112 protein-coding genes and 1 pseudogene (2 of these 113 only partly in view) are annotated in these 112,204 nt (G+C 65.4%); 67 read left to right on the plus strand and 46 right to left on the minus strand.

What is annotated here, in order from left to right:
- A protein-coding gene (gene hpaR / locus CQ050_RS08370) for a homoprotocatechuate degradation operon regulator HpaR (RefSeq protein ID WP_105556358.1) crosses the window boundary here: on the plus strand, positions 1-285 show its 3' portion. The gene continues 180 nt to the left of window position 1, outside the view; only the last 285 of its 465 coding nucleotides appear in the window; its start codon lies off the left edge, out of view; the stop codon is at positions 283-285.
- A gap of 1 nt (position 286) precedes the next feature.
- Here the strand turns inward: hpaR and hpaD are convergent, their stop codons facing one another.
- The gene (gene hpaD, locus CQ050_RS08375; RefSeq protein ID WP_105556359.1) at positions 287-1,138 is read right to left on the minus strand and encodes a 3,4-dihydroxyphenylacetate 2,3-dioxygenase; all 852 of its coding nucleotides are present in this window, start codon (positions 1,136-1,138) and stop codon (positions 287-289) included.
- A 26-nt stretch (positions 1,139-1,164) separates the two neighbouring features.
- On the minus strand, positions 1,165-2,631 hold the full coding sequence (hpaE, locus tag CQ050_RS08380; RefSeq protein ID WP_105556360.1) for a 5-carboxymethyl-2-hydroxymuconate semialdehyde dehydrogenase: 1,467 nt from the start codon (positions 2,629-2,631) through the stop codon (positions 1,165-1,167).
- Positions 2,632-2,834: 203 nt separating this feature from the next.
- Between hpaE and CQ050_RS08385 the strand changes: the two genes are divergently transcribed.
- The 4 genes from CQ050_RS08385 to hpaI are packed head-to-tail and all read left to right on the plus strand — an operon-like array spanning position 2,835 to position 6,284.
- A complete protein-coding gene (locus CQ050_RS08385; RefSeq protein ID WP_105556361.1) occupies positions 2,835-3,887 on the plus strand; it encodes a fumarylacetoacetate hydrolase family protein in 1,053 nt (350 codons plus the stop codon).
- Between the two features lie 10 nt (positions 3,888-3,897).
- Positions 3,898-4,647, plus strand: coding sequence for a fumarylacetoacetate hydrolase family protein (locus CQ050_RS08390; protein ID WP_105556604.1), 750 nt, complete (start codon positions 3,898-3,900; stop codon positions 4,645-4,647).
- A gap of 17 nt (positions 4,648-4,664) precedes the next feature.
- On the plus strand, positions 4,665-5,468 hold the full coding sequence (gene hpaH, locus CQ050_RS08395) for a 2-oxo-hept-4-ene-1,7-dioate hydratase (RefSeq protein WP_105556362.1): 804 nt from the start codon (positions 4,665-4,667) through the stop codon (positions 5,466-5,468).
- A gap of 15 nt (positions 5,469-5,483) precedes the next feature.
- Entirely contained in the window at positions 5,484-6,284 is an 801-nt protein-coding gene (gene hpaI / locus CQ050_RS08400; protein ID WP_105556363.1) for a 4-hydroxy-2-oxoheptanedioate aldolase, read from the plus strand.
- Between the two features lie 27 nt (positions 6,285-6,311).
- On the opposite strand, the gene CQ050_RS08405 is transcribed toward hpaI, so the two are convergent.
- Positions 6,312-6,953, minus strand: a complete 642-nt coding sequence (locus CQ050_RS08405; protein WP_105556364.1) for a response regulator transcription factor — start codon at positions 6,951-6,953, stop codon at positions 6,312-6,314.
- A gap of 322 nt (positions 6,954-7,275) precedes the next feature.
- Here CQ050_RS08405 and CQ050_RS08410 point away from each other — a divergent pair, with 322 nt between their 5' ends.
- The 9 genes from CQ050_RS08410 (at position 7,276) to CQ050_RS08450 (ending at position 15,174) form a co-directional block, all read left to right on the plus strand.
- Complete coding sequence (locus CQ050_RS08410) at positions 7,276-7,812, plus strand: fimbrial protein (protein WP_105556605.1); 537 nt, start codon at positions 7,276-7,278, stop codon at positions 7,810-7,812.
- Positions 7,813-7,894: 82 nt separating this feature from the next.
- Positions 7,895-8,443, plus strand: a complete 549-nt coding sequence (locus tag CQ050_RS08415) for a fimbrial protein (RefSeq protein ID WP_105556365.1) — start codon at positions 7,895-7,897, stop codon at positions 8,441-8,443.
- A 41-nt stretch (positions 8,444-8,484) separates the two neighbouring features.
- Positions 8,485-10,947, plus strand: coding sequence for an outer membrane usher protein (locus tag CQ050_RS08420; RefSeq protein ID WP_255410165.1), 2,463 nt, complete (start codon positions 8,485-8,487; stop codon positions 10,945-10,947).
- Between the two features lie 75 nt (positions 10,948-11,022).
- Entirely contained in the window at positions 11,023-11,757 is a 735-nt protein-coding gene (locus CQ050_RS08425) for a fimbria/pilus periplasmic chaperone (RefSeq protein ID WP_233213898.1), read from the plus strand.
- 29 nt (positions 11,758-11,786) lie between these two features.
- Entirely contained in the window at positions 11,787-12,398 is a 612-nt protein-coding gene (locus tag CQ050_RS08430) for a fimbrial protein (protein ID WP_105556368.1), read from the plus strand.
- Positions 12,391-12,903 carry a fimbrial protein gene (locus CQ050_RS08435; protein ID WP_105556369.1) on the plus strand — a complete coding sequence of 171 codons (513 nt, stop codon included), beginning with the start codon at positions 12,391-12,393 and terminating at the stop codon, positions 12,901-12,903. Before CQ050_RS08430 ends, CQ050_RS08435 begins: the two co-directional genes overlap by 8 nt.
- Positions 12,900-13,409 (plus strand): fimbrial protein, encoded by a 510-nt coding sequence (locus CQ050_RS08440; RefSeq protein WP_105556370.1) that lies wholly within the window; start codon positions 12,900-12,902, stop codon positions 13,407-13,409. Before CQ050_RS08435 ends, CQ050_RS08440 begins: the two co-directional genes overlap by 4 nt.
- Before the next feature lie 10 nt (positions 13,410-13,419).
- A complete protein-coding gene (locus tag CQ050_RS08445) occupies positions 13,420-13,956 on the plus strand; it encodes a fimbrial protein (protein ID WP_105556371.1) in 537 nt (178 codons plus the stop codon).
- 27 nt (positions 13,957-13,983) lie between these two features.
- On the plus strand, positions 13,984-15,174 hold the full coding sequence (locus tag CQ050_RS08450) for an EAL domain-containing protein (protein ID WP_105556372.1): 1,191 nt from the start codon (positions 13,984-13,986) through the stop codon (positions 15,172-15,174).
- A 5-nt stretch (positions 15,175-15,179) separates the two neighbouring features.
- On the opposite strand, the gene CQ050_RS08455 is transcribed toward CQ050_RS08450, so the two are convergent.
- From CQ050_RS08455 to alr, 3 genes are all read right to left on the minus strand, one after another.
- Positions 15,180-18,776: a transporter substrate-binding domain-containing protein gene (locus CQ050_RS08455; protein WP_199196764.1), complete on the minus strand. Its 3,597-nt coding sequence runs from the start codon at positions 18,774-18,776 to the stop codon at positions 15,180-15,182.
- Between the two features lie 110 nt (positions 18,777-18,886).
- Positions 18,887-19,606, minus strand: a complete 720-nt coding sequence (locus CQ050_RS08460) for an SDR family oxidoreductase (RefSeq protein ID WP_105556374.1) — start codon at positions 19,604-19,606, stop codon at positions 18,887-18,889.
- A 176-nt stretch (positions 19,607-19,782) separates the two neighbouring features.
- Positions 19,783-20,910 carry an alanine racemase gene (gene alr / locus CQ050_RS08465; RefSeq protein ID WP_105556375.1) on the minus strand — a complete coding sequence of 376 codons (1,128 nt, stop codon included), beginning with the start codon at positions 20,908-20,910 and terminating at the stop codon, positions 19,783-19,785.
- 130 nt (positions 20,911-21,040) lie between these two features.
- Here alr and hpnC point away from each other — a divergent pair, with 130 nt between their 5' ends.
- Genes hpnC through hpnE form a run of 3 tightly spaced genes read left to right on the plus strand, consistent with a single transcriptional unit; the run spans position 21,041 to position 24,094 of the window.
- On the plus strand, positions 21,041-21,871 hold the full coding sequence (gene hpnC / locus CQ050_RS08470; protein WP_105556376.1) for a squalene synthase HpnC: 831 nt from the start codon (positions 21,041-21,043) through the stop codon (positions 21,869-21,871).
- Positions 21,872-21,887: 16 nt separating this feature from the next.
- Positions 21,888-22,751 carry a presqualene diphosphate synthase HpnD gene (hpnD, locus tag CQ050_RS08475; RefSeq protein WP_105556377.1) on the plus strand — a complete coding sequence of 288 codons (864 nt, stop codon included), beginning with the start codon at positions 21,888-21,890 and terminating at the stop codon, positions 22,749-22,751.
- On the plus strand, positions 22,748-24,094 hold the full coding sequence (gene hpnE / locus CQ050_RS08480) for a hydroxysqualene dehydroxylase HpnE (RefSeq protein WP_105556378.1): 1,347 nt from the start codon (positions 22,748-22,750) through the stop codon (positions 24,092-24,094). Before hpnD ends, hpnE begins: the two co-directional genes overlap by 4 nt.
- A 49-nt stretch (positions 24,095-24,143) precedes the next feature.
- Here hpnE and crcB read toward each other — a convergent pair whose 3' ends face one another.
- Together crcB and CQ050_RS08490 are read right to left on the minus strand one after the other, a co-directional pair.
- Positions 24,144-24,536, minus strand: coding sequence for a fluoride efflux transporter CrcB (gene crcB / locus CQ050_RS08485; RefSeq protein ID WP_105556379.1), 393 nt, complete (start codon positions 24,534-24,536; stop codon positions 24,144-24,146).
- Positions 24,537-24,541: 5 nt separating this feature from the next.
- A complete protein-coding gene (locus CQ050_RS08490) occupies positions 24,542-25,093 on the minus strand; it encodes an HdeD family acid-resistance protein (RefSeq protein WP_105556380.1) in 552 nt (183 codons plus the stop codon).
- A 188-nt stretch (positions 25,094-25,281) separates the two neighbouring features.
- Here CQ050_RS08490 and CQ050_RS08495 point away from each other — a divergent pair, with 188 nt between their 5' ends.
- Genes CQ050_RS08495 through CQ050_RS08515 form a run of 5 tightly spaced genes read left to right on the plus strand, consistent with a single transcriptional unit; the run spans position 25,282 to position 29,719 of the window.
- Positions 25,282-25,908, plus strand: coding sequence for a PepSY-associated TM helix domain-containing protein (locus CQ050_RS08495; protein WP_105556381.1), 627 nt, complete (start codon positions 25,282-25,284; stop codon positions 25,906-25,908).
- A gap of 29 nt (positions 25,909-25,937) precedes the next feature.
- A complete protein-coding gene (locus CQ050_RS08500; RefSeq protein ID WP_105556382.1) occupies positions 25,938-26,453 on the plus strand; it encodes a DUF2271 domain-containing protein in 516 nt (171 codons plus the stop codon).
- Positions 26,454-26,485: 32 nt separating this feature from the next.
- Positions 26,486-27,286: a DUF4198 domain-containing protein gene (locus CQ050_RS08505; RefSeq protein WP_105556383.1), complete on the plus strand. Its 801-nt coding sequence runs from the start codon at positions 26,486-26,488 to the stop codon at positions 27,284-27,286.
- Positions 27,287-27,300: 14 nt separating this feature from the next.
- Complete coding sequence (locus tag CQ050_RS08510; protein WP_105556384.1) at positions 27,301-28,326, plus strand: FAD:protein FMN transferase; 1,026 nt, start codon at positions 27,301-27,303, stop codon at positions 28,324-28,326.
- A gap of 4 nt (positions 28,327-28,330) precedes the next feature.
- Positions 28,331-29,719 carry a sulfite reductase subunit alpha gene (locus CQ050_RS08515; RefSeq protein ID WP_105556385.1) on the plus strand — a complete coding sequence of 463 codons (1,389 nt, stop codon included), beginning with the start codon at positions 28,331-28,333 and terminating at the stop codon, positions 29,717-29,719.
- Between the two features lie 7 nt (positions 29,720-29,726).
- On the opposite strand, the gene CQ050_RS08520 is transcribed toward CQ050_RS08515, so the two are convergent.
- A complete protein-coding gene (locus tag CQ050_RS08520; RefSeq protein WP_199196774.1) occupies positions 29,727-30,686 on the minus strand; it encodes a tripartite tricarboxylate transporter substrate binding protein BugE in 960 nt (319 codons plus the stop codon).
- A gap of 37 nt (positions 30,687-30,723) precedes the next feature.
- On the minus strand, positions 30,724-32,187 hold the full coding sequence (locus tag CQ050_RS08525; protein ID WP_304529340.1) for an amidohydrolase family protein: 1,464 nt from the start codon (positions 32,185-32,187) through the stop codon (positions 30,724-30,726).
- A 137-nt stretch (positions 32,188-32,324) separates the two neighbouring features.
- Between CQ050_RS08525 and CQ050_RS08530 the strand changes: the two genes are divergently transcribed.
- Both CQ050_RS08530 and CQ050_RS08535 read left to right on the plus strand, forming a co-directional pair.
- Positions 32,325-33,281, plus strand: coding sequence for a LysR family transcriptional regulator (locus tag CQ050_RS08530; protein ID WP_105556386.1), 957 nt, complete (start codon positions 32,325-32,327; stop codon positions 33,279-33,281).
- Positions 33,282-33,409: 128 nt separating this feature from the next.
- Positions 33,410-34,402, plus strand: a complete 993-nt coding sequence (locus CQ050_RS08535; protein ID WP_105556387.1) for a tripartite tricarboxylate transporter substrate binding protein — start codon at positions 33,410-33,412, stop codon at positions 34,400-34,402.
- A gap of 63 nt (positions 34,403-34,465) precedes the next feature.
- Here the strand turns inward: CQ050_RS08535 and CQ050_RS08540 are convergent, their stop codons facing one another.
- From CQ050_RS08540 to CQ050_RS08585, 10 genes are all read right to left on the minus strand, one after another.
- A complete protein-coding gene (locus CQ050_RS08540) occupies positions 34,466-35,443 on the minus strand; it encodes a 2-hydroxyacid dehydrogenase (protein WP_105556388.1) in 978 nt (325 codons plus the stop codon).
- 17 nt (positions 35,444-35,460) lie between these two features.
- Entirely contained in the window at positions 35,461-35,670 is a 210-nt protein-coding gene (locus CQ050_RS08545) for a hypothetical protein (RefSeq protein WP_105556389.1), read from the minus strand.
- A gap of 25 nt (positions 35,671-35,695) precedes the next feature.
- The gene (locus tag CQ050_RS08550) at positions 35,696-36,022 is read right to left on the minus strand and encodes a 2Fe-2S iron-sulfur cluster-binding protein (RefSeq protein WP_105556390.1); all 327 of its coding nucleotides are present in this window, start codon (positions 36,020-36,022) and stop codon (positions 35,696-35,698) included.
- Between the two features lie 25 nt (positions 36,023-36,047).
- Positions 36,048-37,232: an NAD(P)/FAD-dependent oxidoreductase gene (locus CQ050_RS08555; protein WP_233213899.1), complete on the minus strand. Its 1,185-nt coding sequence runs from the start codon at positions 37,230-37,232 to the stop codon at positions 36,048-36,050.
- Between the two features lie 5 nt (positions 37,233-37,237).
- Positions 37,238-38,230 carry a tripartite tricarboxylate transporter substrate binding protein gene (locus CQ050_RS08560; protein ID WP_233213900.1) on the minus strand — a complete coding sequence of 331 codons (993 nt, stop codon included), beginning with the start codon at positions 38,228-38,230 and terminating at the stop codon, positions 37,238-37,240.
- A gap of 89 nt (positions 38,231-38,319) precedes the next feature.
- Positions 38,320-38,889, minus strand: a complete 570-nt coding sequence (locus CQ050_RS08565; RefSeq protein WP_105556391.1) for a 3-phenylpropionate/cinnamic acid dioxygenase subunit beta — start codon at positions 38,887-38,889, stop codon at positions 38,320-38,322.
- Entirely contained in the window at positions 38,886-40,247 is a 1,362-nt protein-coding gene (locus CQ050_RS08570; RefSeq protein WP_105556392.1) for an aromatic ring-hydroxylating dioxygenase subunit alpha, read from the minus strand. The genes CQ050_RS08565 and CQ050_RS08570 overlap by 4 nt, the downstream gene beginning before the upstream one ends.
- Before the next feature lie 39 nt (positions 40,248-40,286).
- On the minus strand, positions 40,287-41,024 hold the full coding sequence (locus CQ050_RS08575; RefSeq protein WP_233213901.1) for a FadR/GntR family transcriptional regulator: 738 nt from the start codon (positions 41,022-41,024) through the stop codon (positions 40,287-40,289).
- 190 nt (positions 41,025-41,214) lie between these two features.
- Entirely contained in the window at positions 41,215-42,045 is an 831-nt protein-coding gene (locus tag CQ050_RS08580; protein WP_105556394.1) for a phosphoenolpyruvate hydrolase family protein, read from the minus strand.
- Positions 42,046-42,056: 11 nt separating this feature from the next.
- Positions 42,057-43,268, minus strand: a complete 1,212-nt coding sequence (locus CQ050_RS08585; RefSeq protein WP_105556395.1) for a Tm-1-like ATP-binding domain-containing protein — start codon at positions 43,266-43,268, stop codon at positions 42,057-42,059.
- Positions 43,269-43,433: 165 nt separating this feature from the next.
- On the opposite strand from CQ050_RS08585, the gene CQ050_RS08590 reads away from it, so the two are divergent.
- Positions 43,434-44,081, plus strand: a complete 648-nt coding sequence (locus CQ050_RS08590; protein ID WP_105556610.1) for a TetR/AcrR family transcriptional regulator — start codon at positions 43,434-43,436, stop codon at positions 44,079-44,081.
- 85 nt (positions 44,082-44,166) lie between these two features.
- Here the strand turns inward: CQ050_RS08590 and CQ050_RS08595 are convergent, their stop codons facing one another.
- From CQ050_RS08595 to CQ050_RS08610, 4 genes are read right to left on the minus strand one after another with little or no spacing between them, the layout of a single operon-like run.
- The gene (locus CQ050_RS08595) at positions 44,167-45,471 is read right to left on the minus strand and encodes an aspartate aminotransferase family protein (protein ID WP_105556396.1); all 1,305 of its coding nucleotides are present in this window, start codon (positions 45,469-45,471) and stop codon (positions 44,167-44,169) included.
- A gap of 12 nt (positions 45,472-45,483) precedes the next feature.
- A complete protein-coding gene (locus CQ050_RS08600; RefSeq protein WP_105556397.1) occupies positions 45,484-46,536 on the minus strand; it encodes a phosphotransferase in 1,053 nt (350 codons plus the stop codon).
- Between the two features lie 10 nt (positions 46,537-46,546).
- Complete coding sequence (locus CQ050_RS08605; protein ID WP_105556398.1) at positions 46,547-47,575, minus strand: histone deacetylase family protein; 1,029 nt, start codon at positions 47,573-47,575, stop codon at positions 46,547-46,549.
- Entirely contained in the window at positions 47,572-48,297 is a 726-nt protein-coding gene (locus CQ050_RS08610) for a GntR family transcriptional regulator (RefSeq protein ID WP_105556399.1), read from the minus strand. Before CQ050_RS08610 ends, CQ050_RS08605 begins: the two co-directional genes overlap by 4 nt.
- Before the next feature lie 166 nt (positions 48,298-48,463).
- On the opposite strand from CQ050_RS08610, the gene CQ050_RS08615 reads away from it, so the two are divergent.
- From CQ050_RS08615 to CQ050_RS08640, 6 genes are all read left to right on the plus strand, one after another.
- Positions 48,464-49,237 carry a class II aldolase/adducin family protein gene (locus tag CQ050_RS08615; RefSeq protein ID WP_199196765.1) on the plus strand — a complete coding sequence of 258 codons (774 nt, stop codon included), beginning with the start codon at positions 48,464-48,466 and terminating at the stop codon, positions 49,235-49,237.
- 72 nt (positions 49,238-49,309) lie between these two features.
- Positions 49,310-50,875 (plus strand): ABC transporter substrate-binding protein, encoded by a 1,566-nt coding sequence (locus tag CQ050_RS08620; RefSeq protein WP_105556401.1) that lies wholly within the window; start codon positions 49,310-49,312, stop codon positions 50,873-50,875.
- 31 nt (positions 50,876-50,906) lie between these two features.
- Positions 50,907-51,881 (plus strand): ABC transporter permease, encoded by a 975-nt coding sequence (locus CQ050_RS08625; RefSeq protein ID WP_105556402.1) that lies wholly within the window; start codon positions 50,907-50,909, stop codon positions 51,879-51,881.
- The gene (locus tag CQ050_RS08630; protein ID WP_105556403.1) at positions 51,878-52,723 is read left to right on the plus strand and encodes an ABC transporter permease; all 846 of its coding nucleotides are present in this window, start codon (positions 51,878-51,880) and stop codon (positions 52,721-52,723) included. The genes CQ050_RS08625 and CQ050_RS08630 overlap by 4 nt, the downstream gene beginning before the upstream one ends.
- The gene (locus CQ050_RS08635) at positions 52,720-54,363 is read left to right on the plus strand and encodes an ABC transporter ATP-binding protein (protein ID WP_105556404.1); all 1,644 of its coding nucleotides are present in this window, start codon (positions 52,720-52,722) and stop codon (positions 54,361-54,363) included. Before CQ050_RS08630 ends, CQ050_RS08635 begins: the two co-directional genes overlap by 4 nt.
- On the plus strand, positions 54,360-55,328 hold the full coding sequence (locus CQ050_RS08640) for a glyoxylate/hydroxypyruvate reductase A (RefSeq protein WP_105556405.1): 969 nt from the start codon (positions 54,360-54,362) through the stop codon (positions 55,326-55,328). The genes CQ050_RS08635 and CQ050_RS08640 overlap by 4 nt, the downstream gene beginning before the upstream one ends.
- 10 nt (positions 55,329-55,338) lie before the next feature.
- Here the strand turns inward: CQ050_RS08640 and CQ050_RS08645 are convergent, their stop codons facing one another.
- Complete coding sequence (locus CQ050_RS08645; RefSeq protein ID WP_105556406.1) at positions 55,339-57,822, minus strand: heavy metal translocating P-type ATPase; 2,484 nt, start codon at positions 57,820-57,822, stop codon at positions 55,339-55,341.
- A 269-nt stretch (positions 57,823-58,091) separates the two neighbouring features.
- Here CQ050_RS08645 and CQ050_RS08650 point away from each other — a divergent pair, with 269 nt between their 5' ends.
- Genes CQ050_RS08650 through CQ050_RS08660 form a run of 3 tightly spaced genes read left to right on the plus strand, consistent with a single transcriptional unit; the run spans position 58,092 to position 63,984 of the window.
- The gene (locus CQ050_RS08650; RefSeq protein WP_105556611.1) at positions 58,092-59,324 is read left to right on the plus strand and encodes an efflux RND transporter periplasmic adaptor subunit; all 1,233 of its coding nucleotides are present in this window, start codon (positions 58,092-58,094) and stop codon (positions 59,322-59,324) included.
- Positions 59,321-62,497, plus strand: a complete 3,177-nt coding sequence (locus tag CQ050_RS08655; RefSeq protein WP_105556407.1) for an efflux RND transporter permease subunit — start codon at positions 59,321-59,323, stop codon at positions 62,495-62,497. The genes CQ050_RS08650 and CQ050_RS08655 overlap by 4 nt, the downstream gene beginning before the upstream one ends.
- A 20-nt stretch (positions 62,498-62,517) precedes the next feature.
- Positions 62,518-63,984, plus strand: coding sequence for an efflux transporter outer membrane subunit (locus CQ050_RS08660; protein WP_105556408.1), 1,467 nt, complete (start codon positions 62,518-62,520; stop codon positions 63,982-63,984).
- 35 nt (positions 63,985-64,019) lie between these two features.
- Here the strand turns inward: CQ050_RS08660 and CQ050_RS08665 are convergent, their stop codons facing one another.
- Positions 64,020-64,523 (minus strand): ClbS/DfsB family four-helix bundle protein, encoded by a 504-nt coding sequence (locus tag CQ050_RS08665; protein ID WP_105556409.1) that lies wholly within the window; start codon positions 64,521-64,523, stop codon positions 64,020-64,022.
- Between the two features lie 205 nt (positions 64,524-64,728).
- On the opposite strand from CQ050_RS08665, the gene CQ050_RS08670 reads away from it, so the two are divergent.
- The 4 genes from CQ050_RS08670 to CQ050_RS08685 all read left to right on the plus strand — a co-directional run bounded on the left by CQ050_RS08670 (position 64,729) and on the right by CQ050_RS08685 (position 67,223).
- A complete protein-coding gene (locus CQ050_RS08670; RefSeq protein ID WP_105556410.1) occupies positions 64,729-65,280 on the plus strand; it encodes a type 1 glutamine amidotransferase domain-containing protein in 552 nt (183 codons plus the stop codon).
- Positions 65,281-65,467: 187 nt separating this feature from the next.
- Complete coding sequence (locus tag CQ050_RS08675) at positions 65,468-65,947, plus strand: carboxymuconolactone decarboxylase family protein (RefSeq protein ID WP_105556411.1); 480 nt, start codon at positions 65,468-65,470, stop codon at positions 65,945-65,947.
- A gap of 9 nt (positions 65,948-65,956) precedes the next feature.
- Positions 65,957-66,712 carry an SDR family oxidoreductase gene (locus tag CQ050_RS08680; RefSeq protein ID WP_105556412.1) on the plus strand — a complete coding sequence of 252 codons (756 nt, stop codon included), beginning with the start codon at positions 65,957-65,959 and terminating at the stop codon, positions 66,710-66,712.
- Between the two features lie 16 nt (positions 66,713-66,728).
- A complete protein-coding gene (locus CQ050_RS08685) occupies positions 66,729-67,223 on the plus strand; it encodes an Ohr family peroxiredoxin (protein ID WP_105556413.1) in 495 nt (164 codons plus the stop codon).
- Between the two features lie 8 nt (positions 67,224-67,231).
- Here CQ050_RS08685 and CQ050_RS08690 read toward each other — a convergent pair whose 3' ends face one another.
- From CQ050_RS08690 to CQ050_RS08705, 4 genes are all read right to left on the minus strand, one after another.
- Positions 67,232-68,227, minus strand: coding sequence for a LysR family transcriptional regulator (locus tag CQ050_RS08690; protein ID WP_105556612.1), 996 nt, complete (start codon positions 68,225-68,227; stop codon positions 67,232-67,234).
- Between the two features lie 165 nt (positions 68,228-68,392).
- Positions 68,393-68,812 carry a cupin domain-containing protein gene (locus CQ050_RS08695; RefSeq protein WP_105556414.1) on the minus strand — a complete coding sequence of 140 codons (420 nt, stop codon included), beginning with the start codon at positions 68,810-68,812 and terminating at the stop codon, positions 68,393-68,395.
- Between the two features lie 122 nt (positions 68,813-68,934).
- On the minus strand, positions 68,935-69,813 hold the full coding sequence (locus CQ050_RS08700; protein ID WP_105556415.1) for an RNA polymerase sigma-70 factor: 879 nt from the start codon (positions 69,811-69,813) through the stop codon (positions 68,935-68,937).
- 119 nt (positions 69,814-69,932) lie between these two features.
- On the minus strand, positions 69,933-70,934 hold the full coding sequence (locus tag CQ050_RS08705) for a bestrophin family protein (RefSeq protein WP_105556416.1): 1,002 nt from the start codon (positions 70,932-70,934) through the stop codon (positions 69,933-69,935).
- A gap of 329 nt (positions 70,935-71,263) precedes the next feature.
- Here CQ050_RS08705 and CQ050_RS08710 point away from each other — a divergent pair, with 329 nt between their 5' ends.
- The 5 genes from CQ050_RS08710 (at position 71,264) to CQ050_RS08730 (ending at position 75,605) form a co-directional block, all read left to right on the plus strand.
- Positions 71,264-72,091, plus strand: coding sequence for an alpha/beta fold hydrolase (locus CQ050_RS08710; protein WP_105556417.1), 828 nt, complete (start codon positions 71,264-71,266; stop codon positions 72,089-72,091).
- An 86-nt stretch (positions 72,092-72,177) separates the two neighbouring features.
- Positions 72,178-73,095: an MBL fold metallo-hydrolase gene (locus CQ050_RS08715; RefSeq protein WP_105556418.1), complete on the plus strand. Its 918-nt coding sequence runs from the start codon at positions 72,178-72,180 to the stop codon at positions 73,093-73,095.
- A 13-nt stretch (positions 73,096-73,108) separates the two neighbouring features.
- Complete coding sequence (locus CQ050_RS08720) at positions 73,109-73,858, plus strand: SDR family NAD(P)-dependent oxidoreductase (protein WP_105556613.1); 750 nt, start codon at positions 73,109-73,111, stop codon at positions 73,856-73,858.
- A 182-nt stretch (positions 73,859-74,040) separates the two neighbouring features.
- Positions 74,041-75,231 carry an FAD/NAD(P)-binding oxidoreductase gene (locus CQ050_RS08725; RefSeq protein WP_105556419.1) on the plus strand — a complete coding sequence of 397 codons (1,191 nt, stop codon included), beginning with the start codon at positions 74,041-74,043 and terminating at the stop codon, positions 75,229-75,231.
- A gap of 2 nt (positions 75,232-75,233) precedes the next feature.
- A complete protein-coding gene (locus CQ050_RS08730) occupies positions 75,234-75,605 on the plus strand; it encodes a DUF1641 domain-containing protein (protein ID WP_233213902.1) in 372 nt (123 codons plus the stop codon).
- 64 nt (positions 75,606-75,669) lie between these two features.
- On the opposite strand, the gene clpB is transcribed toward CQ050_RS08730, so the two are convergent.
- Complete coding sequence (gene clpB, locus CQ050_RS08735; RefSeq protein ID WP_105556421.1) at positions 75,670-78,276, minus strand: ATP-dependent chaperone ClpB; 2,607 nt, start codon at positions 78,274-78,276, stop codon at positions 75,670-75,672.
- Positions 78,277-78,412: 136 nt separating this feature from the next.
- On the opposite strand from clpB, the gene CQ050_RS08740 reads away from it, so the two are divergent.
- From CQ050_RS08740 to CQ050_RS08775, 8 genes and pseudogenes are all read left to right on the plus strand, one after another.
- Positions 78,413-78,850 carry a gamma-glutamylcyclotransferase gene (locus tag CQ050_RS08740; protein WP_105556422.1) on the plus strand — a complete coding sequence of 146 codons (438 nt, stop codon included), beginning with the start codon at positions 78,413-78,415 and terminating at the stop codon, positions 78,848-78,850.
- Positions 78,851-78,948: 98 nt separating this feature from the next.
- A complete protein-coding gene (locus CQ050_RS08745; protein WP_105556423.1) occupies positions 78,949-79,677 on the plus strand; it encodes a helix-turn-helix domain-containing protein in 729 nt (242 codons plus the stop codon).
- A gap of 14 nt (positions 79,678-79,691) precedes the next feature.
- Positions 79,692-80,897, plus strand: coding sequence for an alpha/beta fold hydrolase (locus CQ050_RS08750; protein WP_105556424.1), 1,206 nt, complete (start codon positions 79,692-79,694; stop codon positions 80,895-80,897).
- Positions 80,898-81,007: 110 nt separating this feature from the next.
- A pseudogene (locus tag CQ050_RS08755) lies at positions 81,008-81,418 on the plus strand (MFS transporter); the annotation flags it as partial.
- Between the two features lie 64 nt (positions 81,419-81,482).
- Positions 81,483-81,914 (plus strand): metalloregulator ArsR/SmtB family transcription factor, encoded by a 432-nt coding sequence (locus tag CQ050_RS08760; RefSeq protein WP_105556425.1) that lies wholly within the window; start codon positions 81,483-81,485, stop codon positions 81,912-81,914.
- The gene (locus tag CQ050_RS08765) at positions 81,821-82,264 is read left to right on the plus strand and encodes an SRPBCC domain-containing protein (RefSeq protein WP_105556426.1); all 444 of its coding nucleotides are present in this window, start codon (positions 81,821-81,823) and stop codon (positions 82,262-82,264) included. Before CQ050_RS08760 ends, CQ050_RS08765 begins: the two co-directional genes overlap by 94 nt.
- A 55-nt stretch (positions 82,265-82,319) precedes the next feature.
- Positions 82,320-83,018, plus strand: coding sequence for a thioredoxin family protein (locus CQ050_RS08770; RefSeq protein ID WP_105556427.1), 699 nt, complete (start codon positions 82,320-82,322; stop codon positions 83,016-83,018).
- A gap of 13 nt (positions 83,019-83,031) precedes the next feature.
- Positions 83,032-83,433 (plus strand): hypothetical protein, encoded by a 402-nt coding sequence (locus tag CQ050_RS08775; protein WP_105556428.1) that lies wholly within the window; start codon positions 83,032-83,034, stop codon positions 83,431-83,433.
- Here the strand turns inward: CQ050_RS08775 and CQ050_RS08780 are convergent.
- The 7 genes from CQ050_RS08780 to CQ050_RS08810 all read right to left on the minus strand — a co-directional run bounded on the left by CQ050_RS08780 (position 83,414) and on the right by CQ050_RS08810 (position 87,857).
- A complete protein-coding gene (locus CQ050_RS08780; protein WP_105556429.1) occupies positions 83,414-83,755 on the minus strand; it encodes a 2Fe-2S iron-sulfur cluster-binding protein in 342 nt (113 codons plus the stop codon). The two genes, CQ050_RS08775 and CQ050_RS08780, sit on opposite strands and share 20 nt — an antisense overlap.
- A 1-nt stretch (position 83,756) precedes the next feature.
- Complete coding sequence (locus tag CQ050_RS08785) at positions 83,757-84,344, minus strand: NUDIX domain-containing protein (RefSeq protein ID WP_105556430.1); 588 nt, start codon at positions 84,342-84,344, stop codon at positions 83,757-83,759.
- Positions 84,345-84,460: 116 nt separating this feature from the next.
- Complete coding sequence (locus CQ050_RS08790; RefSeq protein WP_105556431.1) at positions 84,461-85,714, minus strand: Hsp70 family protein; 1,254 nt, start codon at positions 85,712-85,714, stop codon at positions 84,461-84,463.
- A 101-nt stretch (positions 85,715-85,815) separates the two neighbouring features.
- Positions 85,816-86,145, minus strand: coding sequence for a hypothetical protein (locus tag CQ050_RS08795; protein ID WP_105556432.1), 330 nt, complete (start codon positions 86,143-86,145; stop codon positions 85,816-85,818).
- A 155-nt stretch (positions 86,146-86,300) separates the two neighbouring features.
- Positions 86,301-86,534, minus strand: coding sequence for a DUF3820 family protein (locus CQ050_RS08800; protein WP_105556433.1), 234 nt, complete (start codon positions 86,532-86,534; stop codon positions 86,301-86,303).
- An 18-nt stretch (positions 86,535-86,552) separates the two neighbouring features.
- Positions 86,553-87,104, minus strand: coding sequence for a cysteine hydrolase family protein (locus tag CQ050_RS08805; RefSeq protein WP_105556434.1), 552 nt, complete (start codon positions 87,102-87,104; stop codon positions 86,553-86,555).
- 48 nt (positions 87,105-87,152) lie between these two features.
- The gene (locus tag CQ050_RS08810; protein WP_105556614.1) at positions 87,153-87,857 is read right to left on the minus strand and encodes a glutathione S-transferase family protein; all 705 of its coding nucleotides are present in this window, start codon (positions 87,855-87,857) and stop codon (positions 87,153-87,155) included.
- A 139-nt stretch (positions 87,858-87,996) separates the two neighbouring features.
- Between CQ050_RS08810 and CQ050_RS08815 the strand changes: the two genes are divergently transcribed.
- Both CQ050_RS08815 and CQ050_RS08820 read left to right on the plus strand, forming a co-directional pair.
- Positions 87,997-88,422 carry a copper resistance protein NlpE gene (locus CQ050_RS08815; RefSeq protein ID WP_105556435.1) on the plus strand — a complete coding sequence of 142 codons (426 nt, stop codon included), beginning with the start codon at positions 87,997-87,999 and terminating at the stop codon, positions 88,420-88,422.
- Between the two features lie 95 nt (positions 88,423-88,517).
- Positions 88,518-89,255 (plus strand): ABC transporter substrate-binding protein, encoded by a 738-nt coding sequence (locus tag CQ050_RS08820; protein ID WP_105556436.1) that lies wholly within the window; start codon positions 88,518-88,520, stop codon positions 89,253-89,255.
- Positions 89,256-89,342: 87 nt separating this feature from the next.
- On the opposite strand, the gene CQ050_RS08825 is transcribed toward CQ050_RS08820, so the two are convergent.
- Together CQ050_RS08825 and fmdA are read right to left on the minus strand one after the other, a co-directional pair.
- Positions 89,343-89,675: a zinc ribbon domain-containing protein gene (locus CQ050_RS08825; RefSeq protein ID WP_105556437.1), complete on the minus strand. Its 333-nt coding sequence runs from the start codon at positions 89,673-89,675 to the stop codon at positions 89,343-89,345.
- Between the two features lie 9 nt (positions 89,676-89,684).
- Entirely contained in the window at positions 89,685-90,914 is a 1,230-nt protein-coding gene (gene fmdA / locus CQ050_RS08830) for a formamidase (protein WP_105556438.1), read from the minus strand.
- A 237-nt stretch (positions 90,915-91,151) separates the two neighbouring features.
- On the opposite strand from fmdA, the gene CQ050_RS08835 reads away from it, so the two are divergent.
- Entirely contained in the window at positions 91,152-91,520 is a 369-nt protein-coding gene (locus tag CQ050_RS08835; RefSeq protein ID WP_105556439.1) for a hypothetical protein, read from the plus strand.
- On the opposite strand, the gene CQ050_RS08840 is transcribed toward CQ050_RS08835, so the two are convergent.
- The gene (locus tag CQ050_RS08840) at positions 91,521-93,008 is read right to left on the minus strand and encodes an aminotransferase class V-fold PLP-dependent enzyme (protein WP_105556440.1); all 1,488 of its coding nucleotides are present in this window, start codon (positions 93,006-93,008) and stop codon (positions 91,521-91,523) included. It lies immediately after the preceding gene.
- Positions 93,009-93,105: 97 nt separating this feature from the next.
- On the opposite strand from CQ050_RS08840, the gene CQ050_RS08845 reads away from it, so the two are divergent.
- From CQ050_RS08845 to CQ050_RS08885, 9 genes are all read left to right on the plus strand, one after another.
- The gene (locus CQ050_RS08845; RefSeq protein WP_105556441.1) at positions 93,106-93,591 is read left to right on the plus strand and encodes an Lrp/AsnC family transcriptional regulator; all 486 of its coding nucleotides are present in this window, start codon (positions 93,106-93,108) and stop codon (positions 93,589-93,591) included.
- Between the two features lie 161 nt (positions 93,592-93,752).
- Positions 93,753-95,444, plus strand: coding sequence for an ABC-F family ATP-binding cassette domain-containing protein (locus CQ050_RS08850; protein WP_105556442.1), 1,692 nt, complete (start codon positions 93,753-93,755; stop codon positions 95,442-95,444).
- Positions 95,445-95,552: 108 nt separating this feature from the next.
- Positions 95,553-96,065, plus strand: coding sequence for a winged helix DNA-binding protein (locus tag CQ050_RS08855; RefSeq protein ID WP_035213506.1), 513 nt, complete (start codon positions 95,553-95,555; stop codon positions 96,063-96,065).
- Between the two features lie 9 nt (positions 96,066-96,074).
- Entirely contained in the window at positions 96,075-97,928 is a 1,854-nt protein-coding gene (locus CQ050_RS08860) for a dipeptide ABC transporter ATP-binding protein (RefSeq protein ID WP_105556443.1), read from the plus strand.
- A 50-nt stretch (positions 97,929-97,978) separates the two neighbouring features.
- Positions 97,979-99,511: an ABC transporter substrate-binding protein gene (locus CQ050_RS08865; RefSeq protein ID WP_105556444.1), complete on the plus strand. Its 1,533-nt coding sequence runs from the start codon at positions 97,979-97,981 to the stop codon at positions 99,509-99,511.
- Between the two features lie 168 nt (positions 99,512-99,679).
- Entirely contained in the window at positions 99,680-100,603 is a 924-nt protein-coding gene (locus tag CQ050_RS08870; RefSeq protein ID WP_105556445.1) for an ABC transporter permease, read from the plus strand.
- 5 nt (positions 100,604-100,608) lie between these two features.
- Positions 100,609-101,478 (plus strand): ABC transporter permease, encoded by an 870-nt coding sequence (locus tag CQ050_RS08875; protein ID WP_105556446.1) that lies wholly within the window; start codon positions 100,609-100,611, stop codon positions 101,476-101,478.
- 69 nt (positions 101,479-101,547) lie between these two features.
- Complete coding sequence (locus CQ050_RS08880; protein WP_105556447.1) at positions 101,548-103,287, plus strand: peptidase M14; 1,740 nt, start codon at positions 101,548-101,550, stop codon at positions 103,285-103,287.
- 62 nt (positions 103,288-103,349) lie between these two features.
- Positions 103,350-103,787: an acetyltransferase gene (locus tag CQ050_RS08885; protein ID WP_105556448.1), complete on the plus strand. Its 438-nt coding sequence runs from the start codon at positions 103,350-103,352 to the stop codon at positions 103,785-103,787.
- Between the two features lie 79 nt (positions 103,788-103,866).
- Here CQ050_RS08885 and CQ050_RS08890 read toward each other — a convergent pair whose 3' ends face one another.
- The 5 genes from CQ050_RS08890 to CQ050_RS08910 form a co-directional block, all read right to left on the minus strand.
- A complete protein-coding gene (locus CQ050_RS08890; protein WP_105556449.1) occupies positions 103,867-104,052 on the minus strand; it encodes an oxidoreductase-like domain-containing protein in 186 nt (61 codons plus the stop codon).
- Between the two features lie 30 nt (positions 104,053-104,082).
- A complete protein-coding gene (locus CQ050_RS08895) occupies positions 104,083-104,640 on the minus strand; it encodes a GNAT family N-acetyltransferase (protein ID WP_105556450.1) in 558 nt (185 codons plus the stop codon).
- 7 nt (positions 104,641-104,647) lie between these two features.
- Positions 104,648-106,195, minus strand: coding sequence for a lytic murein transglycosylase (locus CQ050_RS08900; RefSeq protein WP_105556451.1), 1,548 nt, complete (start codon positions 106,193-106,195; stop codon positions 104,648-104,650).
- A 74-nt stretch (positions 106,196-106,269) separates the two neighbouring features.
- On the minus strand, positions 106,270-107,640 hold the full coding sequence (locus tag CQ050_RS08905; protein WP_105556452.1) for an MATE family efflux transporter: 1,371 nt from the start codon (positions 107,638-107,640) through the stop codon (positions 106,270-106,272).
- Positions 107,641-107,648: 8 nt separating this feature from the next.
- Complete coding sequence (locus CQ050_RS08910) at positions 107,649-108,362, minus strand: hypothetical protein (RefSeq protein WP_105556453.1); 714 nt, start codon at positions 108,360-108,362, stop codon at positions 107,649-107,651.
- A 157-nt stretch (positions 108,363-108,519) separates the two neighbouring features.
- Between CQ050_RS08910 and CQ050_RS08915 the strand changes: the two genes are divergently transcribed.
- The 4 genes from CQ050_RS08915 to CQ050_RS08930 form a co-directional block, all read left to right on the plus strand.
- On the plus strand, positions 108,520-109,455 hold the full coding sequence (locus CQ050_RS08915; protein WP_105556454.1) for a LysR family transcriptional regulator: 936 nt from the start codon (positions 108,520-108,522) through the stop codon (positions 109,453-109,455).
- Between the two features lie 44 nt (positions 109,456-109,499).
- A complete protein-coding gene (locus tag CQ050_RS08920) occupies positions 109,500-110,450 on the plus strand; it encodes an adenosine deaminase (protein ID WP_105556455.1) in 951 nt (316 codons plus the stop codon).
- A gap of 158 nt (positions 110,451-110,608) precedes the next feature.
- The gene (locus CQ050_RS08925) at positions 110,609-111,889 is read left to right on the plus strand and encodes a carboxylesterase family protein (RefSeq protein ID WP_105556456.1); all 1,281 of its coding nucleotides are present in this window, start codon (positions 110,609-110,611) and stop codon (positions 111,887-111,889) included.
- Positions 111,890-111,932: 43 nt separating this feature from the next.
- A protein-coding gene (locus CQ050_RS08930; RefSeq protein ID WP_105556457.1) for a tripartite tricarboxylate transporter substrate binding protein crosses the window boundary here: on the plus strand, positions 111,933-112,204 show its 5' portion. Its footprint extends 676 nt past the window's final position; the window shows 272 of its 948 coding nt (coding positions 1-272); the start codon lies at positions 111,933-111,935; the stop codon falls past the right edge of the window.

Genomic DNA, 112,204 nt, shown 5'->3' on the forward strand with positions numbered 1-112,204 from the left:
CAGATCCTTAGCCCCAGCTTGACCCGCATGCTGGCCGGCATGGAAGAGCAGGGCCTGATCAAGCGCGTGCGCTCCAGCGCCGATCAGCGCCGCCAGGAAATATCCCTGACCCCTAAAAGCAATAAGCTGATCGACCGCATGCGCCCACAGGTGGATGCGAAATATCAAGAGATCGAAGGCAAGATCGGCAAGGAACTGCTTGAGCGCCTGTACCGCGACGTCGACGCCATGGTCGACCTGATCAAGCGCGACGCGCCCGCATCGCGCGAATCCGGCGAGCCGTGACTCAGGCCGGCACCGGGAAGATCGCGTTGATCTGCCCGGTACCGGAACTGGTGAAGTAATCAGTGACGATCTCCACCGGCTTGTCATAGCCATCCCAGCCCAGCAATCCCAACAGCATCGCCGTGTCGTGCATCCCGCCCTCGCCCACGCACAGGTCGGCGTACTCGGGAAGCATCGCGCAGAACGTCTTCCAGTCTCCCTGGCGCCACAGCTCGACCACACGTAGATCCACCTGACGGTAGAACTCGCGGCTGATCCGGTGCATGGCAGCCTCCGGACGGCCGTTGTCGTTGAAGCGATGCGACAACGACCCACTGGCCAGTACGGCGACTCGGCTATCGCTGGCCTCGATCGCCTGGCGCAACGCCGCTCCGAAACGTCGGCTGTCCTCCAGCGCATGCCACGCGCACCAGGCCGCCACCGACACGACATTGAAGCGGCCGTCGCCGTTCATGTAACGCATCGGCACCAGCGTGCCGTATTCCAGCTCCAGGCTGTCGATCTCGTGCGAGCGCGTGCCCACCCCGGCCGCGTTGGCGCACTCGGCGATGCGCCGCCCCAATTCGGGATTGCCTCGGTACACGTAGTCCATATCCTTGATGAAATGCGGCAGCTCGTTGCTGGTGTAGCGTCCCTTGAACCGCCCGTTGGCATTCACGTGATAGCCGCCATTGACGAGCCAATGCACGTCCAGCACCACGATCGTGTCCACATCCTGCTCGCGGCAGCGTTCACCAATGATGCGGTGCCCCTGGATGGCCGCCTCTCGGCAGCCGTGGTGCTTGCCGGGAAGTTCCGACAGGTACATCGACGGCACATGCGTCACCTTGGCCGCCAGTGCAAGCTTACCCATGATGGTTGTCTCCTGGTACCCGGCGCTCATGCGCCCCATTTCGGGATGTGGTGGCCACCGAGCGATACGCACACGTTCTTGATTTCGGCGAACACTTCGTAGCTGTATTCCCCGCCCTCTCGCCCCGTACCCGATTCCTTCGTGCCGCCGAACGGCTGGCGCAGATCGCGCACGTTCTGGCTATTGATGAACACCATGCCCGCTTCGATCCCGCGCGCCAGGCGGTGGGCGCGGCCGATGTCGCTTGTCCAGATATAAGAGGCAAGCCCGTACTTCACGTCGTTCGCCAGCGCCAGGCCCTCGGCCTCGTCCTTGAACGGGATCAGGCAGGCCACGGGCCCGAAAATCTCTTCCTGCGCGCAACGCATGCGGTTGTCGACGTCGGCCAGCACCGTGGGGCGCACGAAATTGCCGCCAGCCAGATGGGCGGGCAGGCCGATGGGCTGTGCCGCGCCCCCCGCCAGGATGCGGGCGCCCTCCTTTTCCGCCAACTGAATGTAGCCCGTCACCTTTTCCCAATGCTGGCGCGTGATCATCGCGCCCACGTGGGTGGCGTCGTCGGCCGGATCCCCCACCACCAGCCGCGCGGCGCGCGCGGCGAATTGGCGCACGAAATCGTCGTAAATGCGCTGCTGGACGAAGATGCGCGAGCCGGCCGTGCAACGTTCCCCGTTCAGGGAAAAGATGGTGAACAATGCCGCATCAAGCGCGCGCTCCACGTCCGCATCGTCAAAAATCAAGACCGGCGATTTGCCGCCCAGCTCCATCGAGTACTTCTTGATGCCACCCGCGCTGGCCAGGATTTTCTTGCCTGTCACGGTGCCGCCCGTGAAAGAAATGGCGCGCACGCCGGGATGACGCACCAGCGCGTCGCCCGCCGTGGCGCCGTAACCCTGCACCACGTTCAGCACGCCCGCCGGGATGCCGGCCTCGAGTGCCAGCCTGCCCAGTTGGTCGGCCGTCAACGGCGACAATTCCGACATCTTCAACACCGCGGTATTGCCCAGCGCCAGGCATGGCGCGGTCTTCCAGGTGGCGGTCATGAACGGCACGTTCCAGGGCGACACCAGCGCGCACACGCCGACCGGTTGGTACAGCGTGTAGTTCAGCATCTGATCGTCCACCGGGTAGGTATGACCGTTCATCCGCGTGCAGACCTCGGCGAAGAAACTGAAGTTCTCGGCGGCACGCGGGATCAGTTGCTTGCGTGTTTGCGAAATAGGCAAGCCCGTATCCCGCGTTTCCAGGTCGGCCAGTTGCGGCACGTTCTGCTCGATCAGTTCGCCCAGCCGTCGCATCAACCGGGCCCGCTCCTTGGCGGGCGTATTCGCCCACTTCGGGAAGGCATCGGCCGCGGCGGACACCGCGGCATCGATCTCGGCCTGGCCACCCGCGGCGACGTCTTCGATGGCGTCGCCGGTGGCGGGGTTATAGGTGATGAAATGGTCCGCGCTATCGACCTGCTTGCCATTGATCCAGTGCTTGATGCTCACGTGCGCTCCTCGTGCGTGACCGGAAGTTGAATTTCGCCCAGCTCTTATAATTAACACGTTAACAATATGCGGACGACGTAGCGCTGTCAACAGCGGGAAACCCCCATCCTGGGTGAACCGGTCCTACCCCCGCCGCGCATTGCCGCGGCTGTACATTTTCACTATGATACTTAACATGCTAACTATATGTTCAGCGAGACGACATGCCCCACATCTGGATTGAGTACTCCGGCAACCTGAAGCTGGACACGCCCGCGCTGATGCGTACCGTGCAGGACGCCGCCGTCGGCGACGGCACCCTTTTCCCGTTGGCCGGCGCCCGCACGCGAGCCTTGCGCGTGGACGATTGCCTGATCGTCGACGGCCACCCGGACAATGCCTTTGTCCACGTCGTGTTGCGCGTCGGGCACGGCCGCAGCGACGCGCAAAAGGCGGCATTGGGCGAACGGGTGTTCGAGGCCCTGACGAACGCGCTGGCGCCGCACATGGCCGCGAATCCATTGGGCATTTCGATGCAAATCGAAGAAGCCGACCCGGTCCTGAACTACAAAGTGAACAACTACCGCGAGTATCTTGCCGCGCGCGCCGCAGCAGCGGCCGCGGCCCGGGCGGCGCCCCCTCGAACCGTGGTGGGCACTGCCCTGAACACGCGGCAGTCCCTGGAAGCGCTGAGCGGTGCCATGCACGCCCCCCCGTACAACGCTGCCCCCAAGGCGCCGGTGCTTTATATCAAGCCCGCCAACACCTATGCGCAGGACGGTGCCGTCATCACGCTGCCTGCCGACGTGGACGAGGTCGAAGTGGGCGCCTGCCTGGGTGTGGTGTTCTCGCGTCGCGCCACGCGGGTCGGCGAGGCGGAAGCGCTGCGCTACGTCGCGGGCTACCGCGTCGTGGCCGACCTTTCCGTGCCGCACGCCAGTTATTTCCGGCCCGCGCTCAAGCAGAAATGCCGCGATGGATTCTGCCCTATCGGCCACGGCATGGCGCCGGCCGCATCCATCGCCGATCCCGACGCGCTGGAGATCGAAATCCATGTGGATGGCGCCCTGGCGCTGCGGACCCGCACCGCCGACCTGGTCCGGCCGATTGCTCGGCTGATCGCCGACGTCACACAGTTCATGAGTTTCGAGGCGGGCGACATGTTGCTGGTCGGCGCATCCCACGACGCGCCGCGCCTGCGCGCCGGCCAACGCTATGACATCCGAATCCCGCAGGTCGGCACGTTGGGCAACCTGCTTGCCGCCGCCACCGCTTGAGGAAGCCGCCATGAAGCACGCACGTATTGTTTACGAGGGCGCCACCCACGCGGCCACCGAAGCGGGGCCCGGCCAGATCCGTCTGGCCGACGGCCGCATCCTGGCCGAAGACGCCGTGGCCTGGTTGCCGCCCATTGAACCCCGCACCACCTTCACGCTGGCCATCAACTATGCGGACCATGCCCGCGAATTGGCCTTCAAGGCGCCCGACGAGCCGCTGGGTTTCCTGAAGGCAGCCAACACATTCGTCGGACACCGCGCACAAACCTTGCGTCCGGCCGACGCCGCGTTCATGCACTATGAATGCGAGCTCGCGGTCGTCATCGGAAAACCTGCAAGCCGCGTCAAACGCGACCAGGCCTATGACTACGTCGCGGGCTACACCGTCGCCAACGACTACGCGGTGCGCGACTACCTGGAAAACTGGTATCGCCCCAACTTGCGTGTGAAGAGCCGCGACACCTGCACGCCGCTGGGCCCATGGTTGGTAGACCGCGACGACGTGCCCGATCCCATGAACCTGGCCCTGCGCACCACCGTCAACGGCATCGAGACGCAGCGCGGCAACACGCGCGACATGGTGTTCGACGTGCCCGCGCTGATCCAGTACTTCAGCAGCTTCATGACGCTGTCTCCCGGCGACCTGATCCTGACCGGCACGCCCGACGGCATCGTGAACGTCATGCCCGGCGACGAAGTCGTGACCGAGATCGAAGGCGTGGGACGACTCGTCAACACGCTGGCCCCCTTCCCTTCCTGATTCACCGTGGACACCCGATGCTAGACATCCAAACCGTGCGCGCCCTTGCCGCGCGCCTGCACGACGCCGAACGCACCCGCACGCAAATCCGTCAGATTTCGCTGGAACATCCGGATATCGGCATTGCCGACGCCTATGCCATCCAGCGTGCGTGGATGGACCTGAAACTGGCGGAAGGCCGCGTCAAACGCGGCCACAAGATCGGGCTGACGTCCCGCGCCATGCAACAGGCTTCACAGATCGACGAGCCCGACTTCGGCATGCTGCTGGACGACATGTTCTTCGAGGACGGCGGCGATATCCCAGCCGGCCGCTTCATCCTGCCGCGGCTGGAAGTCGAACTGGCGTTCGTGTTGGGCAAGCGCCTGCAAGGCCCCGGCGTGACGCTGTTTCAGGTCTATGACGCCGTCGACTACGTGATCCCCGCGCTGGAGATCATCGATGCGCGTTCGCACGGCATCGATCCCGACACCAAGCGCCCGCGCAAGGTATTCGACACGATCGCGGACAACGCCGCCAACGCGGGCGTGGTCATGGGCGGACGCCCTGTGAAAATAGGCGAATTGGACCTGCGCTGGATCGGCGCCATCCTGTCGCGCAACGCCATCATCGAGGAAACGGGCGTTGCCGCGGGCGTCTTGAATCACCCCGCCAATGGCGTAGTATGGCTGGCTAACAAGCTGGCCGCCCACGATGTGGCGCTGGAGGCCGGAGAAATCATCCTGTCGGGGTCTTTCACCCGACCGGTAGCCGCCCGGCCCGGCGACACGTTCAATGTCGATTACGGCGTGCTGGGTTCCGTCAACTGTCATTTCATTTAACACGGCATGCAGTCCATGGACATCCTCACCAATACCTTCAAGCAAGCCTTGCGCGACCGTCAGCCCCAAATCGGCCTGTGGGCCGGCCTGGCCAGCGCCTATACCTCGGAAATCGTCGCGGGCGCGGGCTTTGACTGGCTGCTGATCGACGGCGAACACGCTCCCAACACGTTGCAGACCACGTTGGCGCAACTGCAGTCGGTGGCGGCCTATCCGGTGGCGCCCGTCGTGCGCCCGGCCTGGAACGACCCGGTGCAGATCAAGCAGATCCTCGACACTGGCGCGCAAACCCTGCTGGTCCCCATGATTCAATCCGCGGAAGAAGCCGCAGCCGCCGTCGCCGCCGTGCGCTACCCGCCCGCGGGCATCCGGGGCGTGGGCAGCGCCTTGGCGCGCTCGTCACGCTGGAACCGCATTCCCGATTACCTGGAACGCGCCAACGACCAGATGTGCGTATTGGTGCAGATCGAAACGCCGCGCGGCATCGACGCCCTGGACGAGATCCTGGCGGTGGACGGCGTGGACGGCGCCTTCATCGGCCCCGCCGACCTCTCGGCCAGCATGGGTTACCTGGGTCAGCCGGAACACCCCGAGGTTCTGAAGACCATCGATGACGCCATCACCCGCATCGTGCGCAGCGGCAAGGCCGCGGGCATCCTGCACAGCGGCGTTTCGCAGGCCAAGCACTACCTTGCCCTGGGAGCCACCTTCGTGGCGGTGGGCGTCGACGCCGTGCTGCTTGCGCGGGCGGCGGAAAGCCTGGCGGGAGAGTTCAAAGACGTGAAGACGGTGGCGGCGGGCAAAGGCCCGTACTAAACCGCCTTCGAAGCCGGCCCCGGGAATTCAGACGCCCTCGGGGCCCGGCACGCCAAGCAACGCGTTGCGCTTGGCGAATTCGGCCAGTTCCAGCACCGATTCCATCCCCAGCTTTTGCAGCAAGCGCGTCTTGTACGTGCTGACCGTCTTGTTGCTAAGCAAGAGCAGTTCGCCGATTTCCTTGTTCGACCGGCCCTGCGCCAGGTATTGCAGCACCACCATCTCGCGGTCGGACAAGCGCTTGACCATGTCCGAGTCCGACAGGCGCCCATGCTCGGTCGCCACCGCCATCGACGGAAAGACGCTATAGCCCGCCATCACGGCCTTGATGGCGTTGACCAGCTTGTTCAGGTCTTCGTCCTTGCTGATGAACCCTTTGGCGCCCGCCTGCATGCAACGATGGCAGAACGCCTCCGACGACTGTGACGTCAGCACCAGGACATGACAGTCCGGGTTGATGGCCAACATGCGCGCGATGACGCTCAGGCCGTCCAGCTTGGGGATGCCGATGTCCAGGATCACCACGTCGGGAGACAAGTCGCGCAGCGCCTGCACGGCGTCAATACCGTTGCCGACTTCACCAACAACGTGAAAGCCGTTCGTCTCAAGCAGCATCCGCACCGCGAGTCTTACCAGAGGATGGTCATCGACAATCAGGATCGTATTCATGGCCGGCTACCGCATTTCCTTTGAGTAAGCATCCGCAGTCGCGCCTCAGGCCTTGACCTGCCAGCGTCACGTATCGGGACCTCTAATTCTAGTCGCACAGCGTATTCCTTTAGAACCACAACGGAGTCGGCGGGCCGATTAGGAAATTTCCTACAAGCGACTGCTACCCATCCTATTTTCGCCCGTTGCCACGGTCCATACACTGCTTTCAGCTAAAAGACAGCGGCGAAAAAAAGGCGAATGTGGCTGTAGATTGAAGTCTCACTGCATCGCCACATGATCGCTGTCCTGAAGGCTGAAACCCCTTTACATGGACACCGTGATGAAACTCAATAAACTGGCCCTGCTCCTCGCAACGATGGCCCTGGGCACCGCTTCCTCGGCAAGCTTTGCCGCCAATGATGGCGGCGAAATCACCTTCAAGGGCTCGATCATCGAAGCCCCTTGCTCGATCACCGCCGAAAGCGCGAATCAGACCGTGCAAATGGACAAGATCACGAAGTCCGCACTGAAGGATGGCGGCAAGTCCGCGCCGAAGACCTTCCAGATCCGCCTGACCGAATGCGACCTGACCGATGCCAAGAAAAACGTCACCGCCACGTTCAGCGGCCAGACGTCGGTTCCTCAGCCCGACCTGCTGGCGTTCACCAGCGGCGCGGCTTCCGGCGCCAGCCTGGCTATCGCGGATAGCCACGGCAACCTGATCAAGGCCAACACCCCGTCCCCGGCCTCGAAGCTGATCTACACGGAAAACGTACTGCAGTTCCAGGCCTATCTGCAAGGCGACGGCCAAACCGGCGGCACCGTCGTTCCGGGCGACTTCACCACGTCCGCGACCTTCACCCTGAATTACCAGTAAGTCCCTCAGGGATCCAACTGCCCGAAGCGCGCGAGGTTTGCGCGCGTCGGGCTCCTTTTTGGAGAACTGGGGGAAACAGCCGATGCATCGGTTCAAGTCTGCTTCACGCCCTGGCCTGCTGATTCTGTTCATTGCCCTGAACGCCTGCATGGCAGGCACGGCCAGCGCGCATGCACTGACGGCGAAGGTCAGCCTGAACGGCGCCATTGTGAGCTCGCCATGCTCGCTACAGGTGGAGTCCAAGGATCAAACCGTCAGCATGGCGCCCGCCGCCATCAGCGGGCTGATAAGTGGCGTAGCCACCCTACAACAACCATTCAAAGTTCAACTGCTTAATTGCAGCCCCCCACGTACCCATTCCGGCGACCTCGGCAGCAACACGTTCACCCTGATATTCGAAGGCACCGGAGACCACCAAGGGTTCTTGCCCCGAGGGTCGGCCAAAGGCATCGCGATTCGAATCAAAGACAGCCGCGGCAAACAAGTGGTGCCCGGCGTCCCCGTGCAACAGCGCTTGCCGTCATCCGGCGACTTGGCATTGCTCTACGCGCTTAGCTTGACCGGCACGGGCGCCGCGCTTCAAGCGGGCGATTACCAGATCACCATCCGGCTCCGGATGAACTACTTCTGAGCCGCCACATTTTTGTTGAGACGCTAAAGGACGCCGTTCACGTGATTCGCCTCAGGGTGCTGAACATAGTTGTTTTGATGCTGATTGCCTGCTCCGCTGAAGCTGCCGAGGAACTCGAATTCAACACGGACGTCCTGGACATCAAGGACAGGCAGAACATTGACCTGAGCGTCTTCGCGCGGGCGAACTACATCATGCCGGGCACGTACAACCTGACCCTGCACGTCAATCAGAATCAGCTGAACGACCTTGATGTCTCGTTCTTGGCGCCTGCCGACGATCCGAAGGGTAGCGCGGCCTGCCTGTCTCCGGAGCTGGTGGCCCAACTGGGCCTGCGCGCAAGCTCAGAGCGAAAGCTGACCTGGTGGAACGGCGGCAAGTGCCTGGATCCCGATAGCGTTGCCGGCATGACGGTGCGCGCCGATCTCGGCACCTCGGGGCTGTACGTGGTCATCCCGCAAGCCGCACTTGAGTACAGCGCCCCAAACTGGGATCCACCGTCGCGCTGGGATGAAGGCATTCCCGGCGTATTGCTGGACTACAACTTGAACGCGCAATCCACGCGACGCACTCGCGGCGAGGGCAACTCCACACGCCTAAGCGGCTATGGCACGCTGGGCATGAACCTGGGCGCCTGGCGCATGCGTGCCGACTGGCAAGCGCAGGCAGACCGTATCACCGGACAAACGCGCCGCCAGAGTTTCGACTGGAGCCGCTTTTACGCCATGCGAGCCGTTCCCTCGATGCGCTCGAGCCTGATTGTGGGCGAAGACTACCTGAACTCCAATCTGTTCGGCAGCTTCCGATACACAGGCGCCAGCCTGACCAGTGACGACAGCATGCTGCCGCCAAACTTGCGCGGCTACGCACCCGAAATTTCGGGCGTTGCCCGCAGCAACGCGCGCGTCATCGTGCGGCAGCTGGGCCGCGTGCTCTACGACACCCAAGTACCTCCCGGCCCTTTCCGCATCCAGGACTTGAACGACGCGGTCAGCGGCAAACTGGACGTGCGCGTGGAAGAACAAGACGGCACCAGCCAGCAATTTCAGGTCGATACCGCCAACATCCCCTACCTGACCCGTCCCGGCTCGGTGCGGTTTCAATTCGCGGGGGGCAAGCCTTCCGAATGGAACCACCGCATGAACGGTCCAGCCTTCGGGTCCGGCGAGTTCTCCTGGGGCGTCAGCAACGGCTGGTCGCTTTACGGGGGTGGCCTGGGCGCGAAGGACTATGCCGCGGTTGCCGTCGGCGTGGGCCGCGACCTGATGGCGTTCGGCGCGCTGTCCGTTGACGTCACGCAATCGCGCGCCGTGTTGCCGGGCCGCCGCATCCTTTCCGGGAAGTCCTACCGCGCCAGCTATTCCAAGCGCTTCGAGGAATTCGATAGTCAAGTCACGTTCGCCGGCTACCGGTTTTCGCAGCGGGACTTCATGACCATGAACGAGTTTATCGACGCCCGCCACGGCGGCACGCCGGTGAACCAGAGCAAGGCCATGTATACCGCCACGGTAAGCAAGCAGTTCCGTGGCGCGAATACCAGCGTCTATGCCAACCTCAACCATCAGACCTACTGGAACAGCCGGTCAAGCAACCGCTATAGCCTGTCGGCATCACGCTATTTCGACTTGGGCCGCCTGAAGAACTTGAGCCTGTCGGTCACGGGCTACCAGACGCAAGCCGACGGTGCGTCGGATCGTGGCGCGTATCTGTCGTTGAGCATTCCGTTGGGCAACAGCGCATCCGTCAGCTACAGCGCGTCGGTGGACCGCCGCAACGCCACGCACAACGTGAGCTACTACGACCGCCTGGACGAACGCAACAACTACATGATCAGTGCAGGCGCGGGCGGCGGCGGCAAGGCCAGCGGTTATCTGACGCACGAAGGCACGCTGGCGCAGGTCGTGGCCAGTGTCAGCCATGAATCGGGCGCCTACAGCTCGGGCGGCTTGTCCATGCAGGGCGGCGCCACGCTTACCGCCAAGGGTGCCGCGCTGCACCGGACGTCCGTCGCAGGCGGCACCCGCCTGATGATCGACACCAACGGTGTCGCCGGCGTGCCGGTGCGTGGCTACGGCATGACAACGAAGTCGAACCTGTTCGGCACCGCCGTGATCACCGACGTCAACAGCTACTACCGCAACCAGGCCAGCATCGACCTCGACGCGCTTGCCGATGACGTCGAAGCGACCCAATCGGTGGTGCAGGCGACGCTGACCGAAGGCGCCATTGGCTACCGCTCCCTGGACTTGATTTCCGGAGTAAAGGCCATGACGACCATCCAGCTGAGCGACGGCGCGCATCCTCCCTTTGGCGTGACCGTGCGCAATAGCCGCAACCAGGCCACGGGCATCGTCGGCGATGACGGGGTTGTCTACCTGAGCGGCATGAAACCCGGCGAGACCATGACGCTGCAATGGAACGGCAAGCCGCAATGCTCGTTTGACATTCCCAAAACGGATGCAGCCGGGTCGCCTGAACGGTTCCTCTGCCACCCCACGCCGTAAGGCCTGGCGCCCGAACCCTCCCGAAACGAAACACGCAACATTCAACCAGCCCCAACTACCATGACCCCTCTCATCTTGAAAAAATTCGCGTCCACCGCCCTGCTCTGCCTGTTCGCCTCGCAGCCTGCCTTGGCGGCGGTGTCCCTGGACAGGACACGCATCGTCTTTCCTGGCCAGGATAAATCCGTCAGTTTGAACATCAGCAATCAGAACGATCGATTGCCCTATCTGGCACAAGCCTGGATCGAGAACGACAAGGATGAAAAGACCACCGGTCCACTGGTCGTGCTGCCTCCGCTGCAACGGCTTGAGCCCGGCGCCAGGAGCCAGGTGAAGATCCAGGCATTGCCCGCTGCCAAGCAATTGCCTCAAGACCGGGAAAGCCTCTTCTATTTCAATCTACGCGAAGTGCCGCCCCGCAGCGATCAGGCCAATAGCTTGCAGATCGCGCTGCAGACGCGGGTCAAGCTTTTTTATCGCCCCGAGGCATTGGACATTCCGTCCGGATCGTCGGCAGCCCTCTGGCAAGAACGCATCCGCCTGACGCGTGAGGGTGACCGGTACACCGTCGACAACCCTACCCCCTACTACCTGACACTGATCGACGCCTCAAAGAACGCGAGCGGATCATCAATCGCAAACTTTGAACCGCTGATGATCGCGCCGTACTCGCAAGCCCCGCTGGGCATCGGGGCCGGCAGCCTCGGCAACGCCCCCGTGCTGACCTACATCAATGACTATGGTGGCCGGCCCAAGCTGGAATTCCGCTGCACCGGGCAGGAGTGCACGGCAAAGCAAATCAGCAACTGATCGCGCCCCTAACGCTGCCAGGCCTTTCCATGACCACAAACTCCCGTCGTACAACAAATGCCCGCGCCGGCTTGCACGCCGCGCTGCTCTGTGTGGCCGCCGCCATCTCAAGCGCGGCCGTCGCCACGGAGTTCGGTAACGCCGATGACTTCAACGCCCAGTTCCATGTAATTGGCTCCCTATTGGAAAGCGCCTGCCATCTGGACATGAGGTCGGCCTACCAGGAAGTCGCGCTAGGCGAAATCAGCACCGCGGACCTGCCACAGCCTGGCGACCAAGGCGTGTCTGTCGCGGTGCAGCTGAAGCTGCGCGGCTGCGTCCGAACCGAGGGCGGCAGGCGCGAGGCAAACGGTGGGGCGCTGGCCTGGAGCCGCGCTGAACCCGTGGTCGGCATCACCTTCCGGGCACAAACGGACCCCGACACGCCCGAACTGGTGGGTGTGCTCGGCGCATCGGGATTTGGCTTGCGTTTAAGCGACGCCAGTCGGCGGCGCATTGCCGTGGGCCAGCAAACGCGCGCCTGGTTCGTTGCGCCCGGAGATTCCACACTGACCTACTACATCACCCCGGAACGCACGGCCGCGGCCCTGCAGCCCGGCCACTTTCAAGCCTATATCAATCTCTTCCTGACTTATGACTAAGCGCCTGCTCCATAAGCCCGCATATCTACGGCTGCCTGGCTTGGCGGTCGCCTTGGTTTTTGCCGCGTCCGTGCCCGCCCAGACCCGCATCTCGATCAAGGGAAAGATCTTTGCGGCCATTCCCTGCGTCGTGACCGGTAATCAAGGCAGCATGATCGACGTCCCGTTTGGCGAAGTCCTGACGACACGGGTTGATGGCGCTTACCTGACCAAGGACATTCCTTACGGCCTGGATTGCCGCAACGCCTCGACGAATTCACTGCGCATGCAGATTACCGGCAATATCGCCCGCTTCGGCGACGGACAGTTTTTGGGCATCGCGTCCAATCCCCATTTGGCGATCGCGCTGAAAAATGGCAATACGCCGATCGCGCCAAAGAAGTGGTTCGATTTCGACAGCAACGTGCCTCCGTTATTGCGGGCGGTGCTGGTGAAAGACCCCGCAGGCGACATCGAGGCCGGCCACTTCAACGTCGGAGCCACTCTGGTGGTGGAATATCGATGAACCTCTCCCGCGACAGACATTCGCTTACCGCCCTGGCGCTGTTCGCCCTGCTTGCGGCCAGCCCGTTGCCGGCTGCCGCCGAAGAAAACATGCGATTCACCGGAACGCTGATCACGCCGGGATGCACCGTCAGCGACAAAGGCGGGCGCATCAATGTGGCATTCAAGACCAACCTGGGTATTGAAAAGATCAATGGCGAGAACTATCGGCAGACCATCCCCTACCAGATCGACTGTCCGGGCAGTGCCCCGTGGCGGATGAAGATGACGCTGATTGCGCCCGAAACGAAATTCGATCCTCCCGCCGTGCAGACGTCCATCGATGACCTGGGCATTCAGATATGGTTGAACGGCGAGGCGTTGGCGCTTAATCGCCCCAAGACCGTCGAGATGACCGACCGGAACCGCCCCCCCCTCCTGGAGGCAGTGCCCGTGAAGAGGCTTGGATCGCGCTTGCCTGAAGAGAGCTTCGAGGCGACGGCGCTGCTGATCGCTGAACTTTACTAGGAGGCCACGAATGAGGATCCTCACCATAGCGGCGGCGTTCCTGGCGGCAATGGCAGCAGGCACAGCGTCGGCACAATCTGCCGGGTCGAACAATATGTCCTTTTCCGGGCGCTTGGTGGCCGAGCCCTGCACCTTGGACCCCGCCGACGCGATGCGCGAGCTGAATTTCCGCGGCGTCACGACAAGCGAGATCTATGCCAAAGGCCGCAGCGCCGGCCGCCCGATCACGCTCCATTTGCAGAACTGCGATATCGGCGAAGGCCGAACGCGCGTCAACGTGACATTGACCGGACACCCCAGTTCCCTATTGCCGGGGCATCTGAACCTGAATGCCGGCGGCGCCGTCGGCGTGGCAATCGGCTTGGAGACCAGCCACGGCATTGCGCTGCCGTTGAATCAAGCCAATCCCATCGGGACGCTTACCGCCGGCGGCAACGACATTGTCATCAATGCATTCTTGCGGGGTGAACCGGCAGCGCTGGCCAACAGGACGATCCACCAGGGCGCCATCAACGCCACCGTGACATTCGCGTTCAGCTATGACTGAACGGCATTCGCGTTCGAGACCTGTTCCATGAAGAACCTTAGCGTGCTGGTGTTGGAAGATCACCCGTTTCAGCGATTGATGGTGGTCACCGCCCTGCGATCTGCCATCACGGGAAGGATCTACGAAGCATCCGAAGGCGGCGAAGCCTTGTCGCTGCTAAAGGCCTGCGGTGGCGTGGACATCGCTATCTGCGACTTGCAGATGGCAGGCAAGGACGGGCTGGAGTTCCTGCGAGAATCCGGCAACGCCCGGCTGGTGCATTCCGTCATTCTCAACAGCGCGTTGGACCCGGCGCTGTGCCAGGCTTCGGCTGCCATGATCGAATGCCTGGACCTGAATTTTCTGGGCGAACTTGCCAGACCGCTGGACATCAATGGCCTGACCGCGTTGCTGGCGACGTTCCAGCGCACCCGTCGACGGGCGCCTGCCGCTCCGGTTGAACCGCCTCCCGCAAGTGAGGTGCGGCAAGGGTTGGCGCGCGGCGAATTCAAGGCGTACTACCAGCCCAAGGTCAGTATCAATGGCGAATCCCTGGTAGAGGCGGAGGTGCTGGCGCGCTGGCATCACCCGCAACACGGCGTGCTGCCCCCGTCGCATTTCCTTCCCGCGATGCAAACCCACGGCCTGATGGAACCGCTGTTCTGGCGCATGCTGGATCAAGGACTGGAACTTCAGGCCCAGCAGAAACGCACCCACCCACCGGCCACACTCGCCTTCAATCTGCACCCGTCCCAACTTGCCTCGCGGCTGTTGACCTCGGGCATCGAGCACGCGCTGGCCCAACGCCAGTTATCGGCAAGCGACATTACCCTGGAAGTCACCGAAGACGGCCTGGAGAGCACGCCCGCCGCCACGCTGGAAAACCTGGTGCGGTTGCGCGTCATGGGTTGCGGCCTGGCCATGGACGACTTCGGCGCGGGCTATTCGTCCCTGGACCGCCTATGCGCCTTTCCCTTTAGCCAGATCAAGCTGGACGCCAGCTTCGTGCGCCGGCTGAAAATCCAGCCGCGCACCGCCGCGGTGATCCGAGGCGTTGCCAGCATGGCCGAGGCCTTGGGTTTGGACTTGGTGGTGGAAGGCGTGGAAACGCTGGAACAGCGAACGCAGCTACAGCAGCTGGGATGCAAGATCGCCCAGGGATATCTGTACGCCCGCCCGATGGACCAGGCGCAGTTCCTGGGATATTGCCAGACGCACCCGCCTGGCGCGTTGCACTGACCGCACTAGCTGCGTTCGCTGCCCCGCAGCCTGATCAATGCTTGCTCCAATTGACGCAAAGACGATTGAAGACCGTCGACTGCGCGCGCCAATGCCCCATCATTGGCGCGCCCGGCGCCGCATGCGTGCTCGAGCTCGCTGCACGCCTGGACCACGCCTTGCGCCCGGATCACATTCGCCGCCCCCTTGATACGGTGGGCGATTTCCGCAATCTGACCGACCCGCCCCGTCGACGCGTAAGCCTCCAACCGCTGCGCATCTTCGCGGTTGGCGCGCACCAACTCGTCGAGCAGCAGCCATTGCTGATCGAGATTGCCGCCCGACACCTCCTGCAAAGGCCGCAAATCGAATAAGGGCGCGTCGGCCTGGGCGTCAAGAGGATCGCGGCTTTCCGGGACGATGCCCGTAAGGCGTGCCGCCAGCGCATCCAGACCGACCGGCTTGATCAGGCATTCATCCATGCCGGCCTGCACGCAGCGTGCGATCTCTTCCGGTTGGGCGTCCGCCGTCACGCCGATGATCAGGGCCCGATCTTCGCCACGTTCCTGTTCCCCCTGCCTGACGGCCCTGGCCAGTTCCGCACCACTCATGCCTGGCATGCGGAAATCAGTGAAAATCACGTCGAACGGATGCGTCGCGCATCGGGCCAAGGCCGCGATGCCGTCCGGCGCCTCTTGCACATCGTGGCCCAGGAAGGTCAGCTGCTGCGTCAATATGCGCCGGCTGACCGCATGGTCGTCCACTACGAGGATCTGCAAGACGCGTTCGCTTCCCGGCGGTGCCAGCGCCGGTTTTGGCGCCGCCATCACCGGGTCGAGGACCTGCAAGCGCAGCTCCGCCAAGACCGTCGTGCCGCGCCCCGGAACGCTCGACAAGGTCAAACGCCCGCCCATCATTTCGCACAATGAGCGGCTGATGACGAGACCCAGTCCCGTCCCGCCGGCGCCCCGCTCGCCCCCGTCAACCTGGACGAACGGCCGGAACAGGCGTTGCTGGTCTTCGTCGGAAATCCCGACCCCGGTGTCCTCGACGACGACGCTGACCTGCAGGAGCGACGTTTCCGCTTGCACGGCCTGCACACGCACCCTGACGAATCCCGAGTCCGTGTAGTTGATCGCGTTGCCAACCAGATTGGACAGGATCTGCTTGAACCGCAGCGCGTCGATCAGCACGTCGGCCTGGGCCTCGGCATCGATCTCCAGCAACAGGTTCAGGCCCTTCTGGCGCGCCAACCCTTCGAATACCCGCGCCACGGATTCCACCTGTTCGCGCAAATTGGCGCGCCCGGGCGTGAGGCTCAGGCGTCCGGATTCGATCCGGACGATATCCAGGATGTCGCCGATCAGCGCAAGCAGGCTTTGTGCCGAGGCGAAAGCGATCTCGATGCTGTGGCGGTCGATGGGCTTGGCGTCGGCGCGCTTGAGCGCAAGCTCCAACGTGCCGATGATGGCGTTCATCGGCGTGCGTATCTCGTGGCTCATCGTGGCCAGGAAGGTCGTCTTGGCCCGGCTGGCCGCCAGCGCCTGGTCCTTTGCGGCTTCGATCTCCTGGATCAGATGGCGATGCTCGGTAATGTCGATCCACCCGCAGATCACGCCACCGTTCACGCCGGCGGAATCCTGGAAAGGCTGGATCCAGTGCTGAATCCAGATCTCTTTGCCATGCAGGCGGACGGCATGCACGCCGGTCGTGCTTCGGTTGGTCTTCAACGCTTCGAGATAGCTCGCGTGAAAGCGTTCGGCGGCTTCGAATGCGTCGCTGGGCATTTCCAGCGCGGTCTTGCCCAACACGTCTTCGGCAGTCAGCCCGGCGCTGTCCAGGTAGCTTCGGTTGCACGCCAGCATGCGCCCTTCGGTGTCGCGCACGTAAATCGGCGGCGGCATGCTGTCCATCAGCGTCCTGACGAATTGCAACTGGTCTTTCAGCAGCTTCTTGGCGTGCTCCTTGGCGCGGACGGTCCGTCTTAGCGAGACCGCCCAGGCCAATGCGATCAGCAAGAGCAAGGCCGCGGCCGCAATGACTTCGGCGATGATGACGGCGTAGTCGCGCCAGGTCTCGCCCGCCATGCCGGGGATTGCTTTCCAACGGTTGTTGAATGCGTTGATCTGATAGGGCGTCAGCACGGCAAGCGTCTTGTCCAGGATCGATTGCAGTTCCGGATCGCTGCGACGCACGGCGAAGCTGATGCCGACAGGCGCAAGGTCCAGCATATCGCTCACGACCAGACGGTCGCCGAACAAGCGGCCGTTGTAGTAACGCGCTGACGGCAGCGCCATGACGGCGGCGTCTGCTTCGTCGGTGTCGACCTTGTGCAGGGCGTCCAACGAGGAGCCGACGCGGGTAATCGTGGCCTGGGAATAACGCTCGGCGACAAACCCGCTTGCGAAATGCCCCTCGGCAATGGCGATGCGGCGCGGATCCGGCGGCACGCCCGCGTCGCGTGCGCCGCGCCTCATGACCAGCACCAGCGGATCCAGGGAGATCGGTTTGGTGAAGCGCAGGGACTGTTCCCGCTCGGACGTGACGGTCATGATGCCGACGTCGGCCCCATGTTGCTGGATCAGGTCGATCTGGGCGGGAAAACTGCCCCGGCGGCTGACCACATCGAACGTCAGCCCTGTCTGGAAGGACACCATTTCAAGCACGTCGGACGCCAGACCCGAGAAATGGCCGTTGACGTTGAAGAACGCGATCGGCGCCAGATCGTCGTTGATCACCAGACGCAATCGGGGATGCTGCGCGATCCAGCGCAGCTCGTCTGGCGTGAGGGGAATGTTTCGGCTATCGGGGATAAAACCGCTTCCCGCCCAACTGCGGGTGATCTCCGGCAAAGCGCCACCGATCGCCACGATGGCCTCGTTGATCACCTGCCGCAGGCGCGCATCGTCGGCGTTCAACGCGTAACGATACTGCGTGGACATATCCGTGAAACGATCGAACCGGACATAGCCGTAAAAGGCGCCGTTGATCCGGTGATAGGCCGTCAGCACGCCTCCCAGATAGGCGTCGCTGTGGCCAAAACCCAGCGCCGCGATGGCTTGATCGTCGGTCCCGTACTCCACGACCTTGGCGTCGGGATAGCGCCGGGAGGCTTCAGCCGCCGTTGCGGCGCCCGCGACCGCAACGGTGATGCCGCGCAAATCCGCGCGGAATTGCCGGGTTTCGCTCGTGCGGCGGAACAACGCGATCTTGTCGGTCACATAGGGCGTGCTGGGCAGAAAGCCGGCTGCGGCAGCGGGCTCCAGGTCTCCAGCCAGCAGGTCGATCTTCTTGTCGGCCAGCGCGGCCAGTGCAGCCTTGTCGTCCGGAAACGCCACCAGCCGGACGCTCAAGCCAAGCAGTTGCGCCACCAGCGAGGTCACGTCGGCGTTGATACCCTTGTAGGTGCCGTCGCGGTAAACCATTTCGAAGGGCGCTTGCGCCTTGTCGACGACGCCCAGCACCAATTCGCGCTTTTCGCGCAACCAGACCCAATCGCTTTCGGAAATTGCAGGGGTGACATGCTGCCAATGCACTTGGCTTTGCAGCGTCAGCAGGGAAAGGCCTGGCGGCTCGGCGGCCCTTGCCGGCAACAAGGCGGCCACCATCGATAGCAGGCTCACGAGCAGGAGTCGCCGCAAGCTCGAGTCCCGGATGACAAACTGCCTCATGGGCAATCCCATTGTTCGAATGCAATGCGGAGGGGGAACAGCGCCGCCGTCCCCGTGCCGACTTACGAGCGTCCGCCCAGACTGCCTCCGCCGTCCACGCCCAGTACCTGGCCGGTGATGAAACCCGCATCATCCGACAGCAGGAAAGCGATGGCGGCGGCAACTTCGGCCGGCGTGCCCAGCCGCTTCATGGGCACCGATGCCAGCGCGCGCTTTTCGCCGTCGCTGCCCGCCGGACGCGTGGCGCGGAACATTTCGGTTTCGATCGGGCCTGGCGCGACCGCGTTGGCGGTGACGCCGTATTCGGCCAGTTCCAATGCCCAGGTGCGGGTGCAACCGACCAGCGCGTTCTTGGCGGCGGAATAGGCCGTGCGGTCCAGGCCGCCGTAGATGGCGCGGCTGACCACGTTGACGATGCGGCCGGCGCGGCGCACTTTCATGGACTCAACGAAAGCCTGCGTCACTTGCACCGCGACGCGGACGTTCAAATCCAGCACGTTGTACAGCGTGGCAAGGTCGATCTCGCCCAACGGCTGCGGAGACGCGATGCCGACATTATTGACCACGGCGTCGACGGGGAATTTTTCGCGGATTTCCCGCAGGACTTCTTCAGTGCGCCCGGCGTCGGCCAGGTCACAGGCATACAGATATCCCGGGAAGTCGACGTCGGTGGTGTTGCGCGCAATGCCGACCACGTGACAGCCCATGTCGGACAGCCGCTGCGTAAGCGCCCAGCCGATGCCTTTCGTGGCGCCCGTAATGAGCACGCATTTGTCCTTCATGGGTGGAAACCTCGCAGTCTGTTTTCTGGGTCAAAAACGGGCGCTTGAGCGCCCGGTGTTCCAAGTAGACACCATCCGGCGTCGGCTGTCTTGTAAATTGCGTAGCAATTCTTGCACGCCGGACACTCCCGAACGGCAGCCGTCTTGCCTGGCGGGCGGGCGGAAAACCCGCGCGATCAGGCGTCGCGGGTGACCGGGACGCGCGGCGCCAAGGCGCAGAGAAGCTCGTAGCCGATCGTGCCGGCGGCTTGGGCCACTTCGTCGACGGACGGGCCATCTTCGCCCCAAAGCACCGCGGGCGCGCCGACGCCCGCCGCCGGGATGGGGTCCAGGTCGACGATCAGCATGTCCATGGAGACGCGGCCAACCAATTGGGTACGGATGCCCGCCACGACGACCGGGGTGCCCGTGGTGGCGTGGCGCGGATAGCCGTCGGCATAGCCGCAGGCCACGATGCCGATGCGCATGGCGCGTTCGGCGCGGAAGATGGCGCCGTAGCCGACGGAATCGCCCGCCTTGAGCTCTTGCACCGCGATGATCTCGGAACTGAGCGACATGGCCGGCTTCAGGCCGAACGACGCGGCGTCGGCGTCGGCGAACGGCGAGGCGCCGTACAGGCAGATGCCCGGACGCACCCAATGGGTCTGCGTCGGCGACCCGATGGCGATGTCGGCGAAACGCAGCGTGGCCGCGGAGTTGCAGACGCTGATCGTGCCCGGCAGCTTATGCGTCACCGAATTAAATACGGCCAATTGCTCGTTCACCCCCTGGGGGCCGTCGGCGCAGGCGAAATGGGTCATTTTTCCGATCGAGCCTACCGTGCCCTGCTGTTGCAGCAGCATGGCGCGTTCATGCGCGGCGGGATAGGCGGCGGGGCTGAAGCCCAGCCGGTTCATGCCACTGTTCAGCTTCAGCATGATGTCCACCCGGCGCGCGAAGCGCGCGCGGGCCAGCATGTCGAGTTGTTCGCGATTGTGAACCGTGGTGCTGAGGTGATAGCGATCGATCAGGTCGAGGTCCGACGGATTGAAGAAGCCTTCAAGCAGCAGGATGGGCCCGCCCCAGCCAGCCTCGCGACAGCGCACGGCTTCATCCAGGTCCAGCATCGCCAGGCCCTGCGCCTTGGAAAACCCCGTTACCGCTTGCTCGATGCCATGCCCGTAGGCGTTGGCCTTGATGACCGCCCAGATGGAGGGCGGCAGGCCGGAGGCGGCCGCGGCGGTCTGTTCAAGGTGGCGGCGCACGGCGGCAAGATTGTGCGCAAGGGCAGAAACGGAGACGGTGGCTGAAATTGGGCGCGGCATGATGTGAGATCCTGTGGCGCTTAAGTCTAACTGATCACGCCCCCGCCGGCACGGCATCGTGCCTTGGCGAAACGACTACTCTAAAATGATGCGGACACGGTCCCCGGGGACCCCGCCCGAGCTGCTTATTATGTCTATCGATCACTACGAGAACTTTCCCGTCGCCTCGGTGCTGCTGCCGCGCCGGCTGCGTGGCGCCGTGACCGATATCTACCGGTTCGCCCGCGCCGCGGACGATATCGCCGATGAAGGCAGTGCCACCGACGACGAACGCCTGGCCCAGTTGGCGGCGTTCCGCACGGAACTGCACCGCATTGGCGCCGAACCCGGCACGGCGCCCCCGCCCGGCCTGCCGCCACTGGCCGACATCTTCACGCCACTGGCCCGGACCATCGCCCGGCACCAGTTGCCGATCACGCCGTTCTTCGACTTGCTGTCCGCCTTCGAGCAGGACATCACCGTCAAACGCTATGAAGACTACGCCACGCTGGCCGACTACTGCACGCGCTCGGCCAATCCGGTCGGCCGGCTGATGCTGCATTTGTTCGACGCCACCACCCCTCAGGACACGGCCGAAAGCGACGCCATCTGTTCGGGACTGCAACTGGTGAACTTCTGGCAGGATGTGCGGGTGGATTGGCACAAGCATCGCGTCTACCTGCCGCAGGAAGACCTGCGCCGCCATGGCATCTCTGAAGATGACCTGGCCGCCTGCCGGCTGACGCCGGCCTGGCGCGAACTGATGGCCTTCCAGGTCGAACGCACGCGGGCGCTGCTACACTTCGGCGCTCCGCTGGCGCGCCGCCTGCCGGGCCGCATCGGCCTGGAGTTGCGCCTGGTGGTGCAAGGCGGGCTGCGCGTGCTGGAGCGTATCGAGGCGAGCGGCTACGATGTATTCATGAATCGCCCCGAATTGGGCGCCAAAGACTGGGCCATCATGCTGTGGCGCTCTATCAAGTAACAGGCCCTGCCTATCTATGACCCCTGACGAATATTGCCAGGAGAAAGCCGCCAAGAGCGGTTCCAGCTTCTACTATTCTTTCCTGTTCCTGCCGCCCGAACGCCGCCGGGCGATCACCGCGCTGTACGCGTACTGCCGCGAAGTGGACGATGTGGTCGATGAATGCACCGACCCGTCGCTGGCCCGCGTCAAGCTGGCCTGGTGGCGCACGCAGGTCGACCAGATGTTCGACGGCAAGCCGGACCACCCCGTGACGCGCGCGCTGCAGCCGCATCTGCAAAGCTGTTCGATCACCCGCGAGCGCCTGCTGGCCGTGGTCGACGGCATGGAAATGGACCTGGACCAGACCCGCTACCTGGATTGGCCGGGCCTGCGTAAATACTGCTGGCACGCCGCAGGCGTCGTGGGCGAGCTGTCCGCCGGCGTCTTCGGCTACAGCGACCCCAAGACGCTGGTCTATGCCGAAAAATTGGGCCTGGCGTTCCAGATGACCAACATCATCCGGGACGTGGGCGACGACGCGCGCCGCGGCCGCATCTACATTCCCGTCAACGAGATGCAGCAATTCGAGGTCAAGGCCTCGGACATCCTGAATGGCGAATACTCGGAACGTTTCACCGCCCTGATGAAGTTCCAGGCCGACCGCGCCCGCGAGCTCTACCGGGAAGCGATGCGCAATCTGCCCGAGGCCGACCGCCGCTCGCAACGCCCGGGACTGATGATGGCCGCCATCTATCACGCCTTGCTGGACGAAATCGAGCGGGACAACTGGCAGGTGCTGCACCAGCGCATCTCGCTGACCCCGCTGCGCAAGCTGTGGCTGGCATGGAAAACGTGGGTGGGCGGCGGACGCGGACTGGTCCGCCGGTTGGCGCGGTGAAGGCGGCGGTCATCGGCGCCGGCTGGGCGGGGCTGGCGGCCAGCGTCGCCCTGCGTGAAGCCGGTGCCAAGGTCACTGTGTTCGAAGCCGGCCATACGCCCGGCGGCCGTGCTCGCCGCGTGTTCCACGGCGATTTCGACGCGCCGCTGGACAATGGCCAGCATCTGCTGTCGGGCGCCTACAAGCAGACGCTGGCGCTGATGCGCCGGGTGGGCCGCAACCCCGATGCGCTACTGATGCGCCGGCCGCTACGGCTGGCCACCCTGGACGGCCGTTTCCGCCTGTCGGCCCCGCGCCTGCCCGCGCCGCTGCATATGGCGATCGCTATCCTGCAGGCGCGTGGCCTGTCGTGGCCCGACCGTTTCGCGACCTTGCGCCTGATGCGCGGCCTGAAAACGATGTCATGGATGCCGCCTCGCGACTGGACGGTGCAGCATCTGCTGCATTACCACGCGCAATCCGACGCGTTGATCCGCCAGCTCTGGGAACCACTTTGCCTGGCCGCCCTGAACACGCCGGCCGCCACGGCCAGCGCGGGGCTGTTTGCCCGCGTGCTGCGCGACAGCCTGGCCGGCACCCGCGAAGACAGCGACTTGCTGCTGCCCTGCACCGACCTGTCCGCCCTGTGGCCCGATGCCGCGGCGCGCCAGGTGACGATGCGCTACGGCAGCACCGTGCGCCAGCTGGACCCTTCCGACGACGGCATCGTCGTCAACCAGGAACGCTTCGATGCCGCCGTGCTGGCGGTGCCGCCGGCTTTCGCGGCGCGATTGCTGGACGCGCCCCTGCGGCAGGCCGGCGCGACTGGGTTGCTGAATGCACTGAAGGCGTTCACCTATCTGCCCATCGCCACGCTGAACCTGCGCTTGGCGGAACCGTGGAGCCTGCCCGAACCCATGATGATGCTGCGCGAGGAAGCCGCGCGCGGCCACGTCGGGCAATGGCTATTCGACCGCGCGCAATTGGCGGGCGACACCAAGGCGGGCGAACTGGCTGTCGTGGCCAGCGCCGCCACCAGCATCGCCGAGCGCAACCGCCATCAGGTGATCGAGGCCCTGATCGACCAGGTAGCCGAGCAGGCGGCGCGCCATCCCGCGCGGCTGCCCGCCATGCCGGAAGTGACGGCATCCGAACTGCTGATTGAAAAGCGCGCTACCTTCGCCGCGGTGCCGGGCCTGACCCGCCCGTTGAATTCGACGCCTTGGTCCACCTTGGCGCTGGCCGGCGACTGGACCGACACGGGTTATCCGGGCGTACTGGAAGGCGCGGTGCAAAGCGGCCTGCAGGCTGCCCGGGTCTTGAACCCGCGCGCGGACCTGGCAGCGGATCTGGCCGCGGATTGATCCGGCGGCGCATCGTGCGCGCCGCCGCTTGCCATGATGCCTTCGACGCTTAGCGCAGCAGGTGCGCCGTGGCGATGCCCGCGGCCGTCAGCACCAGCGATCCGGCCAGGCTAAGCCCGGCGTAACCCAACGCGCTGCCGTAGGCGCCGCGTTCGAGCATGCCCACGGTTTCGGCCGAGAACGTCGAAAACGTGGTCAGGCCGCCCATGAAACCGGTGATGGCGCCCAAGCGCACCCAGGCCGGCCATTCGGGGTGGCCCGCCACCATCGCCAGCGCCAATCCCACCAGATATCCGCCCGCCAGGTTGACGGCTAACGTGCCCCAAGGCCAGGACTCGACATTCAGCCACAGGCTGACAAGCCAACGCGTCCAGGCGCCAAGAACGGCGCCCAGACCGACGGCCAGGAAATTCAGGGGAATCAGGGTTTGGTAGGCGGACATGGTCGTCAAGAGGCGCGGTGCTGTTTGAGCCGCAGGGAAAAGACCAGCAGCAGTATGCCAAAGAACACGGCGTAGATGCCGATGACCCATACCAGCGCCAGCGCGCCGGCGCCGGGCTGCATGACCAGCATGGCGCCGAAGAGGATCGACACCACGCCGGACAACGCGAGCAGCCATTCGTTGCGGATTTCCTTGCGGAAGCGGATGGCGGCGATGACCTGGAACACCCCGGCCGCAAGCGCCCAGAACGCGATGATGTAGAGCAATAGCAACGCCGTCAGCCCGGGCCACAGGAAGGTCACGATACCCGCCGCCACGCCCAGCAGCCCAACGATGATCAGGGCCCACAGCGGTTTGCCGTTCTCGCGGATGCGCACCCCCGCGATCAGGGCCAGCGCGCCATCCACCAGCGCAAACGCTCCCCATACCAGCACCAGCGCCGACAAGGTGATGGCCGGCATGAACAAGGCCATCAATCCGAACAGGATGGCGACGACGCCGCGCAAGGCGACCCACCCCCAATGACGACCGATATCCCCCCATTGCGGTTCCAGCATGACGCACCTCCGGTGTTGGTAACGGTGGCCTATCTTATCCCCGCCGAACCGCAGCCGCCACGCCGCGGGCGGCCGGATCGATGGCGCCCAGCGAAACAGATTGAAATTTCCATGTTCGCCAAGCCTGGGGTTTTATAAGAGTAATTCTCATTAAATGTTAGAATCCGCGCCTTCAAATCGAATCCCTCATGGACAGTCAACCCGCCCCACGGCGCCGGGCCTATTGGCTCAAGACGCTGCATCAATGGCACTGGATCAGCTCGGCGCTATGCCTGCTGGGGATGCTGCTGTTCGCCGTCACCGGCTTGACGCTGAACAACGCCTCGCACATCGAATCGAAAGCCGTGGTGACCAGCCGGCAGACGCAATTGCCCGAACCCGTGTTGAAGCAATTGTCCGTGCCCGCCGGGCAAAAGAAGGCGCCGCTGCCGGCTCCCGTGGCGCGATGGCTGGATGAATCGCTGGATGCCGCCACGGCCGGCAAGACCGCCGAATGGTCGGCCGACGAGGTGTATTTGTCGCTGCCGCGCGCCGGTGGCGATGCCTGGCTTTCCATCGACCTTGCCAGCGGCGAGGTGGAATACGAACGCACCGACCGTGGCTGGATCTCGTACCTGAACGACTTGCACAAGGGCCGCAACACCGGTCTGGCCTGGAGCTGGTTCCTGGATATTTTCGCCGTCGCCTGTCTGGTCTTTTCGCTGACCGGGCTGGTACTGCTGAAGATGCACGCAGACAACCGCAGCGCGACCTGGCCCATGGTCGGGATGGGCGTCGTGATCCCCGTGGTGCTGGCCCTACTGTTCATCCATTGATTCCATCCGATCCGCCCCTGGAGAATTCCATGCGCAAACTGCTCTTGCCCGCCCTCCTGGCCGGCCTGATCGCCCGAACGGCCCACGCGGCCGATATCGGCCTGAACATTGAAGTGCCGCGCCTGGACGTGGCCGAGTACCACCGTCCCTATGTGGCGATCTGGATCGAAAACCCCGACCAGAGCGTCGCGGCCGACCTGGCCGTCTGGTACGACGTGGCCAAGAAGAACAACGAAGGCGCCGAGTGGCTGAAAGACATGCGCCAATGGTGGCGCCGCAGCGGCCGCAACCAACAGTTTCCGGTGGACGGCGTCAGCGGCGCGACCAAGCCCGTGGGCAAGCACGCGCTGAGCTTCGACGCGGCCAGCCAGCCCCTGTCCACGCTCAAGCCCGGCCAATACGCCGTGGTTGTCGAAGCCGCCCGCGAAGTCGGCGGCCGTGAACTGCTGCGTATCCCCTTCCAGTGGCCGCCGCAGAAAGCCGAGCAACTGACGGCGCGCGGCGAACATGAACTGGGCGCCATCGCGCTCGACCTCAAACCCTGATGCCCATCGAATCGCCTTCAAGGAGCGCAACCATGAAATCCGCCGCCAAACTGGCCGCCGCCCTGGCGCTGTGCCTGCCCTTTGCCTCGCACGCGCATGATGTCTGGATCGTGCCGTCCTCCACCGTGCTGTCGGGCACCGACAGCTGGATCACGGTCGACGCCGCCGTGGGCAATGACAAGTTCTATTTCAACCATGCGCCGATGCGCCTGGACGGCCTGGCCATCGTTGCCCCGGACGGCAACGCCGCCGAAGCCGAAAACCTGAACCGCGGCAAGCTGCGCAGCACCTTCGACCTGCAACTGAAGCAAAGCGGCACCTATCGCGTGGCGGTCGTGAATGACGGCGTGTTCGCGCGCTGGAAGGAAGACGGCAAGAACAAGCGCTATTTCGGCAAGGTGGAAGGCATGGCCCAGGCCGTGCCCGCCAACGCCCAAGAGCTTGAGGTGTCGCAAAGCCTGGGCCGCGTCGAGACGTTCGTGACGGCCGGGAAACCGACCGCCATCAAGCCGGTGGGCCGGGGCCTGGAACTGGCGCCCATCACGCACCCGAACGATCTGTTCACGGGTGAAGAAGCCACCTTCCAGATGCTGGTGGATGGCAAGCCGGCCGCGGAACTGGATGTGAACGTGGTGCCCGGCGGCAGCCGTTATCGCGACAAAGTTGGCGAGATCAAGCTGAAGACGGACAAGGACGGCAAGTTCTCCGTGAAGTGGGCGCAACCGGGCCTGTACTGGATCGAAGCGGGCATGGAAGACGCCAAGATCACCGTGCCGCAAGCCAAGAAGCGCCGCTTGTCGTACGCCGGCACGGTCGAAGTGCTGCAGCCCTAAGACGCGACGGGCGCGTGGCCACCTCTCCTTCCTATGCGCCGCGCGGCGCGGCGGCGCCTGCCCTCCGCGTCGCGTATGGCGCCATGCCGGCCGCACGACTGACCCCGGCCGCGTTGGCCGGCGCCACCATGGGCACCACCTGGTCGGCGCGCATGGCGCTGCCCGCCGGTTGCAGCGACCACGCGGCGCGGCTGGCGATCCAGGCCGCGCTGGACGAGGTCGTGGCCCAAATGAGCACCTGGGAAGCCGGTTCCGACATCAGCCAGTTCAATCAGGCGGGTCCGGGCTGGCGCGCCTTGCCCGACGCGTTTTTCCATGTCCTGCGCCATGCGATGGCGCTGGCGGGCGACACCGCCGGGGCCTATGACCCGACCGTGGGCCCGCTCGTGAACGTGTGGGGTTTCGGTCCGCATCAACGCGCCTTTGAACCGCCCTCGCCCGCCGCCGTCGACGCGGCGCGCCTGCGATGCGGCTGGCGGCGCGTGGCGCTGGATGCCGAAACGCAGCGTGCCTATCAGCCGGGCGGCGCGTATCTGGACTTGTCATCCATTGCCAAGGGCTATGGCGTCGACCGCGCCGCGATGGCGCTGGACGCCCTGGGCATCACGCAATACCTGGTGGAGGTCGGCGGCGAACTGCGCGCGCGCGGCAGCCGGCCTGACGGTCAGCCCTGGCGCGTGGCCGTCGAGGTGCCCGACGCCAGCGACGACCATGCCCTGGCCTTGCCGCTGGAAGACGTCAGCATCGCCACGTCCGGCGACTATCGGCGCCACGCCGGCAGCGGCGACGCGCGCTACGCGCACACCATCGACCCGCGCACCGGCCAGCCCGTGCGCAACAACGTCGCATCCGTTTCCGTGCTGCATCCAGTCTGCATGCATGCCGACGCATTGGCCACCGTGCTGACGGTGCTGGGCGAAACGGACGGCCTGGACTATGCCCGCCGCCATGATCTGGCGGCCCTCTTCATCCTGCGCGACGCCGGCGCCTATCGCGTCATCGCCACGCCGGCATTCCAGGCGCGGGCGACCCCTCGTTAAGCCCATGAGCCTGACCCGGTTGATCGCTGCGGCATGCGTGGTGGGGCTTTGGCTGCTGCTCTGCCTGTGGGCATGGCGCCGCGCCAGACGGCACGAGGCGCTGCACGCACAAGCCCTCCAGGCCCTGAACGCGCCCACACCCGAAGACACCCTGCTGGTCGCCTACGCAACCCAGACCGGCTACGCCGAAACGCTGGCCGCCCAGACCGCCGAATCGCTGCGCGCCGGCGGCCTGACCGTCCGGGTGGCCGCGTTGGACCAGTTGGACCTGGCGCGCCTGTCCTCGTATCGCCGCGTCCTGTTCGTGGCCAGCACCTATGGCGAAGGCGACCCGCCCGACGCCGCCGCAGCCTTTGCCGGCCAGATGCAGGCCGCGTCCGCCGCTCCCGGTACGGCTCCGGCGCTGGCGGGCCTGCAATACGCCGTGCTGGCGCTGGGCGACAGCGAATACGCCCAGTTCTGCGGATTTGGCCACCGGCTTGACGACTGGCTGCACGCGCAGGGCGCGACGCCGCTGTTCGACCGGGTGGACGTGGACAACGGCGACCCGGCCGCGCTGCGCCATTGGCAGCACCACCTGGGTTTGCTGGCCGGCCGCAGCGACCTGCCTGACTGGCAAGCGCCGGTCTATGACGCCTGGCGGCTGACGGACCGCCGCCTGATGAATCCCGAGAGTCAGGGCGGCCCTTGCTATCTGCTGACGCTGACACCTCCCCCGGGCGGCATGCCGCCATGGACGGCGGGCGACATCGCCGAGGTCGGCCCCCGGCATGCACGCGGCGGCCCGGTGCAGGCGCACCGCGAATATTCAATCGCGTCCTTGCCGGAAGATGGCGCGATCCAGTTGCTGGTGCGGCAGATGCGCAGCGCCGACGGCGGATTGGGAGTGGGCAGCGGATGGCTGACCCATATCGCGCAGACCGGCGACGAGATCGCGCTGCGCGTGCGCGCCAACCGCAATTTCCACGTGCCAGAAGACGGACGGCCGTTGATCCTGGTGGGCAATGGCACCGGACTGGCCGGTCTGCGGGCCCTGATCAAAGCCCGCCGCGCCGCCGGCCACCGGCGCAACTGGCTGATCTTCGGCGAGCGCAATGCCGCGCACGATAACTTCTGCCAAACGGATATCGACGCCTGGCGGCAGGAAGGCACGCTACCGCGCGTGGACGCCGTGTACTCGCGCGACCAGCCCCAGCGCCGGTACGTGCAGCATTTGCTGCGCGAACAGGCGGACGCCGTCAGGTCGTGGGTGGAAGCCGGCGCCGCGATTTATGTCTGCGGCAGCCTGCAAGGCATGGCGAGCGGCGTGGATGCCGCCCTGCAAGACATCCTGGGCGACGACCGCCTGCAAGCCATGCAGCACGGCGGCCGTTACCGCCGCGACGTGTACTGACGCGCGCTTACTGAAGCTTGATCTGCGCGCGATCGATCACGGTCTTCCAGCGGTCGCGTTCGCTGCGGATCTGTTCGGCGAATTCAGCCGGCGTGTTGCCCAGCGGGAACGCGCCCGTCTCTTCCATCTTTGCCGCGGTCGCGGGGTCGCGAACGGCTTGGGCGAACGCCTGCGCCAGCTTGTCGCGCACATCGGCCGGCATGCCGGCCGGTCCCACCACGCCGTACCAGGCAGTGACGTCGTAGTCTTTGTAGCCTTGCTCGGCGAAGGTCGGCACGTCGGGCAGGCGCGGGTTGCGCGCGGTGCCCGTAATGGCCAGCGCGCGCAGGTGGCCGCTTTTCAGGTAAGGCAACGACGACGGGAAATTGTCGAAAATCACCGGGACCACGCCGCCCACGGTGTCGGTCAGCGCAGGCGCCGACCCGCGATACGAAATGCTGTTCATCTTGCCGCCGATGATCTGCAGGAACCAGATCATGCCCAGATCATTCACGCCGCCCGCACCGGCATTGGCGTAACCGTCCTTGTTGGGATTGGCGCGCACGTGCGTCACGAAGTCGGCCAGCGTCTGTGCGGAGAACTTCGGGTTCACGCTCAGGATGTTGGGGCTGGTGACCAGGTTGCTGATGGGCGTGAAATCCTTCACCGGGTCGTAAGCCAGGTTGGGGAACAGGTGCGGCGCGGTGCCGTGCGTGCTGACGGTAGCCAGGCCCACGGTGTAGCCGTCCGGCTTGGCGCGCGCGGTTGCGACCATGCCGATGGTGCCCGAGGCGCCAGTGCGGTTTTCCACCACGATCTGCTGACCCAGGATCTCACCCGCTTTCGCTGCCGCCACGCGGCCAACGATATCCGTGGGGCCACCAGCCGGGAACGGCACGATCAGCGTAATGGGATGGTCGGGAAAAGCGGCGTGGGCGGCGGGCAGCACGGCGGCCAGCAGCAGGGCCATACAAGTCTTGCGCATCATCATGATGGGGGAGTCTCCTGAGGGGTGGTTGCTGTTGTTATTCACTATCTTGGCCGCGCGCGGCAGGTTCCCGCCGCAGTATCTTGCCGGGACGCGCCGTGCCGCCTGCCGCCGGAAACACCGGATGCCCATTGACCAGCACGTGCTCGACGCCGGCGGACGCCAGCGTGGGAGATTCCCATGTCGCGCGGTCCACCACCGTGTCGGCATCGAACACCGTGATGTCCGCCCATGCGCCCACGCTGAGTTGTCCGCGCCCGGCCAGGCCAAATACGCGCGCCGGCAACGCCGTCATCTTGGCGACCGCGGCCTCCAGCGTCAGCAGTTCGGCTTCGCGCACATAGCGGCCCAGCACGCGCGTGAAACTGCCCCACAGGCGAGGATGCGGATGCGCGTCATTCGGCAGGCCGTCCGAGCCCACCATGCAGCACTCGTGCTGGAAGATGCGCCGTACTTCGGCTTCATCCATGGCGAAGTAGATGGCGCCCGCCGGGCACAGCTTGCGGGCCGCGGCGGTCTTGTCGCAGCCCCAGCGTGCGGCGATGTCGGCCAGCGATTCGCCGCTACATTCCGGATGCGGCGTGGACCAGGTGATGCGGATATCGTCGATGCTCTCGGCTCGCTCCGGGATCAGGATGGTCGAACTGCCCGGGTACGGATAGATGTCCAACGCCACGTCCACGCCTTCGGCGCGGGCGCGGTCGATATTGGCCAGGGTGGCGCGGCTTTTGCCCCAGTTGCGCGGCATCATGCATTTGTGATGCGACAGCACCGTGGCGCAGCCCGTCTGGCGGCCGACGGCCAACACTTCGTCCACGGCGGCTTCGACCTCGTCGCCTTCATTGCGGATATGGCTGGTATGCAGCGCGCCGTGGGCCGCCGCCACGCGGGCCAGCCCCTCTAGTTCAGCGGATTCCGCCACGCCGCCGGGCTGGTACGCCAGACCCGTGCTGAACCCCACTGCGCCGGCGGCAAGCGCGTCGGCCAGCATCCGTTGCATGGCCGCCTGCTCTTCCAGAGTGGGGGCTGCCGTCGGGTCTCGCATGGCCGCCAGGCGCAGATTCGCGTGGCCCACCAGGGCCGCCACGTTGATCATCGGGCGCTGCACGCGCACTTCGTCGAAGTAGGCCTGCATGTCGGCAAACAACGGCGTTTCGCCCAGCAGCGCCAAGGCCGCGGCGGTGTTGCCGGGCAACGGCGCAGGCGCGCCGCTGACGCCGCAATTACCCACCACGACGGACGTGATGCCCTGGCTGGTCTTCCATTCCAGGCCCGGTTTCTCGACGAACATCAGGTCGTCATGGCCATGCACATCAATGAAACCCGGCGCCACGATCTTGCCCCGGGCATCCAGCCGCCGGACAGCGGCCACGCCGGACAAGTCGCCAATGGCCGCGATGCGCTCGTCCGCTACGCCGATGTCGGCGCGTTGCCGAGGCCCGCCCAGCCCGTCGATAACCCAGCCGCCTTCAATAATCAGATCCATTGTTTCCTGCCGCATGATCGTCCTGCCAGATGAAGCCCAGGGCCTGTAGACACGAGAAAAAGCCGTCACAGGCCGTGTGAACAGGCGCTAGTATCGTCGGCGCGATCAATCTGGGAAAATTGTTTTTACTGATCCATCTATCGTGGTTTGCAATGAATCGCCTGCCCAAGCACGTCACTTTGAAGCACCTGACCGCCTTTGTCGCGGTGGCGCAGGAATCCAGTTTCACGCATGCCGCCAAGCGCCTGTTCCAGACGCAATCGTCGGTGACCAGCCTGGTGCGCCAGCTGGAGGACGCGCTGGCGACCCAGCTTTTTGCGCGCACCAGCCGCCGCGTGCTGCTGACCGCGGCGGGCGAAGAGTTTCTACCCCGGGTGATGCGGCTGCTGGCGGATTTCGACGGCGTGATCGAAGACGTAGTGCGTTATGGCGCGCTGGAGCGCGGGCGCGTGGGCGTGGCGGCGGCGCCCTCGGCCATCACGCAGATCATCGCGCCGGCGGCGGCCGGCTTCTCCGCCCAGTATCCCGCCGTGCGCCTGTACCTGAGCGATGACAATTCCGGCCGCATCCAGCGCAAGGTCGCCACGCGTGAGGTGGACTTCGGGTTGACCAGCCGCTGGGCCGATGCGCCGGGACTGCGCTTCGACCCGGTACTGGAAGACCGGTTTGGCGTGCTGTACCGCGCCGACGACGACAGCCTGCGGCCGGGGCGCGACGGCACCATGCGCTGGTCGGACCTGGCGCAACGCAAACTGGTGGGCGTGGTGGACGAAACAGGAATCATGGCGCTGCTGCGCGCCCGTGCGGACTTGCCCATCGAGGCGGGCGCGCCGTTCTACGAGGCGTCCAGCACAACGTCGCAGGCCGCGTTGGTGAAAGCCGGCCTGGGCGTGGCGCTGCTGCCGGCGCTGGCCGCCGAACGCGTGCTGGAACCCGGCTTGGCCTACGCGCTGCTGACGCGGCCGACCGTCGTGCGCACGGTCTGCATCATCCGGCACAAGGAATATCCGCTAAGCCCCGCCGCGCAGGCGCTGATCCGCGCCATCCACGACTACCTGCGGGATGCGCCGCTGCCGGCCGGCTGCAAGCGCTTGCCGCCGCTTCCCTAGGGTTAGCCGCAATTTGCGTGTTCGCGTCTGCCTCGTACCGTAGATAAATATGTTTATCGTACAAAGTCCGAGGCACATCGATTGGAGCAGCACGTGAAGCAGTAGGTCTAACCCAAGGGGAAGTCGTCATGAAACGTCGCAGTGCGTTAAAGCTGATCGGAACCGCAGCCGGCCTGAGCCTGACAGGCAGGGGCTGGGCGCAGAGCGGACCTTATCCGTCCCGAGTCATCAGGATCATCGTCTCGTCCACGCCCGGAAGCGCCACCGATCTTGCGGGGAGGCTGGTCGGAGACCTGCTCTACGCGAAATATGGCCAGAGCGTGGTGATCGAAAACCGCGCCGGCGCCGGCGGCGTCATCGGCATGCAGGCCGCAGCGGCCGCCAAGCCAGACGGCTACACCCTGACCACCGGCGGCCTCGGTCACAACGTCCTGCCGCCGGCAACGCTGCGCGGACTGCCTATCGACATCCCCACCGCGCTGCTGCCCATCGCCCAGGTCGCGGAATTCGTCAATGCGCTGGTCGTGCGCGCGGACCACCCCGCCAATACGGTGTCCGAGCTGATCGAACATCTGCGGGCCAGCAAGCGCAAGCCGCTGTACGGCAGCAACGGCGTGGGCAGTTCGTCGCAGATGACAGCGGAACTCTTCGCCATGCGTACCGGCCTGAAGTTCGACCACGTGCCCTACAAGGGCGCGGCCGACGCCCTGGTAGGCACGGCCAACGGCGACCTGGATCTCTGTTTCATGAATCTGCCGCCCACCCTGCCCATGGTGGAAGGCAAGCGCCTGAAGGCCCTGGCGGTAACCAGCGCCTATCGCGCGCGGCAACTGCCCAAGGCGCCGACGATGCAGGAACAGGGCATGGCGGACTTCGACGTGACCAGTTGGCTGGGCATGTACGCGCCGTCCCAGATCGATCGCGCCATCGTCGCCCAGTTGTCGGACACCATCGTGACCGGGCTGGCGACGCCTGAATTCCAGGCTCGCATCATCAACGCCGGTTTCGAGCCCAAGCTGCGCAACTCGGCCGAATTCCAGGCCTTCTCGGCTGCGGAGTTCAAGCGCTGGAGCGAGGTGGCCAAGCAGGCGGGCGTTGTCGTGGACTACGGCGCCAAGTAAACGGCACGGGCCGCCCCGGCGTGGGCGGCCCGTGCCGGCATGGCGCGACGGCCCGGGAAGCCGTCAGGCGCGCGCTTGCCACACCTCCGGATTGACCATGGCCTGCGGCGTCTTGTTGCCCAGCGCATCCATCAGATTGGCGACGGCCAGGTCTATCATGGCGCGCCGCGTCTCGTGCGTGGCGCTGCCCACGTGTGCCTGCAGCACCACGTTGGGCAACTGGCACAGCGGGCTGGCGGCCGGCAACGGCTCTTGCTCCATCACATCCAGGCCTGCGCCCGCGATGGTTCCGGCGCGCAGCGCCTCGATCAGCGCCGCTTCGTCGATGACCGGGCCGCGCGCCGTATTGATCAGGTAGGCGGACGGCTTCATCAGCGCCAGCTCGCGCTGACCGACGGAGTGGCGCGTTTCGGCGGACAGCGGAATATGCACGCTCAGCACATCCGACACCTTGAACAGCTCGTCGCGTTCGACGTAGGTGGCCAAACCGTCGGCTTGAGGATCCTGGCGGCGGTTGTGATAGACCACTTTCATGTCGAACGCGTGCGCCGCGCGCGCCACCACACGGCCGATGCGGCCCATGCCCAGCAGCCCCAGTGTCTTGCCGCGGATGTCGCGAGTCAGGGGAAAAGCCCCCTTGGTCCATTCGCCGCTACGCACGAACGCATCGCCCGCCACCAGGTTGCGGGCCAGACACAGCATGAGGCCGATGGTCACGTCGGCCACCGCGCCGTCAAGCACTCCGGGCGTGTTGCAGATCAGCACCTTGCGCCGGGTGGCGGCGGCCAGATCGACGTTGTCGAAGCCCACCGCGAAATTCGAACTGACGGTCAAGGCGGGAAAGGCGTCCAGCAGCGCCTGATCGACTTTGGTGCGCATGGTGCAGACCATGCCGACGATCTGCTCGCGCAACGCCGCCGGCACGGTCTCGGCAGGATTCTGCCCGGTGGGCACATCGACGATTTCGCACCGTGCGGCGAGGCGTTCGCGCAGATCCGCCGGCAGCGGCGCGGACACGATGACTTTGGGCTTTTGGTTCATTTACGGCTCCGGTAAGGTCAAGGTTCGATTGCTTCGACGTCGGTGGCGAACACCTGCTGCTCACCGGCGTCGACCAGCGCGGGTTCGGCCGGATGTTCCAGGTATCGGACAATCAGCCAGAACCCGTCCTGCGGGTTCTCTACGATCTCGGCCAGCGCGCCGCCGGCCATGCGCACGCGCACGCCTGCCTGGAGATCGACGAGGTTGATGGATTTGTTGTCGGCCATGGCGGTTTGCTCCGTCGCGCCACCGTTACAGTTCCAGCTGCGAAGACGGCACGCGCACGCGAATGCCGTCCAGCGCTGGCGTCATAATCACCTGACAGGACAGGCGGCTGGTGGCGCAACGCTCCGGCACCACCTCAAGCAGAGCTTCCTCTGCCATGCCCGGCGGTTCCAGCCGCGCATGCCAGGAGGCGTCCACTTGCACATGACAGGTACCGCAGATGGCGCCGCCGCCGCAGTCGGCGACGATGCCATCCAGGCCGTCGCGGCGGGCCGCCTCCATCAGTGACCAATCATCGGGAACGTCCAGCACCTGTTCGGCGCCGTCGGGCAACTCAAATATGGCAAAGGGCATGATGCCTCCCTGGCTTCACTACGGTTCATGACGCGGATTCGGGCGAGCCGATGCGCGGCACGCTCTTGATGAATTCCACCGGGCTGTCGACCGCTTCGATGGCAGCCAGCCGGCCCTGTTGATAGCGCTCCACCAGCCACCCCTTGGCGGTGGGCAGTAGTACGTCGCGACACGCCTCGGCGGGATTGACCAGGCCCGCCATCTGCAGGCGCCGGCCCTGCTGCTCTGACCAGAACGTGGGCGGACGCGGCGCCGGCGGACTCTTGCCGGCGATGGCGGCCGCCGCCGTGCGTGCCTGCATCAGCGCGTTCTGCACGCTCTCGATGCGCGCATGGCGCTGCAATTCGCCGCGAAACGCGCTGGCGCAGTCGCCAATGGCGTAGACATCGGGCGCCGACGTCCGGCAGCACTCGTCCACCACCACCCCATCCAGGCAGATCAGGCCTGCCGCCTCGGCCAGCGCGGTCTCGGCGATGGCGCCGATCGACACCAGCACCAGATCGGCGTCCAACGCCGTTCCATCGGCCAAGTTGGCGCGCCAGCCTGTCGCGGTGCGCTCCCATCGCGCCACCGCCGCGCCGTGGCGAATTTCTATGCCGGCTTCGCGGTGCAGGGCGCCGATGCGCGTGGCGGTCGGCTCGGACACCTTGCCCGCCATCACGTTGCCGCCCTGCTCCAGCACCACCACCTGGGCGCCCAGCTTGCGCGCCGAACATGCGGCCTCCAGGCCCAGGTAACCCGCGCCGACCACCAGCAGCCGGACGCCGGGACGCAGCGCCTGGCGCAACCGGTGCGCGTCGTCCAGGCCGCGAACCGAATAGGTCTGCTCACCCGCCACCTCCGCGATAGGGCGGGCGCTGGCGCCCGTGGCCAGCACGCAATGCTCGTAGCCGACCACCCGGCCGGAGCGCGTGGTGAGGGTATGCGCGGCCGTATCGATGCTGGCCACCGGGTCGCCGGCCACGACCACCACGCGCGACTTTTCGTAAGCGCTGTCGGCCCGCAATGCGATGCGCTCGGCGCTGGTTGCGCCGGTCAAAAGCGCCTTGGACAGCGGCGGCCGCTCGTAGGGCGCATGCGCCTCGGCGCCGAACAGCGCCACGTCGCCTTCAACGCCGGCCGCGCGCAAGGCCCAGGCGCACTCTACCCCCGCATGCCCCGCGCCGATGATGGCCGTATGGACGTGCCGCACCCGAGAAGACGATTCCATGGCCGTCATGCTCCGAATTTCAGGGAAATGTTGGCGCGCGTGGCAACCTGCTTCCAGCGTGCCAGCTCGGCCCGGTTCAATTCCGCAAAGGCGTCCGCCCCCGACGGCCTGGGTTCAAACCCCGCCGCGCTAAGCGTTTCCACCGCCTGCGGCTGCGCCATGCCTTCCTGCAGCGCCGCGCTCAGCTTGCTGACCAATCCAGCCGGCAATCCCGCCGGGCCGTACAGCCCCAGCCAGCTTGTCACATCGAAATCCGCCACGCCCTGCTCGGCCATCGTCGGCACGTCCGGCAATTGCTTGCTGCGATAGCTGCTGGTCACGGCAATCGCGCGGATAGCCCCCTTGCGGACCAACCCCATCACGGGCGGCAGATTGCTGAAGCTGAAATCCAGGTTGCCGTTGACCACGTCCACCAGCATCTCGCCGCTGCCCTTATAGGGCACGTGCAGCAGATTGGTGCCGGTGCGCTGCGCGAAGAAGGCGGTGGTCAGGTGCACCGACGTGCCGACGCCGTTGGAACCGTAGTTCAATCCGTCCTTGTTGCGGGCACGCGCGGCGGTGATCAGGTCGTCCACGCTGCGTACCGGGGAATCGGCCCGCACGATCAACACATTGATGAACTCGGCCATCTGCCCGATGGGCGTGAAGGCGCGCGACATGTCCAGCGGCAGCCCCGTCACCGTGGCCATGGGCAACACCATGCCACCCAGGCCATTGAGCAGCAGCGTGTACCCATCCGGCGGCGCGGTAGCCACCTGCTGACTGCCTATCATGCCGTTGGCGCCGGGACGGTTCTCCACCACGACGGGCTGGCCGAACTTGCGGCTAAGGATGTCCCCTGCCAGCCGGCCCGCCACATCGGTCACGCCGCCAGGCGGATAGGGTACGATCAGGCGCATGGGCTTGGCGGGAAACGCGCCGTCGGCCGCCCGCGACACGCCGGCCGTCGCCACGGCAATGCCGGCGGCCATGGCCTTCAGTACAGTACGTCTATGCATGCTGCGACTCCAGGTATGGACGAGTCTCGTCCTGTCGGCGGACTGGCCCCGAGTGGAAAGAAAACGATCGAACTGCGGCAGGGGCGGCGCTAGAAGAAGATCGTGAGCGCCTTGGAAAGCAGGACGTTCTGGTCCAGATGGATCTCCCGCGCCAGGATCGTCCAGCGTCCGTCACGGCGGCGCAGGACGTCCTCGCGCTTGCCGACGAACAAGTTGACCTCGGTCTGCAGGCGGTTCTGGTAGATCAGAAACCGCGAGCGCACTCGCACGCGCTCGCCGCCGCCCTCGTCCGGCGCGAGGTCCAGCACGCGGATGTTGGTCACCAGGCGCGATACGCGCGAGGCCGGTTCCTCGGCCCAGTGAATGCCGGTCTTGATCTGCGCGACACGCTGGCGCAACGTATCGATGCCCTCGTCAAACCACGCGGCATCCTGCGTGCTCGAATATTCTTGTGCCATGGCGTCGCGCCGCACGTTGCGGGTAAGCGGCATGCGGTAGGAAATGTCCTCGTCCAGCAGGCCCAACCAGGCGTCGAAGTCGCGATGGTCCAGCAGATCGGCTTCGTAGTGCAGAAAGCGCTGCGCCTGCCACCAGACCTGCATGTCGTCCACGCTGGAATCCCGCGCCTCGGCCGGTGCATTTTCGATGCTTGCGTTCATGCCGCCCGCTCCTCGAGGCGCACGGCGCCGGCCATCAACTGTTCCCAGGACAGGCCGTTCATGAACTGCGCCCAGCGCCGGTAATAGATACGCGCGTTCTCTTCCGTGTACTCGCCGTTGACGGCACAGCCCGGAATTTCCGGCACGGGCTGTGCATGCCCCACGCCCATCTGATAATTGAAGTAAAGCTCGCGCGACATGGCGCCCATGCTGGCCTCGGTCGCCCCCGTCCAGTTCTCCATGTCGTCCGACTCGGTCATGCCGCCCGGCCCCGAATAGCGCAGAAAGTAGTGGCGCATGGCTTCCTTCACGGCTTCGGGCGCGTCCTTGTCCACCAGATACATGCGCCACATCTCCATCTCGGTCGCGCTGATGGGATGGAAGACCGCAAGCGTGCGCGGCTGGCGCCCGTGAAACGACATGTTCGGGAAAATCGTGCCCACGCTGGTCTGCACCCGCATGGCCGACCCGAGCGTGCGTTCACGCTGCTCGTGGATCTGGCGGAAATAAGCCTCCACCTCGGGATAGCGCGCATACTGCGGCGCGTAGGGCCCCTCTTCATAAAACGGCAAGCGCCCCAGCAACCCATGTCCGAGCTCGGGAAAGCAGATGGCCGATCGGCTGACGGACGCATCGCGACGCCCCTTGCCTCCCCCTGGCCCGATGCCCACGATGTCCACCGAGCGATGGCTGATGTCGTGGTACAGGTCGCCGATGAAATTCTCGGGCGCGAACTTCCAATTGCACTTCACGCGCCACTTCTGCACCCCGCCGATGACCTCGGAACCGCCCGGGCTGCCATCGCGATGGTCCAGCGCCGCGTCCAGGTACAGGCGCATATTGCCCAGATAGTCCTCGAACGGCGGCGCGTCCGCGTCCCACGTCGCAAAGACCGCGCCCTTGTAGTTCACCACTTGCGCCACGGTCTTCAGGCCCCACTGCTTCTTGTCCAGCTCGCCCTTGTAGTGCGTCGCGTGGCCGGGCACACCGACCAGCTCGCCGGGCCGCTCCACCAGCTTGCCGTCGGTGGAAAAGCTCCAGCCATGGTACGGACAGGTAAAGGTCCGATTGTTGCCGTGGTCATAGCGGCACAGCTTCATGCCACGGTGCGCACAGCTGTTGAGCATGACCTGTATCAGGCCCTGCCGGTCGCGCGTCAGGATTACGGACTCTGTTCCCATGCGCGACACAAAATAATCATCCGGCTTGGGCACCAGGCTCTCGTGTCCCACGAACAACCACGCCCGCGAAAACACCTGCCTGAGTTCCTGCTGGAATATGTCGTCGTCCACGAAGATAGACCGGCTGACCAGCCCTTCGTCGGCGCGCACCAACTCATCGATCGTCTTATGACCCATCACCACTTCCCCTTGGAGGATGCCCCCAAACCCGGGCGCCTACGGTCTTTCCGCCGTGGCCGCCGCTGTACGCAGACGTGCTTCCGTGTTGTCGACGTGGGTACGCGCATGCTGTCGCGCAAGCTCCACGTCGCCTTTCTCGATGGCGGCGAACAACGCCTCGTGCTCTTTCTGCGCCTGTGCGCCGCGGCCCGCGATCTTGGCCGACCGCGAGCGCGAGACGCGCAGGTTCTTCTTCAGAAGAACCGCCAGGAAATCGAAGAAATTCAGGTAGTGTTCGTTGCGGGTGGCACGCGCCACGCAGCGATGGAATTCCATGTCGGCATCCACGCCCACCGCAACATCGCCGGACGCGATCGCGTCGGCCATCTTGCGCAAGGCCTGGCGCATGGCGGCCAGGTCTGCTTCGCTGCGGCGTTCGGCCGCAAGCGGCGCGGCCTCGATCTCGAAGCCCCGGCGCAGTTCAACGATACGCAGCACCTGGTCGGCATCGCCGATATCCGCCGCTTGCATGCGCAGTACCGACGGCCGCGCCGTCTGCATGACGGTCAGGCCACGGCCCTGCTTGCTTTGTACGATGCCATCGCCCTTCAGGCGGGAAACCGCTTCGCGCAGCACCGTGCGCGAAACGCCAAGCCGGGTCGCGATGGTCTGCTCCGGAGGGAGGACCTCGCCGACTTGATAGTCGCCACTGGTGATCTCATCCAGCAGCATCTCGGTCACCCGGTCCGTCAGGTTGGGTTCTGACTGGAACGGAGCGACAGAGTCCTTTTTCAACAGTACTCGGGAAGCTGAAGTAGGCATAAGGAAGATCGTCCGAAAACGTGCATCTCATTGCCAGCCCGCGTTGCCTCGGCTGTGTACGTGCCCCGGAAGGGGCGCGTTGAAAATACGATAATCGTATAAGAATAGAGGTGGGTATTAGGGGAAGTGCGGATACGGGGGTGAAGGGCTACCGCCGCGCAGCTTAGAAAGTCAGGTTCTTGAACTCGCGCGTGGCGGCGGTCAGGGCCTGTTCGGTGGGCAGGCGCTCCATTGAACTGGCGCCGTAGAAGCCGTGGCAATGCTTGCAGGCGCGCAGCACATGCGTGGCGTCTTCGGGTGTGGCGATGGGTCCGCCGTGGCACAACACGATGATATCCGGGCGCACCGCCAGCGCGGCGGCGGCGATGCGGTCGATCGCGGCCACGCAATCGTCCAGCGTCTGCGCGGTTTCGGCGCCGATGGCGCCGCCCGTCGTCAGGCCCATGTGTGCCACGATGATGTCCGCGCCGGCCTTCGTCATCGCCACCGCGTCGTCTTCATTGAAGACGTACGGCGTGGTCAGCATGCCCTTCTGGTGAGCCAGGCGGATCATGTCCACTTCCAGCGCGTAGCCCATGCCGGTCTCTTCCAGGTTGGCGCGGAAGGTGCCGTCGATGAGGCCTACGGTGGGAAAGTTCTGCACGCCGGAAAAGCCTTGGCGCTTCAAGTCGTCCAGGAACACGTCGAAGTCGCAGAACGGGTCGGTGCCGTTCACGCCGGCCAGTACCGGCGTCTTCTTCACCACCGGCAGCACTTCACGCCCCATGTCGACGACGATCTCGTTGGCGTTGCCGTAGGCGAGCAGGCCGGCCAACGAGCCCCGCCCGGCCATCCGGTAGCGCCCCGAGTTATAGATCACGATCAGGTCGATGCCGCCCGCCTCTTCGCACTTGGCCGACAGGCCCGTGCCCGCGCCGCCGCCCACGATGGGTGTGCGCGCGCGCACCATGGCGCGAAACTTGTCCAGCAGTTCGTTACGGTCAAAACGGGGCATGGCGGCAATCCTTAATGGCTAGCGATTTCAAGAAAATGGTCGACCGCCGTTTTCGCGAACAGCGGGTCGTTGATATGGCAGGGCACGCGCACCAGCCGCCGCTGCGGTGTCTGCACCAGGTTGGCTTCCAGCGCGGCGAACAGGGCGGCGTCGGCCTCGGGATCCCAGAACGCCTGGCCCGGCGCATCCAGCGCCGAGACGCCGCCCTCGGGAATCAGGAAGCGCACCGGCCCTTCGCACTGATTCAGCCTGGCGGCGATCCACTCGCCCTGGCGGGTGTTCTCCTCGACGGTGGTGCGCATCAGCGTCACCTGCGGATTGTGCGGATAGAACTTGCGGCCCTGATAGGGCTCGGGAATGGTCTCCATCCCGCCGAAGTTCACCATGTCCAGCGCGCCGCACGAGCCGACGTAAGGCGCGCGGGTGCGGGCCACGGCGCCGAAGCGGTCTTCCGTGCAGGCCAGCACGCCGCCGAACAGGAAATCGCAGACTTCGGTCGTGGTCAGGTCCAGCACGCCGCCCAGCAAATGGCTGTCCAGCAGCTTTTCCATCGACTGCCCGCCCGTGCCCGTGGCGTGGAACACCAGGCAGTCATAACGGGATTCCAGCAACGGCGTCACCTGCTGCACGCAGGCGGTGGTCACCCCGAACATCGTGATGCCGACCGCGGGCCGTCCATCGTCTTCAATGGCAACGCCCGCCTGACGGAATGCGCCGCCGATCGCGCCGGCGGCATTGGCCAGCACGCGGCGGGAAATGCGGTTCAGCCCGGCCACATCCGTCACCGAATACATCATGGCGATATCCGACGGGCCGACATAGGGCGCGACATTGCCCGAGGCCATCGTCGACACCATCAGCTTGGGCGTGCCGATGGGCAGTGCGCGCATGGCCGGCGTGATCAACGCCGTGCCGCCCGACCCGCCCAGCCCCAGCAAAGCGCCGATGGCGCCGTTGCCGGCCGCGTAGCGTTCAAAGGCCAGGGCCATGGCGGCGATCGCCGTGCCGCGGTCGCCCGTGAACACCGCTTCCGGGCCGTCGGGATGGCTGCCAGCCACTTCGCGGGCCTGTACCTGCGCGGCGCTGGCGGCGCCCGACGTGGACACGTCCACCGACACCACGTCCAGGCCCTCGCGTTTGAGCAGATCCACCACGTATTCCGCTTCGTGGCCCTTGGTGTCGTAGGTGGCGGCGACAAACACCCGCCGGTTCGATTGCGTCATGGCTCCTCCGCGGGCGGCTACACTCGGTGCGCGCCTCGATATGTGAGGCCGCTAGGCCTGTAGAATCAAGAAATGAGACGAAAGAATCATACTGAGACACCTGTCTCACGTCAAACCTCCCTCCCCTCCACGTCCCCTGCTTCCGCCGCAGGCGGCGCCGCGCGCCTGATCGCACCTGCCAGCCGGCAGGCCGCCGCCAGCGGGGAACCGCCCCACGGACCGCGCGCCCGCATGCGCAAGACACTGCTGGACGCAGCGCAACAGCTGATGGCGCAGGGCATCACGCCCTCTGTCGCCGAGCTGGCCGAGCATGCCCGGGTATCGCGCGCGACCGCCTACCGCTACTTCCCCAGTCAAAGCGCGCTGATCGCCGCCGTCGTGGACGAAAGCCTTGGGCCCATCCTGGCCTGGGACTCCACATCGTCCGACGCCGCCACGCGCGTCGACGAATTGCTGCGCTTTGCTTTTCCCCGGCTGGAGGCACACGAAGCCTCGTTGCGCGCGGCCATCATGGTGTCTTTGCAACAGCACGCCGAAGCCAGCGCAGGCAAGACCGGCAACGAACCGCGCCTGGTGCGCGGACATCGGGTCGACATCCTGAAACGCGCCATCGCGCCGCTGGCCGCCGACCTGACGCCGGCGCAGCAAGACCGCGTGGCGCAGGCGTTGTCGCTGGTGTATGGGTCCGAGGTGTTCCTGGTGTTGAAAGACATCTGGGAGCTGGAACTGCCCGAGATCACGGACGTGGTGCGCTGGACAGCGCAGGCCATCATCGCGCAGGCGGTTTCCGAAACACGGCCTGCCAAGAAATAAGCGGGGAAGCGCCGCGCAAGGACGTGCCCGCGCCGCCGTCATTCCCCATCACGGGCGAGCGCGACGCCGCGCCGTTCCCGGCCGATCACAAGGCGGCCAGGGTCTCGTCCAGCGCCGACACCAGCCGGTCCGCGTCGGCTGCCGAGAACGGAAGCGGCGGCCGGATCTTCAGTGTGTTGGCGTGTTCGCCCGCGCTGCCCGTTAACACTTGACGGTCCCGCAGTCCGTTGACAACGCGCACGGCCTCCACCGTGGCGGGCTCACGCGACCGGCGGTCGCGCACCAGTTCCACGCCAATGAACAGGCCCGCGCCGCGCACGTCGCCGATGATGTCGTGCTTGGCGGCCAGCGTACGCAGGCATTCTTGCAGATACGCGCCGACGCACTCAGCGTTCTCCATCAGCTTTTCCTGTTGCACGGCACGCAGCACGGCCAGACCCGCGGCAGCCGACACGGGGTTGCCGCCGAACGTATTGAAATACCGTCCATTGCGGCCGAACGCCTCCAGCACTTCCGGCCGCGCGGCCACGCCCGCCACGGGGTGGCCATTGCCCAGCGGCTTGCCCATGGTGATCAGGTCAGGCGCGACGCCGTGCCGCATGAAACCCCACATCGCCTGGCCGGTGCGGCCCATGCCTGCCTGCACTTCGTCGGCGATGAAAAGGCCGCCGGCCGCGCGCACGGCATCAACGGCGCCACTCAGGAATCCCGCTGGCGCGGCCTGGACGCCATCACTGGAAAAGATCGTGTCGACCAGCAACGCCGCTGGCCGCAAGCCTTGCCGGCCCAGGTCGGCAATGGCCTCTTGCACCGCATTCGCCAACGCCGGGCCAACGCCGTCGCCCCCCTGCCGGTACGTATCCGGCGGGGTCACCGTGCGCACCGTCGGGCCCAGCGTGACATAGCGCCCCAACGACGGCGACGCCTGCGCGATCGATAACGTGACGCCGTGGTACGCAAACCGCGTGACGATCAGTCCGGTGGCGCCGGTATGCGCCTGCGCGATCCGCAGCGCCAAATCGTTGGCTTCGCTGCCGGTGCAGGTGAACATCACCTGCCCTGGCCCCGCCGGAAAGGTTGCGAGCAGGGCTTCGGCATAGTCCAGCACGGTCTCGTGAACATACCGCGTGTGCGTGTTCAGGATGGCGGCCTGCCGCGCTATCGCGTCGACCACGGCGGGATGGCAATGCCCAAGCGGCACGACGTTGTTGTAGGCATCCAGATAGGGCTTGCCTTGCGCGTCATACAGCCAGACGCCCTCGCCCCGTACCAAATGCACGGGCGAGTCATAGAACAAACGGTAAGCCGGGCCAAGCAGACGCTGGCGCCGCGCGATCAGGGCGGCGGTCTGATCAGCGCCCTGCCCGTCGTCGAAATTCGGCAAAGTCATGGAGGCGTCCTTTCAGTGAAATCCACAAGCCGCGCGCAACCGTTGCTGCGCATGCTCGCGGGCCATGCCGTCGCACGCTTGCAGGCGCGACCAGGACACGGCGTTGTTGCGCAGGATGTAGTCGCGGTTTTCCGGGTAGCGCGCGGCCCGCCACCCCCCGATGGCGACCACCATCACCAGCCGCGCCATCATCAGGTCGAACAGGATGTCGACCTCGGCCCGCGCAAGCGGATTGACCTCGTGATAGGCCGCCACGAACCGCACCGCTGGCTCAAGCAGCTCGGCGCCCGGCTCCAGCTGATAGGACGCAGCCACCGCCACGTCATTGATCAGCGGCGCTCGCACCATGTCGCCAAAATCCAGGATGCCGGCGATCGTGTCGGGGTCATGCGGGTCGACCAGCACGTTGTACAGGTTCAAGTCGTTGTGGATCGCCTGGGCGCGCAGGCCGCACAATGCCGGCTTCGCATGGTCGGTGAAACGCGCCAATGCGCGTTGCGCCAGCGCGCGTCGCGCCGGATCGGCGATGTGCGTGAGTAATGGGGCGACCTCATCGGTGCGCTGGATGTCCCAGGGCAGGTTCAATGCCCCGGCGGGATGCTCGAAGCCGCGCAGCGCCAGCCCCAGCCGGGCCAGGACTTGGGCCAGATTGCGCCGCTGCGCGTCCGAACGCGGGGCATCGGGCAACGGCCGCCCAGGAAGATACGTGAACAGCCGCAGCACGCGCGGCGGCGCGCCGGGCGCCTGGTACCAGACCGACGGCGCGCCGTCCGCCGCGGGCATCACGCGCTGCACGGGCAGGCCTGGATCCACGCGCTCCACATGCTGCAAGGCCCTGGCCTGGAAATCCGCCACGCGCGGGTCTTCAGCGGGGTGGGAGAACTTCAGTACGTATTCGCGGCCGGCGCCAGCGCGCAAGTGGAAGTTGCGGTCTCGCTCGCCGGTCAGCCGGCGCACCTCGGCCTCCACGCCGAAGTGCTGCCGCGCCAATTGCGCGGCCCGCGATTCATCGATGTCCGGCGACGCCGTGGCCAGCACGTCCTCGGCGCAGTCCTGATCCGTCATGGCGGCCTCCTTAAGCGGCGGATGCGAAGCCGCGCAGCGCGCTGGCAAGATTGGGGCCCAGGTCGTCGGACAGGTAGCCGCCTTCCTGCACCAGTACCGTGGGCAGGCCCAGCCCCGCCACTTCCGCCAGAATCGCGCCAAAGCCCTCGGTGGTGACGGCCAGGCCCTTGTAGGGATCCCTTTCGTGCGCGTCCAGGCCCAATGCCACCACCAGCGCGCCCGGCGCAAAGGCCTTGATGTCCAGGAAGACGCGCCGCAGCGCCGCCAGATAGCCGGCGTCACCCGTGCCCACCGGCAGGGGGCGGTTGATGTTGTAGCCCAGCCCGTCGCCTTCGCCGGTTTCGTGCGCATGACCCACGAAGAACGGCGTGGTGTTGTGCGCGTCCGCATGCATCGACACCGTCAGTACATCTGAGCGGCGGTAGAAGATGCCCTGCGTACCGTTGCCGTGATGCACGTCCAGGTCCAGGATAGCCACGCGGCGATACCTTGTGCGCAGATGCTGGGCAGCGATTGCCGCATTATTCAGGTAGCAAAAGCCATTGGCGCGGTCCACGTAGGCATGGTGCCCAGGCGGACGGCACAACGCATACGCGGCGCGCTCGCCATCCAGCACCAGTTGCGCCGCATGGGTCGCGCAATGCGCCGACCAGGCGGCGGCTTCCCACGTGCCGGCTCCGATGGGACAAGCCGTGTCGCCCATGTGATAACCCGCCAGCCCCACGATGTGCTCGGGATACGTGCAGGGTTGCCCCGGAAACGGATGCACGTTGGCCACGACCTCTTCGGACGCGTCGGGCAGTTCCTGCCACCGGGCATGGGCGGTTTCCAGGAAACGCAGGTACTGCGGCGTGTGGACGGCCGCGCGCGGCGCGGCGCCGTGATCATCCGGCGCGATGATCTCGTGGCCGTCACGCTGCACGGCCGCCAACAGCCGGGCGCCGCGCTCGGGCTGCTCGTTGCTGCGCTTGACCTTGCCGCGCGCGATGAAGAATTGCGGATCGTGAAGCTGATGCTTATCGCTATAGACAACTTTCATGGCTTGCCGCTGCCCCTTGGTTTTTCGCCCGCCGCGCCGTGCTGCGAGACGAACAGGTTGCGGACGTGCTCCCAGGCATCGTCCAGATGAACCTTCATGCAGGCCTGCGCGGCCTGCACATCGCGCCGCGCCAACGCGTCCAGGATGGGCTGGTGCGTGGCCGCGACCATTTCCGGATCCTGGTAGACGTTATCGATCAGCGAAATAATCATGCGCATTTCAGTCTGCGTGCTGGAAAACAGACGCAGCAAATACGCGTTGCCCGACAGCTCGCAAATCAGGGTGTGGAAGCTCAGGTCCAGTTCGATGCGGCGATGCTGCGGCGCGTCGGCGGCTTCGGCGATCATCAGGTCAAGCAATTGCGACAACCGCGCCATGCCGGCTGTGTCCGCGTGCTCGCAGGCTGCCGCCACCGCGGTCATTTCCAGGCTCAGGCGAACCTGAAACAAGTCATCGATTTCGCGCACGGACATTTCGCGCACGAAGAAGCCGCGGCGCGGCTTGGACACGAGGATGCCCTGGCGTTCCAAACGGCGCGAGGCCTCGCGCACCGGCGCCCGGCTGATCGCCATCTGCCGCGCGATCTCGGCTTCGACCACGCGACTGCCCGGCGGCAGCCTGCCCTGCACGATCGCTTGGGTGAGCCTTTCCTCCACCACGCCGACCAGGTCGGGGACATTGACGGATTCGAACGTACTGGAAGCGGCCGGGTTCTCGGTCATGGAATTCTCTATCAGGGTGATGAAAGACGGACTGCGCGTGAGCGGTATAACACCCCGTTTTTTTCCAGCATATCAGTACTACTGCTAACTGTCGACAGTTGACTATCAGCACATAATGCGTCGCATCCGGCCGCTTCTGACAGCCGATCTCAACGAGGACGCATCAATGGTCAATTCCCAGGAAACCGCGCCGGACACGATGAGCGCGACCGAGCAGAAAGTCCGGCACGATTTGGCCGCTTGCTATCGGCTGATCGCCCATTTCGGCATGGACGACAGCATCTACACGCATATTTCTGCCCATGTGCCCGGCGAACCGGGCGTGTTCCTGATCAACCCCTACGGCCACCTGTTCCGGGACATCACGCCAGAATCGCTCGTCAAGGTCGGCATGGACGGGCGGCCGGTCGCCCCCACGCCTTACGACGTCAATCCGGCCGGGTTCACCATTCACAGCGCCGTGCACGGCGGGCGCCCCGAAGTGGGCTGCGTGCTGCATACCCATACGGTCGCGGGCGTGGCCGTGTCGTCGCTGGCCTGCGGCCTGCAGCCGGTGAACCAATGGGCCCTGCAGTTCTACAACCGCGTGGCCTATCACGACTACGAGGGCATTGCCCTGGACCTGGACGAGCGCGAACGGTTGGTGGCAGACCTGGGGCCGCACAAGGTCATGATCCTGCGCAACCACGGTCTGCTGACCACAGGCGCTACGGTCGCCGAAGCCTTCATCCTGATGCTGAACCTGGACCGCGCGTGCCGGGTGCAGTTGGCCATCCAATCGACCGGGCAGGCGACCTATCCGGTCAGCCCGCAAGTTAGCGAACGCACCGCGCGCCAGTACGCCAGCGGCGACACCAATCGCCTGCCCGGCGCGCCCGACGCCAGCGAACGCGAATGGCGCGCGCTGCTGAAGCTGGTCGAACGCCCGCCCGCCGCCTGAACGGCCGCATCGTCCTTCCTATCTTTCTGCCCCCTCTTTCGCCCTCTGCGGCCCGTCACCAGGAGAACCCCCATGAATCGACGCGACTTTCTGATTGCCGGCGCCGCCACGGCCGGATGGTGGAGCGGCAGCGCCGCCCTGCCCGCCTGGGCGGCGGCCGCCCGCAACGGCGTGCTGAACATCGCCGTGCAGCCGGAGCCGCCCGGGCTCATGCTAGGCATCATCCAGAACGGCCCCACCCAGATGATCGGGGGCAACATCTACGAAAGCCTGCTGCGTTACGACGAAAAACTGGCGCCGATGCCCGGCCTGGCCACGTCCTGGACCGTCAACGACGCGGCCACCGTCTACACCTTCAAGCTGAAGGAAGGCGTGCTTTGGCACGACGGCAAACCCTTCAACGCGCACGACGTGGTCTTCAGCGTGGACCAGTTCCTGCGCAAGACCCATGCGCGGCTGCGTGCGGGTCTGGCCTTCGTGGACAGCATCAAGGCGCTGGACGATCACACCGTCGAATTCCGCCTGCCGCGGCCCTTCGGCCCGTTCCTTGGCCTTTTCGAAGTCGGCACGATGCCCATGGTGCCGCGTCACATCTATGAAGGCACCGACTACCTGAGCAACCCGGCGAACAACACGCCCATCGGCACCGGTCCCTACAAGTTCAAGGAATGGCGCCGCGGTTCGTTCATCCAACTGGTGCGCAACGAGCAGTACCACGAGCCCGGCTTGCCCAGCGTGGAAACGGTGTACTTCCACGTCATTCCCGACGCCGCGTCGCGCGCCGCCGCCTTCGAATCCGGCAAGCTGGACATCCTGCCTGGCGGCACCGTCGAGTACTTCGACATCGAGCGCTTGAAGAGCCTGCCCAATGTTGAAATCACCACCAAGGGGTGGGAGTTCTTCGGCCCCCACTCGTTCATGTGGCTGAATAACCGCCACCCCGTGCTGGCCGATGTGCGCGTGCGCCGCGCCATCATGTATGCGCTGGACCGCGAAGCCATGCGCAACGTGGCCTGGTACGGCTTCGGCAAAGTTGCAACCGGCCCCTTCAACAGCACCGTCCGCTACCACACCGACGAGGTCACCCGCTATCCGCGCGACGTGGCGCGCGCCAAGCAACTGCTGAAAGAAGCCGGCTACAAAGGCCAGACGCTGCGCCTCTTGCCCCTGCCCTATGGAGAAACCTGGCAGCGCTTCGCCGAAATCGCGCGGCAGAACCTGGCCGAGGCCGGGATCAAGCTGGAAATGACTGCCACCGACGTGGCCGGCTGGAGCGAAAAGACCGCCAACTGGGAATACGACATCGCCTTTTGCTACCTGTACCAGTACGGCGACGCGGCGCTGGGCGTCAGCCGCAACTACCTGAGTTCCACGATCGCCAAGGGCTCGCCGTGGAACAACGTCGAGGGCTACAGCAACCCGAAGGTCGACGACCTGTTCGAACGCGGTTCGCGCGAGGCCGATCCGGAAGCCCGCCGCAAACTTTACGAAGAAGCGCAGCGCATCCTGGTCGACGAGGTTCCCGTGGCGTGGCTGCTTGAGCTGCAATTCCCCACGCTCTACCGCAACAACATCAAGAACCTGATCAATTCGGGCATCGGCATGAACGATAGCCTGGCGCGCGCCACGCTGGCCTAAGCCGCGACGACCCAGACAGGGGGAATGCTTCATGAAGAAACTTGCTTATCTGACGCGCCGGATCGTCCAGGGCCTGCTGGTATTGGCCCTGATCGCAGTCATCAATTTCCTGCTGATACGCGCCGCGCCCGGCGACCCGGCCGCCGTCATGGCAGGGGAAGCCGGCGCCACCGACGAAGTCTTCATGGCGCAGTTGCGGGAACGCTTCGGGCTGGACAAGCCCTTGCCCCAGCAGTTGGCGAACTACCTGTCGCACGCCGCCCGGCTGGACCTGGGCGATTCCTATCGCCAGCAGCGCCCGGTGATGAGCCTGATCGCCGAACGGCTGCCCGCCACGCTGCTCCTGACGATGACGGCCTTCGTGGTGTCGTTGACGATGGGGGTGGCGCTGGGCGCCTGGACCAGTGCCCGGGCGGGAACCTGGGTGGACAGCCTGGTCAGCACGCTGTCCATGCTGTTCTATGCCACCCCGCTCTTCTGGCTGGCGCTGATGGGGGTGCTGCTGTTCTCCGTCAAGCTGGAATGGCTGCCGGGCTTCGGCTTCGAGACGGTCGGGGCCGGGCATGCGGGGCTGGCGCGCGCCGCCGACATCGCCAGGCACCTCGTGCTGCCCGCCGCCACATTGGCGCTCTTCTACATGGCGGTCTATGCCCGGATGACGCGTACCGCCATGCTTGAGGTAGCGCAGATGGACTTCGTGAAGACCGCACGCGCCAAGGGCTTGTCTCCGCGGCGCATCCAGCGGCGCCACATCCTGCGCAACGCGCTGCTGCCGGTCATCACCCTGGCCGGCATCCAGGCTGGCTCCATGGTGGGCGGCACCGTGCTCATCGAGACCGTGTTCGCGTGGCCCGGCATCGGCCGCTTAATGTTCGATGCCCTGGTACAGCGCGACTACAACCTGCTGCTGGGCACGTTCCTGATCACCGCAGCGCTTGCGGTGGCGTTCAACATCATCACCGACCTGCTCTACACGTTGGCCGACCCGAGGATCGAACTGCAATGAACAACGGATTCTGGCGGCGCTTCCGCCGCAACAAAGGCGCCGTGGCAGGCTTGGCCGTCATGGCAGCGGTGCTGCTACTTGCCCTGACCGCGCCGCTGATCGCCGCGCACGATCCCTGGGCCATGGTGCAGCGACCGTTCCTGCCCCCGCTGAACATCGTGGGCCTGCCGTTCGGCACCGACACGCTCGGCCGGGACATCGGTTCGGGACTGGCCTACGGCGCCCGCATCTCGCTGCTAATCGGGCTGATATCCACCTTGGCCGGGCTGCTGATCGGGGTATCGATCGGCGCCTTGGCGGGCTATTACGGCGGCTGGATCGACAACAGCCTGATGCGCTTCACCGAACTGTTCCAGGCCATCCCCAGCTTTGCGCTGGCCATCGTGCTGGTGGCGATCTTCCAGCCCTCGGTGGGGTCCATCGTGACCGCCATCGCGCTGGTCTCGTGGCCGCCCGTGGCCCGCCTCGTGCGCAGCGAATTCCTGACGCTGCGCCATCGCGACTTCGTCCACGCCGCGCATCTGGCGGGCGAATCGAACCTGCGCATCATCATTACGCAGATCCTGCCCAACGCCGCCGCCCCCATCGTCGTCATGGGCTCGCTGATGGTGGCCACCGCGATATTGCTGGAGTCCAGCTTGAGCTTCATGGGGCTGGGCGACCCCAACGTCATGAGCTGGGGCTACATGATCGGCGCCGCGCGCACCGCGCTCAGGCAAGCGTGGTGGATCAGCCTGTTTCCCGGCATCGCCATCCTGCTGACCGTGCTTGCGTTGAACCTGATCGGGGAAGGCCTGAGCGACGGCCTGAACACCCGCCTGGACGCAAGGAGCCGCGCATGAACGCCTCCCCCTCCCTTCTGGACATCCAGGGCTTAAGCATCCAATTGCCGGCCGGCGCTGACCGCGCCCTGGCCGTCAAGGAAGCCAGCCTGTCCATCGCCAGCGGCGAAACGCTGTGCATCGTGGGCGAAAGCGGCTCGGGAAAATCCATGATCGCCAATGCGGTCATGGGCCTGTTGCCACAGCCCCTGGTGCGCCCCGTCGGGGGCAGCATCGTTTTCCAGGGCCATGACCTGTTGGCGCTGGCTGAACCGCAGTGGCGCGCGCTGCGCGGCAACCGCATCGGCATGATCTTCCAGGACCCGATGTCGGCGCTGAACCCCGTCATGCGGATCGGCGACCAACTGGAAGAAGCGCTGGATGCGCACGTAAAGCTGTCGTCCGCCGAAAAGCGCGCGCGCATCATTGCGGCGTTGACCGACGTGCGCTTGCCAGACCCGGCGGGCATTGCCGCCAGCTACCCGGGCCGGCTGTCCGGCGGGCAACGGCAACGCGTCATGATCGCCTGCGCGCTGATGCTGGAACCCGCGCTGTTGATCGCGGACGAACCCACGACCGCCCTGGACGTAACCACCCAGGCGCAGATCCTTGACCTGATCCGCGATTTGCAGGCCAAGCGCGGCACCGCCGTGCTGTTCATCACGCACGACTTCGGCGTCGTGTCGCAAATTGCCGACCGCGTGGCGGTCATGCAACTGGGCCAGATCGTCGAGGCCGGCACCGCGGACCAGGTGCTGGGCCATCCGCGCCATGACTACACGCGCAAGCTTATCGCCGCCATTCCGCATGGCGTGCCCGCCCTTGGCGCCGCCGCCTCGCAGCACCCGGTGCTGCTGGATGTGCGCGACCTCAGCAAGACCTACGTTTCCGGCGGCGGCGTGTTTAGGCGGGGCCGGGAAACGCCCGCCATGCGCGGCATCAGCTTCAGCCTGCGGCGCGGCGAAGTGCTGGGGCTGGTCGGCGAATCCGGCTCCGGCAAATCCACCTTGGGCCGTTGCATTGCAGGACTGCTGGCCCAAGACAGCGGCCAGATCTTGTTCAACGGCAAGGACCGTGGCGTCCAGGGCGGCGCTCGGCCCGACCCTGGCCGCATCCAGATGGTGTTCCAGGACCCCCAGGCATCGTTGAACCCGCGGCATACCGTCGGCCGTTCGATCATGGCCGGTCCTATCGCCCAAGGCATGGCGCCCGCCGACGCGCAGGCGCGCGCGGCCGAATTGCTGCAGTGGGTCGGGCTTAGCCCGGATGCCGTCAAGCGCTACCCGCATGAATTCTCCGGCGGCCAGCGCCAGCGCATCGGCATCGCCCGCGCGCTGGCATCCGACCCCGAGCTGATCGTGGCCGACGAACCGGTTTCAGCGTTGGACGTGTCGGTGCAAGCCCAAGTCCTCGCGCTGTTCGCCAGCGTGCGCGAACAATTCAAGCTCAGTATGCTGTTCGTCACGCACGACTTGCGCGTCGCCGCGCAGATGTGCGACCGCATCGCCGTCATGCAGCAGGGCCGCATCATCGAATGCGGCCCCGCCGCCCAGATCATCCAGGAACCTCAACAGGCCTATACGCGTGAACTGGTACAGGCGGTACCCGATTTCACCCGGATCGTCTCCGGGCGCCACGGAAGCGAGGCGGCCGTCGCATGAACGCCCCGCATCCCGCCGCCATCCGGCCGCCCTGCGTCGCCCTGCTCAGCCGCGTCCTTGACATGCGTTACCTGGTGCCCGCCTTTCAGGCGTTGCGCCCGGACATCGCCTGGCGCACCGTCGACAACCTGGGCAAACCCGAAGACATCGACGCCGCCGTCTGTTGGCTGCCGCCCGCCGGCCTGCTGCGCACCCTGCCCAACCTGCGTCTGATCCAATCGATCGGCGCGGGCGTGGATCATATCTACGCCGACCCCGGCATCCCGCTTGGCGTTCCCGTCTGCCGTATCGCGGAAACCGGCATGGCCGACGGCATGACGACCTACGTGACCTGGGCGGTTATCAACCACCACCGCCATTTTCCCGACTACGTCCGAAACCATGCGCAAGGCCTGTGGCGCGAAAGCCCTATCGTCCCGCCGTCCGCGCACCGTGTCGCCATCGCGGGGCTGGGCCGGCTGGGCTTGAAGGCGGCAAGCGCGCTGGCCGCCCTGGGCTACCCCGTTTCGGGCTGGAGCCGCACGCCCAAACCCGATCTTCCCGAAGGCGTCACCGGCTATCACGGGACGGACGGACTGCCCGCGCTGTTGGCCAATGCCGACACGCTGGTGTGCTTACTGCCCCTGACAGGCGAAACGCGCGGATTTCTGAACGCCACGACGTTTTCCCAGTTGCCCAAGGGCGCCCATGTCATCAACGCGGGCCGCGGCGAACACCTGGACGCGCAAGCCCTGCTGAACGCCTTGGACACAGGGCAGCTTTCCTACGCCACGCTGGACGCCACCCCCGAAGAACCTCTACCCGCCGACCACGTGCTGTGGCGCCACCCGCGCGTGCTGGTCACGCCCCACATCGCTACCCGCACGCCGGCCGCAGCCATCGCCGCGCAGACCCTGGAGAACCTGAATCTTGTGCTGTGCGGCAAACGTCCGGATACCTGCGCGGACGCCACGCTGGGGTACTGATACCCGAGGTTCATTGCCCCATAGGCGGCTGGAAGCGGCGAAGGCGCAGCGCGTTGCCAAGCACGAACACGCTTGACATCGCCATGGCGCCCGCTGCGAACACCGGCGACAGCAGCACGCCCCAGGTGGGATACAACGCCCCGGCCGCCACGGGGATCAGCGCCGTGTTGTAGGCGAAGGCCCAGAACAGGTTCTGGCGGATGTTGCCGATGGTAGCCTTGGACAGCGCGATGGCGTTGGGCACGCCCAGCAGGTTGCCGGACATCAGCACGACGTCGGCGGACTCGACCGCCACATCGGTGCCGGTGCCGATGGCCAGGCCGACATCGGCCTCTGCCAGCGCCGGCGCATCGTTGATGCCGTCGCCCACGAACGCGATCTGGCCATACGCCGCCTTCAGCCGGCGCACGGCATCCACCTTGCCTTCCGGCAACACCTCGGCCACGACTTCATCGATGCCCAATTGCTTGGCAATGGCCTGTGCGGTGCGGGCGTTGTCGCCGGTGATCATGGCCACCTTCAGCCCCAGCTGATGCAGCGCCGTGATGGCCGCAGGCGTGCTGGGCTTGATCGGGTCCGCGACAGCGATGATGGCGGCCAGCCGGCCATCGACCGCGGCATACAGCGGCGACTTACCTTCGTCGCCCAGGCGCTCGGCGGTTTGCGCGAAGGCGCCCACATCCAGGCCCAATTCACGCATGTAGCGGTCAGCGCCCACTTCCACGCGGGTGCCCCCCACCGTGGCACGCACGCCCATGCCCGTGACCGACTCGAAGTCCGTCATCGCCGGCAGCGCGATGCCGTCTTCCACGGCGGCCTCGACGATGGCGCGGGCGATGGGATGTTCCGACCGCGATTCCACCGCGGCCACCTTCGCAAGCACCTCGTTGCGGTCGAAGTCGGCGGCGATCTCCAGATCGGTCAGCACCGGGCGGCCTTCAGTCAGCGTGCCGGTCTTGTCCACGGCCACGACCCGGGCATCCTTAAGCAGTTGCAGCGCCTCGCCCTTGCGGAACAGCACGCCCATCTCGGCGCCTCGGCCGGTGCCAACCATGATGGAGGTTGGCGTCGCCAGGCCCATGGCGCAAGGGCAAGCGATGATCAGCACCGCCACGGCATTGACCAGCGCAAAGGTCAGGGCCGGTGACGGCCCGAACGCCAGCCACACCAGGAAGGTCGCCACGGCGGCAATCATCACCGCCGGCACGAACCACAGCGTCACCTTGTCGACCACCGCCTGGATGGGCAGCTTGGAGCCTTGGGCCTGTTCAACCAGGCGGATGATCTGCGCCAGCATGGTCTGACCGCCCACGGCGGTGGCGCGCAGCGTCAGCGCTCCCTTCTGATTGACGGTGCCGCCGACGACGGCGCTGCCGGCCTGTTTCTCGACGGGAATGGGCTCGCCCGTGATCATGGACTCATCCACGAAGCTGCGGCCTTCGGTCACTTCGCCATCGACCGGCACCCGCTCGCCTGGCCGGACTTCCACCAGATCGTCCAGAGCCACGTCGGTGATCGGAATGTCCACGGCCCGGCCATCGCGCAGCACGTGCGCAACCTTGGCCTGCAGCCCAACCAGACGCTTGATGGCCTCGGAGGTGCGCCCCTTGGCGCGAGCCTCCAGGTAACGACCCAGCAGGATCAGCGCGACGATGACGGCGGCCGCCTCGTAGTAGACGTTCACCGTCCCGGCCGGCAGCAGCCCCGGCGCGAAGGTGGCCACCAGCGAATAGCCGAACGCCGCCGCGGTGCCAACCGCGACAAGCGAATTCATGTCCGGCGCCAGGCGCGCCAGCGCCGGAAACCCCTTCAGGTAGAAGCGCCTGCCCGGTACGGCCAGCACCAGCAGCGTCAGCACGAACTGCAAATACCAGCTTTCCTGCATGCCGATGGTATTCATGACCCATTCATGCATGCCGGGGATGACGTGCGAACCCATTTCCAGCACGAACACCGGCAAGGCCAGCACGCTGGCCAGGATGAGGTCGCGCTTGAGTTCGGCCCGCTCGGCGTCCTTCTTTTCCGCGGCGGCCGCTTCGGCCTGCGCGCCGGTATCGACGGGACGCGCCTCGTAGCCGGCCTTCTCGATGGCCGCGATCAGGTCTTGCGCGGCCGCCACGCCATGCACGGTGGCGCGTTCGGTCGCCAGGTTCACCGTGGCCTGCGTGACGCCGGGCACCGCCTTCAGCGCCTTCTCGACGCGACCCACGCACGACGCGCAGGTCATGCCCCCGACCGCCAGTTCGACGGCGCCGGCAGGCACGTCGTAGCCCACCTTTTCGACCGCCTGGACCAACGCCATGCGATCGACCGGCCCCACCGCGACGATGTCCGCCCGTTCGGTGGCAAGGTTCACGGAAACTTTGCCGACGCCCTCGACCTTGGTCAGGGCGGCCTCCACCCGGCCGACGCAGCTTGCGCAGGTCATGCCCTCGATCGGCAGGCTTATCGTGGCGGCAAACGCGCGAGCGTCACGGGTACTTGGCATGCTCATGGCGTGCTCCCATTGTTCAAAGTAGGCATAAGGGATACGTTAAAGCTTCCAACGTTGGGAAGGTCAAGCGCTTGTTTTCATACCGCCGCTTCGGACGCGGCTTGCTTCTGCGGCGTGAAAAACACATCGGCGTTCATGCCTTCGGCGTTCAGCCCTTGCGCAAACGAACACCTTGACCTTCCAACCATTGCAGTACCTAACCTTTCCGAAAAATGCGGCAGAAACGCTTCGGAAGGGCCGACGCCCTGCTGCACGGAAGGGACTTGTACATGCGTCGAAAATTCAAGATTGCCATGCTGGCGGGGCTCATCGCAGCGGCCGGAGCCATCGCGTTCGCCCCCGGCGAAGTCTCGGGGGACGAAGGTAAAACGGGAGCGCCAACGGCGCCTCAAGTTCCCGTGGCCGAGGTCATCGTGCGGACCATCGCGCCGTCGACCGATTTCACGGGATTCCTGGCGGCTCCCAAGACCGTCGAACTGCGCTCCCGCGTTGGCGGGGCCGTCGATGCGGTCACCGTTCCCGAAGGCAGTCTGGTCCGTAAGGGACAACAGTTGTTTCAGATCGACCCGCGGCCGTTTCAGGTCGCGCTTGATACCGCCACGGCGCAATGGCGCCAGGCGGAAGTGCTGGCCGGCCAGGCCCAGGCGGATTTTGACCGGGCCCACCGGCTGGTGTCCACCGGCGCGGTCTCGCGCAAAAGCTACGACGATGCCGTTTCAGCGCGCAACGCCCGGCAAGCCCAGGTGCAGGTGGCCAAGGCCGCCGTTGCCGCTGCGCGGCTCGACCTCTCTTACGCGCGCATCACCGCGCCGATCTCAGGGCGCGTCGACCGGGTGCGGGTGACCGAAGGCAATCTGGTCAGCGGCGGCGCGGCCGGGGCCGCCACGCTGCTGACCACGATCGTGTCGATCGACCCCGTGCACGTTTACTTCGACATCGACGAAGCCACCTACCTCAACGCCGTGAGGCACGCCCGTCCCGATGCCGGCAGCGGCAATCCGGCGCTGCCGGTCGCCGTGGGGCTGACCACGGACAAGGGCTTCCCCTACACAGGCACGCTCGACTTCGTCGCCAATCAGATCGATCGCAGCACGGGCACGATCCGCGCCCGCGCCGTGATACCCAATCCCGACGGCCAACTGGCACCGGGATTGTTCGCTCGGGCCCGCCTGGCGACGGGCGTCGAGCGCCCGGCCATCCTGATTGACGACCAGGCCGTTGGCACTGACCAGGGAAAAAATTATGTGCTGGTGGTCGGAAAGGACAACCTGGCCCAGTATCGCGCGGTGGAGCTGGGCCAAATAGAGCAAGGGCTGCGCGTCATCAATACCGGCTTGCAACGCGGCGACCGGATTGTCATCAAGGGCCTGGTGCGACCCGGCATGGCGGTCACGCCCAGGCCGGTACCCATGCAGCAGGCCGACGGCTCAAGCGTGCCCCAGGCGCTCGCCGCGGCAAGCGCCAAGGCTGACGACGCCGGTCTTGCAGAGGCGCGCCCATGAAGTTCCCTCACTTTTTCATCGCGCGGCCGATCTTCGCCATCGTCCTGTCGCTGCTCATGCTGCTAGCGGGCGCCATCGCCTTCTGGCAACTGCCCCTGAGCGAATACCCGGCCGTCACGCCGCCCACGGTCCAAGTTACCGCAAGCTACCCCGGCGCCAATCCCGAGGTGATCGCCGACACCGTCGCCTCGCCCCTCGAGCAAGTGATCAATGGCGTCGAGGGAATGCTCTACATGAATTCCCAGATGGCCACCGATGGCCGGATGGTGCTTACCATCGCGTTCAAGCAGGGTACGGATCCTGACATGGCGCAGATCCAGGTGCAGAACCGGGTCTCTCGCGCCTTGCCGCGTCTGCCCGAGGAAGTGCAACGCATCGGCGTCGTCACGCAGAAGACGTCTCCGGACGTGTTGATGGTCGTGCACATCGTCTCGCCGGAAAAGCGGTACGACCCGCTCTATCTGTCCAACTTTGCCATCCGGCAGGTCCGCGACGAACTCGCGCGCCTGCCCGGCATCGGCGATGTGCTGGTGTGGGGCGCCGGGGAATACTCCATGCGAGTCTGGCTGGATCCCTCCAAGGCTGCCACGCGCGGGTTGACCGCCAGCGATGTGGTCGCCGCCCTGCGCGAACAGAACGTGCAGGTTGCCGCAGGCTCCGTCGGACAGCAACCGGATACGTCGGCCGCGTTCCAGGTAACGGTCAATACACTCGGACGCCTGGCCAGCGTGGAACAGTTCGGTGAAATCGTCGTGAAAACTGGCACGGATGGCCAGGTCACCCGTCTTCGCGACATCGCCCGCGTGTCCCTGGGCGCGGACGCCTATACCCTGCGCAGCCTGATCGATGGCGAGTCGGCGCCTGCCTTGCAGATCGTCCAGAGCCCCGGCGCCAACGCCATCGACGTTTCCAATGCCGTCCGCGCCAAGATGCAGGAGCTTCAGCGCGGCTTTCCGCAGGATATTGCGTACCGGATCGCCTATGACCCCACGGTCTTCGTGCGCGCCTCGCTGCAATCCGTGGCCATCACGCTGCTGGAGGCCATCGCGCTGGTCGTGATCGTCGTGGTGCTGTTCCTGCAGACCTGGCGTGCGTCGATCATTCCACTTGTGGCCGTGCCCGTGTCGCTGGTGGGTACCTTCGCCATCATGCACATGTTCGGCTTCTCGCTGAACACGCTGTCCCTGTTCGGGCTGGTGCTATCGATAGGCATCGTGGTGGACGACGCCATCGTGGTGGTCGAGAACGTGGAGCGCCATATGGCGCTGGGCGAGCCCCCCAAGGAGGCCGCGCGCAAAGCCATGGACGAGGTGACCGGGCCAATCCTGGCCATTACGTCGGTGCTGGCGGCGGTGTTCATCCCGTCGGCGTTCCTCTCGGGCCTTCAAGGCGAGTTCTACCGCCAGTTTGCCTTGACGATCGCCATCTCGACCGTACTGTCGGCCGTCAATTCGCTCACGCTGTCGCCGGCGCTCGCCGCCATCCTGCTCAAGCCGCATCACGAGGCGGCCAAATCCGATTGGCTCACCCGCGTGATGGGAAGCATGCTGGGCGGCTTTTTCCAGCGCTTCAACCGCTTCTTCGACAGGGCTTCGAACGCCTACGTCGGGTCCGTGCGGCGGGCGGTGCGCGGCAGCGCCATCGTCCTGCTGCTGTATGCCGGCTTCGTGGGTCTGACGTGGCTGGGCTTCAGTCAGGTGCCCAATGGGTTCGTGCCGGCCCAGGACAAGTATTTCCTGGTCGGCATTGCCCAGTTGCCAAGCGGCGCTTCGCTCGACCGCACGGAGGCCGTCGTCAAAGAGATGTCCCGGATCGCGTTGGCGGAACCTGGCGTGGAAAGCGTCGTGGCCTTTCCAGGACTCTCGGTGAATGGCCCGGTGAATGTGCCGAACTCGGCACTGATGTTCGCCATGCTCAAACCGTTCGACGAGCGCAAGGATCCTTCGCTTACGGCCAATGCCATCGCGGGAAAATTGATGGGAAAGTTCAGCCAGATCCCTGACGGCTTCGCCGGCATCTTCCCCCCGCCGCCCGTGCCGGGCCTGGGTGCCATGGGCGGCTTCAAGTTGCAGATCGAGGATCGGGCAGGATTGGGCTTCGAAGCGTTGGCGCAGGCGCAGGGCGAGATCATGGGCAAGGCCATGCAGGTGCCCGAGCTGGCGAACATGCTTGCCAGCTTCCAGACCAACGCCCCGCAATTGGGGGTGGAAGTCGACAGGGTGAAGGCCAAGTCCCTGGGCGTGTCGCTGACCGACGTATTCGAGACCCTGCAGATCAACCTGGGGTCGCTCTACGTCAACGACTTCAATCGCTTCGGGCGCACCTATCGGGTCATGGCCCAGGCGGACGCGCCGTTTCGCATGCAGGCCGAAGACATCGGCCTGCTCAAGGTGCGCAATGCGGCCGGCGACATGATTCCGCTTAGCGCGTTCGTGACCATCACCCGTGGATCAGGCCCCGACAGGATCGTTCACTACAACGGCTTCCCCTCCGCGGACATCAGCGGAGGCCCAGCGCCAGGCTATTCATCGGGTCAGGCCACCGATGCGATCGAGAAGATCGTACGCGAGACGCTGCCGGAAGGAATGATCCACGAGTGGACCGACCTGGTCTACCAGGAAAAGCAGGCAGGCAATTCGGCGCTGTACATCTTCCCGCTGGCGGTGCTGCTGGCTTTCCTGATTCTTGCAGCCCAATACAACAGTTGGTCGCTGCCGTTCTCGGTGCTGCTGATTGCCCCAATGGCGCTGCTTTCCGCGATCGCGGGGGTTTGGGTTTCCGGTGGCGACAACAACATCTTCACGCAGATCGGCTTCGTGGTGCTGGTCGGCCTGGCCGCCAAGAACGCGATCTTGATCGTCGAGTTTGCCCGGGCCAAGGAAATCGAAGGCGCTGATCCGCTGGCGGCGGTGTTGGAAGCGGCGCGTTTGCGCCTGCGCCCCATCCTGATGACCTCGTTCGCCTTTATCGCTGGCGTGGTTCCGCTGGTGCTGGCTACCGGCGCCGGCGCCGAAATGCGCCACGCCATGGGCATAGCGGTGTTCGCCGGCATGCTGGGCGTGACGCTGTTCGGCCTGTTGCTGACGCCTGTGTTCTATGTCGTCGTGCGCAAACTGGCGCTGCGTCGCGTCGCCCCTGAAACCCGCAGCAACGCAAGCGACCAGCGCGCCTGATGGCTAGGAAGATATTTGACATGAAGACACTTTTCACACTCTCCCGCCCAGCCCGGCCGCTGGCGCCGCTTGCCCTGGCGGCCGCCTTGGCGGGATGCTCGCTGGCACCGACGCATGAGCGCCCCGTGGCCCCTATCGCAGCGGCCTATCCGTCCGGCGCCGCCTATGATCCCGTCGCCTCAGCCCCCCCCGGCGAGGCGGCCGCCGCCGATATCGGGTGGCGGGACTTTTTCCGCGATCCGCTATTGCAGCAATTGATCGACATCGCCTTGCACAACAACCAGGATCTGCGCAAAGCCGCGCTCAACGTCGAAGCAGCGCAAGCGATGTACCGTATCCAGCGCGCCGAGATGTTGCCTGACCTTGGGGCGTCCGCCAGCGCCGCGGCCGAGCGGGTGCCGGCCGACCTTGACGCCACGGGCGCTTCCCGTATCAGCCGGCGTTACGAGATGGCAGGCGTGACCACCGCCTGGGAGCTGGACCTGTGGGGCCGCATCCGCAGCCTCAGCGATCAGGCCCTGGCCTCATATCTGGCCCTGGCTGAAATCCGCACCGCCACGCAGATGAGCCTGGTGTCGGAAGTGGCCAATGCCTACCTCACGCTACGGGCCGACCAGGAATTGTTGCGGCTGACAAACGATACCCTGGCCGCGCAGATGCGGTCGTACGAACTGACCGCCCGGCTTGTGGAAGCCGGCAACTCCACGCAACTCGACCTGCGCCTTGCGGAGATTGCGCTGCGCAATGCCGAGACCCTTCACGCGGCCTACACGCGACAGGCGGCCAAGGACCGCAACGCCCTTGTGCTGTTGATGGGCCAGCCGCTGACGCCTGAGCTATCGCGACAGTTGGACGAGGCCATCACGCTACCCGACGGTATCGTGCCACCCGACCTGCCTGGCGGATTGCCATCGGAACTGCTTGCGCGCCGCCCAGACATTCGCGCGGCCGAGCAGACGCTGCGCGGCGCGAACGCCAATATCGGCGCCGCGCGCGCCGCGTTCTTCCCTACGATCAGCCTGACGGGGTCGGCGGGGACGGCCAGCGCTTCATTGGACGGGCTTTTCGGGGCGGGCTCGGGGGCCTGGAGCTTCTTGCCCCGGATCACGGTGCCCATCTTCCGTGGCGGCGCGCTGAAGGCGAACCTGGACGTCGCGCATGTGCAAAAGCGCATCGAGATCGCCAACTACGAAAAAGCCGTTCAGGTAGCCTTCCGCGACGTGGCCGACGGCCTGGCGGGCAAGCGAACGCTCGACGCGCAGATTCGTTCGGAGCAGCTATCGGTGACGGCCAGCCGCAGCGCCTACGACCTGGCCGAGCAGCGCTTCGCGGAAGGCGAAGACGACTACCTCACCCTGCTCGACGCCCACCGCATGTTGTATGGCGCGCAGCAGGCGCTGGTGCGAACACGCCTGGCACGGTTGAACAACCTCATCGAACTGTACAAGGCGCTGGGCGGAGGCTGGACCGAGCACACGGTGCAATAAGCAGCCGTCAACCGCCACTCAGGTGGAGGCAGGAACTACATGACCTGCTTCCACCGCCGCAGCTTCGACAATGCGTCAGCGTAGGCCATGCAGGTGAAGCACTGAATCTTTCCGCCAAGGGTCTTGACCGGCCCAACCGAGGGGTCGAAGAGCGACGTTTCCGAGTGACGCGCCACGCTGTCGACGATCCGCGCCTGGCCGACCATTGTCAGTGCCTCCAATTCGTGAAGACTACTGGCAGCGAAATGGCGTTGGAACAACGACGACAGGTGATCGACCCGGCTCAACATCGCGTCGGCCCGGTAGTAGGACGCCAAAGGGCCCGACGACAGGTCGTTCGCGAACTGCAGGATCATCGTGTTCCAGAGGATCACGTCGGTCAGCACCATCGCCGCATCAGCGTGCAGGCCATGATCCGGCCAAAGTCGGACGGCCTGGCGAAAATGGCTTGCGGGAATGGTGGCGATTTCCAAGCGAAACTGCCGGTGCCTTGCGTGAATATTGCAAAGGAGCTCTTGCCTTGAAGCGGGGGGTTTCATGAGGTTGCCGTACCCATTCGTCGCGGGATTATGTGTCCACGGCGGGAATTCTGGTGGGTACCATCATTGGACTGTCAAGGATCGGAGCACGCGAATCAGCTGCTCGCCCGTCCCTGGAGGCATGCCACTTGCTGCGGACACCCTGGCGCGCAAGGCCCCGGCGCGCCGCGTGCCGCGTTTCCGGGGCCAACAACCAGGAGCAACCATGGCAACACTTAAAGATCTGAACGTGGCGATTCTTGCGGTCGACGGCTTTGAACAGGTGGAATTGACCGGCCCCCGCCACGCCCTTCAAACGGAAGGCGCCCGGACGGTGCTGATTTCCGCCCGTACCGACCCCATCCTGGGCATGCATCATGACAAGCCGGGCGACCGTTTCCCGGTCGATCTGACCTTCTTGCAAGCCGCAACCGAGCCCGAGCGCTTCGACGCCCTGCTACTGCCGGGCGGCGTGGTCAATGCCGACGAAATTCGCATGCACCCTAAAGCGCAGGAGTTCGTGCAGGCGATGTTCAAGGCCGACAAGCCGGTGGCGGTCATCTGCCACGGCCCCTGGCTGCTAATTTCCGCAGGGGTGGTGAAAGGCCGGAAGATGACGAGCTGGCCATCGCTTCAGGACGATTTACGCAACGCAGGGGCCCAGTGGGTTGACGAAGAGGTCGTCGTTGACCGGACCCTGGTCTCCAGCCGCAAGCCGGACGATATTCCGGCCTTCAATCAGGCCTTCATCAACCTGCTGCGGGCGGCTCGGCGCTGACTTGATTCCCGGTCGGCAGGGCCCTGCCCGCCACGAGGGGCATTGTTGCCATTGCGGCAACACGGTGGTCCCCTGGCCGGGTCTTCTGCCGATCGTGGTGCCGACCTACGATTTGGGCGTTGTCCAAGCATGCGCCGCGCCCGGCCTTTGCCGCCGGACCACGCCAACCCATCTCTAGGAAGTCACCATGAGTCAACGTCTGAACGCCTTTGCCCAATCGCCCCAGCTATTCAAGAAATTCGTGGAATTTGGCATGCTCTTGAAGTCCGGGGCGATCGAGCAGCCGATCCTGAGTCTGGTCGAGATCCGCGCCTCGCAAATCAACGGCTGCGGCTTCTGCCTGGACATGCACGTGAAAGAGGCCAAGATCCACGGCGAACGTGAACTGCGGCTGCACCACGTCGCGATCTGGCGCGAATCCACCGAATTCTCGCCGCGCGAACGCGCCTGCCTGGCCTGGACCGAGGCCCTGACGACGCTGGGCGCGCATGGCGTGCCCGACGAAACCTACGAGCGGGTTCGGGCCGAACTGTCCGAAAAGGAAATCTCGGACCTCAGTTTCGCCATCATGGCGATCAATGGCTGGAACCGCCTGAATGTGGGTTTCCGGACGGTTCCCGGTTCGGCCGATAAGGCCTATGGCCTCGACAAAGCCAAGTTCGCCTAAGGAGTCGCCATGAAAATCCTCGTCATCGGCGGCACGGGCCTCATCGGCTCCAAACTCGTCAAGCTTCTTATCGAACGCGGCCACGACGCCATTGCCGCGTCGCCCGCCACCGGTGTGAATACGATCACGGGCGAAGGGCTGGACGACGCGCTGGCGGGCGTCGACACGGTGGTCGACGTGGCCAATTCCCCATCCTTCGAAGATAAGGCCGTGCTGGAGTTCTTCCAGGTTTCCGGCCGCAACCTGCTGGCGGCGGAAGCCCGCGCCGGCGTGCGCCACCATGTGGCGCTTTCCGTGGTGGGCACCCACCGTCTGACCGAAAGCGGGTACTTCAGGGGCAAGATCGCCCAAGAACAATTGATCACCGCCGGCGGCATCCCCTACACCATCGTTCACAGCACGCAGTTCTTTGAATTCCTGGGCGGCATTGCGCAATCGGGCGCTCAGGGCGACGACGTGCGGCTGTCGCCCGCCTTCGTTCAACCGATTGCGTCCGACGATGTGGCCCTGGCCATGGCCGACGCCACATTGGCGGCCCCGGTGAACGGCACGGTGGAAATCGCCGGACCCGAACGCGTGCGCCTGGCCGAACTGGTGCAACGCTACCTGCGCAAAACCGGCGACGCACGCTTGGTGCGGGCAGACCCCGGCGCGCGCTATTTCGGCGCCCTGCTCGACGACGACACCCTGGTGCCAGGGCCCAATCCGCGCCTGGGCAACATCGACTTCGAAACCTGGTTCAGCCAGTCGGGCACAAAAAAGTAGCCACACGAGCTCTTTCATGCGCAAACCGCAGCCCCCTTCCCTGACGCTCCTGGACAAGTACCGTGGGCGGGATTTCCTTCCCCTGTACACGACCAGCGTGACGGTGCGGGGCGGCGAGGCCGCGCATGGCCGCGCCTCCGGCATTGCCATTTCGGATGATGGCGAACTGCTCGTGGAACTACGATTGCCGGTCGAATTGGGGGGAACCGGCGGTGGAACCAACCCCGAACAGCTGTTCGCGGCCGGCTATGCGGCGTGCTTCCACGGCGCGTTAAGCATGTTGGCTGCGCGCGCCGGCCTATCCATTCCGGATGCCTCGGTGACGGCCACGGTCTCGTTCGGTCGCGACCCCGTCGATGGCTTGTTCGCGGTGATCGCGAACATCAACATCCACCTGCCCGGCGTGGCCAAGGCCGTGGCCGAAGAGCTGGCGCGCAATACCGAACGCCTATGCCCGTACTCCAAAATGGCCCAGAACGGGATCGAATGCGTGGTGATGTTGACGCAATAAGCAGGGCGTCAGGCCTGTTTCACCAACAGGCTGTCCAGTATCTGCAAATCCCGCGCGCGGATGCCTTCGGTCATGTAGTCGATGAAGACGCGTATGCGCGCGGGCAGATGCTCACGGCTTAGAAAGCACAGATAATGCCCGCGGTCGTCCGGCGCGTATTGCGGCAGGCAGGCCACCAGGTTGCCGGCGCGCAAGTGGTCGCAAACCTGGTAACCCGCCATCTGCGCGATACCGTGGCCGTCCAGCACGGTCTGCAGCACCAGATCGGCGTCATTGAACGTCAGCATGGCGGGCGGCGCGACCTTGCGCAGTTGGCCGTTCACCTTGAATTCCCATTCGTAGACACGCCCCGATGCGAACAGGAAGTTCACGCAACGATGGGCGGAGATTTCCTCGACGCTAGCCGGCAAGCCATGTTTGGCTGCATAGGCTGGCGAGGCGCATAGCATCATCTGCATCGGTATCACTTTCTTGGCGATCACGCGGCTGTCTTCCATGCGGCCATTGCGGAACGACACATCGACGCGGTCCGTCGTGAAGTCGGTGGGCCCGTCATCAAGCAACAACTCTACCGAGATATTCGGGTTGGCCTCGCGAAACCCGTTCAGCAGCGGCGCGACGACCTTGCGCCCAAAACCCACGGTGGCGCACACGCGCAGTTTCCCCGAAGGCGGGCCCTCGCGCAGATCACGCATGTCGTCCAACGCCCCGATGATCCGTTCCACGCCGGGATGGCACTGTTCATAGAAGCGCTTTCCCTCTGCGGTCAGGGAGGTGCTGCGCGTGGTGCGAACGAACAACCGGATGCCAAGCTGGTCTTCCAGCTTTTGCACGCTGCGGCTGACAGCGGACCGGCCGATGCCCAGGCGGTCACCGGCCTTGGCGAAGTTGCCTTCGACGGCGACGGCGATGAACGCCATGACGCCGGCATAGCTGGTGGCGAAGCTGTCGGCCAGGGAATCTGGTCCGTTGGCCGGAGGGGAAGCTGAGACGGGTGTCGGCATGGTGGCGGCATCGCAAAGTAGGTGGGTCCTACCGATAAGACGGCGCGCCGGGCCGTTTTGTGACATCGAACGCAAAAAAAGCTGGCTTTCCAGGGGAAAGTCCAGCTTCGAAGGCGATGGCTCGCGGCGCCAGATGCCGAGAGCCGGGCGAAACATTACCCGTCCCTATTTCACCAGTGTCAGGACCGGCGCGCCCTTCTTTTTGATCAGGAGGACCAGGAACTTGGCCGGCTGGGTCTGGCTGGCATTGCGGCCCACGGTGTGGATGTCGTGCGGGCCCTCGTAGAAGGTCTGGCCAGGGGTCAGCGTCACTTCCTTGCCCCCTTTTACCTGCATGACGATGCTGCCTTCAAGCACATAGACGAAGCTGTGGGCGTCGTGGCGGTGGATGGGATCGGCCGCACCGGGCGGATAGTCGACGACGATCATCTCCGCGTCCTTGCCGGGAATGTCCGGCAGATCCTTGTTCATCAGCTCCGTGACGATGGCGTCGGCCGGCGCGGCGCCGGAAGCGGCATGGGCAAGCGGGCTCAATAGCGCGCCTGCGGCAACAAGGGGCAACCCGAACTTCAAGATTTTCAACATGACCAATCCTTCGCAGCGTAGTGGAACCGCCATCGTAGGAGTGCCGGCCGCACGGCGGTAGATCCGCGCGGGGGATCACCATGTTGCCCGGCATGCACCAACGCCCGCGCAGGACCGCGATATCAGCGTTGCGCCAGGGCGGCCGAAATACGCGCGAGCTTGTCCGGGTTGCGCTGCACCAGAACCCGCGTCAGGCGCTCACCGTCGGTTTCATAGGACTGCACCGATTCAAGTTGGCCATCGATGAACCGCAATAAGGTCCACTGGCCGTTCACCTGGACCACTTCCGTGCCCAGCCCGTCGCGGAACCGGCGCTTGCCGGCATAGAACAATTGCGCCAGGCGTTTTCCGCCCACCAGGCTGGCAAAGCTGGACACCTTGCCTCCGCCGTCGCCGATGAGCTCGGCGTCGTCGCTCAACAACGCATGCAGACCGTGGAAATCGCTACGTTGCATCGCGTCGGCAAAGGCGTTCAGCAGGCGTTGCAACGTCGCGCGAGGCACGGCTTCGCGTGGCTCGCCCTGGCGCAACTGCTGCTTGGCCCGTCGCACCAGCTGACGGACCGCGACCTGGGTCTTGTCCAGCGTCAGCGCGATGTCTTCATAGTCGGCATCGAACACCTCGCGCATCAGGAATGCTGCACGGGCGTCGGGTGAAAGCCGTTCCAGCAGGTACAGAAAGGCCACCGACACGTCGTCGGCCTGCTCATGGATCTGCTCCGGCGTGGCAGGCGCGGCCATCAGCATCGGCTCGGGCAGCCAGACCCCCACGTAATTCTCCCGTTCGGCCTTGGCGGCGCGCAAACGGTCGATGGACAGCCGCGTGGTGGCGGTGACGAGCCAGGCTTCGGCATTCTGCACGGCAGCGCGGTCGGCGCCGTGCCAACGCAGCCAGGCTTCCTGCACCACGTCTTCCGCCTCGGCGACGGCGCCCAGCATGCGGTAGGCGATGGCGTACAGGCGAGGACGATGACGCTCGAAGGAGAGCACGGAGTCGGTCATGGAGGGCGTCAACGCCAAGGAAGGCGAACCGGAAGCCAAGTATTCTGCCGCAGCCACGCGATGACGACAAGCGCAAGTGCGAAGCCAGGCCCCGATTCTGCCGTACCGGGCCGCACGGCCTACAGCGCGATGACGGTGGCGGCCAATTCCGGCAGGTCGGCGCGGCCCTGCATCTGTTTCAGATCCCGCTCGATCATGGTGCAAAGGCGGCTGATCGGCACATCGTTCGCGCTGCCTTCGAAGGGGTTCTCGGTGCTTTCACCGACTTGCTCAAGCGACGTGTAGATCCACGAGATGATCACGCTGAACGGCACCGCGAGCCACGCCGTCTGACCCTGCATGAAGCCGTTGATGCTCTGGCCGATCTGGTCGAACTGGGCCGTCAGGCCGAACGGCAGCGCCACGCAGAACGACCGCACGAACAAGGTGTTGATGATGGCGTATTGGCGCGGATACGGGAAATTCTTGATTCGTTCGGCTTGCCCCTGCAGATCCAGGAAGTCCCGGATACGACCGTTAAGCTCGGCAGACTCCGACGCGCTGATGACGCCGTCGTCCAGCAAGCCTCTTACCGCCTGCCCTTGCCTGGCCAGCAACTGCGCGGCCTTGTCGTCCACGTGCGCCAGCGCTGCCATTTCCTGCGGCACCAAATAGCGCGACAGCGCGGAATCGAGGGGTTCGCGGCGCTCGGGAATCACGTATCGGCGTTGGTACTCCGCATTCGGCCGACTGGCCGCGTTTTCCCACACCCGGGTCTCGCGCAATTGATAGCGCAGCGCCGTCAGCCATGCCAGATGCCGGTCCATCAGCGTAGCGGCACGGCCGGAATCGCCGACATAGGCTTGGCTGATCACCCCCCAGTAGCGGCTGACGCTGACGATGTTCATCCAGATCCTTTGGGCTTCGACGGTGCGCGTATACGTCTGCACATTCTTGAATCCAACCACGAAAGTGGTCGCGGTGCCCAGCAACGACACCACCGACAACGGCAGCGTCAGCCATTTCATGCCGGCAACCTGGTAAAGCAGCACCGGGACAAGGCCCAGCGCCAACAGGTAATAGATGCTCCGGCGCGTCCACACGACGAATTCGCTCAGGCGATAGGATTTTCCCAGATGCATGGTCTCGGTCCCGCGCCCGCGGGCGCCAAGTCAACGCGCGAATCGCCGCGCCTTCATCAACGCGCGGGTAGCCGCGCCTTCGGACGTGCATGCCTTGCATCGTCGGAACGAATGCTAGAACCGCCGCGCGCATCGCGGTAGCGCCGCGCCGTGATGCACGGTGTTGTCCTGGTGGCAACAATCCGGCGCCGCGCGCATTGGTGCGCACCACGCAACAGCGTGCTTCCCCCCGCGGATCTACCGGGCCCAAAGCGCCACGCCTACGATGCCCTCACCCTCCACGCAGAGGTCTCATTCCCCGCGACGCGCACCACAACAGGAGCCTCCCCATGACCCGAAACACCTTCACCACCTCGGACGGCACGCAGATCTACTACAAGGATTGGGGCGACGGCCCTGTCGTGACGTTCTCCCACGGCTGGCCCCTCAACGCGGACGCCTGGGATGGCCAGATGCACTTTCTGGCAAGCCATGGCTTTCGCGTCATCGCGCACGACCGACGCGGTCACGGACGTTCGTCGCAACCCTCATCCGGCAACGACATGAACGGCTACGCGGATGACTTGGCGCAGCTGATTGAGATGCTGGATTTGAAAGACATCTCGATGGTCGGCCACTCCACCGGCGGCGGCGAAGTGGTGCGCTACATCGGCCGCCACGGAACCCGGCGCGTAAGCCGAGCGGTGCTGATCGGCGCGGTGCCCCCCGTGATGCTGAAGTCGGCCGCCAACCCCGAAGGCCTGCCGATCGACGTCTTCGACGGCATCCGCGAGGGCGTGGCCGGCGACCGTTCCCAGTTCTACAAGGACCTGGCCATTCCCTTCTATGGCGCGAACCGCGACGGGGCCAAGGTCTCGGCGGGGCTGCTGGAGCAGTTCTGGCTATGGAGCATGCAGAGCGGCCAGAAGAATGCCTACGAATGCGTCAAGGCCTTTTCCGAAACGGACTTCACGGAAGACCTGAAGCGGATCGACGTGCCGACCCTTTTCATACATGGCGAAGACGATCAGATCGTGCCCGTGCACAACTCGGCGAAGAAAGCCGCGCGGCTGGTGAACAACGCACGGGAAATCTACTACCCCGGCGCGCCGCACGGCCTCACTGCCACCCTGCAAGACCGTGTCAACGCCGACTTGCTCGCCTTTCTCCGCGCGTGACCGCGCGGCCCTTCAATGCCCATACCCTGCCAGCTGCCTGGCACATCCCGGCCAGCGAATCCGGCCGCCTTTCAGGAGATACCGCTATGCTTTCCGTAGACCAAGCCTTGCCTTCGAACCCTGTCGCGCCTGTCGATCTGGTGCCGTCCCGTTACGCCGTGCGAGTGGGCGAAATCGATGCGCTGGTGGTCAGTGATGGCGTGCTGCCGTTACCCACCTCCACGATGGCCACCAACGTCGACCCCGCCGACCTGGCGGACTGGCTCCGCCACATGTTCATGCCGCCCGACGCGTTCGACTGGCCGCTGAACGTGATGGTGGCCCGCAGCGGCGACCAGACCATCCTGATCGACGCCGGGCTGGGAGGACAATTCCCCGGCTTTCCGCGCGCGGGGCAGTTCCCCCAACGCCTGGCGTCAGCTGGCATCGCATTGGAATCCGTGACGGATGTCATCATCACCCATATGCACATGGACCACGTGGGCGGCTTGCTCGTCGACGAGGTGAAGCAGCGCCTGCGTCCCGACGTGCGCATCCATGTTTCCGCGGCGGAAGTCGCATTCTGGACCTCGCCCGATTTCTCCCAAACCGTCATGCCCAATCCGGTGCCGGACGTGCTCCGGTCCACCGCCACCAGCTTCTACAACACCTACCGTGACCGGTTGCAGATCTTCGAAGACCGGCATGAAGTGGCCCCCGGCGTGGTGGTCCGGCTCACGGGCGGCCACACGCCCGGACACAGCGTGGTCGACCTGGTATCGGGCGGCGAACGACTGACCTTTGCCGGCGACGCGATGTTCCCCGTCGCCTTCGATCACCCCGACTGGCATAACGGCTTCGAACACGACCCCGAGAAATCGGCCCGGGTCCGCATTGGCCTGTTCAACGAACTGGCGCAAAGCGGCGGCCTGCTGGTGGCCGCTCACTTGCCGTTCCCCTCCGTCGGCCGCGTGGCGGTCGACGGCGACGCCTTTCGGTGGGTGCCGGTGATCTGGGACTACTGAAGAGAGCATGCACATGAAAAAGCTATTAGGAAAAAATGCCGTCATCACCGGCGGCAACAGCGGCATCGGCTACGCGGCGGCGCAGGCCTTTGCCGCCGAAGGCGCCCGCGTCGCGATCCTCGGACGGCGGCGGCAGGCCGTCGACGAGGCGGTGGCCCAACTCGGGCCCTCCGCTTTCGGCGTCGTCGGCGATATCGGGGATCTATCGACGCACGACCGCATGATGGCCGAACTCGGCGAGCGGTTCGGCGCCATCGACATCTACATGGGCAACGCCGGCATGAACAACATCGAGCCGTCGGCGGCCGTCGGCATCGACAGCTATGACACCCAATTCGGCACCAACGCGCGCGCCGTCTTCTTCGGCGTCACAAAGGCCCTGCCACGGATGCGCGACGGCGGCTCCATCATCCTCACAAGCTCCATCGCCACGGCGAAGGTGCTGGAGAATCATGCGGTCTACGCCGGATCCAAGGCGGCCATTGAAGCCTTTGCGCGGGCCTGGGCGCTGGAGTTCAAAGCCAGGAAGATCCGCGTCAACGTGTTGAGCCCCGGCCCTACCGACACGCCCATTCTTGAAAAGCTGGGCGTCGCGGAATCGGACCGGGCAGCCTTCGAACAGGGCATGGCGTCGGCCATTCCGCTTGGACGGCTGGCGCATCCGGACGAACTGGCCCGCGCGGCATTGTTCCTGGCATCGGACGACAGCCGTTTCATCACGGGCATCGTCCTGCGGGTGGATGGCGGCATGGCATTGACCTGAACGGCGGCGACTGTCCCCTAAGCGACATGGACGATCCCGCGTACGCCGACGGGGGCCTCGGGCGCATATTCGACACCATCAAATATAAGAAATAGTTATTTATTTGACCTTCTTACCCGCCATTGGTACATATAGACGCGCAACTGCACTTGGTTCCTGACTATTCTCACTGGAGGATTTTTATGAGCAAGCGAATTGTTGTCGTAGGCGGTGGGGTTGGCGGCACCATGCTGGCCAACCAACTGGTCTCCAAGCTATACCCCGAAGTGTCGCGAGGCGAAGTCAGCGTCACGTTGTTGTCGGACTCCCCTGACCATTACTACAAGCCCGCCTTCATGTATGTGGCCTTCAATCTTTTCTTCCAGGAAGAGTTGAAGCGCCCGGAGCGCTCCCTGCTGCGCCCCGAGATCCATTTCCACGTCGATAAAGTCACGCGGTTTGAGTTCAACAGCCAGGAATTGCTGACGCAACAGGGCAAGCGCTACGGCTATGACTACCTGGTCATCGCCACGGGCTGCATCCCCGCGCCCGAGCGCATAGAAGGCCTGAAAGAAGCCGGCGACCATTTCTACCAGTACGCGCCGGCGCGCCAGTTGGCCAGCCGGCTGTCCAAGATCGACAAAGGCCGGATCTTCGTCAGTGTCACCTTCCCGAAGACGCCGAACGTCCCCCACCAATGCGGCATCGCGCCGATTGAAACCACCCTGATGCTGGACGACTACTTGCGCCGTCGCGGCGTGCGCGACAAAGTCGAAATTGTCTACACCTACCCCACCACATCGCAACTCTTGCGCAACTGCCTGTTCTTGCAGCAGCCCACTTGCGAGGTGCTGCCCGCCATCTTCGAGCAACGAGGCATCAAGTTCCAGCGCGGCTTCACGCTGGCGCGCGTGGACCCGGAGGCCCGCGTCGCGTATTCCGCGGAAGGCGGCGAGCAGCCGTTCGACATCCTGATGGCGACGCCGCCGATACGCGCCGTCGACGCCGTGCTGGAGTCGGGCGTGTCCCAGGCAGAGGACAACGAGGGCTGGCTGCCGACAGACCACGAGACGATGCAGGTCTACGGGTTGCAGAATGTCTACGTCATCGGCGATACGGTGGACCTTCCGGTCAGCAAAGCAGGCGGCTCGTGCCACAACCAGGCGCCCGTCATCGCCAACAACATTGCGGGCGAAATCCGCCTGGGCCACCCTTGCAGCGCCTACGAAGGCCGTGTGCAGGCCGTTGCCCAGATGGGTCTGTACGCGGGCATGCCCCTCTGGTACGACTACACCCATGACGTGCAGCCCACCCCTCCCACCAAACTGGGCGGGCTGCTTCGGCATGGATTCAACCGGGGGCTGTACTGGGCGGTCGCAAGGGGAATGCTATGAACATGAATACCCATGATGAAACGCTGCAGGCGCTGGCCGGCAAGCTGCGTCCGCTTGTCGACAGCCAACGGCTGGACAACATCGTCGACCTGATCTCGCTGACTTCCGACCTGGTGGACCTGCTGGATCAGCCGATGGTGGAAAAGCTTGGGTTGCTGTCCGAGCAAGCGGCGGGCGCCGCATGGACGGCCGCCAACAGCGTGCGCGCCGCCCATGCGCAAACGCTGGCAGAAACGCATCCCCCCAGCCTGATGGGTTTGCTGGCGCTGCTGCGTGACGAGGACACGCGACGGGGGGTGGCGCTGGTGCTGCGCTCGCTGCAAAGCGTGGGGCGCCAGATGGGCGCGCAACGGGCCGATTACGCCAACTCCTGACGCAGCGCACGACTGACGAAAAAAAACCCGGCATTGCTGCCGGGCTTTTTCATGCTGCCACCGCTTACTGCAACGTTCTGGTAAAGACGAATTCGCCATCCCGCCAATCCACCGGCACCACGTCGCGGGGGCCGAACTTGCCCTCCAGGATCAGGCGCGCCACCGGGTTTTCGATCTGCTGCTGGATCGCACGCTTCAAGGGGCGCGCGCCAAACACGGGATCGAACCCCGAACGGGCCAGTTCCGCCAACGCCGGCTCGGTGACTTCCAGCCGCATTTCCTGCTTCTCCAGGCGTGCGCCAAGACGGCGCAGCTGGATGCGGGCGATGGACTCGATGTGCTGAGCCTCCAGACCGTGGAACACGACCACTTCGTCGATGCGGTTCAGGAACTCGGGCCGCAGGGTCTGCTTGAGTTCGCCCCACACCACTTCCTTGACCACGTCGTACGGCTGTCCGGCCAGGCTCTGGATGTGATGCGAGCCCAGGTTCGACGTCATCACGATCACCGTGTTGCGGAAGTCCACCGTGCGGCCCTGGCCATCGGTCAGGCGCCCGTCGTCCAGCACTTGCAGCAGCACGTTGAACACGTCCGGATGGGCCTTTTCGACTTCATCCAGCAGGATCACGCTGTACGGCTTGCGGCGCACGGCTTCGGTCAGGTAGCCGCCCTCTTCGTAGCCCACGTATCCGGGCGGCGCGCCGATCAGCCGCGCCACCGAGTGCTTCTCCATGAATTCGCTCATGTCGATGCGGATCAGGTGCTCTTCGGAGTCGAACATGAATTCGGCCAACGCACGCGTCAACTCGGTCTTGCCCACCCCGGTCGGGCCCAGGAACAGGAACGAACCGTAGGGCCGCGCCGGGTCTGCCAGACCGGCACGCGAACGCCGGATGGCGTCGGAGACCAGTCGCACGGCTTCGTCCTGGCCCACCACGCGCTTGTGCAGGAATTCCTCCATGTGCAGCAGCTTCTCGCGTTCTCCCTGCATCATCTTGGACACCGGAATGCCCGTTGCGCGCGACACGACCTCGGCGATTTCCTCGGCGCCAACGCGGGTGCGCAGCAGGCGCGGGCGCATGTCGTCTCCCTCGGCATTTTCCGCGGCCTGCGCGGCGCCGACTTCGGCGGCCTTCAGGCGCGATTCCAGGTCCGGCAGCTTGCCGTATTGCAGTTCGGCCAATTTGTCGAACTGACCCTTGCGCTGCAGTTCGGCCATTTCGGCGCGCACGCTGTCGATCTCTTCCTTGATGGCCTGCGTGCCTTGCACCGCGGCCTTCTCGGCCTTCCAGATTTCCTCGAAGTCGTTGTATTCGCGTTGCAGCTTTTCCAGTTCGTCTTCGATGACGCCCAGGCGGCGCTTGGACGCGTCGTCGGTTTCCTTCTTGACGGCTTCGCGTTCGATCTTCAGCTGGATGATGCGGCGGTCCAGCTTGTCCATCACTTCCGGCTTGGAGTCGATTTCCATCCGAATACGCGCGCCGGCCTCGTCGATCAGGTCGATGGCCTTGTCGGGCAGGAAGCGGTCTGTGATGTAGCGGTGCGACAGCTCGGCCGCGGCCACGATGGCCGGGTCGGTGATCTCGACGCCGTGGTGGATCTCATAGCGTTCCTGCAAGCCGCGCAGGATGGCGATGGTGGATTCCACATCGGGCTCGTCGACCAGCACCTTCTGGAAGCGCCGCTCCAGCGCCGCGTCCTTTTCGATGTACTTGCGGTATTCGTCCAGCGTGGTGGCGCCAATGCAATGCAGCTCGCCGCGCGCAAGCGCCGGCTTGAGCATGTTGCCTGCGTCCATCGCGCCTTCGGCCTTGCCCGCGCCGACCATGGTGTGCAGCTCATCGATGAAGACGATGTTGCTGCCATCGTCCTGGCCCAGCTCTTTCAGCACGGCCTTCAGGCGCTCTTCGAATTCGCCTCGGAACTTGGCGCCCGCCAACAGCGCGGCCAGATCCAGCGACAGCACCCGCTTGCCGCGCAGGCTTTCGGGCACTTCGTCGTTGACGATGCGCTGCGCCAGGCCTTCGACGATGGCGGTCTTGCCCACGCCGGGCTCGCCGATCAGGACGGGATTGTTCTTCGTGCGACGCTGCAGGATCTGGATGGTGCGGCGGATCTCGTCATCGCGGCCGATCACCGGATCAAGCTTGCCCTGACGGGCGCGCTCGGTCAGGTCCATGGTGTACTTGGACAGGGCTTCGCGGTTGGATTCGCCTTCGGCGCCGGACACGTTTTCACCGCCGCGCACGGCGTCGACCGCGGCCTCGAGGGCCTTTTTCTGCAGGCCGGCTTCACGCAGGATGCGGCCTGCCTCGCCCTTGTCGTCGGCCAGCGCCAGCAGGAACAGTTCGCTGGCGATGTAGGTGTCGCCACGGCGGGCAGCTTCCTTGTCGGTGCGGGTCAGCACGGCGTTCAGGTCGCGGCCGACCTGCACGTTGTCGTCGCCCTGCACTTGCGGCAGCGACTTCATCGCGCTTTCCAATGCAGACTGCACGCGGTTGACCGCCACCCCGGCGCGCGCCAGCAGGCTTCCTGCGCCGCTGTCCGCGTCGGACAGCAAGGCGGAGAGCACGTGGATGGGCTCGATATAGGGATGGTCGTTACGGGCGGCCAGACTTTGAGCGTCGGCCAGGGCTTGCTGGAACTTGGTGGTGAGTTTGTCGAATCGCATAATGGTCGTTTGGCTTGTTGGAGAGCCTGACCGATACGTGCCGGCTGGCTCGATATCCTGAATATGCGGCCGGATGAGAGAATTTCAACACCGTCCGGGCACTTGTTTTGCTACGCCGTGCAGCACAATCCGACCTATGAGCATATACGTTTTTGTCTACGGCACCCTACGCGCCGGCGAAATCAATGATCTGGCGCAAGCCGCCGCCAAACGAGGCCTGCCCGCCCCCCGGCCGGTGGGCCCGGCGACCGTGCCCGGCATGCTGGTGGACTTCGGCGATTGGCCGGGACTGATCCCCGTGACGGACGGACGCCGCGTGCGCGGCGAGGTCTACGAGGTACCGCCGGCGTTCATCGCGCTGATGGATGAAATCGAGGAATACGTGCCCGGCCAGCCTTGCTGCTTTGTGCGCCGCGAAATCTTCGCGCGCCTGGATTCCACGCCGCAAGCCCCCCTGGAAATCCTCTGCCAGTACTACCCCATCGACCCGGCGTGGCGTGGCGCCGCCACCGATATCGACGGCGAAGACTGGATCGCGCACCGGCGCGGGCGGGCGAACGGCGCAACCCCGTAAGACGGCCGTAGTAACAACAGACTACAATGGGCGTTGTCTTCACGCTTTACACCCGTTTCGCCCCCTTGGCTGGCGACGGGCACTATAGAGGTCATCGTATGCAAAAACGGGTTCCCGTCGCCCCTGATGGCGCCCACTGTTCCACATGCATGTTGGGACACGTGTGCGTGCCCGTGGGAATGGCCGCCGCCGAAGTGGAAAAACTGGATGAGCTGGTGAAAGAGCGTGTTCGCCTGGAAAAGGGCAAGACGCTGTATTCGCTGGATCATCCGCTTGATGCCGTCTACAGCGTGCGCTTCGGCAGCATCAAGACCCAGTTGGAAGACGCGACCGGCCAGATCCAGGTCACGGGCTTTCATTTGCCCGGCGAAATCGTCGGCATGGACGGCATGCTGGAAGGCAAGCACGTGTCGGCCGCCGTCGCGCTGGAAGACTCGGAAGTCTGTGTCATCCGCCTGGCCGACGTCGACCGCGTGGCCGCTCACCTGCCATCGCTGCAGCAGCAGTTCCGGCGCCTGATGAGCCGCGAGATCACGCGTTCGCACCAGATGCTGGCGTCGCTGGGGTCAATGCGTTCCGAACAGCGTCTGGCGGCCTTCCTGCTGAACCTGTCGCAACGGTATGCGTCGCTGGGTTATTCGTCGACCGAGTTCGTGCTGCGCATGAGCCGCGAGGAAATCGGCAATTACCTTGGCTTGACGCTGGAAACGGTCAGCCGTCTGTTTTCGCGTTTCGCGCGCGAAGGCCTGATCAAGATCAACCAGCGCGAAGTCCGCATCCTGGATCTGCCCGCGCTCAAGCAACTGCTGGGCCTCGAGATCTGCTGACGCCACGCCGCGCCATGCGCCGCGCCTTTGCTCCCTTTGCGCCCGATCAACTGCCGCCCGCCCGCGCGCGCCGGCTTTCCGGACGCCGCCTGGGCGCCGCCCTGGTGTTGGCCGGCGCGTTCGCGCCTTGCGTCCTGCACGCCCAGACGCCGCTGCCCGACCCCTACGATTACGACGAAACCGTTCCCGCGCCCAAACGTGCCACGCCGTTGCACTGGCAGACCGTGGAACTGGGCAAGCCAGGGCATCGGTACAAGATGCCAATCTATGCTAACCGCAACCTGGCCCGGGACGACCTGCGCGATATCAAGCAGGTCTTGATCATGATCCATGGCGTGAAGCGCGACGCCGACCGCTATTACGACACCGCCACCGGCCTGCTGGCGCAGAACCCGGACCGGGCGCGCGACACGCTGGTCCTGGCGCCGCGCTTTCCCGGATCCATCGATTCGGGCTTCGGCGGCATGGCCGCGTGGCGCAAAGCCACCTGGGAAGAAGGCGAAGAAAGCATCCAGGCCGCCGGACGGCCAGCCCCGGTCACCTCGTTCCAGGTGCTGGACGACCTGTTGCGCAGCCTGGACGACCGCAAGCGCCTGCCGGCCCTGGCCACCATCGTGCTGGCCGGGCATTCCGCAGGCGGGCAGCTGGTGCAGCGCTATGCCGTGCTGAACAACACCGACGGCCCGTTGCGCCGCGACGGACTGGCGCTGCGCTACGTGATCGCGAACCCCTCGTCCTACCTGTACCTGACCAACGAGCGCCCGCGCGCCGACGGCAAAGGCTATGCGCCCTACGAGCGCGGCATCTGCCCCACCTACAACCAGTACAAGTACGGCACGGACAAACTACCGCCCTACGCGCGCGAAACCGACGATACGCGGCTCTTCATCCGCTATGCCGCCCGCGACGTGACCTACCTGCTGGGCGGGGCCGACAACAACCCCGAACACCGCCTGCTGGACAAGACCTGCGGCGCCGAAGCCCAAGGCGCCACGCGGTTGGCTCGCGGCACGGCGTATGTGCAGTACGAGTACCAGTTGGCGGCCCGCGGCGCCAAGCCCGTGCCGCTGCACCGCAACAGCTTCGAGGTCGGCGGCGTGGGCCACGACAACAAGGGCATGTTCGGCTCCGTGTGCGGCGCCCGAGCCTTGCTGGGCAGCGACGCCCAGGCGGGCGACCGAGCCGCCGCCTGCGACATCATCAAGCCGCGCGGCAAGTAACCGCCCCCGGGCGCCCCCGGCAAGGCGCCGGCGCACCGCCGATCCAGACAAATTCCTGAATTAAAACCGTTTGCAAGTACGTGCATTTCTGCGTGCGCAGGCGCAAGATCGCGCTATCGGACAAGATCGGGCGCAAGCCGCTGCTGATCTTCTTCGGCGTGGCGGGCGCGGCGTTGACGGTGCTGATCCTGATGCCCCTGTCGCACACCCGGTCGCCCTTCATCGCGTTCCTGCTGATCTGCGGCGCGTGGGTGTTCACGGCAGGCTATACGTCGATCAACGCCGTGGTGAAGGCCGAGTTGTTTCCCACCAATATCCGCGCGACCGGCGTGGCGGTGCCGTATGCGGTCACGGTATCGATCTTCGGGGGCACGGCGCCCGCCATCGCCCTGTTCTTCAAGCAGCAAGGGCACGAAGAGTGGTTCTACTACTACCTGGCGGGCGTGATCTTCCTGTCACTGCTGGTGTACGCCACGATGCGCGACACCAAGCATCAGTCGGCCATGCACCGGCACGATTGACCTAGGGAAATTCCCGACGCTGCCGGCTTGACGCCGGCAGTTTTTCGGATAGATACTTAACCTTATGGTTAACTTAAACGACGATACGCTGGACAGCCTCTTTTCCGCCTTGGCCGATGGCACCCGGCGGCGGGTGCTGGCCGACCTGGAACGGGGCACGGCGTCGGTCAGCGAACTGGCCCGTCCCCACGCCATGTCGCTTCCGGCGTTCATGAAGCACCTGCGCGTGCTGGAAGACGCCGGGCTGATCGCCCGCGCCAAGGACGGCCGCGTCGTCAGTTGCACGCTATCGCCCGAACCCATGCGGGCGGCGTCCGACTGGCTGGCGCGCTACGAGAAATTCTGGAACGGCCAACTGGATTCGCTGGCCCGGTACCTGTACCACGACGAGGAGATCCACCCATGCCCACCGCCCCCATCGAACTCCGCCTTACCCGTCGATTCGCCGCCCCCGTCGACCGTGTCTGGCGCGCCTGGACGGACCCGCAAGCGCTGATGCGCTGGTTCGGCCCCGCCGGCACGCGACAAGTGCTGGTGGCCGACACCGATGTGCGCGTGGGCGGCGCCTACCAGGTGGGCTTCGTCACGGAAGACGGCCAGTCGCATTACGCCAGCGGCGAGTACCGCGAGGTGCAACCGCAGCGCCGGCTGGTCTTCACCTGGGCCTGGCGCGACACCCCGGAAGAAGGGTCGCTGATCACCCTTGAATTCGCCCCCTCGCAGGGCGGCACCGAACTGGCCTTCCTGCAAACTCCGTTTGTCGACCAGGCAACCCGCGACAGCCACGAGAACGGCTGGGCAGGCGCGATGGACCGGCTGGCGGACCATCTGGCAAGCGAGGCGTGAACCGCCCGTTTGCCCGCCCGGGCCCCGCCGGCCCGCCATGCAAAGGAGTCGCACCATGCAAACCCCACATCCTGTCGTTTCCCGTCCGCAATGGGACGCCGCCCGTCAGGCCTTGCTAGACCGCGAAAAAGCCATGACGCGGGCCCAGGACGCCCTGGCCCGCGACCGGCTCGACCTGCCATGGGTGCGGGTGGACAAGCCCTACCAATTCCAAAGCGCCCGCGGTCCGCTCGGCCTGGCTGACTTGTTCGCCGGCAAACGCCAATTAATCATCTATCACTTCATGTACGGCCCGGATTGGGACGAGGGCTGCGTAGGCTGTTCGTTCCTGGCCGACCACCTGGACAGCGCCCTGACGCACTTGCGCCATCACGACGTATCGGTGGTGGCGGTGTCGCGCGCGCCGCTGGCCAAGCTGGACGCCTTCAAACGGCGCATGGGCTGGCGCTTCGATTGGTTCTCGTCCGAGGGCTGCGACTTCAACTTCGACCTCCATGCGTCGGTGCCGCAGGCCGATGGCAGCGTGGAAGAGCGCTCGGGCGCCAGCGCATTCTTCCACGACCCCGACGGCGAGATCTTCCACACCTACTCGGCCTTCGAACGAGGCGTGGAACGCTTGGTCGGCGCGTACAACTATCTGGATTTCGCCCCGCTGGGCCGCAATGAAACGGGCCCGCACTTCAACCTGGGCGACTGGGTCCGCCACCATGACCGGTATGACGACGCGCCCAAGGCGTGCCACGCCTGCGCCTGACGGCGCGCGCGCCATGGCAGCGCTGTGGCTCGCCTGCCTGGGAGCCATGGCGGTGGGTCTGTGGATCGACACCCGGCTGACGCCTGCGGCGCTGCTGGCCAGCGAATGCGGCGCGCCAGGCGGGCTGTTTGACATGGCATGGCGGCACGGCGCCCTGATGCCCGCCAGTAGCGCCGCGATGGCCTTGGCCGCGCTGGCGCCATGGCCGGCGGGACGCACGTCCGCCCCACCGCTTGGTCAACGCCTGCTCTGCGCATTGGCGATGGCGATCGGGATGGTGCTGGGCGCGCGGCTGGGTGTGATGGCGGCGCTTGCACTGGGCGCGCCGCCATTTGGTGGCATGGCGCTGGGCATGGCGGCCGGCATGGCCGTTGCGCTACTGCCGGTTTTCGCGTTTAGCGCCGCGCGCCGGTAAGGGGCCGGGCCACAGCCGGGGTGGCGGGCGCGGCGTCGATCACCGCCGCCAGGGGCGCCTGGATCTCCAGGGCCGACGTGGCGTGCGCCACGCAAGGCAGGATCCAGCCTTCTTCCTTTTCGTCGCGCGACAGGCCGGGCCATTCGATGCCATAGGCCACCGAGCCTTCAAGCATCAGGCACATGCAGGCACGGCATGTGCCGTTGCGGCACGAACTAGGCAGCTTGATGCCGGCCGCCTGCGCTGCCAGCAAGACGGGGGTGCCCGCGTCGGCGTCGAAACGCAGTCCGGCGGGCTGGACCAGGACCGGGAATGCAGGCATGTCAGCCGGCGTGGTCCTGCCAGTCCAGCTGCCATGCGCCGGACAGCACGTTTTGCATCCACAACACGCAGGTCAGCGTCTTGGCGTCAGTGACTTCACCTTTGCTGCAGGCTGCCAGCAATTCGGCCGGATCCGCGCTGATCACGTCCAGGAACTCGTCCTGATCCAGTTGGCGCGGACCCGGGCGCAAACCGCGCGCGAAGAAAATGTGGATGATCTCGGTGGAATAGGCGATAGCCAGATGCAAGGCGCCCGCATGCGCCCACTGGTCGGCGGTATAGCCCGTTTCTTCCAGCAGTTCGCGCTTGCCGCAGACCAGGGGATCTTCGCCCGGGTCCAGCTTGCCGGCCGGAAATTCGGTCATGACGCGCCCGATCGGATAGCGGAACTGGCGTTCAAGCAAGACCCGGCCGTCGTCCAGCAAGGGAATCACCACCACCGCGCCGGGATGCACGACGTATTCGCGCGTAGCCGTATTGCCGTTGGGCAAGCTGACGGTGTCCCGGCGAATCTTCAGGAAGCTGCCTTCATAAGGCGCTTCGCTGGTCACCAGTGTTTCAACAAGATGGGTATCGGTCGGGCGGGTCATGAGCGCGCGTAGGAGTCTGGGGGTCTTGGAACAGGCGGGCGCCGCAGCGCCTTCGGCAAGCAATGCAGCTTACCATCGCCGCCCGGGCGGCTGGCGTCACGCCCCACCGCCCCCGGTCAGTCGAACTTGCGGCGGGCGTCCAGCGCCAGGCCAGCGCCAATGCTGCCGAACAGGTCGCCTTCGACGCTACGCGCGCCCGGCACCAGCGCCGACACGGTTTCGCGCAGGCGCGGCACGCGGCTGGAACCGCCGGTGAAGAAGACCGTATCCACATCGGCCGTGCTTACGCCGGCGTCGCGCAATAGCGCGCCAACCGTCGTTTCGACCTTTTCAATCAAACGTCCCACGCAGGCGTCGAACGACGGGCGCGTTACGTCCACCCCCAGTTCGGGCGCGATGCGCGAGAGGTCGATGCGGGCCGACGGCGCTTCGGACAGCGCGATCTTGGCCTCTTCCACCTGCACCGCCACCCAGTGGCCCGCGCGTTGCTTGACCAGGTTCAACAGCAGGTCGATCTTATCGCGGTCGCCGGCCTCGGCGCGAATGTAGGCGAAATGTTCCGCTGCCTTGCGCGTATAGGCCTGGTTGATGGTGTGCCAGCAGGCCAGGTTGCCATACTGCGTGGAAGGCACGTCCTTGCCGCTGCGCAACTGGCTGCCCAATCCCAGCAGGGGCATGACGTGTGCCAGGCTCAGTTGCTTGTCGAAATCCACGCCGCCGATATGCACGCCGCCATATGCCAGGATGTCGTCGCGGCGGTCGGCCTTGCCGGCGCGGTCGGGACCCAGCCGGATCAGCGAGAAGTCGGACGTGCCGCCGCCGATGTCGATGACCAGCACCAGCTCTTCGCGGTCGATCTGCGATTCGTAGTCGAATGCGGCGGCCAGCGGCTCGAACTGGAACTCGATATCGGTGAACCCGACGCTGCGCGCGATTTCGCCCAAGGTGTCCTGGGCGGTCTGGTCGGCCGCGGCGTTATCGTCCACGAAGAAGACGGGCCGCCCCAGCACGGCACGCGTGAAGTCACGGCCCGCGGCCGTTTCGGCGCGACGCTTCAATTCGGCGATGAAACGCGTCAGCAGCACGCGGAACGGGATGGAACGCCCCTGCACTTCCGTCGACCCATCGATCAGCGAACTGCCCAACAGGCTTTTCATCGAACGCATCAAGCGCCCGTCGTAGCCCGCCAGGTAGTCGGAAATGGCGGCGCGGCCATAGCTGACCTCGGCGTCTTCGTCATGGAAAAAAATGGCCGACGGCAAGGTGGTCTTGCCGTCTTCCAGGGCGAGGAGCGCGCGTTGGTCGGGGCGGCTCCAGCCTACGGTGGAGTTGGACGTACCGAAGTCGACGCCGCATGCAGAGGAAATCATGGAGAATTCTGGGGCTTATAGCAAAACGGCGGACAAGTGTACTCGCTTCGCGGCCAGTAGGCTGCTGTCGTCCCTGCCTGCCCTTTCCCCACGCGACGCCCTTACTGCTGCCGGCGCTGTTCCAGCTCTTTCAGGCATTGCGCCACGCCGGCCTGCATCTGCGCGTTCGACACCGCGGCGCGGTCCGAGACCTCGCGGCAACGGACATACTGGGCCTGGCTTTCCGGGGAATCCCGGATGACCGCGGGCGCATCGCCCGGCGCCGGCGTGACCGTCATGCGCAACGTGGAAGGCGGCGACTGGCTGCCGTCCTTGGACGGCAAGCTGGGATATTGGTATTCCCGCGTGGCCTGCACGGCGTCCTGCGCCTGCGCGGCGCCGGCCGCGCACAACGCGGCGAACAGGAACGCGGAAAGGGTGTGTTTTTTCATGGAGGCCTCTCTTCGATAAGCAATCGCCCTGGCCTGCAACGACGGCGGCACGCCCCGGGCGAATCGCCTTATCGTAGCGTCCCCCGCCAGCGGGGGACGTGCCAAGACGCTACAACGGCAAGCAGAGTTGTTTCCCGCCGTTTCGCGCGCCGGCGCTATGCCTTGGGCGCGGCGGGCCGGGATTTGCGCAGCGGCGCCAGCAACGACGACAGGCCGTTGTGGTCCAGTTCATGCATCAAGGCCAGCAAGCGCCCCAGTTCGCCGGGGGGAAAGCCCTCGCGCGCGAACCAGGCCAGGTACGGCCCCGGCAGATCGGCGATCAAACGCCCCTTGTACTTGCCGAAGGGCATCTCACGGGTGACCAAAAGTTGGAGGAGTTCAGGATCCATCGTTTGGAAAGCGCCGCCTTAGCGAGGCGCCGTCGGCGGAAAGACGATGTCGGCGGCGGGCACGGCTGCGATCTTGACGCCGAAGCTGGCTATCGCGGACAGCGTGGCGTTGTGGTGCGCGCGGATCTGCGCGCCCGTCGCGTGCGGTTTGTCCTGCGTGGTGTGGGCATCGGCGGCCAGCGTGACAGGCAGCCCCAAGCCCGCCGCGCGGCGCACGGTGGTGTCCACGCAGAATTCGGTGGCGTACCCGCACACGACAAGCTCCGTCACGCCGGCATCGGCCAGCGTCTGGCCCAGGATCGTGCCGTGAAAAGAGTCGGGCGTCGTCTTGCGCACGCGGACGTCTTCGAGCAATGGCGTCAGACGCGTATCAAGCTCCCAGGCGGGCTGGCCGGGCATGAACGGGCTACCGGCGCTTTCGTGCTGCACATAGATGACCGGCACGCCGGCGGCGCGCGCGCGGTCGGTCAGGTCATTGATGCGGCCCAGCACCGCGTCGGCGTCGGCGGGCGGCGACGACGTCTCAAACAAGGCGCGTTGCACGTCGATCACTATCAAAGCGGCTGTCATGGCTATCCAGGTTCTTGGGGTGCGAAGCAGTCTACCTTACCGTGCGCGTCAGAATTCCAGCCGCCCCTGCAATTCGCCGAACGGCACCATCACCTGTCGACGATACGCGGGTCGTGCCTGCAACCGTTCGTACCAGGCGCGCACGTGCGGCAACGGAGCATGCGGGATGTCCAGCTCGTAATAGCGGTACAAGGCCGTGGCTGCCGGCACATCGGCCAAGCCCAGCGCCTGCCCGCTCAGGTAAGGCTGATCGGCCAGGGCGTCATCCAGCTGGCGCAGGCAGGCATGGGTGGCGTCGAGGCAGCGCGCGATGGCGGCCGCGTCGCGTTGCGCCTCGGGCGTGCGGTAGTAGCCCCAAAATACGCCGACCAGAAATGCGGGCTGCAACGCCGTTTGCGCCCAGTCCATCCAGCCGTCGGCGCGGGCACGCGCCGCCGCCTGCTCCGGCCAGAACGCGGCGCCGCCATGGCGCGCCGCCAGATAGCGCAGGATCGCGTGCGACTCCCAGACCGTTGCGTCATCGTCGCGCAGCACCGGCACCTTGCCGTGCGGATTCATGCGCAGGAATTCCGGCGAATCCAACAGGCCGAACTGCCCGCCCGCGGGCACGTGCTCGTAGTCGAGGCCCAATTCGTCCGCCAGCCACAGCACCTTTTGCACATTGAACGAACTGCGCCGCCCCCAGATTGTGGTCTTGCCCGCAGCGGCGTTCGCCGTGGTGGTGTCGTGGTGTTCGCCTTTCGCTTTCGTCATGATGGCTTGGGTGTGTGCGCCGTTCCGGCAGGAGAAGGCATCAAGCGTAGCGCACATTTTCCCAGGGCTTTACATCCCGTTTCAGCATGCCCGGGGTACTGTCCGTATCGTGAACCCGTTTTCCCAACAGGAGCTCGCCATGATGAAATCCACTCTGACCTGCACCCTGAGCCTTGCCCTGCTTGCCGGCTGCGCCCCTTTCCACGCCAACGACGCCCGCGACACGCCGGCCGATGGTCATACCGCGCGCAATGCGCTGGATTGGCCCGGCAGCTACCAAGGCACCCTGCCCTGCGCCGACTGCCCGGGCATCAAGACCCGGTTGACGCTGCAAAAGGGCGACCGCTACGAACGCCAGACCCAATACCTGGACCGCGAACCGCAGCCCGAAATCGTCACGGGCACCTTTAGTTGGGAATCCGACGGCAGCACCATCCGGCTGGACGCGTCCGGCGACAGCCAGCGCTATTTCGTCGGCGAAAATCAGGTGACCATGCTGTACCGCGACGGCACGCGCCCGACCGGCCCGCTGGCGCCGCACTATGTGCTGCGGCGCGCGCAGTAAAGCTTCGCGCCTCGGGCATCGCCCAAGCCCGGATCTTCCGGCTATTCTTCTGGAATCGCCAGCGCCCGGCGGCGCGGCCCCACCCCAAGGAAGCCATGAAGACCGATCACGAGCTGCTCTCCGCCTTCGCCCCCACCGGGGCGCTGCGCGCGTCCATCAATCTGGGCAACCCCATCCTGGCCAACACCGACGCGGCCACCGGACTGCCCGGCGGGGTATCGGTGGACCTGGCCACGGAGCTGGCGCGGCGGCTGGACGTGAAACTGGAGCTGGTGGTGTTCAAGTCCGCCGGTGAATCCGTCAACGCGGTGGCCGCCGAACAGGCGGACGTGGGCTTCTTTGCCATCGATCCACTGCGTGGCGAACAGATCGCGTTCACCGCGCCCTACGTCGTGATCGAGGGCGCCTACCTGGTGCGCCAGGATTCCCCCATCACTGCGATGGACCAGGTTGACAGCAAGGGCCAGCGCGTCGTGGTCGGCAGGGGCAGCGCCTATGACCTGTATCTAACGCGCGAGCTGAAGCAGGCCGAGATTTTCCGTGCCCCCACATCGCCCGCCGTCGTGGATACGTTCCTGAAAGAGAACATGGAAGTGGCCGCCGGCGTGAAGCAACAGTTGGAAGGCGACGCGCAGCGCTTGGGCGGACTGCGCCTGCTGGACGGTCACTTCATGCTGATTCGCCAGGCGATGGGCGTGCCCAAGAGCCGTGGCGACAAGGCCAGCGCCTATCTGGCCGCCTTCGTCGAAGCCATGAAGAAGTCGGGCTTTGTCGCCGACGCCCTGGCTCGGCACAAGATCCAGGGCGCCGCCGTCGCCCCGCTGGAGGCTTGACGCCGGCGCGTCGGCAAAAGGCAACGGCCCGATCCCCCAATGAAAACGGGCCGGAAAATCCGGCCCGTTGCCTGGGTTTCCCCCTGTTTAGTGGCTGATCATCCAGGGCCGTGCGCCTGCGAATGATTTGGCCCCGTCCGGGGTGGTGCGCGTCTTGCCGGACGCGCGCCCGCCGGAACAACACCCGCAATTCATGCCGTGCCCCGAACGCGAACTGCGCGGCTCGTTCGCGCTGCGCTCATTGACGGCACGCGCGCGGTTCACGGTGGAGGACAGCGCCGAAATCGCGGGCGCCCCGCCGATGATGCGGCCAGACGCCGCGCCGCATTGCGGGCAGTCCGCCGGTTCGCGCCATTGCGCCAGCGGCCGCAAGGCGGCGAATTCGCCGCAATCGCCGCAGGCATAGTCATACATGGGCATCGTCGTCTCCTAGCGGTCGCGCGACAGCGGCATGTCCACGCCGCCCTTGATGTGCTTGATGGGGCCGGACGCCGAAGGCTGGATATCGAAATCGAAGATTTCGGTTGGCAGCCAGAGCGTGGCGCAGGAATTGGGAATATCCACCACGCCGCTGATATGCCCCTGCACCGGCGCGCAACCCAGCAGCGAATAGGCCTGCGCGCCCGAATAGCCGAACTTCTTCAGATACTCGATGGCGTTCAGGCAAGCCTGGCGGTACGCCACGTTCACGTCCAGATAATGCTGCTTGCCCGTCTCGTCCACCGAAATGCCCTCGAAGATCAGGTAGTCCTTGTAGGCAGGCGTAATGGGGCTGGGCTTGAAGATGGGGTTCTTGATGGCGTACTTCTCCATGCCGCCCTTGATCAGCGTCACGCGCATATGCACCCAGCCCGCCATTTCAATGGCGCCGCAGAAGGTGATCTCGCCATCGCCTTGCGAAAAGTGCAGGTCGCCCACGGAAAGACCGCCGCCCTTTACGTAGACCGGAAAGAAGACCCGCGCGCCGCGCGACAAATCCTTGATGTCGCAGTTGCCGCCGTGTTCGCGCGGCGGCACGGTGCGTGCGCCTTCGCCTGCGGCCTTATCGCGTTCGGCGCCTTGCAGCGCGCCCATGTGCGCCGTCTTGGGCGCCGGTGGATTCGCCAGCGGCGGCACGCGGTTGGGGTTAGTGTCGATCAGCGCCTGCTCGCGTCGGTTCCACGTGTCCAGCAATTTCTTGTCGGGCAGGCAGCCGATCAGGCCGGGGTGGATCAGGCCCGCGAAATTCACGCCCGGAATATGGCGCGACGAGGTGAACATGCCATGGAAATCCCAGATGGATTTCTGGGCATGCGGAAAGTGTTCAGTAAGGAAACCGCCACCGTTGTTGCGGCTGAAGAAGCCGTTGAACCCCCACAGGCTATCGGGCTTGGCGCCGATGTCCAGCAAATCCACGACAAGCAGGTCGCCGGGCTCGGCGCCTTCGACGCCCACCGGGCCAGACAAGAAGTGCACCGTGGACAGGTCCACGTCGCGCACATCATCGGCGCTGTCGTCGTTCTTGATCGCGCCGCCGGTCCAGTCATAGGTTTCCAGCACAAAATCGTCGCCGGGCTTGACCCACACCGCCATCGGGATGTCGGGATGCCATCGGTTATGGATCTGCTTATTCTCGTACGGGGACTGGTCCAGATCGACTTTGATGAGCGTATTCGCCATTCTCTTTCATCTCCAACAAACGTGTTGATAAAACAGAACCTCAGCCGGATGTGCGTCCAATTCCCTTGCCGGATTGGATCTTCGGAATCGTTGACCTGTTAGCGATGGTAGACGTCTTCAGGCGATTTGCCATACTGGTTTTCCATGCAGTGGCGGCACCCGCGCCGCAACATCGGAAGGGGGTTTCGCAGCAGTTATGATGCGGAGCATCTTCAGCGCAATACCAAGGTTCACCGTATGGCAGCATTGCACCGCCGGCCCCTGGCCGCCTTCCTGATCATCGCCGCCTGCGCGGGCGCGTCCGTGCACGCCGCCGACGATTGCGTAGCCCGGATCGACGCCGGGCTGGCCAGCGTCGACCGCGCGCAGGACGTGCAACGCACGCGCGAAGCGTCCAACGACCTGCAACTGAATCGCGACCTGTGCCAAGGCCGCCTGGACTTGCTGGATGCGCGCTTTGCGCTCAGCGACGACTTCGAGGCCTGCCGCCGGCAAGGCGCGGCCTTCTCGGATCAGGTCATCAAGACACTCACCCGCGCATCGGACGACCTTGCCGACATGAAGGCCGCCTGGATCCGGACCTGCGGCCCGCAGATGAAAGACTGATCAGGCCGCGGCGGCCAGTTCGGCGCTTTTCGGGAAGAAAATGGCGCGGCTGGGATCAAAGCCGTACAACCCTTCGAAGGCGGCGGCGTCGGCAGCCAGCGCGCGCACCGACTCCAGGATGAAATCCGCCTTGGCGTCCGGCAGCAGCGCGCTGAAATTCAATCTGACAAAACCCGGCTTTTCAATTTCGCGGCCGTCGAGAATGGCCTGGCGCATTTGCAGCGACTGATCCTCGCCAATGTCGAGCAGGCGATGGACATAAGGTCCGGCGCATGCGCAGCCCCCGCGAGCCTGGATGCCGAAGCGGTCGCTCAACATGCGAGTGACCAATTGCTGATGCACGAAACCGCCCTTGCCGTTGCGCACCCGGAAGGAGAAGATCGGCAGACGCTGAGCCGTCAGCGAGCCCAGCAGTTCCAGATGCTCCACGTTTTTCCAGGCGTCAAGCGCCCGCTGCACGAAGCGCGCGTTGCGCTGCTGCATGAAATCGGCGCCCAGCGCTTCCTTCACCAGCAGGACCAGCGCCGCGCGGATGTCGCCCACCACGTTGGGGGTGCCCGCTTCTTCGCGGGACTCCAGGCTGCCGCTGTAATCGTGGCCCACCGGCGACACGAATTTGACGGTGCCGCCGCCCGGCCATGTCGGCGTCGTCTCCGTCACGGCGTCACGCCGCACGATCAGCACGCCGGAGGCGCCCGGGCCGCCAATGAACTTATGCGGCGAGAACACGATGGCATCAATCTGCGCATCCGCGGCCGGCGACATCTGGACTGGCAGGTACGGCGCGCCGCCGGCGTAGTCCCACAGCATTTTTGCACCCGACCGCTTGACCAGGCGCGTGATGGCCGGGACGTCCGCGACGATGCCGGTCACGTTCGAAGCCGCCGACAGCGCGCAGACGACGAGCGTGCCATCGGGCGCTTGCAATGCGGCGGCCAACGCGGCCAGGTCCGGTCCGCCTTCGGCGTGTTCACCCAATTCGATAAGCTCGGCGCCGCATTCGCGCCACGGCAGGATGTTCGAGTGATGTTCGTACGGGCCGATGATGACGCGGACCTTGCGGCCTGCCGCAATGGCTGCATGCACGCCGAACAGATGAACCAGCCGGTTGATGCCAGCCGTTGCGCCCGAGCCCGCGAAAATCACCGCATGCTCGTCGCCGGCGCCGCAGCACCGGCCGACGGCGGCGCGTGCTTCACGGCGCAAGCGCGTGACGAACCCACCGCAATAGGACGCCTCGGTGTGCGAGTTGGCGTAATACGGAAGCACTTGTTCGAGGATGAAGCGTTCTACCTGCATCAAGGCGCGGCCGGACGCGACGTAGTCGGCGTAGACCAGTGGTTTGGTGCCGAACGGGCCGTCGATGACGGCGTCCTTGCCGATGAGCCCTTCCGCCAGCGCCGCGGCGACGTCGCCGGTTTTAAGGCTGTCTTGAAACTGCTGCAAGAGGCTGGGCTTGGCGGGCTGGGTCGCGATAGGCGTATTCATGATGGTGCGGGTTCCGATGGATTCAGAAATATCATACGATGGAAGCCATGATGAAACATCACCGATATTTTGCGTAAATTACGCAAAAACAGATCATATGATCGAACAAATGGAAAAAATAGATAAACTTGATCTAAGTATCATTGCTTGCCTGCAAAAAGACGGCGCGCTGTCTCAGCGCGAGCTGGCGGATCGGGTGGGTTTGTCGCAAAACGCGTGCTGGCGCCGGTTGCAGCGCCTGAATGCCTGCGGGATCATCCGCGGCACCCGGGCAGAGGTCAGCCTGGCGGCACTGGGGCTGGACTTGACCGTGTTCGTGATGATCCGGACCAGCCATCACGCCAAGGCGTGGGCCGACGGGTTCCGCGAGCATGTCGAGCGCCTGCCCGAAGTCACCGAGTTCTACCGCATTGGCGGTGACTGGGACTACCTGATCAAAGTCGTCTGCCGCGGCATGGCGGGATATGATCGCTTCTATCAAAAACTGATTACAGATTTTGAGTTGTCGACCGTGACGGGCTTCTTCAGCATGGAAGCGATTATTGAGAACCGGCCGCCAGACCTGCGGGTACTGGAAGGTTGAGGCCTGCGTTTGCCCCTCGGAACTTTCCGGGGCCGTCCCGATCGAACTCCCATCATTCCCCTCGCGGAGCCCTGCCCGGCCATGATTCTTTAAGCCCTCCCCCCTGATCCTCCTTGCCGCGTGATGCGGACAAGGTGTCTCATCGACCCGGAGCGCTTTCCATGGCCCAGCATCCCCACGCGCCGCATCAGGCGCACCTCCTGCCGCCCGCGGCCCCGCCCTTTCTCAGCCTGCACCACATCAGCCACGCACTGCCCGACGGCCGCGTGCTGCTGGACGACATCAGCCATGACTTTTCAACGGCACGCCACGGCCTGATTGGCCGCAACGGCGCCGGCAAGTCGCTGCTGCTGGGCCTGCTGCACGGTGATTTCCCGCCGCAGTCCGGCCGGGTCGTGCGCCATGGGCAGATCGCCTATGTGCCGCAGACGTTGCCGCAAGAACCAGGTGTGACGCTGGCCGACGTCGCGGGTATCGCCTCGATCCTCCGCGCGCAGGCGAACCTGGCATCCGGCAGCGCGCGGCAGGAGGACTTCGACGTGGCCGACGGCCATTGGCTGATCCGCGACGAATGGGCGCGGATGCTTGCCGACGCCGGCCTGCCCGGCTGGACGCCCGAGCATCCCGCGCACGCCGCAAGCGGCGGCGAACTGACCCGGGTGGCGCTGGCCGGCGCACTGCTGCAAAATCCCGACGGGCTACTGCTGGACGAACCCAGCAACCATCTGGATTCGCGCGCGCGCGACTGGTTGTTAGCGCGGATCGCCGACTGCCGTGGCGGGCTGATCGTTGTCAGTCACGACCGCGCCTTGCTGGACGCCATGTCGCATATCGTGCAGTTGGACAACGGCAAGCTCAACGGCCACGCCGGCAATTACCGTGCATGGCAAGCACAGCGCGATCGGCAAGCCGCGGCCGCCGAAACCACGCTGGCCCATGCCCGCCACGAACGCGCGGCCGGGCTTCGTGCCCTGCGCCAGCAACACGACGCACAGCAGCAGCGCAACGCCCGGCACGCGCGCCAGGCCCGCGACGCCAACCAGGCCCCCATCCTGCTAGGCATGAAAAGGGCGAACGCCGAAGGGCATGTGGGCCGCGAACGCCAGCGCCGCGACCAGGCCCGCGCCAACCTGGATCAGGCCGTCCAGCAGGCCGCCGCGCGCGTCGCGGTTGCGCCGGGCATCGCGTTGGCCTTGCCGGAGACGGCGGTGCCGAATGGCCGCCGGGTGCTACACCTGCATGGCGCCGTCGCACCCTTCCCGCAGGACGCCCCCGCGCTGGACCTGACCTTGTCCGGCCCGTTCAGGCTCGCGATCCAAGGGCCAAACGGCTGCGGCAAGAGCACCTTGCTGGCGATGCTGGCGGGCGAACAGGCGCCGTGCCGCGGCGTCTGCGATGTCCGCGTCCCGACTGCCATGTTGGACCAGCGGGCCTCTACGCTGCCGCCCGACCGCTCCTTGATGCAAACCCTGGCGGCTTTGGGCGCGACCCTGGCGGAAGGCGAACTGCGCAGCCGCCTGGCGCTGCTAGGGCTGGGGCCTGTGCAGGTGCAGGCGTTCGCCACCACGCTAAGCGGCGGCGAGCGCATCAAGGCAGCGCTTGCCTGTGCCCTGTGGCGCGAGCAGCCCGCCCAGTTGCTGTTGCTGGATGAACCCACCAACCATCTGGACCTTGCGTCGACGCAAGCGTTGGAGCAAGCGCTGGCGGGCTATCCGGGCGCCCTGGCGGTCGTGTCGCACGATGCCGCCTTCCTGGCGGCCATCGCCCCCACGCACCGGCTGTCCTGGGCGCCAGACGGGTGGCGGTTGCTGGAACAAGGCGCAGGCGGCGGCCTTAACAACGAGCGGGCATAACCGCGGCGCTTCTTATCGCTGCGGGTTATCCCGAATGCCTCCATATCTACAAATCGTCAATAATTCGCCAACGTTTTGTCATCGAACCGTCCCTTATCCGCCTTATCCATGTCTGTATCCGTCCGGGACGCCATTGTTTCCTCTGCTCATCTCGCCTCGTCCGCCCCGGAATTGTCCGAGGTGGAATTCGGGCTGATCATCGCGTCTCACGCCTTCAACCGCTGGATGGTGCGATGCATGGCCTGCGCGGGCTTGCCGGAATTGACCTCGCTGGACATCCTGGTGCTTAACCATGTGTTCCACCGTGGCCGCGGCAAGAAGCTGGCGGATATCTGCTTCACGCTGAATGTCGAAGACACCCACCTGGTGAACTATTCGCTGAAGAAGCTGGAGCGGCTGGGGGTGGTGCAAAGCGCCAAGACGGGCAAGGAAGTGATCTACACCACCACCGAAGCCGGCGCCGCCGCCATTCAGCGCTACGCCGAAGTGCGCGAGCAATGCCTCGTCAAATCGTTCATCGACTCCCCTGCCGCGGACGACGCCAACCATCAATTGGCCAACACCCTGCGCACGCTGTCGGGCCTGTACGACCAGGCTGCCCGCGCCGCCACCTCGCTGTGAGAATCCACGTTGTCTAGCACTACTGCCTCTTCGTCCGCCCCGTTGTTGTCCGTCCGCGGCGTATCGGTCGATTTCAATACCGAGACGGGCGTGTTCCGCGCCGTCGATAGCCTGGACTTCGATGTCCGGCCGGGCAGGACGCTGGCGATCGTCGGCGAATCCGGCTCGGGCAAGTCGGTCACGTCCATGGCGATCATGCGGTTGACGGACTACACCAGCGGCCGCATCGCCACGGGCCAGATCCTGTTCCGCGACAACGACGGCCGCGAAACCGACCTGACGACCGCCACCGACGAGCAGATGCGCGCGATCCGCGGCAACGACATCGCGATGATCTTCCAGGAGCCGATGACGTCGCTGAACCCGGTGTTCACGATCGGCGACCAGATCGTCGAGGCCATCATGCTGCACCAGCAGCTGTCGCGCTCGGCCGCGCGCCAGTCGGCGCGCAAGCTGCTTGAGAAGGTGCGCCTGCCGGACGCCGAGCAATTGCTGGACCGGTATCCCCACCAGTTGTCCGGCGGCATGCGCCAACGCGTGATGATCGCGATGGCGCTGTCGTGCCAGCCGCGTCTGTTGATCGCCGACGAGCCGACCACCGCGCTGGACGTGACCATCCAGGCGCAAATCCTGAATACCATCCGCGAATTGCAGCGCGACCTGGGCACCGCCGTCATCTTCATCACTCACGATATGGGCGTGGTGGCCGAGATGGCCGACGATGTGGTCGTGATGCTGCGCGGCAAGAAGGTCGAGCAAGGCACCGTCGACGAGATCTTCAATGCGCCCAAGCATCCCTACACCCGCGCGCTGCTGGCCGCGGTGCCGCGCCTGGGCAGCCTGACCGGCAGCGACCTGCCGCTGCGCACGCCACAAACGGTGCTGGACGGCGACACCTTGCGTGAAGTGGGTGAAACACGCGAACAGGACACCGCGCGCTACGACGAGCCGGTGCTGCGCGTGGAAAAGCTGACCACCCGTTTCGATGTGGGCCACAACCTGTTCGGCCGCGTCACGCATCGCGTGCATGCGGTCGAAGAGGTGAGCTTTGACGTTTACCCCGGTGAGACACTCGCGCTGGTGGGCGAGTCGGGTAGCGGCAAGTCCACCATCGGCAAGACCTTGCAGCAACTGGTGGCGCCGACCTCGGGCGCGGTGCGGTACAACGGCCAGGACGTCTTCTCGATGGATGCCGCCGGCCGCCAGCGCCTGCGCCAGGAGATCCAGTACATTTTCCAGGACCCCTACGCGTCGCTGGACCCGCGCAAGACGGTGGAATTCAGCATCGCCGAGCCCATTCGCACGCACGGCCTCTTGAACGGCGACGCGGCCATCGCCCGCCGCGTGGGCGAATTGCTTGAGCAAGTGGGTCTGAAGCCCGAGCACGCCAAACGCTATCCGCACGAATTCTCGGGCGGCCAGCGTCAGCGCGTGTGCATCGCACGCGCATTGGCCAGCAACCCCAAGCTGATCATCGCCGACGAATCCGTGTCGGCGCTGGACGTGTCCATCCAGGCGCAGATCCTGAACCTGTTGATGGACCTGCAGAAAGACCGCGGCCTGTCCTACCTGTTCATCACGCACGACATGGCCGTGGTGGAAAAAGTCAGCCACCGCGTGGCCGTGCTGTACCTGGGCCAGATCGTGGAACTGGGCACGCGCCGGCAGATTTTCGAATCGCCGCAGCATGCCTACACCCGCAAACTGCTGGCTGCGGTGCCGGTGGCCGAGCCCGGCCGCCACATCGACACGTCGTTGATCGAAGGCGAAATCCCCAGTCCCGTCCGCCGCGTGGGCGACGAGCCCGCCATCATTCCCCTGATCGAATTCGCGCCCGGCCACCAAGTGGCCCGGGCGGCCTGAAGCCTTTTTATTCCCTCGGCCCGACCCGACTTCCCGTCCCTGGAGCGAACATGCAATCCCTACGCACCACCTTCACCGCCGCCGCCCTGACCCTGGCGCTGGGCGGCGCGATGCCCGCCGTCTTCTCGACCGCGCATGCCGCGGGCACGCTCAGCGTGGCCATCAACCAGGACCCGGGAAGCTGGGATCCGATCGACACCTTCGTGACCTTCTGGGGTTCCGTGGGCGGCAACCTGTACGACGGCCTGACGATGCGCGGCGCCGACCTGAAGCTGCAACCGGGCCTGGCCACCAGCTGGGAATACCTGGACGACAACAAGCGCCTGCGCTTCAAGCTGCGCGAAGGCGTCAAGTTCCACAATGGCGAACCCTTCAACGCCGAAGCGGTGAAGTTCACGTTCGAACGCCTGCTGGGCGCGGAAGGCGCCAAGGGACCGCAAAAGTCCAACTACGACTCGATCGGCGAGATCAAGGTGGTGGACGAACACACCGTCGACTTCATCCTGAAGCAGCCCGATCCGGTGCTGCTGACCAAGCTGGCCGGCTACGGCGCCATGATCGTGCCGCCGAAGTACATCAAGGAAAAGGGCGAAGACTTCTTCAACACGAACCCGGTCGGCACCGGCCCGTTCAAGTTCGAAAGCTACCAGCCCAAGGTCAACGTGACCCTGGCGCGCAATGATGAATACTGGGGCGGCAAGCCCAAGCTGGACAAGGTGGTGTACCGCTTCATCGGCGAACCCGGCACCCAGGTCGCCGAACTGCAAGCCGGCCGCATCGACATCGCCACGCTGATACCGCTGGGCTTGATCGAAACCGTGAAGAAGTCCGGCAACGCGGACGTCATCTCGACCGGCGGCCCCGTGGCCTTCGCGCTGCGCTACAACACCAAGGGCGGCATCACCCAGAACCGCGACGTGCGCCGCGCCCTGATCATGGCGGTCGACCGCGAAGCCATCGTCAAGCAGCTGCTGCTGGGCCAGGCCAAGGCTATTGCCAGCTTCCAGGGCCCGCAGTCCTTCGGCTACAACCCCGAGCAAAAGCCCCTGCCCTTCAACCCCGCCGAAGCCAAGAAGTTGCTGGCGGCGGCCGGCGTGAAGCCGGGCGCCACCGTGCAGATCGACGTGCGCGGCAGCGATTCGAACTTCCGCGAAGTGGCCCAGGCCGTGTCGGGCTACCTGCAAGCCGTGGGCGTGCGCGCCACCATCAAGCCGTATGAAACCGGCGTGCTGCTCAATGACATCATCCCGGGCGGCAAGACGGGCGAAATGTGGCAGAACCAATGGGGCGGCTGGACGTATGACTACGACAACACCGCATACCTGATGTACCACACGGGCCAGAAGTGGAACCCGTACGACAACGACGCCAAGCTCAACGGCATGCTGGAAGCGCAACGCACCGTCTACGACGTGAAGAAGCGCGAGGCCATGCTGCAGGAAATCGCCGGCTATGTCGCCGACCAGGCGCTGGAGTTGCCGCTGTACAGCCTGAACACGATCGTGGGCGTGAACAAGCGCGTGAAGAACCTGGAAGTGCCCGGCGACATCCGCTTCCGTTTCCTTGAAGCCAGCGTGGAGTAGCGTTCCCCCCCGAAGCGCTGCCGCGCTTCCCCCCAGGGGGCATGCCTCGGGACCGGCAAAGCCGGATCCCTGGCATCCCGCTGGTGCGATACCCGTTGAAGCATCGACGATGCCCGTTGAAGCCATAACATTACCGACCCTCTCCGGTGCAAGCCGGAGCGGCGCCTTATGACCGGATTTCTCATTAAACGCGTGTTGCAGGCGGTCTTCGTGATCGTCGCCGTGACGCTGCTTGTCTCGTATGCCGTGCGCCTGACCGGCGACCCCGCGCTGATGCTCAGCCAGGGATCGGGCAGCGTCACCGAACAAGACCTGGCCAATATCCGCCAGGCGCTGGGCCTGAACCGGCCGTTCCACGAGCAATATCTGTCTTATATGCAGGGCCTCCTGCATGGCGACTTCGGCCGCAGCTTCATGGGCGGCACGTCGGTCGCCAAGCTGATCGGCGACGCCCTGCCCGCCACCCTGATGCTGGCCTTCACGTCGCTGATCTTCTCGATCCTGATCTCTTTGCCCCTGGGCATCCAGGCGGCCATCAAGCGCGGCAAGGCAACCGACCAGGCCATCCGCATCCTGTCGCTGGTGGGGTTGTCATTCCCCAACTTCTGGCTGGCGCTAATGCTGGTCCTGCTGCTGTCGATCACGTTCCCGCTGCTGCCGCCTTCGGGCTGGAGCGGGCCCGCCAGCCTGATCCTGCCGTCCTTGACGATGGCCATCATCCTCAGCGCCACCAATATCCGCCTGGTTCGCACCACGATGCTGGAAACGCTGTCGGCGCAGTACATCATGGTGGCGCGCAGCAAGGGCCTGAAGGAACGCGTGGTGCTGTACAAGCATGCGCTGCGCAATTGCGCGATTCCGCTGATCACCTATCTGGGCCTGCAGTTCGGCGGCTTGATCGGCGGCATCGTCGTCATCGAGATGGTGTTCAACTGGCCCGGTCTGGGCACCCTGGCGTTCGACGCCATTTCCGGGCGCGACTACCCGGTGCTGCAGGGCACGGTCACCGTGCTGGCCACCGTCATCGTCCTGGTCAACCTGATCGTCGACATCGCCTACGGCATCGTCGATCCCCGTATCCGCACGCGGTAAGCCTTATGCAGACAACCACCCCCACCGCGGCCGCTCCCAAGCCTTTCAAGCCGCGCAGCCGCTACCGTTCCCTGGAATTCGTGCTGGGCGCGCTGCTCACCGGTGTCATGGTCCTGCTGGTGCTCAGCTCCGGCTGGCTGTTCCCGGATGGCGGCGAATCCATGGACCTGGCCGCCCGCCTGATGGCGCCCTTCTCGTCCGCCGCCCATCCGTTCGGCACCGATCCGCTGGGCCGCGACGTGCTGGCCCGCGTGATCGTCGGCGGCAAGATTTCGCTGATGGTGGGCTTTGCGTCCGTGCTCGGCGGCGCGTTGCTGGGCATCATCATGGGCCTCATCGCCGGCTACTACCGCGGCTTCTGGGACATGATCGTCATGCGCTTCGCGGACGTGCAGCTGGCGCTGCCCTTCATCCTGGTGGCCATCACGTTCATCGCCATCCTGGGCGGCGGCTTGTACAACGTGATCTTCTTCATGATCGTGTCGCAATGGGTGCAATATGCGCGCCTGGTCCGGGCGCAAGTGCTGGCGCTGCGTGAACGCGAGTTCGTGCTGGCCGCCCGCGCGTTCGGCGTGCGCGACCTGGCCATGATCCGCCACCACATCGTGCCCAACCTGCTGGGCCCGCTGGTAATCCTGATGACGCTCAACGTGGCCAACAACATCCTGCTGGAAAGCAGCCTGACCTTCCTGGGCCTGGGCGTGGATCCCATGATCCCCAGCTGGGGAGGTATGCTTGCCGATGGCCGCACCTACATGCAGACCGCATGGTGGGTCAGCGTCTTCCCCGGCCTGGCGATCATGCTGACCGTGCTGGGCTTGAACCTGCTTGGCGACTGGTTGCGGGACCGCCTGGATCCCACCGGTAAGGTGTAAGGCAAATGCCCCGCAAGGGGCATTTTTCCCATTACCGGATGACGAAAGAACACCGAAGGAATTGAAAGCATGTCTTTGCTGGAAAAAACATTCGACCGCACGCTGGACGCCTGGACGCACGCCTACATGGCTCCCGCCTGGCGCGGCGCGGTCGTGGAAGGTTGGTTGTTTGAAGGCGTGGAGGCCCGACGGGCGGCCGAGGCGCGGCTGGCACAGGCGGGCGTCACTGCGCGGTTTCGTAGCGCCTACAAGCCGTTGGTGCACTTCTTCCTGGAAGAGGTCGACCGCGAAGGGCTGGTGTCCGCCCTGGTGCGTTATCCGCTGCACGAGCATGCCCAGGCCAAGCGCTTCACGCTGGAAGCCTATCCGCTGGTAGCCCTGATGGAGGGCGTGCACGTGGTCATGCAACCCGGCGCGTCGGACCTGCACTACGACGTCGCCCTGACCTATGCCGACGGGCGCAAGGTGGACGCGCGCGTCTTCGCCCCCAACCAGTTGGGCCAGACCCAGGACGGCAAGCCCGAACTATCGCCCACCGGCTGGCTGCGCGTGCGCGACGCCGAAGGCCAGGTCCAGGCCGATGCCGCCCAAGCCACTGAATATCAGCAAGTGTTCCGCAGCATCGTCGATACCGTGCGCAACCACGCGTGGGGCACGCACGAACCGTACTTCGACCGCCTGGAAATCCGCGTCGACCTGCCAGGCATGGACTTTGCCCTGCCGCTGGACGAAGAGATCATCAGCACGTTCGAAGCGCTGCACGAAGACGTGTATTTTTCATTGCTGGAACATTTCCAGCACCACTCCGGCCGCCCCTCCGGCGACCGCGGCCTGCAGCCCGGCCAGATCATCCCCGATATCCGTCGTCATGACGGCGCGGCGCGTGTGCAGATTTCCGTTGAACCGTTCGAGGCGCCGGCCCCTGTCGTCGCCTCGCCGCTTGACGCCCCGCTGGCCCAGCGCCGCGAACCCTTGACCGCCGGTCAGATCGCCGGCTGCATGGCGGCGTTCGGCGGCGACGCGTTTCAGGCCGTGTCGCGCCAGGGCCGCCCGGTACTGGGCACGTACGTGCGCGGCCCCGGGCCGGCGGTCTTCATTTCAGGCGCGCAGCACGCCAACGAGACATCTGGCGTGGTGGGCGCCCTGCGCGCCGCGCAGACGCTGGCCGCCCACGGCAACGCGCATTTCGCGCTGATCGCCGCCGAAAACCCCGACGGCTACGCGCTGTTCAACCGCCTGCGCGAACATCATCCGCGCCACATGCTGCACGCGTCGCGCTACAGCGCGTTGGGCGACGACATCGCGTACCGCGAACACGCGCCCTTCTTCGAACGCGATGGCCGCCACCAGGCGCATGCGATCAGCGGCGCGCAGCTGCATATCAATCTGCATGGCTATCCCGCGCATGAATGGACCCGTCCGCTGTCGGGTTATCTGCCCCGAAATTTCGAACTGTGGACCGTGCCGAAGGGTTTTTTCCTGGTGCTGCGCCACCATCCAGGCTGGAGCGAACGCGCGCACCGCCTGATCGAAGGCGTGACGGCCCGCTTGGCTCGCACTGTGCCGGGGCTGGTTGAATTCAATGCGCGCCAGCTGGAACTGTTTCATGCGCACGCGCTTGAATCCGGCTTTGACGTGCTGAACGGCATTCCGGTGCAGATCACGGAAAGCGATCGCGAAGAACTGCCCCTGGCGCTGATCTCGGAGTTTCCGGATGAAACCGTCTACGGAGACCGTTTTGTTTTCGCGCATACTGTGCAGATGGAAACCGTCCTGGCGGCTACCGAGCTGTATCGTTCAGGGCTGTAGGAAACATGAAGGCGTGGCGGCGAAGGACCGCGGCGCCTTTGACAAACAGAATCAATAAGAAAATGAATATCCGAGAACGCAATCACGGCGACGATCTGGTCCTGGCGGACATCTGGCTCCGTTCGGTGCGGGCCACGCATTCCTTCCTGACCGAGAAAGAGATTCAGGCCATGTACCCGCAGGTGCTCAACACCTACCTGCCGTCGGTGCGCGTGTGGGTCTGCGAGGACGATGCCGGCGAACTCGCCGGTTTCATGGGCCTGTCCGGCAACAAGGTGGAAATGCTGTTCGTGGACGCCAACAAGCGCGGCAAGGGCGCCGGCCGCCGCCTGCTGAACTTCGCGCGGTCGCTGCACGGCACCCTGCTGGTCGACGTGAACGAGCAGAACCCGCAGGCGCATGGCTTCTACAAGCACTACGGCTTCGAAGACACGGGCCGCTCGGCCCAAGACGATGCGGGCCGCCCGTTTCCGATCATCCACATGAAGCTGGCGGGCTAACGGGGCGCAACCGCCGCTTGATGGGTTGCGCGGCCAGGCGTCGCCATTCTTGCCGCCGGCCCCTCGCGCTTCACCTTTTCTACGGATGCGGTGGCTCGTGACGGGCGCGCCACGCTTTCAGCGCATCGCGGTAGTTTTCCATGGCTTCTTCGTAACGATCATAGACGCAGGGGATGCAACCGCTGTTGCAGCATTCCTCGGGCGCGGGGCGCTCTGGGGGGACAGGCTGCGGGTCGGGGTCTTCGGGAATTATCGGGGTGCTCATGACGCAATGTTAGCGCCGATCCGCCGGCTCTCAGGCGCTTGCTTGCGCATGCGCCGAGCGCCATTGCATGCGGCGGATTTCGTAGCGGACCTTGGCGCTGGCATCGTCGCCGGACGTTTCACCCACATACTGCAAGCCGGCCTTTTCCATGACGCGGCGCGACGCCGCGTTCGATCGCAGCGCCACGGCCGACAGCACATCCACCGGCAGCAATTCGAACCCCATTTCGATCAACGCCGCCGCGATCTCGCCCGCATAGCCCCGCCCCCAGCAATCAGGAACGAACGCGTAGGCGAGTTCGATGGCGCCTTGATCGCCGGAGACCGTGTACTTGAGGCCGGCGCGGCCGGCCATCGCGCCGGTGTAGCGGTCCTCGAGCACGTACATGCCGTAGCCATACTCCAACCAATGCGCGACGTTTTGCGCCACATACAGCCGACTGGCGGCGGCGTCACGCGTGCCGCCCATCGTCTGCATCAGGCCGGCGTCGGCGTGCATGTCGGTGATGAACGGCAGGTGACCCTGCCGCATGCGCTGTGCGCGCAGACGGAGGGTCAGGAAGGCATCGGGGAACACGGCATGCGGCATGGGGCGCTCACTTGGGCGAGAGCGCCCGCGCCGCCACCGGCGGATCGGCCTTCAGGACATCCAGGATGCGCTTGCCCACGCGGCCGTCCTGCGGCAGATTGCGGCGCTCTTGCTCGGCACGCACCGCGTCGCGGGTCTTGGCGCCCGGAATGCCATCCGCCACGCCGATGTCGTAGCCACGACCGTAGAGGTCTTCCTGCAGCTGTTTGATCTCGGCCCGCGACAGGCCGGGATCATCCGTCGGCCACGCGGCCACGATAGCGGGGCCGCCCTGCAAGCGGTTCAGCAGCAGCGACACCGCCAGGCCGTAGCGGCGCGACTGGTTGTAATGCAGGATGGCGTCAAAGTTGACCGTGGCCAGGAACACCGGACCCTTGGCGCCGGTGGGCGCGAACAGATAGGCCTGCTCGTCGTTGCCCGAGGGCAGCTTCAGCACGGAGCCGTCGCCCTGTTTCAGGCCGGCCTGGGCCCACTGCGCGATCGTGCGACGGTCTTGCGAACCCACGTATTCAGCGTCGGGTTCGGGCGGGATGGCGGCGGCCAGTTCAGCCGGCACACGCACTTCCACGACGGCCGGCAGACCGTGTGTCCATTTGGCGCGACGCTTGCGCAAATGGCTGGCGGTGGACGCCAGCGCATCGGGCAGCGAGTTGTAGAGGTCGATGCGGCCGTCGCCGTCGCCGTCCGCGGCCAGTTCATAGAACGACGTCGGGATGAACTGCGTCATGCCGAAGGCGCCGCTCCAGGACCCCACGAAACTATCCGCAGGCACCGTGCCGTCACGCAGCAGACGCACCGACGCGTAGGCGTTCTTTTCCCACAGGGTCTTGTTTTCGGTGCAGGCACGGGTCAACCAGGCGTTCAGCACGTCGGTCTTGCCGATCTGGCGGCCATAGTTGGTTTCGATGCCGAAGATGGCGACGAGCGTGGCCGGATCCACTTGATACTGCTGGCCGATCGCAGCCAGTTGCGGGCCCACCTTTTTCATTACGGCGCGGCCGTCGTTGACGCGTTCATCGTCCACGGTCTTGGCGATGTAGTCCCACCAGCTTTCGCGCCCTTCCGGCTGGCCCTTGGCGGACGCCACGGTCGTGGGCAGCAGCTTGGCGTTGGCGGTGTACTTGTCCCAGTCGGCGACGGTCAGGCCGTTGGCGGCCGCGCCCTTGCGCAGCTTCGCGATGCAAGCCTTGGTGTCCAGCTCGGTCGGCACAATGACCGTGGGCGCGGCAGCCGGCGCGGCGGCGGGCATCACCGTCGCCGTTGCGGCCGGCTCGGCGGTCGTGGCTGGCGCCGCCGCAGGGGGGGGTGACACGGCGGGAGCCGGGGCGGCGGCCGGTTTCTGTCCGGCGGCTTGCGCGGCGGTCACGTCATCAAACGTGCGCTTCGGCGTCAAGGTCGGTTGCACCGGCGCCGGGGCGGGCGACTGGGCGCGCGAGCCCGTAGCCGACTCGGGAGATTGCGCTTGCGCGGCGCCGGCGGTAGCCGCCATCACGGCGGCGGCCAGCAAGGCGCGGGAAAAGGTATCGATTCGAGGGCCTGAGGAACGCGAACGCATGGTAATCCTGAAAAATCGAAGTCAGCCGGGATCGTACCGCGACCAGCCGCCGAAATCGAACCGCAAGCGCGGTGCTAGGCGGCCGGCCTGCTTATTGGCGCGACCGGCGGCTCGCGCAACACCCGCAGGCAGACCACCATGGCGATCACGCTGAACAGGGCAAACCCCAAGGTCTGCCCCAGCATCACCCCCTCGGGGCCGCCGTAATGCGCGCCCAGCCACACGAACGGCAAGGTGCCCAAGGTAGCGCGCAGCCAGCCGATGACCGTGGAATACGTGGCGTAGCCCAGGTTGTTGAACACGGCGATCGACACGAAGAACAGGCTGTTCACCGCCCAGGCGAAACTGCCGTAGCGGCAGAAGAAGATGATCAGGTCGCGCCCCGGGCCGGTGACCTGGAACACGTCCGGCACCCAGGGCGCAAGCACCGCCAGCACGATGGCGGCGGCAAACCCATAGCACAGGGCCCATCGCGATGTCAGCCTTACGGTCTGTTTCACACGGTCCCATTGCCCCGAGCCCAGGTTTTGCCCAAGAATGGGGCCCATGGCGCCCGGCAGCACGAAGAACAGCGAATAGGCCAGTTGCAGCAAGCGGTCCACTACCGTGGCGCCCGCCATGACGCTGGGGCCGAAGCTGGCATAGGTGGACGCGGTGAAGATCACCGCCGCCGGCGTCGCCAGCGTGGTCAGCGCGGCGGGCAAGGCGATCTTGCCGATGGCGGCCAGGTCGGCCCGCAACGTGCGCAACACGGGCCACGCCACCAGGCGATGCGTGCGGAACACCAGCCATGCGCCCAGTGCCACCGTCGCCAGACGGCCCACGCCGCTCGCCCACGCGATGCCTTCCATGCCGCCGTCCAGCACGAAGATGACGATGGGATCCAGCACCGCCACCGTGGCGGTGCCCGCCAGCAGTACCCACATGGACTGGCGGCCGCGGCCGGCGGCGCGCAGCAGGTTGGACAGCATCATGCCGATACCCATCATCACGGCGAAGGGCGTGGTGATCAACACGTACGACAGCAAGTGCGCGCGCACGTCTTCTGCCAACCCGATGGCGGCGGTGAACGGCCCGATCGCCGCCAGGAACACCGCGCCGGCCGCGACTCCCGCCGCCGCCATCAAGATCAGCGACGCTCCGGCCAGGGTACGCGCACGCGGCGCATTGCCGGCCCCCAGCGCGCGCGACACCTGCGCGGCGCCGCCTACCGTGACGCCGATGCAGACTGCCGTGATCGTGAACTGCGTCATCGACCCGAACCCCACTGCGCCCAGCACGGCTTCATCCTTCAGCGTGCCCAGGTACAGCAGCGACAGAAACTCCACCGCGAAGACGGCCAGCATGCTGGCCCAGCCGGTGAGGATCATTTCCAGGACGTGGGGGCCCAAGGGCCCGGAGATGAAGCGGGCGCGCGGGGCGGCGGCGCGAGTGACGGTGGCCAAGGCGCGGCCTACCGTGCCGCGGGCAGGTTGGCGAACCAGTACTGGAACACGCTGCTTTCGTTGGAATACCAGGGCAGCATGCCGATGGAATCGGACTCGCGCCGCACGGTCACCAGCAAGCCGCCGGCTTCGGGGCGAAACAACGCCACATGCCGCCGCACGCCCATGGATTCGTACTGGCGCCAGTCATGCCGCACGCTGACCCACAGCCGGCCCTGCGCGCAACCCGTGTGGCGCCGGATGCCGTCAGGCACGCCAGGCCTGGCGTCGTGAGTCAACGCGGCGGGATCTTGCGCGCCATTCAGCAAAGGCAGGTGCGCGGCCGACCGGGCCCCGCGCCCGTCCAGGGCCAGCACGGCCCATCCGCCAGCAGCGGGCGCGAACGCCACGGTGGCCGCGGAGGTCGACTGCCATTCCGGCAGCAGGTTGTCGTGCATGCCCTGAAGGTCCAGCGGGTAGTACAGGAAATTGCGAAGGTCGGCGAGCGACTTCGTTTCGCGGTCGCCCGAGCGGTACTCGCCTTGCGCGCGGTACGTGCCCGTCAGGTCCGGGCATTGCGCCGGATCCGACGGCAGCACCACGGGCGTGCCGTCCCGAAATGGCGGCCATTTGACGGAGACCTCGTCCACCTTGGAGACGCCGCACGCGCTCAACGCCAGCGTCGCCAACCCCGCCGCCGCAAGCCGCATCATTCGTCGCGCGCCCAGTCCCGTTGCATTCATGGCTGTCTCCTTGCTTGCCAGCTTTCGGGTAACTCCCACTGGCGGCCGCCCCGTATTCATTGTTGTGTCTGGCGACGAACTATATCCGAATCCCGCAGCGCCGTTGCCAAGCGCCTGACGCAGGGGAATAATCGGCCCATCGCTTCCCGCCCGCGCCATGACACCCTTCCGAGGCAAACTCCGTATCCGGCACCTGGAAATCGTGCTGACCGTCGCTGAACTGGGCAATTTGTCCAAAGCAGCGGCACAGTTGCACAGCACGCAATCCGGCCTGTCCCGCGCCATCGCCGAAATCGAAGAGCTGGTGGGCGCCCGCCTGTTCGAGCGGACGGCCAAAGGCACGACGTGCACGCCGCTTGGCGACGCCATGTGCCGCCATGCGCGCCTGCTGCTGACCGACTTTCGCAAAGCCGAGATCGACCTGGCCGCGATGTCGCGCGGCGACGAAGGCAGCCTGACCGTGGGGTGTTTTTCGATGTTTGCCGGCTGGCCGGTGGCGCAAGCCGCGCGGGCCTTCCGCCAGGCCTATCCCCGCATTACGCTGACCATCGAAATCGGCACGCACGAACGCCTGATCGAAGACCTGGATGCCGGCGGCCTGGACGTGCTGATCAGCCGCTTCTCTTCCACCGTCAACCCGCAGATCTACCGGTCCACCACCTTGCTGGAAGACCCGGTGGTGCTGGGCTGCGCCATTGGGCATCCGCTGGCCGGACGGGCGGACGCCACGCTGGCGGACTATGTGGCCTATCCGTGGATCACGGCGTTGCCGGGTAGCCGCATACGAGGCGAATTGGAGATGTCCTTGCGCAACGCCGGCTTGGCGATTCCGGATATGATCGGCGCCCTGTCGCTGGAGTTCGGCCGCGAGATGCTGCTGGACGGCCAGTATCTGTGGATGCTGCCGGGCAGCGTGGCCGCGGTCCGGCAGGCCCGGGGAGAACTTATCGTGCTGCCGGCGCGCCCCGCCATCGGAAAATCACCCCTGGCCGCGATCTGGCGCCGAGACCGCCCCAGCACGCGACAGGCGCGCGCCTTCGCCGAGCAGGTCAAGCAAGCCATCCAGGCGGACGACATCGCGCTGGCCGCCTAGCCGCAGACCCGGAATTCGCATCACCCTTTTTTATCGGAGCATCCATGTACGACTGGCTCAACGCACTGCCCAAGGCCGAACTGCACCTGCACCTGGAAGGCTCGCTGGAACCCGAGCTGCTGTTCCGGCTGGCGCAACGCAACGGCGTGGCCTTGCCCTGGCCCGACATCGATGCCCTGCGCGGCGCGTATCAATACGGCAATCTTCAGGAATTCCTTGACCTGTACTACCTGGGCGCCGACGTGCTGCGCACGGAACAGGATTTCTACGACCTGACCTGGGCCTATCTGCTGAAGTGCCGCGAACAGAATGTGGTGCATACCGAACCGTTCTTCGACCCCCAGACCCACACCGACCGCGGCGTACCGTTCGCCGTCGTGCTTAACGGCATTCGCCAGGCGCTGGAAGACGGCCGCAAACAACTGGGCGTGACCAGCGGCCTGATCCTCAGCTTTCTGCGCCACCTGCCCGAAGCGCAGGCCATGCGGACGCTGGAAGACGCGCTGCCCTTTCGCGACGCCTTCATCGCGGTGGGACTGGACAGCAGCGAAATGGGCTTTCCGCCGCGCCTGTTCCAGCGCGTGTTCGACCGCGCCCGCGCCGAAGGTCTGCCGGCCGTGGCCCACGCGGGCGAGGAAGGTCCGCCCGAATACATCTGGGAAGCGCTGGATCTGTTGAAGGTGCGACGCATCGACCACGGCGTGCGCGCCGCCGAAGACCCTGAACTGATCGCCCGCCTGATCGATGAACAAATCCCCCTGACCGTCTGCCCGCTGTCCAACACGCGGTTGCGCGTGTTTGACCACATGCGCGACCACAACATCCTGTCGCTGCTGGACGCGGGCGTGAAGGTCACGGTCAACTCCGACGACCCGGCTTATTTCGGCGGCTACGTCAACGAGAACTTCCACGCGCTGTACGAGCATCTGGGCATGACCCGTGCGCAGGCGCAAGCCCTGGCTGACAACAGCCTGGACGCGCGCATCGCCAACTAGGCGGCGCTAAAAAACCAGGCGGCACCCAGGCCATGCGGGATCCGCATGGCAATGTTCAAAACCGGCATGGCTGCCCTGCTCCGATCTTCCCTACCATAGCCCCACGGTTACGGCGCCTTCCGGCACCGGCCGCACGACAACGATGCAAGGGGCAGGATATGAATCAACCCGTCCAAGCGGTGCTGCAGGCCGGCACGCTGACTGGCGAGCGCGAGGCAGGCGGCATCTGCTGCTATCGCGCCATTCCCTATGCGCAGCCTCCCGTGGGCAGCCTGCGCTTCGCGCCGCCGCAGCCCGCCGCATGGCGCGGCCACCTCGATGCCACGCGCGCCGGGCCCGTCGCGCCGCAACTGCCTTCGCGGCTACGCGGCGCCATGGGCGATTTCGACGCGCCCCAATCCGAAGACTGCCTGCACCTGACCGTATGGACGCCTGGCGCGGACGCCGCGCGACGGCCCGTGGTGGTGTGGCTGCATGGCGGTGCCTGGCAAAGCGGCGGCGGCGCGCTGGATTGGTACGACGGATCACATCTTGCGGCCCGAGGCGACCTGGTGGTCGTGGCCGTCAACTACCGGCTGGCCGCGCTGGGCTGGCTGTATGTACCCGGACAAACCGCAAACGTCGGCCTGCTGGACCAGGAGATGGCGATCGACTGGGTGCTGGAGAACATCCAGGACCTGGGCGGCGACCCCGAGCGGATCACGGTCATGGGCCAATCGGCAGGGGCGTCGTCGATTTGCGCGATGCTGGCGCGACAGCCCCGTTTCTCGCGCGCCATTCTGCAAAGCGCGGCGCTGGGCCGGGGCTTTCGCAGCGCCGCGCAAGCCGACGCGCTGGGCCAGGCGTTTTTACACGCTGCCGGCGCCGAATCGCTGGACGCGGCACGTGGCCTGCCCGTGGCTGCCCTGCTGGCGGCCCAGCAGGCGCCCGCCGTGCAGGACGCGCTGCGCGCCGAAGGCAGCAGCCGCAGCCAGTTCTGCCCCGTGCTGGACGGCCAGGTGCTGCCGCACGACATCGCGCCCGCGCTGCAACGGGCGGCGTCCCGCGCGGATGTGCTGGTGACCTATACCCGCGACGAAATGGCGGCCTTTCCCGGCCACATGGTCAACGCGTCCGATGCGGCCGGCCAGCAAGCCGGCGAGGAGGTCTTCGGCGCGCCTTCCCGTCAATGGGCCCGGGACGCCGTGGCAAGTGGCCGGCAAGCCTGGCTGGCGCGCTTCGACGTGGCGCCCACGGCGCGCTTCGGGGCCTGCCATTGCATCGAACTGCCGTTCGTGTTCGGCACCATCGGCGCCTATGCCGCCGCCCCGATGCTGGCGGGATTGCCCGAGGCGCAGGCGTCCCAGCTCACGCAGCAGACGCAGCAAGCGTGGATCGCGTTCATCCGCGGCGAAGCGCCCAGCTGGCCGATGGCGCCGCACCAGCACATCCTGGCCTGAGCACGCGACCGCCGCGCCCACCTACAACACAAGGGGAAATTCCATGTTCAAGCACACCGCGCTGGCACTTGCGCTGCTGGCGCCACTTGCCGCTTCGGCCACCTATCCCGACAAACCCGTGAAGATCATCGTGTCCAACCCGCCCGGCGGCCCGGTGGATGTCATGCTGCGCGTGCTGGCCAGCAAACTGGGCGCCGCCTGGGGGCAGCCGGTGGTGGTGGAGAATCGGCCGGGCGCCTCCGGCATCATCAGCACCAGCGCCCTGGTCAAGTCCGCGCCCGACGGCTACACGCTGGGCATGGTGGTGGCATCCAC

Origin of the sequence: Achromobacter sp. MYb9, from assembly GCF_002975275.1 — a bacterium.
In the GTDB taxonomy this organism is placed as follows: Bacteria; Pseudomonadota; Gammaproteobacteria; order Burkholderiales; family Burkholderiaceae_B; genus Achromobacter.

Excerpts from the sequence above, each read along its gene's own strand:
- CQ050_RS08675 (WP_105556411.1), top strand. The coding sequence starts at position 65,468 with ATGAGTCAACGTCTGAACGCCTTTGCCCAATCGCCCCAGCTATTCAAG.
- hpaH (WP_105556362.1), top strand. The coding sequence starts at position 4,665 with ATGCTAGACATCCAAACCGTGCGCGCCCTTGCCGCGCGCCTGCACGAC.
- CQ050_RS08640 (WP_105556405.1), top strand. The coding sequence starts at position 54,360 with ATGAACGCCCCGCATCCCGCCGCCATCCGGCCGCCCTGCGTCGCCCTG.
- CQ050_RS08840 (WP_105556440.1), bottom strand. The coding sequence starts at position 93,008 with ATGAATACGCCTATCGCGACCCAGCCCGCCAAGCCCAGCCTCTTGCAG.
- CQ050_RS08540 (WP_105556388.1), bottom strand. The coding sequence starts at position 35,443 with ATGAACCAAAAGCCCAAAGTCATCGTGTCCGCGCCGCTGCCGGCGGAT.
- CQ050_RS08795 (WP_105556432.1), bottom strand. The coding sequence starts at position 86,145 with ATGAAAAAACACACCCTTTCCGCGTTCCTGTTCGCCGCGTTGTGCGCG.
- CQ050_RS08440 (WP_105556370.1), top strand. The coding sequence starts at position 12,900 with ATGAACCTCTCCCGCGACAGACATTCGCTTACCGCCCTGGCGCTGTTC.
- CQ050_RS08525 (WP_304529340.1), bottom strand. The coding sequence starts at position 32,187 with ATGCGGCAGGAAACAATGGATCTGATTATTGAAGGCGGCTGGGTTATC.
- CQ050_RS08855 (WP_035213506.1), top strand. The coding sequence starts at position 95,553 with ATGTCTGTATCCGTCCGGGACGCCATTGTTTCCTCTGCTCATCTCGCC.
- CQ050_RS08800 (WP_105556433.1), bottom strand. The coding sequence starts at position 86,534 with ATGGATCCTGAACTCCTCCAACTTTTGGTCACCCGTGAGATGCCCTTC.
- CQ050_RS08535 (WP_105556387.1), top strand. The coding sequence starts at position 33,410 with ATGAAACGTCGCAGTGCGTTAAAGCTGATCGGAACCGCAGCCGGCCTG.
- CQ050_RS08450 (WP_105556372.1), top strand. The coding sequence starts at position 13,984 with ATGAAGAACCTTAGCGTGCTGGTGTTGGAAGATCACCCGTTTCAGCGA.
- CQ050_RS08785 (WP_105556430.1), bottom strand. The coding sequence starts at position 84,344 with ATGACCCGCCCGACCGATACCCATCTTGTTGAAACACTGGTGACCAGC.
- CQ050_RS08910 (WP_105556453.1), bottom strand. The coding sequence starts at position 108,362 with ATGAATGCAACGGGACTGGGCGCGCGACGAATGATGCGGCTTGCGGCG.
- fmdA (WP_105556438.1), bottom strand. The coding sequence starts at position 90,914 with ATGGCGAATACGCTCATCAAAGTCGATCTGGACCAGTCCCCGTACGAG.
- CQ050_RS08545 (WP_105556389.1), bottom strand. The coding sequence starts at position 35,670 with ATGGCCGACAACAAATCCATCAACCTCGTCGATCTCCAGGCAGGCGTG.
- CQ050_RS08805 (WP_105556434.1), bottom strand. The coding sequence starts at position 87,104 with ATGACAGCCGCTTTGATAGTGATCGACGTGCAACGCGCCTTGTTTGAG.
- CQ050_RS08825 (WP_105556437.1), bottom strand. The coding sequence starts at position 89,675 with ATGCCCATGTATGACTATGCCTGCGGCGATTGCGGCGAATTCGCCGCC.
- CQ050_RS08410 (WP_105556605.1), top strand. The coding sequence starts at position 7,276 with ATGAAACTCAATAAACTGGCCCTGCTCCTCGCAACGATGGCCCTGGGC.
- alr (WP_105556375.1), bottom strand. The coding sequence starts at position 20,910 with ATGCCGCGCCCAATTTCAGCCACCGTCTCCGTTTCTGCCCTTGCGCAC.
- CQ050_RS08495 (WP_105556381.1), top strand. The coding sequence starts at position 25,282 with ATGGACAGTCAACCCGCCCCACGGCGCCGGGCCTATTGGCTCAAGACG.
- CQ050_RS08520 (WP_199196774.1), bottom strand. The coding sequence starts at position 30,686 with ATGATGCGCAAGACTTGTATGGCCCTGCTGCTGGCCGCCGTGCTGCCC.
- CQ050_RS08635 (WP_105556404.1), top strand. The coding sequence starts at position 52,720 with ATGAACGCCTCCCCCTCCCTTCTGGACATCCAGGGCTTAAGCATCCAA.
- CQ050_RS08870 (WP_105556445.1), top strand. The coding sequence starts at position 99,680 with ATGACCGGATTTCTCATTAAACGCGTGTTGCAGGCGGTCTTCGTGATC.
- CQ050_RS08845 (WP_105556441.1), top strand. The coding sequence starts at position 93,106 with ATGATCGAACAAATGGAAAAAATAGATAAACTTGATCTAAGTATCATT.
- hpaD (WP_105556359.1), bottom strand. The coding sequence starts at position 1,138 with ATGGGTAAGCTTGCACTGGCGGCCAAGGTGACGCATGTGCCGTCGATG.
- CQ050_RS08390 (WP_105556604.1), top strand. The coding sequence starts at position 3,898 with ATGAAGCACGCACGTATTGTTTACGAGGGCGCCACCCACGCGGCCACC.
- CQ050_RS08720 (WP_105556613.1), top strand. The coding sequence starts at position 73,109 with ATGAAAAAGCTATTAGGAAAAAATGCCGTCATCACCGGCGGCAACAGC.
- CQ050_RS08690 (WP_105556612.1), bottom strand. The coding sequence starts at position 68,227 with ATGCCGACACCCGTCTCAGCTTCCCCTCCGGCCAACGGACCAGATTCC.
- CQ050_RS08435 (WP_105556369.1), top strand. The coding sequence starts at position 12,391 with ATGACTAAGCGCCTGCTCCATAAGCCCGCATATCTACGGCTGCCTGGC.
- CQ050_RS08600 (WP_105556397.1), bottom strand. The coding sequence starts at position 46,536 with ATGACGGATCAGGACTGCGCCGAGGACGTGCTGGCCACGGCGTCGCCG.
- CQ050_RS08685 (WP_105556413.1), top strand. The coding sequence starts at position 66,729 with ATGCGCAAACCGCAGCCCCCTTCCCTGACGCTCCTGGACAAGTACCGT.
- CQ050_RS08405 (WP_105556364.1), bottom strand. The coding sequence starts at position 6,953 with ATGAATACGATCCTGATTGTCGATGACCATCCTCTGGTAAGACTCGCG.
- CQ050_RS08750 (WP_105556424.1), top strand. The coding sequence starts at position 79,692 with ATGCGCCGCGCCTTTGCTCCCTTTGCGCCCGATCAACTGCCGCCCGCC.
- CQ050_RS08595 (WP_105556396.1), bottom strand. The coding sequence starts at position 45,471 with ATGACTTTGCCGAATTTCGACGACGGGCAGGGCGCTGATCAGACCGCC.
- CQ050_RS08710 (WP_105556417.1), top strand. The coding sequence starts at position 71,264 with ATGACCCGAAACACCTTCACCACCTCGGACGGCACGCAGATCTACTAC.
- CQ050_RS08580 (WP_105556394.1), bottom strand. The coding sequence starts at position 42,045 with ATGCCCCGTTTTGACCGTAACGAACTGCTGGACAAGTTTCGCGCCATG.
- CQ050_RS08500 (WP_105556382.1), top strand. The coding sequence starts at position 25,938 with ATGCGCAAACTGCTCTTGCCCGCCCTCCTGGCCGGCCTGATCGCCCGA.
- CQ050_RS08665 (WP_105556409.1), bottom strand. The coding sequence starts at position 64,523 with ATGAAACCCCCCGCTTCAAGGCAAGAGCTCCTTTGCAATATTCACGCA.
- CQ050_RS08885 (WP_105556448.1), top strand. The coding sequence starts at position 103,350 with ATGAATATCCGAGAACGCAATCACGGCGACGATCTGGTCCTGGCGGAC.
- CQ050_RS08550 (WP_105556390.1), bottom strand. The coding sequence starts at position 36,022 with ATGCCCTTTGCCATATTTGAGTTGCCCGACGGCGCCGAACAGGTGCTG.
- CQ050_RS08920 (WP_105556455.1), top strand. The coding sequence starts at position 109,500 with ATGTACGACTGGCTCAACGCACTGCCCAAGGCCGAACTGCACCTGCAC.
- CQ050_RS08715 (WP_105556418.1), top strand. The coding sequence starts at position 72,178 with ATGCTTTCCGTAGACCAAGCCTTGCCTTCGAACCCTGTCGCGCCTGTC.
- CQ050_RS08655 (WP_105556407.1), top strand. The coding sequence starts at position 59,321 with ATGAAGTTCCCTCACTTTTTCATCGCGCGGCCGATCTTCGCCATCGTC.
- CQ050_RS08460 (WP_105556374.1), bottom strand. The coding sequence starts at position 19,606 with ATGAAGGACAAATGCGTGCTCATTACGGGCGCCACGAAAGGCATCGGC.
- CQ050_RS08895 (WP_105556450.1), bottom strand. The coding sequence starts at position 104,640 with ATGCCGCATGCCGTGTTCCCCGATGCCTTCCTGACCCTCCGTCTGCGC.
- CQ050_RS08615 (WP_199196765.1), top strand. The coding sequence starts at position 48,464 with ATGGTCAATTCCCAGGAAACCGCGCCGGACACGATGAGCGCGACCGAG.
- CQ050_RS08695 (WP_105556414.1), bottom strand. The coding sequence starts at position 68,812 with ATGTTGAAAATCTTGAAGTTCGGGTTGCCCCTTGTTGCCGCAGGCGCG.
- clpB (WP_105556421.1), bottom strand. The coding sequence starts at position 78,276 with ATGCGATTCGACAAACTCACCACCAAGTTCCAGCAAGCCCTGGCCGAC.
- CQ050_RS08835 (WP_105556439.1), top strand. The coding sequence starts at position 91,152 with ATGGCAGCATTGCACCGCCGGCCCCTGGCCGCCTTCCTGATCATCGCC.
- crcB (WP_105556379.1), bottom strand. The coding sequence starts at position 24,536 with ATGTCCGCCTACCAAACCCTGATTCCCCTGAATTTCCTGGCCGTCGGT.
- hpaI (WP_105556363.1), top strand. The coding sequence starts at position 5,484 with ATGGACATCCTCACCAATACCTTCAAGCAAGCCTTGCGCGACCGTCAG.
- CQ050_RS08765 (WP_105556426.1), top strand. The coding sequence starts at position 81,821 with ATGCCCACCGCCCCCATCGAACTCCGCCTTACCCGTCGATTCGCCGCC.
- CQ050_RS08660 (WP_105556408.1), top strand. The coding sequence starts at position 62,518 with ATGAAGACACTTTTCACACTCTCCCGCCCAGCCCGGCCGCTGGCGCCG.
- CQ050_RS08610 (WP_105556399.1), bottom strand. The coding sequence starts at position 48,297 with ATGACCGAGAACCCGGCCGCTTCCAGTACGTTCGAATCCGTCAATGTC.
- CQ050_RS08570 (WP_105556392.1), bottom strand. The coding sequence starts at position 40,247 with ATGGGTCATAAGACGATCGATGAGTTGGTGCGCGCCGACGAAGGGCTG.
- CQ050_RS08680 (WP_105556412.1), top strand. The coding sequence starts at position 65,957 with ATGAAAATCCTCGTCATCGGCGGCACGGGCCTCATCGGCTCCAAACTC.
- CQ050_RS08670 (WP_105556410.1), top strand. The coding sequence starts at position 64,729 with ATGGCAACACTTAAAGATCTGAACGTGGCGATTCTTGCGGTCGACGGC.
- CQ050_RS08865 (WP_105556444.1), top strand. The coding sequence starts at position 97,979 with ATGCAATCCCTACGCACCACCTTCACCGCCGCCGCCCTGACCCTGGCG.
- CQ050_RS08760 (WP_105556425.1), top strand. The coding sequence starts at position 81,483 with ATGGTTAACTTAAACGACGATACGCTGGACAGCCTCTTTTCCGCCTTG.
- hpnC (WP_105556376.1), top strand. The coding sequence starts at position 21,041 with ATGTCTATCGATCACTACGAGAACTTTCCCGTCGCCTCGGTGCTGCTG.
- CQ050_RS08555 (WP_233213899.1), bottom strand. The coding sequence starts at position 37,232 with ATGGAATCGTCTTCTCGGGTGCGGCACGTCCATACGGCCATCATCGGC.
- CQ050_RS08505 (WP_105556383.1), top strand. The coding sequence starts at position 26,486 with ATGAAATCCGCCGCCAAACTGGCCGCCGCCCTGGCGCTGTGCCTGCCC.
- CQ050_RS08415 (WP_105556365.1), top strand. The coding sequence starts at position 7,895 with ATGCATCGGTTCAAGTCTGCTTCACGCCCTGGCCTGCTGATTCTGTTC.
- CQ050_RS08620 (WP_105556401.1), top strand. The coding sequence starts at position 49,310 with ATGAATCGACGCGACTTTCTGATTGCCGGCGCCGCCACGGCCGGATGG.
- CQ050_RS08810 (WP_105556614.1), bottom strand. The coding sequence starts at position 87,857 with ATGACGAAAGCGAAAGGCGAACACCACGACACCACCACGGCGAACGCC.
- CQ050_RS08705 (WP_105556416.1), bottom strand. The coding sequence starts at position 70,934 with ATGCATCTGGGAAAATCCTATCGCCTGAGCGAATTCGTCGTGTGGACG.
- CQ050_RS08815 (WP_105556435.1), top strand. The coding sequence starts at position 87,997 with ATGATGAAATCCACTCTGACCTGCACCCTGAGCCTTGCCCTGCTTGCC.
- CQ050_RS08775 (WP_105556428.1), top strand. The coding sequence starts at position 83,032 with ATGGCAGCGCTGTGGCTCGCCTGCCTGGGAGCCATGGCGGTGGGTCTG.
- CQ050_RS08560 (WP_233213900.1), bottom strand. The coding sequence starts at position 38,230 with ATGCATAGACGTACTGTACTGAAGGCCATGGCCGCCGGCATTGCCGTG.
- CQ050_RS08740 (WP_105556422.1), top strand. The coding sequence starts at position 78,413 with ATGAGCATATACGTTTTTGTCTACGGCACCCTACGCGCCGGCGAAATC.
- CQ050_RS08490 (WP_105556380.1), bottom strand. The coding sequence starts at position 25,093 with ATGCTGGAACCGCAATGGGGGGATATCGGTCGTCATTGGGGGTGGGTC.
- CQ050_RS08630 (WP_105556403.1), top strand. The coding sequence starts at position 51,878 with ATGAACAACGGATTCTGGCGGCGCTTCCGCCGCAACAAAGGCGCCGTG.
- CQ050_RS08730 (WP_233213902.1), top strand. The coding sequence starts at position 75,234 with ATGAATACCCATGATGAAACGCTGCAGGCGCTGGCCGGCAAGCTGCGT.
- CQ050_RS08515 (WP_105556385.1), top strand. The coding sequence starts at position 28,331 with ATGAGCCTGACCCGGTTGATCGCTGCGGCATGCGTGGTGGGGCTTTGG.
- CQ050_RS08915 (WP_105556454.1), top strand. The coding sequence starts at position 108,520 with ATGACACCCTTCCGAGGCAAACTCCGTATCCGGCACCTGGAAATCGTG.
- CQ050_RS08880 (WP_105556447.1), top strand. The coding sequence starts at position 101,548 with ATGTCTTTGCTGGAAAAAACATTCGACCGCACGCTGGACGCCTGGACG.
- CQ050_RS08700 (WP_105556415.1), bottom strand. The coding sequence starts at position 69,813 with ATGACCGACTCCGTGCTCTCCTTCGAGCGTCATCGTCCTCGCCTGTAC.
- CQ050_RS08890 (WP_105556449.1), bottom strand. The coding sequence starts at position 104,052 with ATGAGCACCCCGATAATTCCCGAAGACCCCGACCCGCAGCCTGTCCCC.
- CQ050_RS08445 (WP_105556371.1), top strand. The coding sequence starts at position 13,420 with ATGAGGATCCTCACCATAGCGGCGGCGTTCCTGGCGGCAATGGCAGCA.
- CQ050_RS08585 (WP_105556395.1), bottom strand. The coding sequence starts at position 43,268 with ATGACGCAATCGAACCGGCGGGTGTTTGTCGCCGCCACCTACGACACC.
- hpnD (WP_105556377.1), top strand. The coding sequence starts at position 21,888 with ATGACCCCTGACGAATATTGCCAGGAGAAAGCCGCCAAGAGCGGTTCC.
- CQ050_RS08875 (WP_105556446.1), top strand. The coding sequence starts at position 100,609 with ATGCAGACAACCACCCCCACCGCGGCCGCTCCCAAGCCTTTCAAGCCG.
- CQ050_RS08745 (WP_105556423.1), top strand. The coding sequence starts at position 78,949 with ATGCAAAAACGGGTTCCCGTCGCCCCTGATGGCGCCCACTGTTCCACA.
- CQ050_RS08530 (WP_105556386.1), top strand. The coding sequence starts at position 32,325 with ATGAATCGCCTGCCCAAGCACGTCACTTTGAAGCACCTGACCGCCTTT.
- CQ050_RS08650 (WP_105556611.1), top strand. The coding sequence starts at position 58,092 with ATGCGTCGAAAATTCAAGATTGCCATGCTGGCGGGGCTCATCGCAGCG.
- CQ050_RS08625 (WP_105556402.1), top strand. The coding sequence starts at position 50,907 with ATGAAGAAACTTGCTTATCTGACGCGCCGGATCGTCCAGGGCCTGCTG.
- CQ050_RS08385 (WP_105556361.1), top strand. The coding sequence starts at position 2,835 with ATGCCCCACATCTGGATTGAGTACTCCGGCAACCTGAAGCTGGACACG.
- CQ050_RS08770 (WP_105556427.1), top strand. The coding sequence starts at position 82,320 with ATGCAAACCCCACATCCTGTCGTTTCCCGTCCGCAATGGGACGCCGCC.
- CQ050_RS08565 (WP_105556391.1), bottom strand. The coding sequence starts at position 38,889 with ATGAACGCAAGCATCGAAAATGCACCGGCCGAGGCGCGGGATTCCAGC.
- CQ050_RS08850 (WP_105556442.1), top strand. The coding sequence starts at position 93,753 with ATGGCCCAGCATCCCCACGCGCCGCATCAGGCGCACCTCCTGCCGCCC.
- CQ050_RS08725 (WP_105556419.1), top strand. The coding sequence starts at position 74,041 with ATGAGCAAGCGAATTGTTGTCGTAGGCGGTGGGGTTGGCGGCACCATG.
- CQ050_RS08790 (WP_105556431.1), bottom strand. The coding sequence starts at position 85,714 with ATGATTTCCTCTGCATGCGGCGTCGACTTCGGTACGTCCAACTCCACC.
- CQ050_RS08605 (WP_105556398.1), bottom strand. The coding sequence starts at position 47,575 with ATGAAAGTTGTCTATAGCGATAAGCATCAGCTTCACGATCCGCAATTC.
- CQ050_RS08925 (WP_105556456.1), top strand. The coding sequence starts at position 110,609 with ATGAATCAACCCGTCCAAGCGGTGCTGCAGGCCGGCACGCTGACTGGC.
- CQ050_RS08645 (WP_105556406.1), bottom strand. The coding sequence starts at position 57,822 with ATGAGCATGCCAAGTACCCGTGACGCTCGCGCGTTTGCCGCCACGATA.
- CQ050_RS08900 (WP_105556451.1), bottom strand. The coding sequence starts at position 106,195 with ATGCGTTCGCGTTCCTCAGGCCCTCGAATCGATACCTTTTCCCGCGCC.
- CQ050_RS08820 (WP_105556436.1), top strand. The coding sequence starts at position 88,518 with ATGAAGACCGATCACGAGCTGCTCTCCGCCTTCGCCCCCACCGGGGCG.
- CQ050_RS08780 (WP_105556429.1), bottom strand. The coding sequence starts at position 83,755 with ATGCCTGCATTCCCGGTCCTGGTCCAGCCCGCCGGACTGCGTTTCGAC.
- CQ050_RS08430 (WP_105556368.1), top strand. The coding sequence starts at position 11,787 with ATGACCACAAACTCCCGTCGTACAACAAATGCCCGCGCCGGCTTGCAC.